General features: G+C 42.5%; 100 protein-coding genes, 1 other RNA gene, 4 pseudogenes, 1 riboswitch and 1 other annotated feature (2 of these 107 cut by a window edge). Of the genes and pseudogenes, 89 read left to right on the forward strand and 16 right to left on the reverse strand.

All coding sequences use genetic code 11. From position 1 onward, the window contains the following. Positions 1–813 carry the 5' portion of a polyprenyl synthetase family protein gene (locus tag ACWOEX_RS05430; protein WP_455298571.1) on the reverse strand. 177 nt of this gene lie to the left of the window's left edge, so 813 of the gene's 990 nt are visible here — the first part of the coding sequence; the start codon lies at positions 811–813; the stop codon falls past the left edge of the window. A 31-nt stretch (positions 814–844) separates the two neighbouring features. Then, positions 845–2698, reverse strand: a complete 1854-nt coding sequence (locus ACWOEX_RS05435) for an FAD-dependent oxidoreductase (protein WP_455298572.1) — start codon at positions 2696–2698, stop codon at positions 845–847. Positions 2699–2855: 157 nt separating this feature from the next. On the opposite strand from ACWOEX_RS05435, the gene ACWOEX_RS05440 reads away from it, so the two are divergent. The 43 genes and pseudogenes from ACWOEX_RS05440 to ACWOEX_RS05650 all read left to right on the forward strand — a co-directional run bounded on the left by ACWOEX_RS05440 (position 2856) and on the right by ACWOEX_RS05650 (position 48497). Beyond that, positions 2856–3413 carry a Gx transporter family protein gene (locus ACWOEX_RS05440; protein WP_455298573.1) on the forward strand — a complete coding sequence of 186 codons (558 nt, stop codon included), beginning with the start codon at positions 2856–2858 and terminating at the stop codon, positions 3411–3413. Between the two features lie 259 nt (positions 3414–3672). Then, on the forward strand, positions 3673–4350 hold the full coding sequence (locus tag ACWOEX_RS05445; RefSeq protein ID WP_455298574.1) for a nitroreductase family protein: 678 nt from the start codon (positions 3673–3675) through the stop codon (positions 4348–4350). A 392-nt stretch (positions 4351–4742) separates the two neighbouring features. Continuing rightward, positions 4743–6089, forward strand: a complete 1347-nt coding sequence (locus ACWOEX_RS05450; RefSeq protein WP_455298702.1) for an APC family permease — start codon at positions 4743–4745, stop codon at positions 6087–6089. Positions 6090–6511: 422 nt separating this feature from the next. After that, entirely contained in the window at positions 6512–7615 is a 1104-nt protein-coding gene (pdhA, locus tag ACWOEX_RS05455; RefSeq protein ID WP_455298575.1) for a pyruvate dehydrogenase (acetyl-transferring) E1 component subunit alpha, read from the forward strand. A gap of 2 nt (positions 7616–7617) precedes the next feature. Continuing rightward, positions 7618–8607: an alpha-ketoacid dehydrogenase subunit beta gene (locus ACWOEX_RS05460; RefSeq protein WP_455298576.1), complete on the forward strand. Its 990-nt coding sequence runs from the start codon at positions 7618–7620 to the stop codon at positions 8605–8607. A 56-nt stretch (positions 8608–8663) separates the two neighbouring features. Continuing rightward, a complete protein-coding gene (locus tag ACWOEX_RS05465) occupies positions 8664–9992 on the forward strand; it encodes a dihydrolipoamide acetyltransferase family protein (protein WP_455298577.1) in 1329 nt (442 codons plus the stop codon). A gap of 34 nt (positions 9993–10026) precedes the next feature. Continuing rightward, the gene (gene lpdA, locus ACWOEX_RS05470; RefSeq protein WP_455298578.1) at positions 10027–11442 is read left to right on the forward strand and encodes a dihydrolipoyl dehydrogenase; all 1416 of its coding nucleotides are present in this window, start codon (positions 10027–10029) and stop codon (positions 11440–11442) included. A gap of 182 nt (positions 11443–11624) precedes the next feature. Next, positions 11625–12425 (forward strand): inositol monophosphatase family protein, encoded by an 801-nt coding sequence (locus tag ACWOEX_RS05475; protein WP_455298579.1) that lies wholly within the window; start codon positions 11625–11627, stop codon positions 12423–12425. 109 nt (positions 12426–12534) lie between these two features. Further along, positions 12535–14370: a translational GTPase TypA gene (gene typA / locus ACWOEX_RS05480; protein ID WP_455298580.1), complete on the forward strand. Its 1836-nt coding sequence runs from the start codon at positions 12535–12537 to the stop codon at positions 14368–14370. Positions 14371–14510: 140 nt separating this feature from the next. Then, the gene (locus ACWOEX_RS05485; protein WP_455298581.1) at positions 14511–15809 is read left to right on the forward strand and encodes an FtsW/RodA/SpoVE family cell cycle protein; all 1299 of its coding nucleotides are present in this window, start codon (positions 14511–14513) and stop codon (positions 15807–15809) included. Positions 15810–15826: 17 nt separating this feature from the next. Then, positions 15827–19261, forward strand: a complete 3435-nt coding sequence (locus tag ACWOEX_RS05490) for a pyruvate carboxylase (protein ID WP_455298582.1) — start codon at positions 15827–15829, stop codon at positions 19259–19261. A gap of 11 nt (positions 19262–19272) precedes the next feature. After that, complete coding sequence (locus ACWOEX_RS05495) at positions 19273–19608, forward strand: YlbG family protein (RefSeq protein WP_455298583.1); 336 nt, start codon at positions 19273–19275, stop codon at positions 19606–19608. Beyond that, positions 19605–20162: a 16S rRNA (guanine(966)-N(2))-methyltransferase RsmD gene (rsmD, locus tag ACWOEX_RS05500; RefSeq protein WP_455298584.1), complete on the forward strand. Its 558-nt coding sequence runs from the start codon at positions 19605–19607 to the stop codon at positions 20160–20162. The genes ACWOEX_RS05495 and rsmD overlap by 4 nt, the downstream gene beginning before the upstream one ends. Before the next feature lie 155 nt (positions 20163–20317). Further along, positions 20318–21269 (forward strand): annotated as a pseudogene (locus ACWOEX_RS05505) (PTS sugar transporter subunit IIC). A 12-nt stretch (positions 21270–21281) separates the two neighbouring features. After that, the gene (locus tag ACWOEX_RS05510) at positions 21282–22205 is read left to right on the forward strand and encodes a 2-dehydropantoate 2-reductase (RefSeq protein ID WP_455298585.1); all 924 of its coding nucleotides are present in this window, start codon (positions 21282–21284) and stop codon (positions 22203–22205) included. A gap of 98 nt (positions 22206–22303) precedes the next feature. After that, positions 22304–22996, forward strand: coding sequence for a helix-hairpin-helix domain-containing protein (locus ACWOEX_RS05515; protein WP_455298586.1), 693 nt, complete (start codon positions 22304–22306; stop codon positions 22994–22996). 4 nt (positions 22997–23000) lie between these two features. After that, positions 23001–25289 carry a DNA internalization-related competence protein ComEC/Rec2 gene (locus ACWOEX_RS05520; RefSeq protein ID WP_455298587.1) on the forward strand — a complete coding sequence of 763 codons (2289 nt, stop codon included), beginning with the start codon at positions 23001–23003 and terminating at the stop codon, positions 25287–25289. A gap of 30 nt (positions 25290–25319) precedes the next feature. Next, on the forward strand, positions 25320–26348 hold the full coding sequence (gene holA, locus ACWOEX_RS05525; RefSeq protein ID WP_455298588.1) for a DNA polymerase III subunit delta: 1029 nt from the start codon (positions 25320–25322) through the stop codon (positions 26346–26348). A gap of 11 nt (positions 26349–26359) precedes the next feature. Continuing rightward, complete coding sequence (gene recG, locus ACWOEX_RS05530) at positions 26360–28405, forward strand: ATP-dependent DNA helicase RecG (protein WP_455298589.1); 2046 nt, start codon at positions 26360–26362, stop codon at positions 28403–28405. 125 nt (positions 28406–28530) lie between these two features. Next, a complete protein-coding gene (gene plsX / locus ACWOEX_RS05535) occupies positions 28531–29559 on the forward strand; it encodes a phosphate acyltransferase PlsX (RefSeq protein WP_455298590.1) in 1029 nt (342 codons plus the stop codon). 34 nt (positions 29560–29593) lie between these two features. Next, positions 29594–29848 carry an acyl carrier protein gene (locus ACWOEX_RS05540; RefSeq protein WP_455298591.1) on the forward strand — a complete coding sequence of 85 codons (255 nt, stop codon included), beginning with the start codon at positions 29594–29596 and terminating at the stop codon, positions 29846–29848. A gap of 73 nt (positions 29849–29921) precedes the next feature. Further along, entirely contained in the window at positions 29922–30647 is a 726-nt protein-coding gene (rnc, locus tag ACWOEX_RS05545) for a ribonuclease III (RefSeq protein ID WP_455298592.1), read from the forward strand. Beyond that, positions 30647–34204 carry a chromosome segregation protein SMC gene (smc, locus tag ACWOEX_RS05550; protein WP_455298593.1) on the forward strand — a complete coding sequence of 1186 codons (3558 nt, stop codon included), beginning with the start codon at positions 30647–30649 and terminating at the stop codon, positions 34202–34204. Before rnc ends, smc begins: the two co-directional genes overlap by 1 nt. Positions 34205–34287: 83 nt before the next feature. Next, complete coding sequence (gene ftsY / locus ACWOEX_RS05555; protein ID WP_455298594.1) at positions 34288–35322, forward strand: signal recognition particle-docking protein FtsY; 1035 nt, start codon at positions 34288–34290, stop codon at positions 35320–35322. 17 nt (positions 35323–35339) lie between these two features. Beyond that, positions 35340–35675, forward strand: a complete 336-nt coding sequence (gene ylxM / locus ACWOEX_RS05560) for a YlxM family DNA-binding protein (protein ID WP_455298595.1) — start codon at positions 35340–35342, stop codon at positions 35673–35675. Between the two features lie 20 nt (positions 35676–35695). Continuing rightward, positions 35696–37144: a signal recognition particle protein gene (gene ffh / locus ACWOEX_RS05565; RefSeq protein ID WP_455298596.1), complete on the forward strand. Its 1449-nt coding sequence runs from the start codon at positions 35696–35698 to the stop codon at positions 37142–37144. 92 nt (positions 37145–37236) lie between these two features. Then, a complete protein-coding gene (gene rpsP, locus ACWOEX_RS05570) occupies positions 37237–37512 on the forward strand; it encodes a 30S ribosomal protein S16 (RefSeq protein WP_455298597.1) in 276 nt (91 codons plus the stop codon). Positions 37513–37527: 15 nt separating this feature from the next. Next, a complete protein-coding gene (locus ACWOEX_RS05575; RefSeq protein ID WP_455298598.1) occupies positions 37528–37803 on the forward strand; it encodes a KH domain-containing protein in 276 nt (91 codons plus the stop codon). A 73-nt stretch (positions 37804–37876) separates the two neighbouring features. Continuing rightward, positions 37877–38407 (forward strand): ribosome maturation factor RimM, encoded by a 531-nt coding sequence (gene rimM, locus ACWOEX_RS05580; RefSeq protein ID WP_455298599.1) that lies wholly within the window; start codon positions 37877–37879, stop codon positions 38405–38407. Then, a complete protein-coding gene (gene trmD, locus ACWOEX_RS05585; protein ID WP_455298703.1) occupies positions 38397–39149 on the forward strand; it encodes a tRNA (guanosine(37)-N1)-methyltransferase TrmD in 753 nt (250 codons plus the stop codon). Before rimM ends, trmD begins: the two co-directional genes overlap by 11 nt. Before the next feature lie 140 nt (positions 39150–39289). Beyond that, positions 39290–39688 carry an OsmC family protein gene (locus ACWOEX_RS05590; RefSeq protein ID WP_455298600.1) on the forward strand — a complete coding sequence of 133 codons (399 nt, stop codon included), beginning with the start codon at positions 39290–39292 and terminating at the stop codon, positions 39686–39688. Between the two features lie 14 nt (positions 39689–39702). Further along, entirely contained in the window at positions 39703–39969 is a 267-nt protein-coding gene (locus tag ACWOEX_RS05595) for a hypothetical protein (RefSeq protein ID WP_455298601.1), read from the forward strand. 14 nt (positions 39970–39983) lie between these two features. Next, positions 39984–40319: a hypothetical protein gene (locus ACWOEX_RS05600; RefSeq protein ID WP_455298602.1), complete on the forward strand. Its 336-nt coding sequence runs from the start codon at positions 39984–39986 to the stop codon at positions 40317–40319. A gap of 84 nt (positions 40320–40403) precedes the next feature. Further along, positions 40404–40601 (forward strand): hypothetical protein, encoded by a 198-nt coding sequence (locus ACWOEX_RS05605; protein WP_455298603.1) that lies wholly within the window; start codon positions 40404–40406, stop codon positions 40599–40601. A 142-nt stretch (positions 40602–40743) separates the two neighbouring features. After that, positions 40744–41106 carry a PH domain-containing protein gene (locus ACWOEX_RS05610; protein WP_455298604.1) on the forward strand — a complete coding sequence of 121 codons (363 nt, stop codon included), beginning with the start codon at positions 40744–40746 and terminating at the stop codon, positions 41104–41106. A gap of 145 nt (positions 41107–41251) precedes the next feature. Continuing rightward, entirely contained in the window at positions 41252–41608 is a 357-nt protein-coding gene (gene rplS / locus ACWOEX_RS05615) for a 50S ribosomal protein L19 (RefSeq protein WP_455298605.1), read from the forward strand. A 128-nt stretch (positions 41609–41736) separates the two neighbouring features. Further along, on the forward strand, positions 41737–42207 hold the full coding sequence (locus ACWOEX_RS05620) for a hypothetical protein (RefSeq protein WP_455298606.1): 471 nt from the start codon (positions 41737–41739) through the stop codon (positions 42205–42207). 107 nt (positions 42208–42314) lie between these two features. Beyond that, the gene (locus ACWOEX_RS05625) at positions 42315–44930 is read left to right on the forward strand and encodes an ATP-dependent Clp protease ATP-binding subunit (RefSeq protein ID WP_455298607.1); all 2616 of its coding nucleotides are present in this window, start codon (positions 42315–42317) and stop codon (positions 44928–44930) included. Between the two features lie 97 nt (positions 44931–45027). Beyond that, a complete protein-coding gene (yajC, locus tag ACWOEX_RS05630; protein ID WP_455298704.1) occupies positions 45028–45348 on the forward strand; it encodes a preprotein translocase subunit YajC in 321 nt (106 codons plus the stop codon). 12 nt (positions 45349–45360) lie between these two features. After that, positions 45361–45642, forward strand: a complete 282-nt coding sequence (locus ACWOEX_RS05635) for a post-transcriptional regulator (protein WP_455298608.1) — start codon at positions 45361–45363, stop codon at positions 45640–45642. 82 nt (positions 45643–45724) lie between these two features. Next, positions 45725–46372: a metal-dependent transcriptional regulator gene (locus ACWOEX_RS05640; protein ID WP_455298609.1), complete on the forward strand. Its 648-nt coding sequence runs from the start codon at positions 45725–45727 to the stop codon at positions 46370–46372. A 19-nt stretch (positions 46373–46391) separates the two neighbouring features. Next, on the forward strand, positions 46392–47549 hold the full coding sequence (gene dinB / locus ACWOEX_RS05645) for a DNA polymerase IV (protein ID WP_455298610.1): 1158 nt from the start codon (positions 46392–46394) through the stop codon (positions 47547–47549). A gap of 9 nt (positions 47550–47558) precedes the next feature. Further along, the gene (locus ACWOEX_RS05650) at positions 47559–48497 is read left to right on the forward strand and encodes a DHH family phosphoesterase (RefSeq protein ID WP_455298611.1); all 939 of its coding nucleotides are present in this window, start codon (positions 47559–47561) and stop codon (positions 48495–48497) included. A 45-nt stretch (positions 48498–48542) separates the two neighbouring features. Here ACWOEX_RS05650 and zwf read toward each other — a convergent pair whose 3' ends face one another. Next, on the reverse strand, positions 48543–50030 hold the full coding sequence (gene zwf / locus ACWOEX_RS05655; RefSeq protein WP_455298612.1) for a glucose-6-phosphate dehydrogenase: 1488 nt from the start codon (positions 50028–50030) through the stop codon (positions 48543–48545). 141 nt (positions 50031–50171) lie between these two features. Between zwf and ACWOEX_RS05660 the strand changes: the two genes are divergently transcribed. Continuing rightward, complete coding sequence (locus ACWOEX_RS05660) at positions 50172–51482, forward strand: DEAD/DEAH box helicase (protein WP_455298613.1); 1311 nt, start codon at positions 50172–50174, stop codon at positions 51480–51482. A gap of 53 nt (positions 51483–51535) precedes the next feature. Here ACWOEX_RS05660 and ACWOEX_RS05665 read toward each other — a convergent pair whose 3' ends face one another. Beyond that, on the reverse strand, positions 51536–52333 hold the full coding sequence (locus tag ACWOEX_RS05665) for a DUF1189 family protein (RefSeq protein ID WP_455298614.1): 798 nt from the start codon (positions 52331–52333) through the stop codon (positions 51536–51538). A 222-nt stretch (positions 52334–52555) separates the two neighbouring features. Here ACWOEX_RS05665 and ACWOEX_RS05670 point away from each other — a divergent pair, with 222 nt between their 5' ends. The 7 genes from ACWOEX_RS05670 to radC all read left to right on the forward strand — a co-directional run bounded on the left by ACWOEX_RS05670 (position 52556) and on the right by radC (position 60203). Continuing rightward, complete coding sequence (locus ACWOEX_RS05670) at positions 52556–54721, forward strand: peptidoglycan D,D-transpeptidase FtsI family protein (RefSeq protein WP_455298705.1); 2166 nt, start codon at positions 52556–52558, stop codon at positions 54719–54721. A gap of 103 nt (positions 54722–54824) precedes the next feature. Next, complete coding sequence (gene rpmG, locus ACWOEX_RS05675) at positions 54825–54977, forward strand: 50S ribosomal protein L33 (protein WP_455298615.1); 153 nt, start codon at positions 54825–54827, stop codon at positions 54975–54977. Between the two features lie 91 nt (positions 54978–55068). Beyond that, a complete protein-coding gene (locus ACWOEX_RS05680) occupies positions 55069–55731 on the forward strand; it encodes a rhomboid family intramembrane serine protease (RefSeq protein ID WP_455298616.1) in 663 nt (220 codons plus the stop codon). A gap of 67 nt (positions 55732–55798) precedes the next feature. After that, a complete protein-coding gene (locus ACWOEX_RS05685) occupies positions 55799–56200 on the forward strand; it encodes a rhodanese-like domain-containing protein (protein WP_455298617.1) in 402 nt (133 codons plus the stop codon). A gap of 1 nt (position 56201) precedes the next feature. After that, the gene (locus tag ACWOEX_RS05690) at positions 56202–56444 is read left to right on the forward strand and encodes a hypothetical protein (protein WP_455298618.1); all 243 of its coding nucleotides are present in this window, start codon (positions 56202–56204) and stop codon (positions 56442–56444) included. 288 nt (positions 56445–56732) lie between these two features. After that, positions 56733–59372 carry a valine--tRNA ligase gene (locus ACWOEX_RS05695; RefSeq protein WP_455298619.1) on the forward strand — a complete coding sequence of 880 codons (2640 nt, stop codon included), beginning with the start codon at positions 56733–56735 and terminating at the stop codon, positions 59370–59372. A 120-nt stretch (positions 59373–59492) separates the two neighbouring features. Continuing rightward, the gene (gene radC / locus ACWOEX_RS05700) at positions 59493–60203 is read left to right on the forward strand and encodes a RadC family protein (RefSeq protein ID WP_455298620.1); all 711 of its coding nucleotides are present in this window, start codon (positions 59493–59495) and stop codon (positions 60201–60203) included. Here radC and ACWOEX_RS05705 read toward each other — a convergent pair. Beyond that, positions 60154–60942, reverse strand: coding sequence for a hypothetical protein (locus ACWOEX_RS05705; protein WP_455298621.1), 789 nt, complete (start codon positions 60940–60942; stop codon positions 60154–60156). The two genes, radC and ACWOEX_RS05705, sit on opposite strands and share 50 nt — an antisense overlap. A 151-nt stretch (positions 60943–61093) precedes the next feature. Here ACWOEX_RS05705 and ACWOEX_RS05710 point away from each other — a divergent pair, with 151 nt between their 5' ends. The 11 genes from ACWOEX_RS05710 to ACWOEX_RS05760 all read left to right on the forward strand — a co-directional run bounded on the left by ACWOEX_RS05710 (position 61094) and on the right by ACWOEX_RS05760 (position 75970). After that, positions 61094–62917 (forward strand): LysM peptidoglycan-binding domain-containing protein, encoded by a 1824-nt coding sequence (locus ACWOEX_RS05710; protein WP_455298706.1) that lies wholly within the window; start codon positions 61094–61096, stop codon positions 62915–62917. Between the two features lie 335 nt (positions 62918–63252). Further along, positions 63253–65670, forward strand: a complete 2418-nt coding sequence (leuS, locus tag ACWOEX_RS05715) for a leucine--tRNA ligase (RefSeq protein WP_455298622.1) — start codon at positions 63253–63255, stop codon at positions 65668–65670. Positions 65671–65732: 62 nt separating this feature from the next. Then, the gene (locus ACWOEX_RS05720; protein WP_455298623.1) at positions 65733–67436 is read left to right on the forward strand and encodes a putative polysaccharide biosynthesis protein; all 1704 of its coding nucleotides are present in this window, start codon (positions 65733–65735) and stop codon (positions 67434–67436) included. Positions 67437–67481: 45 nt separating this feature from the next. Next, positions 67482–68870 carry a dipeptidase PepV gene (gene pepV, locus ACWOEX_RS05725; protein ID WP_455298624.1) on the forward strand — a complete coding sequence of 463 codons (1389 nt, stop codon included), beginning with the start codon at positions 67482–67484 and terminating at the stop codon, positions 68868–68870. Then, positions 68870–69634 carry a TrmH family RNA methyltransferase gene (locus ACWOEX_RS05730; protein WP_455298625.1) on the forward strand — a complete coding sequence of 255 codons (765 nt, stop codon included), beginning with the start codon at positions 68870–68872 and terminating at the stop codon, positions 69632–69634. Before pepV ends, ACWOEX_RS05730 begins: the two co-directional genes overlap by 1 nt. A 39-nt stretch (positions 69635–69673) precedes the next feature. Beyond that, positions 69674–70015, forward strand: a complete 342-nt coding sequence (locus tag ACWOEX_RS05735; RefSeq protein ID WP_455298626.1) for a winged helix-turn-helix transcriptional regulator — start codon at positions 69674–69676, stop codon at positions 70013–70015. A 331-nt stretch (positions 70016–70346) separates the two neighbouring features. Further along, positions 70347–71393: a phenylalanine--tRNA ligase subunit alpha gene (pheS, locus tag ACWOEX_RS05740; protein WP_455298627.1), complete on the forward strand. Its 1047-nt coding sequence runs from the start codon at positions 70347–70349 to the stop codon at positions 71391–71393. 6 nt (positions 71394–71399) lie between these two features. Continuing rightward, entirely contained in the window at positions 71400–73832 is a 2433-nt protein-coding gene (gene pheT, locus ACWOEX_RS05745; protein WP_455298628.1) for a phenylalanine--tRNA ligase subunit beta, read from the forward strand. Positions 73833–73901: 69 nt separating this feature from the next. Beyond that, positions 73902–74882, forward strand: a complete 981-nt coding sequence (pta, locus tag ACWOEX_RS05750; protein WP_455298629.1) for a phosphate acetyltransferase — start codon at positions 73902–73904, stop codon at positions 74880–74882. A 93-nt stretch (positions 74883–74975) separates the two neighbouring features. After that, positions 74976–75440 (forward strand): tRNA (adenosine(37)-N6)-threonylcarbamoyltransferase complex ATPase subunit type 1 TsaE, encoded by a 465-nt coding sequence (gene tsaE, locus ACWOEX_RS05755; protein WP_455298630.1) that lies wholly within the window; start codon positions 74976–74978, stop codon positions 75438–75440. After that, positions 75437–75970 (forward strand): GNAT family N-acetyltransferase, encoded by a 534-nt coding sequence (locus ACWOEX_RS05760; RefSeq protein ID WP_455298631.1) that lies wholly within the window; start codon positions 75437–75439, stop codon positions 75968–75970. The genes tsaE and ACWOEX_RS05760 overlap by 4 nt, the downstream gene beginning before the upstream one ends. A 45-nt stretch (positions 75971–76015) precedes the next feature. On the opposite strand, the gene ACWOEX_RS05765 is transcribed toward ACWOEX_RS05760, so the two are convergent. Together ACWOEX_RS05765 and ACWOEX_RS05770 are read right to left on the reverse strand one after the other, a co-directional pair. Beyond that, positions 76016–76792: an exodeoxyribonuclease III gene (locus ACWOEX_RS05765; protein WP_455298632.1), complete on the reverse strand. Its 777-nt coding sequence runs from the start codon at positions 76790–76792 to the stop codon at positions 76016–76018. A 16-nt stretch (positions 76793–76808) separates the two neighbouring features. Next, complete coding sequence (locus ACWOEX_RS05770; protein ID WP_455298633.1) at positions 76809–77048, reverse strand: TraX protein; 240 nt, start codon at positions 77046–77048, stop codon at positions 76809–76811. A gap of 120 nt (positions 77049–77168) precedes the next feature. Between ACWOEX_RS05770 and murB the strand changes: the two genes are divergently transcribed. Both murB and ACWOEX_RS05780 read left to right on the forward strand, forming a co-directional pair. After that, positions 77169–78074, forward strand: coding sequence for a UDP-N-acetylmuramate dehydrogenase (gene murB / locus ACWOEX_RS05775; protein WP_455298634.1), 906 nt, complete (start codon positions 77169–77171; stop codon positions 78072–78074). Between the two features lie 31 nt (positions 78075–78105). Further along, positions 78106–79728: a DUF3744 domain-containing protein gene (locus ACWOEX_RS05780; protein WP_455298635.1), complete on the forward strand. Its 1623-nt coding sequence runs from the start codon at positions 78106–78108 to the stop codon at positions 79726–79728. Between the two features lie 70 nt (positions 79729–79798). Here the strand turns inward: ACWOEX_RS05780 and fni are convergent, their stop codons facing one another. The 4 genes from fni to mvk are packed head-to-tail and all read right to left on the reverse strand — an operon-like array spanning position 79799 to position 83928. Next, positions 79799–80851, reverse strand: coding sequence for a type 2 isopentenyl-diphosphate Delta-isomerase (gene fni, locus ACWOEX_RS05785; protein ID WP_455298636.1), 1053 nt, complete (start codon positions 80849–80851; stop codon positions 79799–79801). Beyond that, on the reverse strand, positions 80835–81911 hold the full coding sequence (locus tag ACWOEX_RS05790; protein ID WP_455298637.1) for a phosphomevalonate kinase: 1077 nt from the start codon (positions 81909–81911) through the stop codon (positions 80835–80837). The genes fni and ACWOEX_RS05790 overlap by 17 nt, the downstream gene beginning before the upstream one ends. Next, positions 81902–82909 carry a diphosphomevalonate decarboxylase gene (mvaD, locus tag ACWOEX_RS05795; RefSeq protein ID WP_455298638.1) on the reverse strand — a complete coding sequence of 336 codons (1008 nt, stop codon included), beginning with the start codon at positions 82907–82909 and terminating at the stop codon, positions 81902–81904. The genes ACWOEX_RS05790 and mvaD overlap by 10 nt, the downstream gene beginning before the upstream one ends. 23 nt (positions 82910–82932) lie before the next feature. Continuing rightward, entirely contained in the window at positions 82933–83928 is a 996-nt protein-coding gene (gene mvk / locus ACWOEX_RS05800) for a mevalonate kinase (protein WP_455298639.1), read from the reverse strand. Positions 83929–84065: 137 nt separating this feature from the next. On the opposite strand from mvk, the gene guaA reads away from it, so the two are divergent. The 5 genes from guaA (at position 84066) to ACWOEX_RS05825 (ending at position 90605) form a co-directional block, all read left to right on the forward strand. After that, positions 84066–85625, forward strand: coding sequence for a glutamine-hydrolyzing GMP synthase (gene guaA, locus ACWOEX_RS05805; protein ID WP_455298640.1), 1560 nt, complete (start codon positions 84066–84068; stop codon positions 85623–85625). 309 nt (positions 85626–85934) lie between these two features. Then, positions 85935–87422 (forward strand): phytoene desaturase family protein, encoded by a 1488-nt coding sequence (locus ACWOEX_RS05810; RefSeq protein WP_455298641.1) that lies wholly within the window; start codon positions 85935–85937, stop codon positions 87420–87422. After that, on the forward strand, positions 87412–88320 hold the full coding sequence (locus ACWOEX_RS05815) for a phytoene/squalene synthase family protein (protein WP_455298642.1): 909 nt from the start codon (positions 87412–87414) through the stop codon (positions 88318–88320). The genes ACWOEX_RS05810 and ACWOEX_RS05815 overlap by 11 nt, the downstream gene beginning before the upstream one ends. Positions 88321–88466: 146 nt before the next feature. Next, positions 88467–89792, forward strand: coding sequence for a hypothetical protein (locus tag ACWOEX_RS05820; protein WP_455298643.1), 1326 nt, complete (start codon positions 88467–88469; stop codon positions 89790–89792). Positions 89793–89819: 27 nt separating this feature from the next. After that, a complete protein-coding gene (locus tag ACWOEX_RS05825) occupies positions 89820–90605 on the forward strand; it encodes a hypothetical protein (protein ID WP_455298644.1) in 786 nt (261 codons plus the stop codon). Positions 90606–90684: 79 nt separating this feature from the next. On the opposite strand, the gene ACWOEX_RS05830 is transcribed toward ACWOEX_RS05825, so the two are convergent. Beyond that, positions 90685–90933, reverse strand: a complete 249-nt coding sequence (locus tag ACWOEX_RS05830; protein ID WP_455298645.1) for a GlsB/YeaQ/YmgE family stress response membrane protein — start codon at positions 90931–90933, stop codon at positions 90685–90687. 172 nt (positions 90934–91105) lie between these two features. Here ACWOEX_RS05830 and ACWOEX_RS05835 point away from each other — a divergent pair, with 172 nt between their 5' ends. From ACWOEX_RS05835 to codA, 3 genes are all read left to right on the forward strand, one after another. Beyond that, the gene (locus tag ACWOEX_RS05835; RefSeq protein WP_455298646.1) at positions 91106–91588 is read left to right on the forward strand and encodes a GNAT family N-acetyltransferase; all 483 of its coding nucleotides are present in this window, start codon (positions 91106–91108) and stop codon (positions 91586–91588) included. Positions 91589–91762: 174 nt separating this feature from the next. Beyond that, complete coding sequence (gene codB / locus ACWOEX_RS05840) at positions 91763–92971, forward strand: cytosine permease (protein ID WP_455298647.1); 1209 nt, start codon at positions 91763–91765, stop codon at positions 92969–92971. 18 nt (positions 92972–92989) lie between these two features. Next, a complete protein-coding gene (gene codA / locus ACWOEX_RS05845) occupies positions 92990–94225 on the forward strand; it encodes a cytosine deaminase (RefSeq protein ID WP_455298648.1) in 1236 nt (411 codons plus the stop codon). 97 nt (positions 94226–94322) lie between these two features. Here the strand turns inward: codA and ACWOEX_RS05850 are convergent, their stop codons facing one another. Both ACWOEX_RS05850 and ssrS read right to left on the reverse strand, forming a co-directional pair. Then, entirely contained in the window at positions 94323–95021 is a 699-nt protein-coding gene (locus ACWOEX_RS05850; protein ID WP_455298649.1) for a cyclase family protein, read from the reverse strand. A gap of 50 nt (positions 95022–95071) precedes the next feature. Further along, positions 95072–95320 (reverse strand) — a binding site (T-box leader). Between the two features lie 122 nt (positions 95321–95442). Beyond that, a non-coding RNA gene (gene ssrS / locus ACWOEX_RS05855) (6S RNA) lies at positions 95443–95625 on the reverse strand. 281 nt (positions 95626–95906) lie between these two features. Between ssrS and ACWOEX_RS05860 the strand changes: the two are divergent. From ACWOEX_RS05860 to ACWOEX_RS05905, 10 genes and pseudogenes are all read left to right on the forward strand, one after another. Beyond that, positions 95907–95966 (forward strand): annotated as a pseudogene (locus tag ACWOEX_RS05860) (YSIRK-type signal peptide-containing protein); the annotation flags it as partial. 402 nt (positions 95967–96368) lie between these two features. After that, positions 96369–97550 (forward strand): annotated as a pseudogene (locus ACWOEX_RS05865) (TIM-barrel domain-containing protein); the annotation flags it as partial. Positions 97551–97675: 125 nt separating this feature from the next. Next, a complete protein-coding gene (locus ACWOEX_RS05870) occupies positions 97676–97843 on the forward strand; it encodes an LPXTG cell wall anchor domain-containing protein (protein WP_455298650.1) in 168 nt (55 codons plus the stop codon). 186 nt (positions 97844–98029) lie between these two features. Continuing rightward, the gene (locus ACWOEX_RS05875) at positions 98030–98686 is read left to right on the forward strand and encodes a hypothetical protein (RefSeq protein WP_455298651.1); all 657 of its coding nucleotides are present in this window, start codon (positions 98030–98032) and stop codon (positions 98684–98686) included. Positions 98687–98762: 76 nt separating this feature from the next. Next, a complete protein-coding gene (tsaA, locus tag ACWOEX_RS05880) occupies positions 98763–99464 on the forward strand; it encodes a tRNA (N6-threonylcarbamoyladenosine(37)-N6)-methyltransferase TrmO (RefSeq protein WP_455298652.1) in 702 nt (233 codons plus the stop codon). After that, the gene (locus ACWOEX_RS05885; RefSeq protein WP_455298653.1) at positions 99464–100018 is read left to right on the forward strand and encodes a LemA family protein; all 555 of its coding nucleotides are present in this window, start codon (positions 99464–99466) and stop codon (positions 100016–100018) included. Before tsaA ends, ACWOEX_RS05885 begins: the two co-directional genes overlap by 1 nt. 27 nt (positions 100019–100045) lie before the next feature. Continuing rightward, positions 100046–101875 (forward strand): DUF2207 family protein, encoded by a 1830-nt coding sequence (locus tag ACWOEX_RS05890; protein ID WP_455298654.1) that lies wholly within the window; start codon positions 100046–100048, stop codon positions 101873–101875. A 266-nt stretch (positions 101876–102141) separates the two neighbouring features. Next, on the forward strand, positions 102142–102330 hold the full coding sequence (locus tag ACWOEX_RS05895) for a YSIRK-type signal peptide-containing protein (protein ID WP_455298655.1): 189 nt from the start codon (positions 102142–102144) through the stop codon (positions 102328–102330). 286 nt (positions 102331–102616) lie between these two features. Then, complete coding sequence (locus ACWOEX_RS05900) at positions 102617–103498, forward strand: DUF368 domain-containing protein (protein ID WP_455298656.1); 882 nt, start codon at positions 102617–102619, stop codon at positions 103496–103498. 160 nt (positions 103499–103658) lie between these two features. Then, positions 103659–106184, forward strand: coding sequence for a metallophosphoesterase (locus ACWOEX_RS05905; RefSeq protein WP_455298657.1), 2526 nt, complete (start codon positions 103659–103661; stop codon positions 106182–106184). Positions 106185–106266: 82 nt separating this feature from the next. On the opposite strand, the gene ACWOEX_RS05910 is transcribed toward ACWOEX_RS05905, so the two are convergent. Next, positions 106267–107022 carry an amino acid ABC transporter ATP-binding protein gene (locus tag ACWOEX_RS05910; RefSeq protein WP_455298658.1) on the reverse strand — a complete coding sequence of 252 codons (756 nt, stop codon included), beginning with the start codon at positions 107020–107022 and terminating at the stop codon, positions 106267–106269. A 13-nt stretch (positions 107023–107035) separates the two neighbouring features. Next, positions 107036–108667, reverse strand: a complete 1632-nt coding sequence (locus tag ACWOEX_RS05915) for an ABC transporter substrate-binding protein/permease (RefSeq protein WP_455298659.1) — start codon at positions 108665–108667, stop codon at positions 107036–107038. 110 nt (positions 108668–108777) lie between these two features. Next, a riboswitch (Lysine riboswitch) is annotated at positions 108778–108944 on the reverse strand. 53 nt (positions 108945–108997) lie between these two features. Between ACWOEX_RS05915 and ACWOEX_RS05920 the strand changes: the two genes are divergently transcribed. The 7 genes and pseudogenes from ACWOEX_RS05920 to ACWOEX_RS05950 form a co-directional block, all read left to right on the forward strand. Continuing rightward, the gene (locus ACWOEX_RS05920; RefSeq protein ID WP_455298660.1) at positions 108998–109684 is read left to right on the forward strand and encodes a cell division protein ZapA; all 687 of its coding nucleotides are present in this window, start codon (positions 108998–109000) and stop codon (positions 109682–109684) included. Positions 109685–109706: 22 nt separating this feature from the next. Continuing rightward, the gene (locus ACWOEX_RS05925) at positions 109707–112097 is read left to right on the forward strand and encodes an endonuclease MutS2 (protein ID WP_455298661.1); all 2391 of its coding nucleotides are present in this window, start codon (positions 109707–109709) and stop codon (positions 112095–112097) included. Between the two features lie 81 nt (positions 112098–112178). Further along, positions 112179–112493 (forward strand): thioredoxin, encoded by a 315-nt coding sequence (gene trxA / locus ACWOEX_RS05930; protein WP_455298662.1) that lies wholly within the window; start codon positions 112179–112181, stop codon positions 112491–112493. Positions 112494–112580: 87 nt separating this feature from the next. Next, complete coding sequence (murI, locus tag ACWOEX_RS05935) at positions 112581–113387, forward strand: glutamate racemase (RefSeq protein ID WP_455298663.1); 807 nt, start codon at positions 112581–112583, stop codon at positions 113385–113387. A 9-nt stretch (positions 113388–113396) separates the two neighbouring features. Further along, positions 113397–113999: pseudogene (locus ACWOEX_RS05940) on the forward strand (XTP/dITP diphosphatase); the annotation flags it as partial. After that, on the forward strand, positions 113996–114532 hold the full coding sequence (locus tag ACWOEX_RS05945) for a YfcE family phosphodiesterase (protein ID WP_455298664.1): 537 nt from the start codon (positions 113996–113998) through the stop codon (positions 114530–114532). The pseudogene ACWOEX_RS05940 and the gene ACWOEX_RS05945, both read left to right, overlap by 4 nt. Positions 114533–114544: 12 nt before the next feature. Continuing rightward, positions 114545–115343, forward strand: the 5' portion of a protein-coding gene (locus ACWOEX_RS05950; protein WP_455298665.1) for a CvfB family protein. 68 nt of this gene lie beyond the right edge of the window; 799 of the gene's 867 nt are visible here — the first part of the coding sequence; its start codon is at positions 114545–114547; the stop codon falls past the right edge of the window.

Consider the following 115343-nt stretch of genomic DNA (forward strand, 5'->3'; position numbering starts at 1 on the left):
TCGTTTGATATTCTCTGATTGACTGAAATCTAGCTGCAATAACTCTTGATATTCAGCAACGTTATGTTCACGAACGTACAAGAGTGGGGCAGTGTAGAAGCCATTTTGAATATCTTGATGCATCGGTTTACCGTTATTACCACTAGCTGCACGGTAATCAATTAAATCATCGATAATCTGAAACGCCATACCGAAGTTAACACCGACATTAAAGGCCTGTGCGGCTTTTCTAGCGCTGATACCTTCATGGTAGTAACCAACGTATGTGCTTAAACCGAAGAGTACGGCTGTTTTACGTCGGATCTGTTTCAGATATTGATTGAGTGTGAGTTCTTTATTAAAACTATTCGCTAGCTGGCTAATCTCACCATTCAATAACGCATTGGCGGTCCATGAGTAACGATCAGAGAGTTCCTCTTTACTATAGGACTGTCGTACTAAATCAGAAATAGACGTTAATAAATAGTCGCCAGCGTAAATGGCAATGCGATTCGTAGCATAGGTATTTAAGGTTTCAATCCCACGTCTCGTATCCGAACGGTCGATGACATCATCGTGCAGTAATGTTGCTAGATGAAGCAATTCAACCGCTGCAGCTAAGGTATATTTCTGTTCTGGAATTTCACCTTCGTGATAGAGTCTTGAGAAGAGCAATACAAAACCAGAACGCAAATATTTACCGGGCGCATCGATGTAATCGATGATGCGCTGTTTGATTTTAGGATGGCGAATGGCCACGGATTTTTTCATTATCGCGACAACAGTTTCAAGTTCTGATGCCATTGTCGGATCAAATTGCCAGATTGGATGCATGGGATCAATGCCTTTCTAAAGGAATAAATTGTTATTCCTTGCGATATATACTTCGCGGCGTTCCGTACCACCAATGATCGAGTGAGCGTCCGAGGCGAGGTAATAACCAACCGTCAACACCGAGAACGCGACCAGCACCAGCCATCAATGCGAGAGCTGCTGGGATGAACCACATATTTGGCCATACGAACATACCGGATAAACTAAACATTGTTACTAAGATAATAGTAATCCCACTAAAGATCCAAGTAAATAAACCGATAATTAACATTAAACCTAAAACCAATTCAAAGATCGCCATGAAACGTTGCATGAACAATGCCATACCTTGGTTAGGGAGTAAGATTTTCATGATCCACTCGAACCAGCCTGGCATTTCTTGGAGCACTGACATTGGTTCTTCACCAGGGACGTAGTTCAAACCGAATACCTGCGTCACGGTTTCTTCAGCAGCGGCACTGGCACCAGACACAGCATCATTTTGTAACCATTCGAATGGGAAGATAATGTCTGAACCGAACCAGGATTCGCCACCGAAGAGACCGAAACATTTCTTCAACCCTTCAACGAACCACATACCACCGTAGTAGACACGGAGTGGCAAGAGCCAGAGCATGTTTCCGTATGAGGAGAAGAAGCGACCCATCAAGTTTCTGTGGTGACGGATGTGCAAGAATTCTGTCAAGATGTAACGCCATGCGTAGTAGAGACTGCCGATGGTTAAGAAGAACATGATGTTGATCATGTGTTTCATCGCAAGGGCGAAGAATCCACTCATGGAGAACTTGTCAAAGATACGTGCAACACCGTAGTGACCACCGATGGAAACCATGTGACCATCGTATTTACCTTTATAGGCTTCCATTTTTTCGTTGGAAACATCGTTGTAGATATTTTGAGCAGCTGTCTTACCAGTTTGTTCAGCAGCCTGAACAATCTGAGGTACCACCTGACCATCTTTGTCTTCTTCTTCGTAGTAAACCATGTCACCGGAGACAAAGACATTCTTGTGGTCGACAGATTGCATGAATTTGTTTGCGACTAAGCGATGTGCGCGTGCAGATTCAATATTCCAATCAACACCTGTGTTGGCCTGAATACCAGCCGTCCAGATTAAGTTGTATGTTGGAATTTCTTTACCCGAACCGAGCAAGATGTGGTCAACGAAAACTTCTTTAACAGCATCGTTGAGGTGAACTTGAATGTCCTTCTTCTGTAAGTGTTTGAGGGCACGTTTTTGATCTTTTTCGGTCATTGGCGGCAAGATCGTTGGGCCAGCTTCAACGAGGTGAACAGAAACTTCATTGATGTTGATCTTGTTCTGTTTAGCGAGGATTGGCATCCAGTCGATAAATTCACCGACTAATTCAACCCCAGTAAATCCGGCACCACAGACAACGAAGGAAAGCATGCGACGGCGCACTTCTTTATCTGTTTCGTTAGCTGCCTGAGTGAAAGCTTCAATAATACGGTGGCGAATGTTTTCAGCCTCTTCAATAGACCACATGGTTGCCCCGTATTCCTTAACACCAGGAACCCCAAAGTCATTTGGTTCAGCACCTGCTGCGATTAACAAATAGTCGTAAGGGTATTCGCTGTATTCACCTTTAACCGTTTGTTTATGGTAGTCGATGCTAGTTACTTCATCAGTGACGAGGTCAACGTTTTTGTTACGTGCGAATAAATGTTGTAAATCATATTGAATATGGCTTGGTTCAACACGTCCTCCGGCAACCTCGTGCAACTCAGTCATGTAGGTTAAGTAAGAATGACGATCGATGAGGGTAATCTTCGTGTCTTTCTCACGTTTGAACTTTTTGGCTAATTTCTTGGTAGCAGAAACGCCAGAAAAGCCCGCACCTATGACAACAATATTTCTAGTCATATAAATGTGACTCCTTCCCTGAACTAATACTTATATTTTTAAAGTAACATTTTGTGAATTAAAAATCAATAAACGTTTGTAATTTATTCCAAAAAATATGAGATTTGTGGCATAATAGCGATTGCACTTGATAAAAATGATGAAGGAATGACTAAGAATGAGAAATGATACACATTACCGCCTGATCTATGCAGCTATGCTTGCGGCCCAGGCGATGGTTATTGGTGGCGTCGAAGCGATGTTGCCGTCACCATTTGCTGTAGCTCCGGGTGCTAAATTGGGGATTGCGAATCTTGTGACAGTGATTGCCTTATTCATGCTACCTAAGCGTGATGTGCTAGCCATTGTCTTCCTTAGAACTGCTGGTGTCGCATTAATGTTTGGGACATTTTCCAGTTTTGTTTACAGTCTGACGGGAGCATTACTGAGCCTCGTTGCGATGCTCATCGTGAAACAACTGGGACCGCGTTGGGTGAGTGTGATTGGTCTCTCTATTGTCGGGGGGTTCATGCATAATATTGGACAGCTATTAATCGCTGCGTTTATTTCGAAATCTTGGCTGATTTTGAATTATTTACCCGTGCTGACATTGGCTGGTATTGCTGCTGGCTTCTTCGTGGGATTGGTGGGTAATTATTTACTCGTCCGTATGAGTCATCTCTACCAAATTAACTTTCAACAGAAGACGGCCCAGGCGATCGACGATTGGCTATAAAAGGATGATATTGTTCAACGTTGAACATTTAATCGAGATAAGCTAAACTATTCGGGGAATTAAAAATAAAACATTCACATAAATTGTATAATATGTAACAAGATATCAATTTTAGGATATGTGCGATATAGGGAAGTTTAAGTAGAGGAAAACGTCATATGATCGATCAGAGTACGTGACTAGATTATGTATTTTTGTACGGTCGGTCAATACATCGAACTGAAGAGTAGCCAGCAAGCATAGATAGGAGTTTTTTCAAATGAGTAAACGTAAACCAGTTGATGTGAACTATAAGAGCAACGATTTCGCCGATATTTTCCTTAATCGTCAGAGCGTCCGCGAATTCGATGTGAATCAGACGATTGCTCGCGAAGAATTGATGGAGATGCTGGAAGAAACTGCCACAACACCATCAGCATGTAACTTGCAGGCGTGGAAATGCGTCGTTTGCGATAGCGAAGAGCAACGCCAAAAATTGAGAGCATCTGTGCTGCCGTTTAACTGGCGTCATTTCGATTCAGCACCAACGACTGTCTTTATTCTCGGTGATGCATATGCATACAAGGTGTATCGCGAATTGTGGACAGCAGTTTATGAGCGAGGGGATATCTCAAAAGAACGTCTAGAAGAAATCTTCTCGACGTTCCTACCATTATATGAGAATGCTGATCGCTCATTCCTCGAACGTGATGCGACCATTGATGCAGCAATGCTTGCGATGTCGTTACTATTAGTGATTCGAGCACACGGTTATGAAGCCGTACCATGGGCGGGTTACAATCCGGAAGAAATAGTTGAACTACTCGGACAAGATAAAGAACGTTTTGTGCCGGTGATGGCCATTTCGTTAGGTGTTCCTGGTGAGGGTGCGCACGGTACGGATGATTTTGAAAGTGAACGCTATGACATTAATAACTTCACTGAATTTTTAGATTAATTGAGGGTTACAGCCGGTGTTTGAATACACTGGCTTTTTTCATGTTCGTGTCCTTAAAAGAGTTGTTTAAGAGTAAGTTATAAACTATTAATTAACGCAATCATTAACCATAATGAAAATATTTAAAAACTATCATCTGATCGTTAAATTTAGGGTCGCAATATGCCTAATAATAATGTATTCTTGAAGCTTGAGAAAAATGCTGTTAATCATTTCAGTAAGGATAAAAGTCTGATCTACTGAGAGATATGTGATTGCCGATAACCACTTATTGTTTCAATCCCATTAATTATAAAAATGAAAGATTCAGTTAGCACAACAGTGATCTCAAAATGAAATAAGAGATAAAGAGAGTCGGTAGAAATCCGCCATTCTTTTTCAGTGGGAGAGTGATTGTATTGGAAAATGAAGCAGAATTGAAGCGCACGATTGGGTTAATCCCTTCGATTGCAACAGTTGCCGGGACAGTGATTGGAACAGGGGTCTTTTTCAAGGCTGCTGCCGTAACTGAAGCAACTGGCACTATTTCCTTAGCGTTATTTGCTTGGTTTTTGGCGGGGATGATTACTATCTGTGCGGGATTAACAAGTGCAGAACTGGCTGCAATGTTCCCAGAGACGGGTGGAATGATTATCTATATTGGTCGTACATATGGTAACTTCTGGGGATATATGGCCGGTTGGGCGCAAGGGTTTATCTACTTCCCAGCCGTTGTCGCAGCTATCGCGATTGCTTTTGCAACGCAGGTAATTAATCTCTTTGGGTTAGCTGCCACATGGCTTGTTCCTATAGCAATCGGTGTAATTCTGTTTGCGTTGGGACTAAATCTAATTAGTGCAAAAGCTGCAGGGTCGATTACTACCATTACCCTGATTGCAAAACTCGTCCCACTCGCTTTACTGGTTATTTTTGGCTTCTTTCATGATACAGAAGTGACATTTTCGCTATTTCCGATGAGCGCTGCTGGCGATCATAGTACCGTTACCGCATTAAGTAGTGCATTGCTTGCAACGATGTTTGCTTATGAAGGTTGGCTTCATATCGGTAATATCGCAGGAGAAATGAAACAGCCGGCTAAGGATTTACCGCGTGCTATTGTATGGGGGATTGGTATCGTAGTGGCTGTATATATGTTAGTGAACGCTGTGTTCCTCTATGTGCTGCCGATTGATCAAGTCATCGGTAATCTCGGTGTTGCTTCGGATGTTGCGAATGTATTATTCGGTCCAATGGGTAGCAAATTAATTACAATCGGTATCTTGATTTCCGTCTACGGTGGATTGAATGGTTATATTATGACAGGTATTCGTATTCCGTTTACCTTGGCTGAGCGCAAAATGCTACCATTTTGGAAACAAATGTCGAAATTAAATCATGCAGGTGTTCCTTGGTTTTCAGGAATTATTCAGACTGTAGCAGCTATTATGATTGTTATTTCTGGCCAATTTGATGCCATTACAGACATGCTAGTATTTGTTATTTGGTGCTTCTACTGTTTAACGTTTGCAGGTGTGTTTGTCTTACGCAAGAAGTTACCAGAGATGCATCGCCCTTATCGTGTGCCGATGTATCCAGTAGTTCCTATCATTGCATTACTCGGTGGGGGATTTATCGTCATTAGTACTTTCTTCTCTAAACCACTGACAACATTAATTGGATTAGGGATTACCGCTATAGGTGTACCGATTTACTTCTATCTGAAGAAAAAATATGATTTAGAGGATATGCGCGCCTACTAATAATTGAGACATTAGTCGTTTGGAAGTGTTCCAGGCGGCTTTTTTGTTAATAAATAAATTTTTCACAAACGATAAAGATAGATATTAAAAATTAAGATATAATTAAATCGAAACTTCGTAGTTTAATACGAGTCTTGACGTAAGAAAAACGGATGATGTAAAATAACGTTTCCATTGCAATTTTATTGGAATATAAAGTCGCTAAAAGAAAAAAGCATAATGACATAAAATGTTGTTAAAAGAAGCGATTTTATTGCATAGATCTGATGAAATTGTTACTTTGAATGGAGAAGGTGAATATTTTTCATCTTTGTGAATTAATGTGTTGAATACGGTTTCTTTTCATGGTATATTATTCATGAAGCGAAAACTTTATTTAAAGGTAATTATTTTGTATATATACAGAAAGGAATGTGTTAGTTATGGCGAAACAACCTGTTGATTTCGAAGCCCATTTAGCGGCGATCGACAAGGAGTTCCAAATGGTTCGTATTTTGGACGAAGAAGGTCATGTTGTTAATGAAGATATCATGCCTGATCTCTCCGATGACGAATTAGTTGAGTTGATGAAATGGATGGTGCTTTCTCGTACTTTGCACCAACGTTCAATGGCATTTGCCAAGCAGGGACGTTTAGGATTCTACGCACCAACTTACGGTCAGGAAGCATCTCAAATGGCTTCGATTTTTGCTTCTGAAGATGGTGACTGGGTATATCCTGGTTATCGTGACTTACCACAGAACATCTACAAAGGAATGACTTATGCACAAGGTTTCTTATGGTCACGTGGTCACTTCTTAGGTAATGACTATGCTGATGGTGTGACAGCTGTTCCACCTCAAATCATTATCGGTGCACAGTTGATTCAAGCTATGGGGAATGCTGTTGGCTTGAAATTAAAAGGAAGCGACAAAGTAACGTTTACTTACACTGGTGACGGTGGTTCCAGTCAGGGTGACTCTTACGAAGCTTGGAACTGGGCAGGACGTTACAAAGCGCCGATTGTATTCTTCATTCAAAACAATGGTTACGCGATTTCTACTCCTCGTATGAAACAGACTGCTGCTAAGACTTTAGCCCAAAAAGCTGTTGCTGCTGGTATTCCGGGCATTCAGGTAGACGGTAACGATGCTTTAGCTGTTTATGCTGTTGCTAAACAAGCGCGTGAATGGGCTGCTGCAGGAAACGGTCCAGTATTGATCGAAACAATTACCAACCGTTTAGGTGCACATTCTACTCAAGGGGATAATCCTAAGATCTATCGTACGCAGGAAGATATTGATTCATGGACTCAAAAAGAGCCATTGATTCGTATGCGTGCCTTCTTAGAAGAAAAAGGTCTTTGGAATGAAGACATCGAAGAAGAATGGGTTGAAAAATGCACTGAGGAGATCAACAAAGGTATTAAAGAAGCAGAAGCTGCACCTAAACAGAAAGTTTCTGACTTCTTGAAGAATGTTTTTGAAAATCCTGGACAGAACATCAAAGAACAGATTGCAGAATACGAAGCAAGGGAGAGTGAATAGTCATGCCTAAAAAGAAAAAAGGTAACACAATGGTCGAAGCCATTAACATGGCGTTAGATCAAGAATTAGCGAATGACGACAAAGTCTTACTGTTCGGTGAAGACGTTGGGGTTAACGGTGGTGTTTTCCGTGCTTCCCAAGGCTTAAACGCTAAATACGGTGATGAACGTGTTAGTGACTCACCATTATCTGAATCTGGTATCGGTGGTATGGCCATTGGTTTAGCTTTCCAAGGCTTCCGTCCAATTATGGAAATCCAGTTCTTCGGATTCGTATTCGAAGTAATGGACTCTATTGTAGGTCAGATGGCTCGTACGCGTTTCCGTATGGGTGGTAAAGTTGGTTTACCAATCGTTGTTCGTTCACCATTCGGTGGTGGTACGCATACTGCAGAAATGCACGGGGACTCCTTAGAAGGTATGATCGCTCAGGCTCCTGGTATTAAAGTTGTTGTACCATCTAGCCCATACGAAGCTAAAGGTTTGTTGTCTGCAGCAATTCATGACAATGACCCAGTGCTTTTCTTGGAACACTTGAAACTCTACCGTTCTTTCCGTGAAGAAGTTCCAGAAGAACAGTATGAAATCCCATTGAATGAAGCACACGTTGCTCGTGAAGGTAGTGACGTGACGATTGCTGCTTACGGTTACATGGTTCGTGAATCATTGAAAGCAGCTGAAGAACTTGAAAAAGAAGGCATCTCAGCCGAAGTTATTGACTTACGTACAATTTCCCCTGTAGACTACGAAACGTTAGGCAAGTCTATCGAAAAAACTGGTCGTTTCGTAATGGTTCAGGAAGCTCAGCGTCAAGCTGGTGTAGGTAACTCTGTGATTTCTGAAGTTTCTCAACGATTCATCTTGTCATTGAAGTCACCAATTCAGCTTGTTTCTGCACCAGACAGCGTCTTCCCATTCGCATTGGCAGAAGACTACTGGTTGCCAAATGCTGATGACATTATCAAAGCTGTTAAAGAAGCAGAAGACTTCTAGAATAATTACAGACTAGTTAGTTCATTCAACCTATAGAGAAGGAAGGATTTTAAAGAATGGCATTTATTTTCAACTTACCAGACGTCGGCGAAGGTATGGCTGAAGGTGACATCGATACTTGGCACGTCAAAGTTGGCGATGAAGTCAAAGAAGAAGATGTCTTATTAGAAATTCAAAACGATAAATCTGTTGACGAAATCGTATCACCATACAGTGGTAAAGTTACGAAATTGTTTGCAGAAGAAGGAGATACCGTTGAAGTTGGCGAACCATTGATCGAGTTCGATGGTGATGGTTCCGGTGCCGGAGCTGAAACATCTGGTTCAGACGACGCAGCTGCTGAAGAATCTGCTGAGGAAGCACCGGCTGCAGAAGAAGCATCAGAAGCTCCAGCTGAAGTTGGTTCTACTCCTAAAGCTGGCTTGTTAGTTCAAGCAATGCCATCTGTACGTCGTTACGCACGTGAAAAAGGTGTAGACATCAACCAAGTAACTGGTTCAGGTGCAAATGGCCGTATCGAAATGGCTGATATCGATGCATTCAGCGAAAACGGTGGTAACACTGCTGCTGATAGCGTTGCACGTGGTGGCGCAACTCAAGATGGTCCAGCTGATGACGCACCAATGGATGCACCAAAAGCTGAAGAAAAATCAACCTTCAAACCTAAGACAAACAACCATGAAGACCTCGTGGAACACGTTAAAATGTCTGGCTTCCGTAAAGCCATCAGTAAAGGTGTTGCTGCATCTTACGCTGTACCACAAGTTACCTTGTTCAAACAGTTCGATGCATCTAAACTTTATGCACACCGTAAACGCATGAAGGAAATCGCTGCTCAGCACGATACACACTTAACTTTCTTGCCATACGTGGTTAAGGCTTTAGTTGGTGCGATGAAACAACACCCAATGATGAACGCTGTTGTTGACGAGAAGAACAACGAATTCCTCGTTAAACACTACTACAACATTGGTATTGCAACAGACACACCACAAGGTCTATTTGTTCCAGTTATCCAAGATGCTGATAAGAAATCATTGATTCAGATTGCTGACGAAATTGCTGAATTATCTGAAAAAGCACATGCAGGTAAATTAACCTCCGCTGATCAGGCTGACTCAACCATCACAATCTCTAACATTGGTTCTGCACGCGGTGACTTTTTCACCCCAATTTTGAGCGGTAATGATGTCGGAATCTTAGGTTTCGGTTCAATCGTTCAAGAACCAGTTGTTAACGACGAAGGCGAAATCGTTGTTGGTCGCGTTGTTAAATTGTCCCTCACCTTTGACCACCGTATCGTTGACGGTTCAGAAGGTCAGAAGACGTTGAATGACATTGGCCGTTTATTAGGCGACCCAGACTTGTTGTTGCTTGAAGGTTAATGAGAGACGTTTTCGGAAAGGGATGTTTAAATAAATGGTAGTAGGCATTACAGCAATTGAAAAAGACACGATTGTTATCGGTTCAGGTCCTGGTGGATACGTTGCAGCAATCCGTGCTGCTGAAGAAGGACAAGACGTTGCCCTTGTTGAACGTTACGACACACTTGGTGGTGTCTGCTTGAACGTTGGATGTATTCCATCCAAAGCGTTGATCCAAGCAGGTCATGCTTACGAAATGGCTAATGAAAAATCCGCAAAATATGGTATTTCTTCAAAAGCTGAAATCGACTTCAAGAAGACCCAAGAATGGAAAGATAACGAAGTTGTTGCTCACATGACGAGCGGTGTTGAATTCTTGATGAAGAAACACAAAATTGAAGTATTGCACGGCTTGGCATACATTAACAACGACCATGAATTGACTGTTCAACATGAAGAAGACGATGGACACGAACTCTACAAATTCAAGAACTTGATTGTAGCTACTGGTTCTCGTCCGGTTGAAATTCCAGGCTTCAAGTTCAAAGACCGTGTCATTGACTCTACAGGTGCATTGAACTTACCAGAAATTCCAAAACGCTTAGTCGTTATTGGTGGTGGGATCATTGGTTCTGAATTAGGATCTGCTTACGCTAACTTGGGTAGTCAAGTAACGATCTTAGAAGGTACTGAACAAATTCTTCCAATGTTCGAAAAAGACATTGTTAAAACTGCTCAAAAGAGTATGGAAGATAAAGGTATGAAGATTGTTACTGGTGCTATGGCTAAGAAAGCTGATCAAAAAGAAGACAGCGTAACCGTAACGTACGAAGTTGACGGTAAGAGTCACCAAGTAACTGCTGACTACGTATTAGTATCTGTTGGTCGTCGTCCAAACACTGATGACATCGGTTTGGAAGCTGCTGGCGTTGAACTTAGCGATCGTGGATTAGTAAACGTCGATGAACAGGGACGCACTTCTAACAAGCACATCTACGCTATTGGTGATATCGTTCCTGGTCCTGCTTTGGCACATAAAGCATCATACGAAGGTATTGTTGCTGCTGAAGCGATTGCCGGTAAAGCATCTGCTGTTGACTACCGCGCAATGCCATCTGTTGCTTACATTGACCCAGAAATCGCTAAAGTCGGCTTGACTAAGAAAGAAGCTAAAGAACAAGGTATCGACGCACATGATGTGAAATTCCCATTGAGTGCTAATGGTCGTGCCGTAGCGATGGGTGAATCTACAGGCTTCCTTCGTTTAACTGCTACTAAAGATGACAACATCATCATCGGTGGTGAAATGATCGGACCTGACGCTTCTGACGTTATCGCAGAAGTTGGTTTAGCTGTTGAAGGCGGAATGACTGCTGAAGATATCGCATTGACGATTCACGGTCACCCAACCTTGGTTGAAATGATCAAAGATGCTGCTGAAGCATTATTAGGTAAACCAATCAACATCTAATCATCAATCGTAAATGATTAAATAGTAAACGCATCACAGTACATGCTGTGGTGCGTTTTTTATATATTATGTTGTTTAGACCGTTTTCTTTATAAAATAGGGTTTGTGCTTACAGAGAAGTTTCGATAAGATAATTAAGATTGATGTTAACAGTGATGTGAACAGAGGTAAGGAGTTTCAGAATGGAAGTCAAAGCGTATCGAGAGATGGTGAAATCCTGGATGATTTCGCGAGGAAGTGAAATAAGACAGATGATCCAGGGAGGTCATGATCCGATTCATGAGGTAGATACGAAGACAGATCGGACTGATTTGGTAACAAATATTGATAAGGAAACAGAAGAATATTTTCGAAATAAACTAGCCACGACATTTCCAGATGACCAAGTACTCGGAGAAGAGGGACTCGGTGACCCTGTGACATCACTCGATGGACCAGTCTGGATTATTGATCCGATTGATGGCACTTCTAATTTCGTGTTACAGAACAATCATTTTGGTATTATGGTCGCACGTTATATTGATGGTACTGCGGAATTTGGTGCGATCTACGATGTAATGAATGATGATTATTTCGAAGCGGTGCACGGAGAGGGGATGGTTTATCGTAATGGTAAACCGTTTAGTATGCGATTCACAGATCGTGAACTCTCTGAATGCTTGGTTGATGCGAATATTTATATGACCATGGGGAACCGTTTTGATGTTCAAGACTTCGTTAAACAGAGTATGGGCTATCGCGCTTATGGTTCAGCAGCTATAGAGATTTTAGCAGTGCTAAAAGGAGAACTCGGTGCCTATATTAGTCCGACATTGAAACCTTGGGACATTGCAGCAGGTAAAGTGCTACTTGAAGAAGCAGGACTCAAGGTGACAGCGTTTAATGGTGAGCCTATTGATCTTTTGCATCCGGAAACAACCATTATGGCCTATCCAACGGTACATCAAGAATTTGTTGATTTTTACAACGCGCATGCAAAGTAAACGCTTGTGAGAACTTGTAATAGTTTTTTGCGAAATAGCGTGATAAAATAGCAATTGCTTGTATTCACTTTAGTGAAATGAAAATTTATTTGAGGGGGCAATACTGTTCATGCCGACACATGACAACATCCGTAACGTGGCTATTATTGCGCACGTTGACCACGGTAAAACAACCTTAGTTAATCAATTATTAGAAGAATCCGATACGTTAGGTGATCGCGAACAAATTATGGAACGTGCGATGGACTCTAATGCGATCGAACGTGAACGTGGCATTACCATTTTAGCTAAAAACACAGCCGTCAACTATAAGGGGACGCGCATCAACATTTTGGATACACCAGGACACGCCGATTTCGGTGGTGAAGTAGAACGTATCATGAATATGGTCGATGGGGTTGTTCTCGTTGTCGATGCGGCAGAAGGAACGATGCCTCAAACACGTTTTGTATTGCAGAAGGCATTTGAGGCAGGAAAAGTTCCAGTCGTTGTTGTTAACAAGATTGATAAACCTGCTGCTCGTCCATTAGAAGTTGTTGATGAAGTATTAGACTTGTTTATCGAATTGGGCGCGAATGAAGATCAAATTGAATTCCCGGTTGTTTACGCTTCTGCCTTAGCCGGTACATCAAGCTATAAACCAGATCCTGATGAACAGGAAAAAACAATGGATCCAATTTTCGATACGATTTTGGATACGGTGCCTGCACCTAGCCGTGAAATCGAAGAACCTTTACAATTCCAAGTCTACTTACTCGACTATAACGACTATGTGGGACGTATCGGGGTTGGTCGTGTGATCCGCGGTAAGATTAAAGTGGGTGACACTGTCACAGTTAACAAATTAGACGGTTCTACTAAGAATTTCCGTGTGACGAAGTTATATGGTTTCTTAGGTCTGAATCGTATCGAAATCGATGAAGCTGAAGCTGGGGATATTATCGCGATTTCTGGTATGGAAGATATTTTCGTTGGGGAAACAATTACCGCACCAGACCATTTAGATGCTTTACCAGCACTTCATATCGATGAACCAACCTTGCAGATGACATTCTTGACGAATGATTCCCCATTTGCAGGTCAGGATGGCGATAAAGTCACAGCGCGTAAGTTGGAAGATCGTCTAAAATATGAATTACATACAGACGTTTCCTTGCGCGTGGACGATACTGAAGATCCCGATCGTTGGATCGTTTCTGGTCGCGGGGAATTGCACTTATCTGTCTTAATCGAGAACTTGCGTCGTGAAGGTTTCGAATTACAGGTTTCCCGTCCTAAAGTTATTACCAAAGAAATTGATGGCGTGCTCTGCGAACCATTCGAAAGCGTTCAAATTGATACGCCTGATGAATATTCTGGTGCCGTAATTCAATCCTTGAATGAACGTCATGGACAGATGTTAAACATGGAAAACACGGGGCGTGGGACGACGCGCTTGTCTTACGATGTGCCTGCCCGCGGAATGATCGGTTACAACTCTGAATTTATTACGGCAACGCACGGTTACGGTATTTTGAACCACACATTCAAAGATTACCGTCCAATGATTGATGATGAAATCGGTCGCCGTCGTAATGGGTCATTGGTGTCTACTGAAACGGGTAAAACAACCACTTACGGGATTATGCAGGTGGAAGACCGCGGAACTATCTTTGTAGAGCCAGGAACAGAAGTCTACGAAGGGATGGTTGTGGGACAGAACTCTCGTGAAGCGGATATCGATGTTAATATCGTTAAATCTAAGAACTTGACTAACGTTCGTTCTGCAACGAAAGATCAGACCGCAACGATTAAGGCGCCTAAGATTATGAACTTGGAACAGTCATTGGAATTTATGGATGAGGATGAATACTGTGAAATTACACCAGAACATATTCGTGTCCGTAAACAGATTTTGAACAAATCCTTGCGTCTCAAAGAAGCGAAAAAACGCAAAAAACAATAATTAAAATGAAATAAAAGCATTCGATAATTCTGTGTGATACAGATGTTGAATGCTTTTTTTGCGTGTAAAATATGCTAGAATAACGATATTGTCATGTGCAGGTAATCACCTGCAAATTTTTGGGTAGAGGAGTGACGGCTGTGCCAAAAAAGAAGCGATCGAAGCGCAGTGAAACCAAAAAGAAAAAAGTGACGCAGAAGAAACAGAAAAATAAGAATCAAGGTATCGGTTATCAATTCGGTCGATCGTTCCATTATTTGAATTTAAAAATTTTTATTCCAAGTTTATTGTTGATGTTGATTGGAATCGTGATGGTCTTTACATCGAGTAGCTATATGGCATCGATTGAGGCGAACGGCAATATTGCGTACTATGCGATTAGGCAGGCCATTTATGTCGCCATTGGTTTATTTCTGATGATTGGAATCAGTGGGATCAAACGCAAGGTGATGACAGGAGAGAAAGTGCGCCATCTGATTATATTCGGCTTATTGGGAGCGCTACTTGTGGCCAGGTTCCTCATGCCACCGGTCAACGGGGCACACGGTTGGATTAATTTGGGTATTATCTCCATCCAACCGGTAGAATTTGTTAAGCCAGCAATCGTTGTATTCCTTGCACATTTTATCCAACAACATTTGCGGATGATTAACCAACGTGGCATTATCCATACCATGCGTTGGGATTGGAAAATTCCTATCTGGTTCTTAGTATTTCTCGGAATGGCGATTATGATGCCCGACTTCGGTGGGGCGTTCATCTTACTATCGATTCTCACGATGATGACATTAGCATCCGGCATCGATAAACAACATACTTTCCGATTACTGGGACTCAGTGCAGTCGGATACGGCGCGTTAGTATTTATTATGCGTGTGTTTGATATGAGTTGGTTGAACCAATGGCACTATGGTTTTCGTCGTTTAACGGCATTTGTCAATCCGTTTCTCGATGAACGTGGGTCGGGTCTACAGCTTGCTAATTCCTATTATGCGCTCGCAGGTGGCGGATTCTTTGGACGTGGACCAGGCGCCAGTATTGAGAAAACGGGGTATTTGCCGGAAGCCCATAATGACTTCATCATGGCGATTGTTGGTGAAGAATTTGGGTGGATAGGCCTGACAGTAATTCTCGTGCTTTATTTCTTCTTAGTGATCTATATTATGAAGAAAGCTAACCACATGCGTCGAACTTATTCACAGCTCGTGTTAGTTGGCGTTGGCTGTTATCTATTAATTCAGGCAATCGTCAATCTCGGTGCGGTCAGCGGTCTGTTGCCAATTACAGGGGTGACGTTCCCGTTCATCAGTTACGGTGGATCGTCCATTATGGTTACGAATATCATGATCGGACTTGCGCTGAATGTCATTCGCGAGGAACAGATTGAATCTGAAAAAGGTCTCTTCGATCGGAAAAATAAATTAAAACATGAGCCTTAAGTAGAGGGAGCAAAAAGATGTTTAAGAAATTATTAGTCGCGAACCGTGGAGAAATTGCGATTCGTATTTTCAGAGCATGTTATGAATTAGGTATTGAAACCGTTGCTATTTTCGCAAAAGAAGATGAAAATTCTGTGCATCGCTTCAAAGCTGATGAGTCATACTTAGTCGGCGAGGGTAAAAAACCGGTTGAAGCTTATTTAGATATTGAGGATATTATTCGTGTCGCTAAAGAAAATGATGTAGATGCCATTCATCCAGGATATGGGTTCTTATCTGAGAATGTAGAATTTGCGAAACGTTGTCGCGAAGAAGGTATCGTATTTGTGGGACCACAGACAGAAATTCTAGATACATTCGGTGACAAAATTAAAGCAAAACAAGCTGCGCAAAAAGCACATATTCCAGAAGTACCAGGGACGGATGGTACAGTCAAAGATTTCGATGAATTGAAGGCTTTCGCTGAAAGTGCTGGCTATCCGATTATGGTCAAGGCTGCACTCGGTGGTGGCGGACGTGGCATGCGTGTTGTACGCCATGCGGAAGAATTAGCTGATCATTATCAAGCAGCTGTTCGTGAAGCTAAAGCAGCTTTTGGTTCTGATGATGTCTATGCGGAAAAATACATTGAAAATCCGAAACATATCGAGGTTCAAATTTTGGGAGATCAACACGGCAATGTCGTGCATCTCTGGGAACGTGACTGTTCGATTCAACGTCGTCATCAAAAAGTAGTCGAAATCGCACCGAGCGTTGGATTATCTGATGACTTGCGTGAGCGTATCTGTGAAGCGGCGCGCCAGATGATGACTAGTATCGGATATCAAAATGCTGGAACGGTTGAATTTTTGGTGTCCGGCGATGAATTCTACTTTATCGAAGTGAACCCACGTGTTCAGGTAGAACATACGGTTTCTGAGCAGATTACAGGTGTTGATATTGTTCAGGCACAGATTGCGATTGCAGCAGGGATGACGCTGGATGAGATTGGTGTACCAAAACAAGAAAATATGCCACAAATGGGTTATGCGATTCAATGTCGTGTCACGACAGAGGATCCAGCAAACCAGTTCTTACCAGACACAGGTAAGATCAATACGTATCGCTCTCCAGGTGGTTATGGTGTACGTCTGGATGCAGGTAACGGCTACAGTAATGCGATCGTCTCACCTTACTATGACTCATTGATTGCGAAATTGATTACGTATTCTATGACGTTTGAAGGTGCAGTACGTAAAATGCGTCGTTCTTTGCGTGAATACCGTATTCGTGGGGTGAAAACCAACGTCCCATTTCTACAGAATGTGATTTTACATCCAGCGTTTATCGATGGTAGCGCAACGACAACATTTATCGATAATACGCCAGAACTCTTTGAATTCCCATCAAACCGTAACCGTGACCGTGGCAACAAAATTTTACAGTATATCGGTGATACGACGATTAACGGTTATCCAGGGATTGCGAAGGGCAAAGAGGAACAGTACGTTGATGCAGTGATTTCAGAGCTTGAACCTGTTGAATTTCCAACGCAGACCGCTAAACAGATTCTTGACACTGAGGGTGTTGAGGCAGTGAAGCAGTACATTCTCGACCAAAAACAAGTGCTGATTACGGAAACTACCATGCGTGACGCACATCAGAGTTTGATCGCTACACGTATGCGTTCAAAAGATATTCTTAAAGCAGCTAAAGTTGAAGAACTCGCTAATCCATCTATCTTTTCACATGAAGTTTGGGGAGGCGCGACGTTCGATACGATGATGCGTTTCTTGTCTGAAGATCCGTGGCAACGTCTCGATGATATTCGCCAGGCAATGCCGAATACACTACTTCAGATGTTATTCCGTGGTGCTAATGGGGTAGGATATACCGCTTATCCAGACAATGTGCTACGTGAATTTATTCATGAATCAGCGAAGAGTGGTATCGATATTTTCCGTATTTTTGATAGTTTGAACTGGACCGAACAGATGGCTAAACCGATCGAATATGTGAAGGAAACTGGAAAGATTGCGGAAGTTGCGATCTGTTATACGGGCGATATCCTAGACAAGACGCGCATCAAGTACGATCTCAATTACTATGTACGAATGGCGAAAAAAGTTGAAAGCATGGGCGCTGATATTCTAGCAATCAAAGATATGTCAGGGTTATTGAAGCCAAAAGCAGCCTATGGATTAATTACAGCTTTGAAAGAAGCTGTATCGTTACCAATTCATTTACATACACATGATACTTCTGGAAACGGTGTGGCAACCTATGTGGCTGCGGCACGCGCTGGGGTCGATATTGTGGATGTTGCCTCATCAGCATTCAGTTCAACCACCAGTCAGCCGAGTCTAACAAGTTTCTACTACGCATTAGAAGAAGACGAGCGTCAACCAGAGCTAAACGTTCAAAATGCGCAGCGTTTGAATCAATACTGGGCGATTGTGCGCACGTACTATGAAGATTTCAGCAAAGGTTTGAAAGCACCAGAAACCGAAATCTATCGTGTAGAGATGCCAGGTGGTCAATACACAAACCTCCAGCAGCAAGCAAAAGAGCTTGGACTCTTTGATCGTTGGGACGAAGTGAAGGAAATGTATCGCGAGGTCAACCTGCTATTTGGCGACATCGTGAAGGTTACCCCATCTTCCAAAGTTGTTGGTGATATGGCGTTATTTATGGTCCAAAATCATTTGTCCATTGATGACTTTTATGAAAAAGGCCGTTCGATCGATTTCCCTAAATCGGTGATTGACTTCTTTAAGGGGAACTTAGGACAGCCAACTGGTGGTTTTCCGAAAGATGTTCAAGATATCATCTTGAAAGGAGAACCTGCATCAACTGCGCGTCCAGGAGAATTATTGGAACCTGTCGATTTTGATGCGATAAAACAAGAGCTAATCGATACTTTTTCTGATCCAATGATTTCTGATCGTGACGTTTTGAGTTACTTGATGTATCCAGATGTCTACAAGAATTATCGTGAAAAGATTGATCGCTATAGTGATTTGACAAACTTAACGACGCCGACTTTCTTCAAAGGAATGAAACAAGGAGAAACCATCACAGTCGAACTGCAACAAGGTAAAGTATTGCGTATTCGTCTCGTTGATATCGGTGCGCCAGATACACATGGTGATCGTATCGTCTTCTTCGATTTGAACGGTCAGCGTCGTGAAATTATCGTCCACGATAGTCAAATTCAGACAACAGTGGCAACACGTGCTAAAGCGGACACATCGAATAAAAACCACATTGGTGCGACCATGCCGGGGAACATTGTCAGTGTGCCAGTCAAAGAAGGCGAAATGGTTGACGCAGGCCAGGTCATCTTAGTTGTTGAGGCGATGAAGATGGAAACCTCACTCAAAGCACCAAAAGCTGGAAAAGTTAAAACCATTCATGTCAGCGAAGGCGATCGTATTGCAGTCGGCGACTTACTGGTTGAATTGGACGCATAGAAGGATGAGTTATGAAGCAACGTTTTGATATGCCTAATCGACAGGAACTGATTGTCTATCTCTATTCCTCTAGAAAAGTCTATCCATTGAAGAAATATGGTTTTCTTTACTATATTTCTCATCGCATGCGCTATGCGATAATGTATGTCGATGCTAAAACGGTTGATCAGTCGATTAAACAGATTGAAAGATTACCGTTTGTTAAATCTGTTGAGAAATCAGAGCAGGCTAAACTCAATATGGACTTTGATGAAGTGCTCGAACAGGAAAATGAACGTGCACAGGCTTTCTTAAAACAGGTAGAAGCTGAGGAAGCTATTCACCAGATAGGAGAAGATAACGCATGAGAGTAATTGCAGGACGCTACGGTGGGATTCCATTACGTGCAGTCCCAGGGAAGAATACGCGGCCAACGACTGATAAAATTAAAGAATCAATGTTTAATCTACTCGGTCAGTATTTCGATGGTGGTAACGTTCTCGATTATTATGCAGGTACCGGGGCACTTGGGATTGAAGCATTGTCTCGTGGTGCAACGCATGTTTACGCCTTTGAACGTGATCGAAAAGCGGTAGCGACGATCGAAGCAAATATTCAAAAAGCGCATTGCGAAGAGGAATACACATTGCTTCCCGGAAATAATCGCAAACGACTTGCACAACTGCGCACACAGGAAGAAAACCTTCTATTTGACTATGTTTTTCTTGATCCACCGTATAAACAACAGCAGTTGATTAAAGATATTCAGTACTTTATCGATGAAGGATGGCTTCATTCTGGGAGTACCATTCTCTGTGAATTGAGCGAAGAAGATCAAATGCCTGATGTTATTGATCGTGCTACAGTGATTAAACGTGCGCATTACGGTGCCACAAATATTGTGATATACCAAATTGATTAATTAAATGAACAGTCCGATTTTCGGGCTGTTTTTTTTTTTGTGAGTTGCGGAATATATAATTTATTTTTAATAAGTATGTAGACTTTGTCACTAAGCCAGGGTATAATAGCTGAACTTAGATAATATTAGTCATTTTTTTATTTAGGAGGCGTAAAATCATGGCAGAAGTGCAAAACAAAGAAACTGTTTCTTCATTTATATTGAAAATTCTGAATGGTACGACAGTAGCAATCGTTGTTGCGTTGATTCCCAACGCGATTCTAGCAACCTTTTTGAATCCGGTTGCTTCAAATCCAATCGCAGCTAATTTGCTGCATATCGTGCAAGTCTTCCAGTTTTTCACACCGATTATGGCTGGTTTTTTGATTGCGATGCAGTTTAAATTGAATCCTATTCAATCGGCTAGTGTCGCTGGAGCGGCTTATATCGGTTCTGGCGCGTGGAAATTTGTGGAAGTAACGATGGCAGGTGAAACGAGTAATATCTTTCAGTATTGGTGCTGGTGTCGGTTTTATCGGAACGTTGACCTTACCGTATGTTTCAATGATTACAGCAGTGATCGGGCAGGCTATTAATGCCTTTACGACGCTGCAACCATTATTGATGAGTATCTTAATTGCTGTGTCATTCTCACTTATTATTATCAGTCCAATTTCAACCGTAGCGATTGGATTGGCTATCGGATTAGATGGATTAACCTCAGCATCAGCTGGGATGGGGGTCGCAGCGGCTGCAGCGTTTCTTGTATGGGCAACGATGAAACGTAATGGTGCCGGAGTACCGATTGCGATTGGTCTCGGTGCGATGAAGATGATGATGCCTAACTTCTTAACGAATCCGATTATTGGCTTACCGGTTGCGATTACAGCAGCGATCAGCTCATTGAGTATTCCAATTTTGGGTATGGTTGGTACACCTGGTTCAGCCGGCTTTGGTTTAGTTGGATTAGTATCTCCACTCGCTGCATTAAATGAAGGGAATATTAGTGTTCTCACCATGCTTATCACATGGATTGTTATTCCATTCGCTGTTGGGTTCATTGTTCATAAGGTCATGTGTGATGTTCTACACGTTTATGATGACGAAATTTTTGTATTCAAAGGCTAGGAGGAAATAGGAATGTTAACGTATATTGCAGGTTCAGGAGCGATGGGTTGTCGTTTCGGTTATCAAATACACAAACAGGGCAATGAAGTGATTCTTTTAGATATGTGGGAAGACCATATTCAAGCGATTAAAGAAAATGGTTTGAATATTGTCGGTGATCATGAAGACAATATCAAAATTGATATTATGAAACCGTCAGAAGCGAAACGAGAAGCTGATTTTATTATCCTGTTCACGAAGGCTATGCAATTACCAAGCATGTTAGAAAGTATCAAACCGATTATTAAAGAAGACACTAAAGTGTTATGCCTTTTGAATGGTTTAGGTCATGAAGATGTGATGCAGCGATACCTCGCAGAGAAAAATATTCTCTTAGGTGTAACGGTGTGGACAGCAGGTCTAAATAAACCGGGTGAAGTTTTATTAACGGGTACCGGAGCTGTCAACTTGCAAGCTATTGATCCATCAGGTAAGACGGAAGCGCTCGAGGTTGTCGATATGATGAATGAAGCAGGATTAAACGTCACTTACGATGAAGATGTTTTACCATCAATTTGGCGCAAGGCGTGTGTGAACGGCACGATGAATTCAACATGTGCATTACTCGATTGCACGATTGGCGAGTTCTTTGCGAGTGAAGAAGCACAGCGAGTGGTGAAAACAATTATTTCAGAATTCGTTACAGTAGGGAAGGCATTAGATGTGGCATTAAATGAATCCGAGATTGTGGATTATGTGTTCGAAACGAGTGTCGCAGCGGCAGCACATTACCCATCGATGCATCAAGATCTGATTCAAAATCACCGTCCAACAGAGATTGATTACATCAACGGTGCAGTGGCTAGAAAAGGTATCGAATTAGGGATCGATACCCCATACTGTCAAATGATTACAGATTTAATTCACGCGAAAGAACAACAGTTAGGCATTAATTAATTCAAACGCAAACAGTCCGAATATCGGGCTGTTTTTTGTATACGAAAACAAAAAAGGAGAGGAGTGAGCGTATTTAATAAGTAAAGGAGAGGATAAAAATGATAATACAAGAATTAAAAGATTGGTTGGATACGCATTGTGCATACATCATTGGTGGTAGTTTATTTGGGCTGGGCTTTTTGCTGTTACTAGTGTTTTTTATCGGTAGTGATGAGACTGACAATGAAATGATTGATGATCAACCACAGACAGCTTTCGCTAAAAGCACTGAATCTTTTACCATGCCTGCAGAACCGAAGACGGTAAATCAGACACAAGTAGAACCTATTCAAGCAGAGACATGGATGGTTGATATTAAAGGGGCTGTAAAAGAGCCAATGCTCTACAAAGTTTCAGAAGGTGAGCGCGTTTATGATGTCATTGAGCGTGCAGGGGGCTTATTAGATAATGCAGATCGTAATCGCATCAACTTTTCATTGAAAGTCTCTGATCAGATGGTGATTTATATTCCCAAACAAGGCGAAGAGATTTTGGATGATTTATCGGGAACGGTTGATGCTGGAACTCAGACAGGGGGCACAGCGAATAGTAGTCAGAGTGATACGATTAACGTCAACACTGCGAGTAAGGAAGAGTTGATGACAGTATCTGGCATCGGTGAGAAAAAAGCACAAGATATTATTGATTACCGTGAGACAAATGGTCCGTTCCAAAAAATTGACGATCTTATCAACGTCAGCGGAATTGGTGAAAAGACACTCGAAAAACTACGCGAGCAATTAGCTGTTTGATCACATGACTTGGGCTTGCTTGAGTGTTTTAATCATTACCATAGCGATCGTTCATCCGAGCGTTATGACTTGGGGACTTTGGCTCTTTTTTGTCGTGCGATTATGCTTTTTAGAGGATAAACACTTACTCAAACTATTACTATTGCAGTGTATTGTCGTAGGGATTATCTGTGGTAATTTACGTATGCATCAGTCGTCACTCAGTATTGGCGATCAAACGCTGACAGCTGTTATTTCACCTAATCAACTAACGATCAATGGGAATCAGTTAAAAGGTGTAGCTGTTGTGAAACGGCCGCTTGTCGATGAAAAAGTTCAGATTTTTTATCGCCTAAAAAGTGAAGCAGAACAACAGGCTTTCAAAAATAATGGAGATAGTTGGCATGTCAGACTACAAGGAGAAATTGAAGTGCCTGAGGGACCACGCAATTTTGGTGGCTTCAATTATCAAAATTATTTGCGATCAAAACAGATCGAACGGATCATGCAAGTCAAGCGACTGACTATCATCAAATCAAAACGGGGACTGATAGCCTTAATCCATCGCTGGTATCAACAATTAGTTCATCGGACAGCAGCGATTTCTGCACCATTAGTACGCGTCTATAGTCAATCGCTGTTTCTAAATGTACGTGAAGAGATGGCGTTGGAACGACTCGCGGATTACCAAACCATCGGCATGATTCGTCTCTTTAGTATCAGTGGGTTTCACGTGTCGTTACTCGTGGGATTATTACAGCGCGGCTTACTTCGTGTGGGTCTGATCAAAGAACATGTCAATATGCTATCAATCATCAGTTTATTCTATGGTGTGATGATGGGTTGGCCGTATGGGATGCTCCGTGTGACAGGCGATTACCTATTTCAATGGATGAGCGATCGATTTCTCAGCAATCGAACCATCAATCCGTTAGTAGGAACATTATGTAGCATGTCAGTGGTCTTACTATTTCATCCTATGGCGCTATTATCTATCGGCTTTCAACTGAGTTACGTACTGGCGTTAGTTTTACGTTATAGCAGTCAATTTCAAGCGAAGGCAGGTTCTTTTCGTACGAGTTGGTTATGTTTTTTGGCAAGTTTACCGTTTATGCTCCATTACTATCAGCGCTTTTCATGGTTATCCGTTATCGTAGGACCGTTATACATTTGGCTGTTTTCATATTTATTGATTCCTGGCTTACTTGTCGTTTGGATTGGGCATTTATTTGGAATATCTGGGTTCTTAATGCCACTACAACTACTGATGACACGACTCATTCAAGTAGTAGAAACGATAAGTCAGTGGTTAGCCAATCTGGATTTATCTAACCCAGTGACTGGTATTTTACCGTGGTGGCTGTGGATCATTTTATTCATTAGCATGTTTTATTACTTCGATCAAAAAAGTACGCAAAAGATGCAAAAACACGCAGTAAAGTGGTTAATCGTATTGTTTAGCTGTTTAACTTTCTTGCCATTTTTGAATCCATTTGGGCAAGTCGCTATGATTGATATTGGACAAGGCGATACTTTTTTGATTATTTTACCGTTTCATCGTGGTGCATACCTGATCGATGCAGCGGCGCGTGGTCAGTTCAAAACTGAACCGTGGCAGGAACGCCAATCTGCTAGCGTGTTTGATCGTATGATTGCACCGGCATTACGGGCACAAGGGGTACGCAAGATCGATGGCATCTTCATTACATATGCTGATATGGATCATATCGGCTCACTTGTTGAAGTGACGGCGCAGATTCCTACCGAACACCTTTACCTTCCAATAGGTATGGCTAAGAGTGACAAAGGAATGACATTCGTTGCTAGAGCGCTAGAGACCGCTAAACATGCAACTCCTACCGTTCAATGGTTACAAACAGGGGATCATGTATCACTTAAGGGGCATACAGATTTGCGGGTGCTGGCACCAGATCAGATCGGGGAAGGTGAGAATGAAAATTCGCTAGTCATGTATAGCAAAATTGGGGCGTTACATTGGCTATTTACGGGGGATATTGTTGGTGATAATGAGGAGAAAGTTTTCAATTATTTGCGCGACAATCAGTTACCGATCGATAGTCTCAAAGTGTCGCATCACGGCTCAGATTATTCGACTAAAAACGGATGGATCGACCAATTCCATCCTAAATACGCATGGTTTTCAGTCGGGGAGAATAATCGCTATAGACATCCCGCGCCACGTATCATTGAGAAAATGACAGCTGTGGGAACTAATATTTATCGTACGGATCAACAAGGCGCCGTTCATTATTACTATTTCAATGACAGATGGTGGATAGAAACGGTAAAATAGGGAGGAAGACAGAGGTTAAGGGAGGATCATATGGATTTTAAAGCGGCTTTAGATACGATTCATCGTCAAGAGGTAGCGCCGATCTATCTCCTCTTAGGAAGAGAATACTATCTGATTCAATGGTTCAAGGCAGCGTTAATTGAACAAGTTATCGGAGGAATGGACGCCGCTGATGATTTGAATTTAATGACATTCGATCTCGAGGAAACATCATTAGACGATGTGATGGTCGAGGCTAATACGCTCTCCTTCTTTTCGGGTAGACGTATCCTCTGGGTAAAAAATGCCAGTTTTTTGACGGGGAGCAAAGAGAAAATGAATACAGATGATCTACTCGCCTATCTCAATGCGCCGAATCCTGATGTCATTCTATGTTTTAGTGCGCCATATGAAAAACTCGATAATCGTAAGAAAATTGTTAAACGGATGTTGAAGGAAACAGTGGTTATTGATGTTGCACCGGTGAAACCACGTGAGACTGAAAAGTATGTCAAAGATTATATTCGCAGTGAATCAAAACAGATCGATCGACAAACGCTGACCTTTTTACTTGATCGCACTGGTTATGAATTATCACATGCAATGAGCGAACTCGAAAAGTTATTGCTGTATATGGGAGATAGTGAACAGGTGACTGCCAATGATATACGTGCTGTAATCCCACCATCGCTTGATGATAATATTTTTAATCTCGCGACGTATATTACTGAACAGAAAACTGCAGAAGCAATTCGACTCTACCGTACCTTGATTGCCGAAAAACAGCAGCCGATTGCGATTCTCGCATTAATGCTTTCAGAATTTCGTTTATACACGCAAATTAGCTTGTTGAAGAAGAAGGGATACGGTCAGAATGAAATGGCGCGTACATTACAGAGTCATCCTTATCGCATCAAGATGGCAATGAAGAAAATTACACGCTACAACATTTCACAATTTATGGCAGCTTATCGAGCATTAGTGATGTTGGATTACCAGATTAAAACGGGACGAGTAGAACCGAATTTTGGTATCGAGCAATTTATCCTGAAATTTACACAGGGACAGATTGCATCTTAGGAGGTGCGGATATGGCAAGGCAATTATCAGATAGCGTCAGCGTATTATCCGGTGTCGGCGAGAAACTCACACAACGTTTACACACATTGGGTATCGAGACGGTATTCGATCTCTTACAATCTTTTCCATTTCGTTACGAGGATTTTAGTGTACGTGATGTTCGTGAGTTTGAAGATAATGAGAAAGGTGCAATCAGTGGGACAGTTGTTACTGCACCGGTGGTTTCCTACTACGGTAAGGGCAATCGATTGAACTTTCGATTTCAAACCAATGATGTCATTATTAATATCACCTTGTTCAATCAACCCTATATGCGCAAAAATATTGCGCTCGGTGATGAATTATTAATCTATGGGACGTATGATAAAGCGCGCCAAGGTATGACTGCTATTCGTATTCAAAATCTCTCAACAAAATCTGAAACAGATGATGCACAAGGGATTTATCACACCACTCAAGGACTTAGTCAGAAGAAATTTCAGACACTGGAAAAGCAGGCGTTAAAGGACTATCAAGAGCTATTACCCGAAAGATTGCCGCAGGAACTTGTCGATCACTATCACTTACCGACTTATCGTGAAGCGGTAGGCGCAATGCATTTTCCAAAAGATGGTGCACAGCGCCAACAAGCAGAGCGCCGCATCAAATATGAAGAATTATTTCTCTATCTCTTTCGCTTGCAATGGGAAAAATATCAAGGTCATCAACAAACTGAAGGTGTACAGGTTCTCTATGATAACGAACAGTTACGGGCGTTTATCGAGACGTTGCCCTTTGCTTTAACTGACGGACAGAAACAGGTCGTAAATGAAATTTGTCGTGATCTTCGGCAGCCATTTAGTATGCGTCGGTTATTGCAGGGGGATGTCGGTAGTGGTAAAACCGTCGTGGCTCTCATTGCGATGGTCGCCACAGCAGATGCAGGGTATCAGTCTGCCTTAATGGTACCAACTGAAATTTTGGCAGAACAGCACTTTGCCAGTTTTAATGATTTTTTAGCGGAAACAGATTATAACGTCGCACTGCTGACCGGACAGATGCCTAAGCGCGAACGCACAGAGTTACTGGACGGTCTGGCATCCGGCACTATTGATATGGTCATTGGGACGCACGCACTCATTCAAGAAGATGTTCATTTTAAAAATTTGGGGTTTGCTGTGGTTGATGAGCAACACCGCTTTGGGGTGAATCAGCGTGCCGCATTAGTTGAGAAGACTATAGATGGCCGTTCTAGTAATTTACTTTATATGACGGCGACACCAATTCCACGTACATTAGAAATTACAACAATGGGGAATATGGATGTCTCGAAACTCACTGAGCGTCCGTCTAATCGAAAACCGATTCGAACGGTCTGGCTCAAGCCAAATCAAAAAGATCAAATCGAATCATTATTAGGCGACGAATTGGCGAAAGGACATCAAGTCTATATTGTTTGTCCGCTCATTGAGGAATCGGAAGCAATGGCTGCACAAAATGCTGAACATATTTATGAATTGCTGCAGTTTCGCTATGGTGATCGCTATACGCTCGGTTTAATGCACGGTAAATTGTTTTCGGATGATAAAGATGCTGTCATGAATGCTTTTGAGCAGAATGAGACACAAATTTTGGTAACCACCACCGTTATTGAGGTGGGAATTAATGTGCCGAATGCGACTGCCATGGTGATTCTGAATGCGGATCATTTTGGTTTAGCACAGCTCCATCAGTTGCGCGGACGAATTGGACGCGGGGACGCACAATCCTACTGTGTGTTGCTGGCCAATCCGCGTACTGATAATGGAAAGAAACGTATGCAAATGATGACTGAGACGGCGGATGGTTTTGTATTGAGTCAATACGATCTTGAATTGCGCGGTGCTGGCGATTACTTTGGTACAAAACAGAGCGGCTGGCCAAGTTTTGCATTAGCGGATCCAGTAGCTGATCAAACGATACTCGAAGCTGCGAAACAGGATGTTGAGCGTTTTTTACCTTACTATCTTGAACATCACAGCGATTATCCAGGAATGAACGAATGGTTAGAGACATTATCGAAGCATGTGAATGCCTGAGGTTGTAAACTTTTATGTTTTATTAAGAAAGTGTCAGTACATCAGCTGTGCTTTGAATTCTTCGCATGTGTTCGCTATAATTGGTTGAACTACGGCATAGAGAGTAAAAGGGAGACGACAAAATCATGAGAATTGCGATCGATGCGATGGGTGGCGACAAAGCTCCTGATGCAGCTGTTAAAGCAGCGCAACGTATTGCAGAAAAATATCCAAATGATGAATTTTTACTTTTTGGTAATGAAGAACAACTAACTGTCAAACTCGGTAATGATAAAGCAGAAAATATTAAAATTGTCCCGACGACGGAAGTTATTGATACAGGAGATGAACCAACCAAAGCGGTTCGTCGCAAAAAAGATTCCTCGCTCGTTCGTGCGGCACGTGCGGTGCGTCAGGGGGAAGCGGATGCGTTAATTTCAGCTGGGAATACCGGTGCGTTGTTGACAGTGGCGACAATCGTTATCGGACGTATCCGCGGTGTTGATCGTGCAGCGATTTTAGTTGATGTACCGAACTTGCAACGTCCAGGGCAGAGTTTCTCATATATTGATGCGGGAGCAAATTCAGAAGCGAAACCGAAACATCTACATCAGTATGCGTTGATGGCGTCTCGTTATGCATCCGATGTTAAGGGGATTGAGAATCCGCGCGTCGGACTTTTGAATAACGGTGCCGAGGAAGAAAAAGGTACGCCTGTCACAAAAGAAACACATCAATTGTTGAAGAATGAGCCCGCCATTCAATTCGTCGGTAATGTCGAAGCACGCGATATCTTAAATGATCCAGCTGACATTATTGTCACGGATGGCTTTACGGGAAATGCTGTATTAAAGACCGTTGAAGGTGTGGCAATGACATTTGCAGGTCTTTTAAAATCAGCTGTTAAAGATGGTGGTGTCCGTGCTAAAATGGGTGGCGCTTTGCTCTATAAGAGTCTGAAAAAACAACTCAGTGGGATCGATGTGTCAACGTTGAGTGGTGGTTTATTTTTTGGTGTGAAGCAACCAGTGATCAAGGCACACGGTAATGCAACTGAAGATGACCTTGCGAGAGCAATGGAGCAAGCGATCAGTATTGTTGAATCCAAGTTATATGACCGTTTAGCAGAGTTACTTAAGCAACAAAAAGAAGAGGCTAAAAATACAGATGAATAGTGATCATACATTCCAAGGAGTGGAGGGCGTTTAAATGTCTGAAGAATCCGTCTACCACGCCATTGCTGAAATTTTTACGAAGCGTTATGGAATGGAAACAAAAGATATTATTCCTGAGTTAGAACTACGGGATGAATTGGGATTTGATTCGCTCGATATCATGGACTTAATGATGTTGTTAGAGGATCGTTTTGATATCGTGATTGATGGTCGCGGTGTGTCGAAGATTCAAACCGTTCAGGATGTGATGATGCTCGTCACAGAAAGCATTCAAATGAGCCAGAATTAGAGCTAGTAATCGCTATAGTATTGACCAAAGAATCGCTGCTGGATTAGCGATTCTTTTTTAGAAAGGATATAAAATGGAAAAAGGGAAAATCACACAATTAATGGATCAAAAATTTGGTATTCAAATTAATGATTTTAAACATTATCAAGAAGCATTTACACACTCGAGTTATGCTAATGAACATCGCAGCAAGGGAGTTCATATGGCATACAACGAACGTATTGAGTTTTTGGGGGATGCGGTCCTCGAATTGACGGTATCTACCTATCTCTTTACCAATTATCCAAAAATGCCAGAAGGTGAAATGTCCCGTTTACGTGCCATTATTGTCCGCGAAGAGAGTTTAGCACAGCGCTGTTTGGAATGTGGATTCAACCAGCTCATCATGCTTGGACACGGGGAAGAAAATAATGGAGCACGTGAGCGTCAGTCATTACTCTGTGACTTATTTGAAGCTGTTGTTGGGGCGATCTATCTCGATAGTGGATTGGATGTAGTGGAACATTTCCTCGAACAGACGATTTATCCAAAAATCGCAAACGGTGAGTTCTCCTTAGTCGCTGATCATAAAACCGCACTCCAGGAAGAACTACAGAAGAACGGTAGTATCGATCTTGAATATGTTGTGCTCAAAGAAGATGTCGGTGAGAACAATCAGGCAGTATTTGAAATGGCTGTGACATTATCTGGAGAAACGATCGGTACGGGAAAAGGGCATAATAAGAAGAATGCTGAACAAATGGCAGCGAAAGATGCGCTTGAACGATTAGCTGCGCAAAATGGGAGCGACAAGCACTAGTGTACTTAAAAGTCATTGAAATGAAAGGATTCAAAAGCTTTGCAGAAAAAACACGCATTGAATTGAATCAAGATTTTACAGCGATTGTTGGACCGAATGGTAGCGGTAAATCTAATATCACTGAAGCGATTAAATGGGTGCTCGGTGAACAATCAGCGAAATCCTTGCGTGGTGAACGCATGGACGATGTGATTTTTGCTGGAACAGAAACGAAACGCAGAGGTCAATATGCTGAAGTGTCGCTTGAATTTGATAACAGCGACCACACGTTAGCCATCGACCAAGAGATGGTGCGCATCACACGTCGGCTAACGCGTGGTGGCGATAGTAACTACATGATTAATGGTCGTAACTGTCGTCTGAAAGATATTACAGATCTGATGCTGGATACGGGGATTGGTCGTCATTCTTTTTCCGTCATTTCGCAAGGGCGTGTGGAAGAAATTTTTAATCAGCGTGCAGAAGAGCGTCGTGAGATTTTTGAAGAAGCAGCCGGTGTTATGAAGTATAAATCACGTCGAAAAGATGCTGCACGAAAGCTCGAGCATGCGATTGATAACCAAAATCGTCTCGATGATATCATTCAGGAAATTGAAACTCGTCTGGAACCGTTGAAACAACAACATGATGATGCTTTGAAATATCGCGAGTGGACGGATGAACTACAAGCGATTGATATCCGTGTGCTAGTGACAGAAATTGAAACCGTTGTCGCACAGCGTAAAACACATGATCATGATTTAGAGTCTATTCTCTCGCAAATTAAAACCGCACAGACAGAGCAGCAAGCATTGAAGCAAAGTCTGGATCAAACACACCGTGAGAAAGCGGCAGCAGAAGAAAGACAAGAACAGTTACATAATCATGCGGTGACATTAGTTGAACAAATTGAGAAGTTACAATCCGAGAAGCAGTTAGCTGAACAGCGTCATGCATTTGAACAACAAAATCATCAAGAACAGTCGAGCCGTTTAGAAGCATTGGATACTGAGCGTGAACGACTAACCAATGCAAAAACAAGCGTGATTGAAACGATTGCCTCATTCGATCAACAGTTAACAACACTGAAAAAAGAGAAGAAGACACTCGATGCAGAAATTGCTGAATTACAAGCAGAGGCTACTGAAGATGTCGAGACACTGCGCAATCAGTACTTTGATGCTTTGCAAGAACAAAATCAACTGAAGAATGCGATGACACGCATCGAACAAGAACAGTCGATCAGAAAGCAGCGCGCGTCGAGCCGTCAACAGCGACAATCTGAAACAAAATTGACGCAACAAAAATTACAACGAGCTTATGATGACAAACGATCGAAACATGAACAAATGATGCAATCGTTAAATGAAGCTGTTTCGACATATAGACAGCAGCAGCAATATTTTGAAAAAGCATCCAAACAACTTGATCAGCTCAAGCAGCAAACGGAACAAGTTGAGAATGCGATGATTCGATCAAAAACAACACGTGATAGTTTGAAGAGTCTCTCAGATAGCTATGAGGGCTTCTACAACGGTGTAAAGAATGCGCTGAAGTGGGGAGAGAGACACAACGGCATTGCGGGAGCAGTCGCCGAATTAATCAGTGTCCCAGAGCGTTATACACGTGCAGTGGAAGAAGCGCTCGGTGGACAGATGCAGAATATTGTTGTTCAGAATGGTGATGTTGCTGAAGCAGTCATTGCTTATTTGAAATCTTCTAGAGGTGGACGTGCGACGTTCTTGCCACTCGATAAAATTCGTGGTCGACAGATGGCGCAGCAAACCCTTGAGGAAGCGATGCGTATACATGGCGTTATCGGTGTTCTCTCTGATTTAGTAACGTACGATCCACATTTGGAGCCTATTGCGACATATTTGATGGGGAATATTTTAGTGACAGATACTATACGTACGGCACGCCTCGTCAATCAAAAGTTGCATCGTGGTGTCCGTATTGTGACACTTGATGGTGATATAGTGAATGCTGGCGGCGCGTTAACGGGAGGACGTAACCGCCATAATCCGCAGCATGAATTGTTAGTACGAAATCAAAAAATTGCTGCAGAAGAACAACGCTTAACGAAGCTCGCTCAGGAACGTAAACAATGTCGTGAGCAGTTAGAAGCACAAGAACAGCAAGTGATATCATTAAAAGAAACACTGTCTGAAGCACAAGAACAGCTGACAACCGATAAACACCGCTTGAATGGCTTGCAATCGGAAGCAGAACAGTTCAAGAAACAATTAGCGGATATTAATGCGCAGATTAAAGCCGATCAGTACGATGAATCAGCGGATAATGATGATGATCAAGAAGCGATTGCGCAATTAGATGCGCATCAGAAGCGTATTGAAGCCATCGATCGAGAAGCCCAAAACATTAGAGCAAAGATTGAAAACTTCGATCAATATGCGAAGCAACGTCAAGAAAAATTAGCTAAATGGAATGCGAAACAACAAACGCTAGCAACGAAAATTGCCATTCAACAAGAAAAGCACATACAACAACAAACCAAGCAGCAAGAGTTGGATGAGCAATTAACGACTGTTAATGACAATTATCGTGTACTAACTGAGAGAATGGCAGCGAATGATGTGGAAGCTAGTCATTATGAAAGCGATCAGGAAGCGCGAGAACAGGCATTGACTGATAAGAAACAGGCGCGAGAACAATTACTTGCGGATCAACAGAAGATCAAGCAACGTATTGAGAAAATGGATCAGTCGCTGAATGATTTAGATCAGCAGCTCATAGCGATTAATGCGAAATTGACGCATGATTATCAACGACAGTCTACGTTGGAGTCAGAGGTTACGCGAGATGATGAAAAAATTGATACGAATCTCTCACGTCTTAGTGAAGACTATACATTGACTTATGAGCGTGCAAAATCAGAAGTGAAACCGCTCGAAGAGACGATACCTGAAGCGAAGCAACGCATGAAGCAATTACGAACAGCGATTACGCAGCTGGGGCCAGTGAATTTGCAGGCCATCGATGAATACAATGAAGTTAGCGAGCGTTACCAATTTATGTCTAAACAGCGTGAGGACGTGTTAGAAGCTGTTAATAACTTAAATGAAGCGATTCGTTCATTGGATAATGAAGTCAAAACGAAATTCAGTGCGAGTTTCAATGCGATTCGTGAATCCTTCGAAGATATTTTTCCAAAATTATTCAATGGCGGTAAAGCGACACTCACATTGACAGATCCTGATGATTTACTCACTACAGGTGTCGAAATTATGGCGCAGCCACCTGGGAAACAATTGCAATTAATGAGCTTATTATCTGGTGGGGAACGCTCGCTCACTGCGATTGCGTTATTATTTGCAATCATTGCGGTTAATCCCGTGCCATTTAGTATCTTAGATGAAGTTGAAGCGGCGCTTGATGATGCGAACGTCGATCGTTACGGACAATATCTCAATCGTTATGCAGACCAGACACAATTTATTGTTATCACGCACCGTAAAGGGACCATGGTTCACGCTAATGTACTCTACGGTGTCACAATGGAAGAAGCTGGTGTTTCGAAATTAGCTGCCGTGAAATTAACCGATATTGAATCATAATATTAACGGTACGAATTGGATAATAGCGCGTAATACAGTATGATAAACAAGTGATGATTTCTATTAAAGAAAGGAAAATCTGAATGGGATTATTTGACCGTATTAAACAAGCATTTACGGGTGAAGACCCAATCATTGAGGAACAAGCGGATAAACGTGAACAAGAACGTGAAAAAATTGTTCTCGATAAGTACGATCAAGGGGTAGAAAAGACCCGTAAAAGTTTCTCTGAAAAATTAAACGAATTATTCGCGGGTTTCCGTGAAGTTGATGATGAATTTTTTGATGACTTAGAAGAAACATTAATTTCCAGTGATGTTGGTTTCGATATGACATTAGCACTCTCTGATGCCGTACGTGATGAAGTACAGCGTCGTGGAGTACACAAGGGTGAAGATGTTAAAAATACCGTCATTGAAAAGATGATTTCAATCTACGATCAGGGTCAAACACCAGATGTAGCTATTAAAGAAAATCCAAATGGCCCGACAGTGGTCTTGTTCGTTGGTGTTAACGGTGTAGGTAAAACGACGACGATCGGGAAATTAGCTTACCAATTGAAGAATGAAGGCAAGCGTGTATTACTCGCTGCTGGCGATACTTTCCGTGCGGGTGCGATTGAACAACTCGAGCGTTGGGCTGAACGCGTCGATGTACCGATTGTTACCGGACGGGCTGGGCAGGATCCTGCTTCCGTCTGTTTTGATGCGACAAAGAAAGCTAAAGCTGAAAACTTTGATTACTTATTGGTAGATACGGCAGGCCGTTTACAAACGAAGAAAAACCTAATGGCTGAGTTAGAAAAGATGAACCGTGTCATTAAACGTGAAATTCCTGAAGCGCCACAGGAAACGCTGTTAGTGGTTGATGGCACAACCGGACAGAATGCACTCCAACAAGCGAAGGAATTTTCATCAGTTGTTGATACCACAGGATTGATTCTAACGAAGATGGATGGTACCGCAAAAGGTGGGGTAATCTTTGCGATTCGTTACGAATTGAATATTCCAGTCAAATTTATTGGCCTCGGAGAAGGAATGGATGACCTCCAACCGTTTGATGCAGAGAAGTTTATTTATCAAATGGTCCGCGATGTCGTTGAGATACAAAAACAATAGCGAAAGCAGGATGGAGAATGTTTGAGAAGACACAGCGCATGAATCGTTTGTACGATTATTATCATGAGTTATTAACAGAAAAGCAGCAACGTTATCTCGATTTATATTATCAGGAAGATTATTCATTGGGAGAAATTGCATCGCTATTTTCTGTCAGTCGTCAAGCCGTACACGATAATATTCATCGCAGTGCGCAAACACTCGAACGTTATGAAGGAATATTGCACTTATTGGCGAATGATGATGAACGTGAACGCATTGGTCGCGATCTCCTCAAACGCTGTGAACAAGAAGATGTTGATCCTGAAATTATGCAATCCATCCGCGCCTTATTAGCTGTTGATAATCGCTAATATACAGAAGGGAAAGAAGTATGGCATTTGAAAGTTTATCCGATCGCCTGCAAGGTTCGGTCGAAAAACTCGGTAAAAAAGGTGGAAAAATCACCGAAGCCGATTTAAGGGAAATGATGCGAGAAGTACGACTCGCGCTTTTGGAAGCGGACGTTAACTTTAAAGTTGTCCGTAAATTTGTCAAAAATGTACAAGAAAAAGCATTGAACGGTGACGTCTTAGCCTCACTCTCGCCATCACAACAGATCGTTAAGATTGTTAATGAAGAATTAACGGCATTACTCGGTGGCGAGCATGAAGATATTCATTATGCAGAAGGACAGCCGACCGTTATTATGATGGTTGGTTTGCAAGGTGCCGGTAAGACGACATCTGTTGGTAAATTAGCTAATTTCTTAAAGAAAGAACAGCACAAGAATCCATTACTGGTAGCCGGTGACGTTTATCGTCCAGCCGCAATCGATCAGTTAGTAACAATCGGTGGACAGTTAGATATTCCTGTGTTTGAAGAAGGTACAACAGTTGATCCAGAAGAAATCGCCAAACATGCGATCGAAAAAGCAAAAGCAGATGGACATGATGTTGTCTTCATCGATACGGCTGGTCGTTTGCAAATTGATGAACGATTGATGGATGAGTTGCATCGCATCAAAGGCGCTGTTCAACCAGACGAAATTCTGTTGACAGTCGATGCGATGACAGGGCAGGAAGCGGCCAATGTTGCACAAACGTTCGATGAGCGTTTAGACCTTACTGGGGTGGTCCTCACTAAATTAGATGGGGATACGCGCGGTGGTGCGGCACTTTCAATCGTCAGCATGACCGGTAAACCGATTAAATTTAGCGGTACCGGTGAAAAGTTGACAGAAATGGAAGCTTTCCACCCAGATCGTATGGCCAACCGTATTCTCGGTATGGGCGATATGATGACCTTAATTGAAAAAGCTGAAAAGGAATTTGATGAGGCAGAAGCGATGGCAGTGGCTGAAAAGATGAAAGCTAATACCTTTGACTTCAATGACTTCCTCAAGCAGATGGAACGCATGAACAAAATCGGTTCTTTCGATAGCATCATGAAGATGATTCCAGGGTTGAATAAATTAACGAAGATGGGTGTTCAACCAGATGAAAAAGAAATGGTTCAAACGAAAGCTATGATTCAATCAATGACACCTTACGAACGGGAACATCCGGATGATATCAATCAGAGTCGTCGCCGTCGTATTGCCAAGGGATCACATACGCAAGTTTCTGAAGTTAACCGTCTGATTAAGCAATTTAACCAGACACGTACGATGATGAGTGCGATCTCTAATGGGGATATGAGTATGATCCAGCGCATGATGGGCGGTGGCGGAGGTATGCCACCTGCACCAGGAAAAGGTTTCAATAAGATGGATCAGGTACAGGCGCAGCGTCGTGCCCGCAAAATGAAAAAAATCGGTAAACGACGCGGAAAGAAAAAATAATAGTGTGTAAAGAAAAAAGTCTTTACAGTCTATCTTACACATGGTATAGTATTGCCTGGACAAAAAGAGAACTAACTAGGAGGAATTATATAATGGCAGTTAAAATGAGATTAAAACGTATGGGTTCAAAACGTAATCCTTTCTACCGTATCGTTGTAGCTGATGCACGTTCACCACGTGACGGTCGTATCATCGAAAAAGTTGGTACATTCAACCCAACAACTGATCCAGAAGAAGTTGTTTTAGACACTGAATTAGCATTGGAATGGTTGAAGAAAGGTGCACAACCAACTGATACTGTTCGTGACTTATTATCAAAACACGGTGTAATGAAAGCATTGCACGAATGGAAGCTTTCTGACAAATAGTTAGAGGAGCATCGTATGCCTAACATTGAAGAATTATTGTTAGCGATGGTTCAGCCACTCGTCACTTACCCGGATGAGGTCGCAGTTGATATTGTTGATGGTGATGAGTATTTGGAATATCATTTACACGTGCATCCATCAGATATCGGACGTATTATCGGAAAAAATGGACGTATTGTAAATGCGATGCGTACGATTTTATATAGTATTCGCGTGGAAAATCATCGTCGTGTACGCTTAGTGGTTGAGGAAGATCACTCAGCTGAAGAAGTGTCAAACGAGGAACAATAATGAACGAAAGGATCGGAAGTCTTAACCTCCGATCTTTTATTTTGAATAAAAAGCTGGAGGTGTGATGAAAAACATGGAAAAATATTATCACGTCGGATATATCATCAAGTCGCATGGCTTAAAAGGTGAAGTCAAGGTGATGAGTGATACGGATTTTAAGGAAGAACGCTTTAAACCAGGAAGTCAATTGGCGTTGTTTAAAGACGATACATTCAAAGAAATCGTCACTGTCGCAAGTTGGCGTTACCAAAAGCCGTACGACGTCATTCGATTCGAAGAATACGATTCAATCAATGATATTGAAGGTTTCAAAGGCCTATCGCTTCAAGTGTCGGCAGCAGATCGTGCCGATACATTAGAACAAGATAGTTTTTATTACGATGATATCATCGGCCTCACGATTGAAAATTTAAATGGTGAGGTGGTTGGTACCATTACCTCGATCATGTCGCCTGGCGCCAATGATGTCTGGGTAATGGAGCGTACCACTGATCATCAGGAAGTATTGATTCCATACATCAAGGATGTGGTAAAATCTGTTGATCTCGAGTCGGGTATCGCTACTGTCGATTTTATCGAAGGATTGATGGATGATGAAGATTGATGTATTAAGCTTGTTTCCGCGTATGTTTTCAGGCGCAATGAATGAGTCGATTATCGGTAAAGCGCAGGAACGTGGCATTGTGTCAATTGATGTCCATGATTTTCGTGCCTATGCCGGTAATAAGCATGGACATGTCGATGATACGCCATACGGTGGTGGGGCCGGCATGTTATTGCAGGTTGAACCGATTTATCGTCAATTAGAAGCGATTGATCCCAGATTAGTGAGCGATGACTTATCAGAACGCCCGAAAGATACACGTGTCATCTTAATGGATCCAGCTGGTGAGACATACGGACAGAAAAAAGCTGAAACCTTGAGTAATGCGAATCATTTAATTTTTATTTGTGGTCACTATGAAGGCTATGATGAACGGATTCGTGATTATGTCACGGATGAGATCTCACTCGGTGACTTTATTCTGACTGGTGGCGAACTCGCGGCGATGTGTGTGATCGATAGCGCGGTGCGATTAATTGCTGAAGCAGTAGGTAATGAGGAATCGATTGTCTCAGAGTCTTACTCGACAGGACTATTAGAGTACCCACAATACACACGTCCTCGCGAATTTAGAGGTAGCGCGGTTCCGGATGTGCTTCTGAGTGGTAATCATCAAAAAATTGCAGATTGGCGCGAAGAACAGGCACTTAAACGTACGCTTGAGCGTCGCCCAGATCTTTTAGAACAGGCAGAATTGACAGCTGATCAGAAAACAATTATCGAAAAATTAAAGAAAAAATAATTGAAATTACAGCCACCAGCGATTAGAATAGCGGTGGCTTTTTCAATAGCACCAGGTAAAACGATTTCACCAATATATGATTAAGTGCTAGAATAATCACGAAGACAAAGTACACAAAGTAATCATTAGGAGGGAATGCGATGAAATCAATCATTTTAAAGGCAAAAGGACGCCAACTCGTTCCGGAAGATGCACAAGATGTGCCGTTAGCATTTACAGCGAATCATCGCGGCGGTTATTCACCTGTTGAAATGACCGTATATAGTGCGGGGGCATGTGCCCTTTATGTTTATCGAAAGATTCTCAAGGATTCAAAAGTCGATGCAAAGGTGGATCGTGTAAAAATGGAATATATGCAAGCACCGGAGCGTCCGCAATTCATTACGTCGATCACATTGAAGTTCTATGTAACAGCTGACGATGATCATGCCGAGCAGCGTGCCGAAACGTGTTTGAAATTCGTACATCGGTACTGCCCGGTTATTCAGAGTCTTTCCGATGATATTGTAATCACAGATAAATTGATATTTGTGGAATAGATATGAAGAAAATAATGGGAATTACATTAATAGAAAAAACAATTAAAGATGTACCGATTCTAGAATTGATTCAGAAAGACCGTAGTTCAGAAGCTCTGCCTACTGTTTTCTTCTATCATGGTTGGAAGAGTCGCAGCGAGGGTGTGAGCAGCCATGCGTTAGAATTGACACGCAAAGGTTTCCGCGTGGTTTGTTCAGATGCTTTTCAGCATGGGGCGCGTTACAACGTTAATATTCAAAGACACCGCGATACCGCGATACAACGATCTATTATCAAGTGATTCAGCACAATTTGATGGAATTTCCGATACTTATTGAAACATACAAATCCGAACAACTAACGAACGATACGATTGGTGTGGCAGGTGTTTCACTGGGTGCAGTGACAGCAAGTATGTTGTTCTGCCGCTATGATTGGATTCATTCCGCAGTGCTTTTGGAAGTGTCACCTGCACCGCGTACCTTCACTAAGGAAATCTACAAGAAGTTGCGTGAGTACTATCAAAAAACAAATGATACAGCAGCAGAGTCAGAACTCAAGGATAGCTATGCAGAAGTTCATGAACAACTAGCAATTTATGATTGGGTGGAAAATCCGCAAAATGTTGCCCATCGCCCATTACTGATCTGACATGGTAAGGATTACCCAGTCGCTGATGTAAAATATGACCAGGAATTCTTTGAAAAAATTCAGTCTTATGATGAAGGTGAATGTGTGCATGCGGTCTTCAGTGAAAAGAGCGATCATCGTGTACCGTATCATATATCTTATATGACAGCTGCATTCTTTGAACAAGTTATTAAGGATCAAGACATGCCAACCGCATGGCAAATAGTCCACGAAGATCTGGCTGAGAAATTTGGTAAACATCCTGAAAAACGCTTCCGTTATCATTTGGATAGCTTTGAATAAATTAGTCCATATATCGTGTGATAAAGACGAGCATTACGTGCTCGTCTTTTTTTATTCACAAAATATGTGAGTGGCGGTAGATAAAAGCGCTTAAACATGATATGATGGATGAAACGGTTGCAGACAATAATGGGGGGATCTCATGGCAGAAATTGTGAACTCGTGGTTATTCACGGATCATTTATCTGAAACACCACGAGAAATTACAGAACAACTGATTACTGGTGAAGAAGTCGTCGATGCGTTCAAGACGATACGTGATGTTGCAGCCTTTACGAATAAACGTTTAATTGTAATGGATGCTCAGGGGATTACTGGTAAAAAGAAGGAAATTTATTCTATTCCTTATCGCTCAATTATTATGTGGTCAACAGAAAATGCTGGAAAGGTTGACCTAAGTGCTGAAGTTGAGCTTTGGACACGTGTTGGGAATTTCAAATTAAATCTATCAAGGGGAATAGATGTGAGACGTTTCGATCGTCTCTTTGCGGAGATTTGTTTATAGGGAAATTCGTGATTTTCCCTTTACAGCTGGCTCAATTTTTGATACGATAATTCGGCGATATTCGGGTCGCAAATAACACGATACTCCGCTGTCAGATAGTAAAGTTAGTTCATCGGCAAGAGTATTAGTGGAGAGGAGAATCATAATGAGTCACAATCCGAAATTAATTGATGAGATCGCTTCTGAACAATTGCGTAGCGATATTCCAGAATTCCGTCCAGGGGATACTGTACGTGTTGATGCAAAAGTTGTCGAAGGTGATCGTGAACGTATCCAGGTATTCGAGGGTGTTGTTATTGCTCGTAAAGGTCAAGGTGTCAGCGAAACCTTCACTGTACGTAAAATGTCCAGTGGTGTAGGTGTTGAACGTACTTGGCCAGTACACACACCTCGTATCGCTAAGATCGAGGTTGTACGTTACGGTAAAGTTCGTCGTGCGAAATTGTACTACTTACGTAACCGTCGTGGTAAAGCTGCACGTATTGCAGAACGCCATCGTTAAAATTAGTTCGAAACTAATCAATCAAGTGTCGATGTCTTCGGATATCGGCGCTTTTTTTGTGCACTGAAACTAATCGAGTATGATAGCATAGATATAATGACAGACAGGAACTATTAGGAGGACTTTTTATGCGTCAAATTAAGCCATTGCTCGATGAATTATTCGAAAAACATCACGTCCCTGTAAAATATGAAGCCAATAAGAAGGGTGAACATACCTATTCTTGTGGTTATAATTTCTCTAAAGTAGCAAAAGATCCATTGATCTTTACGGTGTGGGCACAAGATTTTCAAGAAGATCAAGTAATGACGAACTATCAGATTACGTTTCGTCTGATTGCTAAGCTTGAAGATCCTACAAAGCGTGTGGAAGCATTAGAAGTGATCAACCGTTTCAATCAGACATTATCTGGTCCGTTCACGGTGATGCTCGACGACTACAATCAAATGTCCATGCGATTATTAGATGTGACATCTGCCGAAGCACAGGATATTAACCTAATCTACACATTAGTTCAATTCGGGCTGAAAATTGCTGGACAATTGTACATTGAATTCCAAAATGAATTGAATGGCAAAGATTTAAAAGCAGAAAATTAAGGTTTTATAAATTAATCAAAAGTGTTTTGACCTTTTCTGACTATCACAGTATACTGGTGATAGTGAAAAAGGTCATTTTTAATTACTGAGAGAAATGAGGGGATCAGATGGTCGAACCCAGATTCCAAATGACGACGAAGCTACAAGAGACGCTCGGTGAAGCGCAGCTAATCGCCCAGACACGGCATCATCAGGAGATTGCTGTGCCGCATTTTTTGCGCGTACTATTGACGCCCGATGAGGCCAATTATCAGTTGTTGGAAAGTATGGAAATTCCAATGACAGCGTTAGATCAAGAAATTAATAAAGAAATTGATGAGATTGCAACAGTTAGCGGTTCAAATATTACGTATGGTAATTCTATTTCAAGCTCATTAGCGGCATGGATCCAAGCAGGACAGGCACAAGCCGCTGAATTTCATGATGAATTTTTAGCAACGGATACATTGTTATTGGCGCTGTTTGCGTTGAATTATTTACCATTTACCAAGTGGCTCAAACAATATATCAGTGAAGAACAATTAAAGCATGCCATTGAAGAGATGAGAGGGGGAACGACTGTGACATCACCGAATGCTGAAGAGACTTATCAAGCGTTAGAGAAATACGGTGAAGATTTAACACAGAAAGTAAAGGATCAAGTACTCGATCCGATTATCGGACGGGATATTGAAATTCGCGATGTTATCCGTATTCTATCACGTAAATCTAAAAATAATCCGATTTTGATCGGTGATCCTGGTGTCGGTAAAACAGCCATCGTCGAAGGACTTGCTGAACGTATTATTCGCGGCGACGTGCCAAGCAATCTGAAGAATAAGCGTCTCATCTCGTTGGATATGGGCGCTTTGATTGCCGGGGCGAAATATCGTGGGGACTTCGAAGAACGTTTCAAAGCGGTACTCAACGAAGTGAAACAGGCCTCTGGTGATGTGATCCTCTTCATCGATGAGATTCATAATATTGTCGGTGCTGGCAAAGCAGAAGGTTCGATGGATGCTGGGAATTTACTCAAACCGATGCTTGCGCGTGGTGAACTCCATTGTATTGGTGCCACGACACGTGATGAATATCGTCAGTATTTTGAAAAGGACAAAGCGCTCGAGCGACGTTTCCAACGCGTAGCAGTTAATGAACCGACTGTTGAGGATACGATCAATATTTTGCGTGGATTGCGTGAGCGCTTCGAAGCCCATCATCATGTCAAAATCCATGATCAGGCACTCATCACAGCAGCGAAACTTTCGGATCGTTATATTATCGATCGTTTTCTACCAGATAAAGCGATTGATTTAGTCGATGAAGCTAGTGCTGAAATTCGTGTAGAAATGAATTCGATGCCGAAACCACTCGACACAGCAAAGCGCCAATTATTGAAATTACAAATTGAAGCGGCAGCACTCAAAGCGGAGGAAGATGCGCTTTCTCAGAAGCGTTTGACAATTGTCAATCAGGAAATCGCAGATACACAGGAAACGGTTAATGCGTTAACCACAAAGTGGGAGCAAGAAAAGCACGTCTTTGAGATTGTCCAAGAGAAACGTGAAGCGCTTGATCAAGCGAAACGTGATCTCGAACAAGCACAGACGAATTATGATTTAGAAACAGCTGCAAAGTTACAGCATGGCACTATTCCATCATTGATGGCAGAGATTGCTGAATTAGAGGTTGAACAGCAAAATGCGGATGATGAGAACTCTCTCATTCATGACTCGGTAACGCCAGAGCGTATTGCGGAAGTCGTGGCTTCGCAAACGGGGATACCTGTAGCTAAATTAGTACAGAGTGAACGTGAGAAGCTATTACAGATGCCAGAGATTCTCCATCAGCGTGTTGTCGGACAGGATGATGCGGTTAATAGTGTCAGCAATGCCATCTTGCGATCGCGTGCCGGCATTCAAAATCCTAATCGCCCGATTGGTTCATTCTTATTCCTCGGTCCAACTGGTGTTGGGAAAACGGAACTTGCTAAAGCACTCTCTGAAACACTGTTCGATTCAGAAGATAACATGGTGCGCCTCGATATGAGTGAATACATGGATAAGATCAGCGTTTCGCGTCTCGTTGGTGCGGCACCGGGTTATGTCGGTTACGAAGAAGGGGGGCAGCTATCGGAAGCTGTGCGCCGTCATCCATACGCCGTCGTATTGCTTGATGAAATCGAAAAAGCACATCCGGATGTCTTTAACTTACTATTACAGATTTTAGATGATGGGCGTCTCACTGATAGTCAGGGACATGTGATTGATTTCAGAAATACCTTATTAGTTATGACGAGTAATATTGGTTCCGAAGCGCTACTCGATTTTGCTGAATCACAGCCAAATAGTGAACAGCTATCTGAGGAAGTACAAGAGGATGTGCGAAGTGAATTGCATCTACGATTTAAACCGGAATTTTTGAATCGAATTGATGATACAATTTTCTTCACGCCACTATCTCAAGCGCAGTTGACCGGCATTGTCTCAAAACTGATGCACGAACTACAGGAGCGGCTCATGGAGCAGGAGATTACGCTGACATACACGGATGCTTTGGCTGAGCGATTAGCAATCGACGCGTATGAACCAGCTTTCGGCGCTCGTCCGCTGCGTCGTTTGATTACTGATCGAGTTGAAACGTTACTGGCACGCGCCATAATTGCTGGTGACATTGAAGCGGGCGATAGCATTGAACTAGACGTAGATTTAGAGACAGCGATGATTACGTGGTGCAAGAAATAATCCTGATGTGGCGATTGAACGTAATTGAACGAGAATGTGATAAATGATAAAATATATTAGAATCGAATGGTAAGGGGGTAATCGTATTTTAGTTTCAATTTTAATGTTTGTTGTTCTGTTCGGAATGATGTACTTCTTGATGATCCGTCCAGCAAAGAAACAACAACAACAATACCAAGAAATGATCAGTTCATTAGCAGTTGGTGATGAAGTGATTTTGCGTTCCGGTTTGCACGGTAAGGTGTCTGAATTAAACGCAAACACTATTACACTTGATGCAGAGGGTATCTTTTTAGTATTTGAGCGTGGTGCTGTGATGCGTATTTCATCACACGGTGACCAACGCGAAACGACTGAAGCAACCGCATCAACTGTCGATGAGAACTTAGCAGATATTGACAATCACAACGAAGACTAAGGGTAATGCCTAATGACACTAACAAAATGGCAGCGACTCCGCTTATGGCCGCAATTCAGAAAGAAAGCACGACAATTTAATCGTGAAGGTTATCAGACGGTTCGCGCCAAAGATATCGCAACTTATTTTGAAGCATTTGGTTGGAAACGTCAGACGCCAGATACCATGAAAGACAAGAAACAGGCGGTATCCACATTAACCCCAAATCGTTATTTCGATTATGAGCAGATTGAAGCGACGAGTTTCAATGTACCTGAACTCGATGAAATGGATTGGGATAAATTACTCAAATAGTTATTTAGTAATGGACCGAAGTAAACCTGTTGCTTCGGTCTTTTCTATCGTTAAATAGTGGTGTCAAGAGGAGATGTACGGGATGTCTAGAAGCAAAGACGACTATATGAAGGTAATTGCGGAACTCGGTGGAATGACTCGTCGCGTTCCTAATAAAGTCATTCGTCACGGTTTGAACGTATCGGCCGCTTCGGTGACTGAAATGATCAACCGCCTGCAGGACGAGGGACTTGTGGAAAATATCCCGTATCAAGGGGTAGAGCTTACCGAGACAGGACGTCATTTTGCCGCACAAGTGATACGGCGTCATCGCTTATGGGAAGTATTTCTTTACGATAAATTGGGCTATTCATGGGAAGAAGTGCATGAAGAAGCAGAAGATCTTGAGCATCATGCATCTGATGAATTTATGGACCGTTTGGATGTGTATCTCGATTCACCGAAATATTGTCCACATGGTGGCATGATCCCGGATAAAGATGGGGATCTACCAACCGTTTCGAACCAACCACTGGTAGCAGTGGCAGAAGGTGAAGACTTTTTATTGGTGCGTGTGCTCGATGAGAAATACTGCTTACAGATGGTGGATCGTCTGCAATTACATCTGCAGCATCGCTATCAACTGAAACAGCATGAAGACGATGGGACTGTCGTTATGGATGGCCAACGAGAAATAAAAATCCCAAAAGATATGACAACGAAGCTATTTATTATCCCACTATCAACATAGCTCATAGGAGTGATGACAGATGATGGTTAGGCGCATCGGTATCTTAGAATTCAATGAACCAACGACAGCAGAAAATCGCAAGATCTTACACGTGGATATGGATGCATTCTACGCCTCAATTGAACAGCGTGACAATCCAAAACTTCGTGGGAAACCGGTGATTATTGCACGACACCCTAGAGAGAATAGCGGGCGCGGCGTAGTATCAACCGCAAGCTATGAAGCGCGAAAATTTGGTGTGCATTCAGCAATGAGTGCAGAGGAAGCGTATCGTCTGTGTCCGCAGGGAATATTTGTGCACGGCCGTCATGATTATTATCGACAAGTCTCAAAGCAAGTGCGTGAGATTTTTCGCCGCTTTACAGATAAGATTGAACCATTATCGATTGATGAAGCTTTCCTGGATGTGACAGAGAATAAATATGGCTTACGTTCGGCGTTAGAGGTTGCCAGACGCATCCAAGCAATGATTGCGGTGGAATTACATCTGACCTGTAGTATCGGTGTATCTTATAACAAATTTATTGCGAAACTCGCGTCCGATCATCATAAACCGCACGGGATCACTGTGGTTACGCCTGAACATGCAGTGCAATTCATCGATCAACTGCCGGTAAAGGATATTTACGGCATTGGCAAACGAAGTAGTGAACGATTAGCACAGGATGGTATCACCACTGGCAAAGATTTGCGTGCCTTAACGCAAGAGGACTGCTTGCGCTACTTTGGGAAAGGTGGCCTTGCGATTTATGAACGTGTCCGTGGCGTCGACAATCGCCCAGTGAAGACAGGACGTAAACGTCAATCGATTGGGAATGAAACTACATTATATCCCTATCTCTACAGCGAAGATGATGTGAGTGAAACCTTACGACGACTTTCGCGTTCTGTGGCTGATCATGTCGCTCAAAAGAAAGTTTTCGGGGAGGTTGTGATCTTAAAGTATCGCTATGTGGATTTCACAACAGCTACGCGTCAAGTATCATTGACTGCACCAATCAGCACCTATGAAGATATCTATCCCGAAGCCCAAAGTTTATGGGATAATTATGGCGACGTCACGCGTGGTATCCGTTTGTTAGGTGTGACACTCGGCCGTTTGAATCAATCGGAATATGAAAATATTAAGTTACCCATTGGACGTTATCATCAAAATAAGAATGCACAGACAGAATAGGAGAAGTTTATGTTTAATACCGAAATTTTAAAAGCGATCGAAGCCTATGATACGATTATTATTCACCGTCATGTTAATCCAGATCCCGACGCAGTTGGGTCACAGCTTGGCTTACGTGAAAGTCTACGTGCCACATATCCAGAAAAGAAAATTTATGCAGTAGGTTTTAATGAGCCATCTTTAAGCCGACTCGGACTGATGGATGAAATTAGTGACGATACGTATAACGGGGCGCTCGTGATCGTTAATGATACGGCCAATACACCGCGCATCGATGATGATCGTTATAATACAGGCGACAAATTATTGAAGATTGATCATCATCCAAACATTGATCCGTATGGAGATGAATTATTTGTTGATACTTCTGCCAGTTCCGTGAGTGAAATCTGGGCGAGTGTGATTCTCGATGACAGTAATGATTTGAAGATGGTTGACGATGCAGCGTTAGCCTTCTTTATGGGAATGGTCGGTGATACTGGACGTTTCTTATTCGACAATACGACCTCAAAAACATTGTATACCGCAGCAGCTTTATTAGAATATGATTTTAACGCGAGCGAACGTATGCAAGAAACGAATACGCAGTCTGAATCACAAGCTAAATTACAAGGCTACTCTCTGACACATATGCATTTAGTCGCTGATGGTAAAGCCAATTACGTTATTGTACCGAAGACAGTTCTCGATGAATTAAATATGACTGCAGAACAAGCACACAATATTGTTCAATTACCAGGGACAGTTGAAGGTGTGAAAGCATGGATTACTTTCGTTGAGTTACCAGATGGTCAATACCGTTGTCACTTACGTTCAAAGGTTCCAGCAATCAATGGTATTGCAGAACAACATAACGGCGGCGGACATGCTAAAGCGAGTGGTGCGACTGCCAAAGATCAGGAAGAAATCAAACAAATGGTCGAAGAACTTGCAGCGATTGTGCAATAAATAAAAGGACTCGATGTCATGTCGAGTCCTTTTTCATATCAATCATTATCTCTTTTTGGAACGCCATTGTGGTTCATCGATCCAACAACGCTGATCGCTATCGATCAGTTTCAACGCATCTTCTGGACCATAAGACAGGGCAGGATAGTTTGGAAATTCTGGATCTGGCATTTCCGTCCAGGCATTTCGAATACTATCGGTAATGCGCCATTGTTCATTCAATTCGTCCATAGTAGTAAATACTGTCTTATCACCGCGAAGTGCACGATAGATAATACCTTCATAAGAGTCTGCAAAATACATATGGCTGAGTGATTGTTGTTCTGGGTAGAGGTCCATTGCTTTCACGTCATCAATATTACCGAAGTATTTTTCGTTTAATGTGAAGCGTACACCGAGCTCAGGCGTAATAACGAACGTCAAGCGTGATGGATGTTCAGAGCTGCTGTACTGCGATTTAAAGATAATCTCTACCGTCGTGTATTTACCGTTAGCGAGTTGTTTACCTGTTCTGAAGTAGAACGGCACATCACGCCAGCGGTCATAATTACTAAATAGTTTTCCTGCCACAAATGTTTCAGTATGGCTCTGTTTGCTGATGTTCTTTTCATCACGATAAGCAACCATGTGGCCGTTGTCAGAAGCACCGTATTGTCCGCGAACGAGCTGTGCGGCGACTTGCTCGGTGCTCAATGAATCGATTGACTTCAAGAAAGCGGCTTTCTCACGATGTAGCGCTTCAGAGGAAGTGTCGGTCGGCAGATTCATTCCGACGAAAGCCATAACTTGAAGAATATGGTTTTGGAACATATCGAGTAGGGCACCGTTACTATCGTAGTACCCCCCACGGCTCCCTACTGGTAAGTCTTCACTCAATGTGATTTGAACGTTATCGATAAAATTTCGATTCCAAATTGATTCAACAATTGGATTATATTGGCGTAGACACCAAATGTTCTGTACGGTTTCCTTACCAACATAATGGTCAATACGATAAATCTTGTCGCTATCGAAGGCGATATTCAAATCACGATTCAAAGCAATCGCCGATGAACGATCGTGCCCGAACGGTTTTTCGACGAGTACGCGGTGTGTTCCCGGCAAACCCGTAATGCCTGTTTTTTTGAGGTTTTCGGTTGCGAACGAGAACAAGTGTGGCGCAATCGAGAAGTAATACAGATAATCGTCCTGCAAGTTGAAAATTGTTTTTAACTCAAGCATTTTTTCTTTGAGAATAGAAAAATGAACGGTTTTCGTCGCATCGTTCGCCACATAGAAAAAGTGTTTGAGCATATCTCGTAAGACGGCAGGATCATAGTTGGGAACAAAGTTGTGGATGGATTCAGCAACCATTTGACGGAAATATTCCGTATCCCACTGACGTCTCGCTGTACCGATAACAGCAAAATGTTGATCCAAGCGTTGACGCTTATATAATTGATAAATGGCAGGATATAGTTTTCGCGCAGCCAGATCTCCGGTTGCACCGAAGAGAACAATTAGCCCGGATGCAGCGGGTTGTGATTGAACCATGTTTTCCATCCTTTCTCAAGGTATAATGGTGATTAATAGCGTCTTGCTATCGGACGCTTTACGTTGATCGTTATCTACTATAATATCATAAAGAATAAGTTTAAGGAAAAGGTTCACAGTTAAAAAGAATTGAGGAAAAGTATGAAATTTAGTGAGTTTAATTTTTCACCGCCGATTAATGAAGCGATTGAACAGCTCGGTTTTAAACAGCCGACACCGATCCAAGAAAAAATCATCCCGTTAATTCAAGCAGGCGAAAATGTGGTTGGTCAGAGTCAAACCGGTTCTGGTAAATCGCATGCGTTCTTATTACCATTGATTGATCAATTAGAAAATAAGGAAGAAACGCAGTTAGTTATTACCGCGCCGAGCCGCGAATTGGCCGAGCAACTCTATCATACGGCATCAGACATCACACGTGCGTTTGATTGGGAAATTCGTATTGAACGTGCGTACGGTGGTATTGACAGCAAGCAACAGGAAGAAAAATTGCAGACGATTATTCCACAAATTGTTATCGGCACACCTGGACGTTTATTAGCACTCTCTGAACGTCTTCTGATTGATCTCTATCATGTAACACATTTTGTGGTCGATGAAGCGGATATGACATTAGATATGGGATTCCTCGGGACAGTGGATCAGATTGCTGGACAGATGCCAGACGACCTTCATATGTATGTATTCTCTGCGACTGTTCCGGATAAGTTAAAACCGTTCCTGACGAAGTATATGGCGCATCCAGAATGGGTAGTCATCGACTCGGGACAACAGATCTCAGAAAACGTAGAAAATATCTTGATGCCCGTACGTGGCCGTGACCGTAAAGAGTTATTGTATGAAGTATTAACGCTCGGTCAACCGTACTTAGCGATTATCTTTGCTAATACCAAAGAAACTGTCGATGAGTTGTATACTTTTCTCCACGAAAAGGGATTATCCGTCACCAAGATTCACGGCGACCTCAGTGCGAGAGAACGCAAACGTGTCATGCGCCAAATCAATCATCTCGATTTCCAATATGTGGTTGCAAGTGATTTGGCAAGTCGTGGGCTAGATATCGACGGCGTTTCGGATGTCATTAATTATGAGATTCCGAATGAAATTGAATTCTTCATCCATCGTGTGGGACGTACTGGACGCCGTGGCTTATCCGGACGTTCGGTGACGTTCTACCATCCAGACGAATGGCCGGCCGTTGAATATCTAATGAATAAAGGTCTTATATTCGATATCAAGGATATTCGTGGTGGACGTTGGGTGAAAGCGCAGGACCCTAATGCACGACAAGCGCGTAAGAAACAACATTCTGATGCTGATGATCCAAAAATTCGCGCGATGATTAATCAAAACAAGAAGAAAAAAGTGAAACCGGGCTACAAGAAGAAACTACAAGAAAATATTAAAAGCTATAAACAAAAACAACGTCGCCAGAAGCGCCGTCGTCGTTAATCAACAAATGCCACATCACCGAAGAGAGCGATGTGGCATTTGTTTTGTCAATATTATTTATCGTTACGTTTATTATTCATCCAGTTGTCTTTATCTAGTGGAATGACACGGGTATTTGATGAAATGTAGAACAACAGTAACCAACCCATAAAGAAGATTAACATGGACTGACTCACTGTGAACGCCGGGATGGCCAGTGCAATTAATGAAGAAAAGACAGCCGGCATGGTCATTGCGGCCAGCGTAAAATTAAATTTACGTCCAAAGGGCATCTGGAGTTCGCGAGCGAGACGCATAAAATCGAAGAGAATGCTAAGCATCAACGCGTTAAAGAGCATTGACATGAATGAACTGATGTACACGGCAACGTAGACAGCAGGTCGTGGTAGATTTGTCGCACGTGAAATGAAATCTTTTTGGACATCCGTGTCAGCTTCACGACCGTCATATGGGAATCGCATCACTTCTTGATCCATGACGCTGACAGAGAATGCTTGTTGTCCGGTTTTAAAGGCGACCACAGAACTATCAGATGGCGTGATGTTCGTTTGATCGATATGATCTTCTGGATCGAAAGTATAAGTGATGAAGTCAGTCTGATTAACGAAAGGTTGTGTATTTGATTGAATGGTCTCACCAGATGTTTCGAATTCAGGGATGGAACTGATAATGGCGTGACGATTGGTATCCCAAGTGTCCATCACATTCGAAATTCTAGGCAAAATAGGAACGACCATAATGAGACTCAACAGCAATAAATAAAGTATGCGAGCACCTAAGCGCATATGGTAGGCGTAAATGGTCTTTGGGTAGTGGAATAAACTATCATAAAACAAACGGAAAATTTTCATTAATAAACCCTCTCTTTAGGTATATGCGATGATATCAGATTTATCATCCCCTGTTGGCTGTTGACTATGATAACATGAATTGTGCATCGTGAGATAATTAGCGAACGATGCGCTGTATTATTTAAAATTTCTATGAAATTAAAGGAAACTTAATGACATTTTAGCCGTCATTCGCCTATAATATAGTGACAATGTGGCAAAGTGGGTGATTTTTTGAAAAAAGTGGGGCGTCAAACGCCTAAGCAAATGTCTCAGTCGATGAAACATCGCTGGCAGACATTCCAAACGAGTTTTAAAGATAAAAATCAGCAACGAAAACAAAATCAAAATGTAAAAAGCACTAAAAAAAGACGATCAAAACGTCAAGAAAATATCAGAGGAAATCACAGATTGCGTCGTTATATGGGACGCCTCGATATTCTATTAATTGTTATTTTCATCGCGTTTATATTTTTAATGGTTCGCTTAGCTGATTTACAGATTGTCAATGGCGATATTTATCAGCAATTGATTGATAAAATCGATACAAACATTTCGAAACAGAGTGTACCACGTGGACTCATCGAGGATCGTAATGGCGAATTGCTCGTCGGTAATGAAGGGGAACAAGCGATCGCCTATACGCGCGGTCCGAATGTACCTGGCGAAGAGATGGCGAAGACGGCACAACGCCTCGCAACGATGATTACGGTGCCGACAGATGGGCTGACAGATCGTGATCGTAAGGATTACTTCGTGGCATCGAATCAAAAAGAAGTCATCGATCGTCTCTCGATTGAAGAGAAACAACTCGAAGATAATGAACTCAACGAAGCGCAAGTTAACCGTGTGACGGATGAGGATATTAACTTCGATGACCAACAACAGCAGGAAGCTACCATTTTCAAAAAGATGAATGCAGCCTATGCGTTATCGCAGACGTTCATCAAAAATCAAGATGTTTCAGAATCTGAAATTGCAATGGTCAGTGAGCATCGTGCAGAATTACCTGGGGTCGATATTACGGTCGATTGGAACCGTACATACCCAGAAGGCGATCTCATGCGCAGTATCCTCGGTGGTGTGACATCTGAGAGCCGCGGCTTACCTGAGGATCAAGCACAAGGTTACTTGAGTCATGGCTATGCACGCAATGATCGTGTGGGGGATGCTTACCTCGAACAAGTATTAGACCCCTATATTCGCGGATCGAAGTCGCGTCATGAGACATCGATCAATCAGAACGGGGAAGTTACCGAGACAAAAGAAGCTTATTCAGGTGAAGAAGGTAGCAATATTCGTTTAACGTTTGATATTGAGCTTCAAAAGGCTTTCCGAGATATTGCAGATAGTTATTTGCGTGGTCGTACAAATCCGGAGAATAATTCGATCTATATTGTGGCTTCAAAACCACAGACGGGCGAACTGCTCAGTCTAGTAGGACGTCGTATTGATGAAAATGGCGAAATTATCGATGATGCGCTCGGTACGTTCAGCTCTTCCTTTGTGGCAGGGTCTGTGATCAAGGGTGCGACGATCGCTGCAGGTTATCACTACGGCGTATTGACGCCAGAGAATAATACATGGGTCGATCAACCATTAGACTTCCTTGGCACACCACGTAAGGCTTCTTGGTGGGCGTCGAGTGATACATCTCCGAAAACCTTCAATGATATCCAAGCATTGATGCGCTCATCGAACGTGTATATGATCCGTACTGCGATGGCCATCGGAGGCTTGACAGAGTATCAAGCTGGCATGTCACTCGGAGACTTAGATCCGTCGACGGCGGAAAAACTTCGTTATGTGTATCGCCAATTTGGTCTCGGTGTTTCAACAGGTATTGACTTGCCAAATGAAGCAGAAGGAATTACTGGTCAAATTGAATCACCGGGTAATGCGATTGACTTGTCATTTGGTCAGTTTGATACATTTACGCCATTACAGTTGAATCAATACGTTTCAACGATTGCGAATAACGGTCAGCGCATGGCGATGCATTATTTAGACTACATCGAGAAGCAACGCCTCAACATCGATGATGACCATCGCCAATTGATCTATCAGTCACAACCTGAGATGTTGAATCAGCTACAAATTCCTCAAGAAGTGATTGAACGTATCCAACAAGGCTTCTGGTCAGTGGCGAATGATCCTAACGGTTTAGCTTACAGAAAATTATCCGGCGCAGCACAGACGATTGCTGGGAAAACGGGTACGGCTGAAATTCGTGATGGTGTGACGAATAGTACATTTGTTGGTTATGCGCCATTCGATAATCCTGAAATTGCGATTTCAATCGTTATTCCAAATATCCACTATGAAGAACAGGATTCTGCAGCAGTGGATTTAGCGGCAGATTTATTCCAACAATACTTCAATCCTGGTGCTGATGCCGAAGATGAATAAGCATCAGATAATACAGAGAGTGACTAATTAATCAGTTGAAAAGTGCCGGCAACTGTGATAAAATTTTGACTGCTTTTAATTACGAATTGTGAGGAGGGTTATCATGCGTGTGAATATCGTACTCGAAAACACTGAATTGAAAGGCGAACGTGTTTACTTGACTGAAAAGAATCGTCGTAACAATCCAGACCGTTTAGAATTAAAGAAATACAGTCCAAAACTTCAAAAAGTTTGCTTGTTCCGTGAAGTAAAATAATGGAATAATCAAAAATTGAAATGAAAAAAATCGACAGCAGTTTGGCTGTCGTTTTTTTATATCATGAAGGTTTCGAGAGAGGAGAAGACCGATGTCTAAGAAACAACCGTTTGTGATGTATTTATTCTTGGCGATTCAGTTGATCGTTTATGTGATCGGTATGAGTCCGACTGGTCAATTAGCAGTTTATTCTTTCGGTGTTAAGGAAGCGACCGTCATTGCATATGCGGGTGAATACTGGCGATTCATTACACCGATATTTATTCATTTCGGTTTTGAACATTTATTATTAAATTCCATCATGCTTTATTTTTTAGGGCGTGAGGTTGAGTGGCAACTCGGACATTGGCGCTTTTTTGTTTTATATTTATTGAGCGGAATTATGGGTAACCTATTCAGTTATCAGTTTAGTACAGCGATCTCTGCTGGTGCGAGCACCTCTCTGTTTGGGCTATTCGCCTATTTCATCGCAATGGATTATTTGGCGCCGCATAACCCCTATTATCATGCGATGGGGCAGCAGTATAAGTTACTGTTGATTATTAATATTATCGGTAATTTAATGACGCCTGGGATCGACATTTGGGGTCATATGGGTGGTTTCGTTGGTGGCTTCTTAGCGACGTTGATTGTTGATCAGCAAACGAAAGAAGCCGGATTTGATTGGCGTATCGTGACAGGGATTGGTGTTTTCTTGATTATTGCGACCACAATTATTCTCAATCACGGTGTTTTTAATACATTGTTTCGATGACAACACCCAGCTTCTATAGTATGATGGAGATACTGATTAATAGTAGTGGAGAGGGTTTGAACACAATATGACAGGCTTCCAAATGATTTTAGCGATTACTGCAGCGATTGCGATTGCATTCTTCGGATACCAACTATTTATGTGGTTGGTACGTCGTCAGAATGCTGAAATGATTTCGCAACAGGATTTTCGAGCACGGATGCACAAAGCGCAGGTGATTGATGTTCGTGAGTCGAATGAATTTCAATCTGCACATATCTTAGGTGCGCGCAATATTCCGTATTCACAGACTAAAATCGGTCTGCCGGGATTATCAAAAAATCGTGACATCTTTTTGTATGATGATGGTGTAAACGTGGCGACGCGTATGGCAAAACAACTCAAAAAAGCAGGCTATGAACGTATATACATCTTGGAAGATGGTTTCAACGAATGGCGTGGTAAAGTTAAACGCAGAGAGGAACAATAGGATGAGTACATTAAAACCTAACCAGTTGCTTTTAGGCTTATGTGCCGCAGTTGTTCTTGTTGGTGCATTGTTTGAATGGACATTCTTGTATTGGGTCGCTGCTTTCTTATTCGGTTGGTCCATGTTCGAAGAAATTCGCCAAAAACGTCAGGCAAACAAACACTTATTGCGTAATAGCGAAGCCACTGAAGAAGAACTCAAAGAACGCTTCAAAATTGATAAACGAAATGCTAAAAAGAAGTAAGTCGTTTGAGTCGTCATTGACTTTTTAAGCGGGAATGCTATACTTTAGGCACATCAGTAGATAGCAAAAGAGTGATGCGTGAGAGGTTTGAGAATGGATACCTTTAGAGCGAGCACGGTTCAGGTGTAAGACGTGCAGGTCGTCCACTCAATGGTTGCTTACAAACTGACAATTGTGTCCGGGGAATCCCTCGTTAACAAAGAGTGAGAAGTGTAGGTGGCACCGCGCAGTCATAGCGCCCTATTCCTAATTAGGAATAGGGCTTTTTTAGTGGAATGGAGTGATAGAATGCAAGAAGTTTCAATGTCAAAGAAGTACCAGCCGAATGAAGTCGAGGCTGGCCGTTACCAAGAATGGGTAGATAAAGGCTATTTTGAGCCGAATGGGGATCAGTCCGTCCCGGCTTATTCAGTCGTTATCCCTCCGCCGAATGTGACGGGTAAATTGCACTTAGGGCATGCTTGGGACGTGACGTTACAGGATATGTTGATTCGCCAAAAACGTATGCAAGGGCTAGATACGTTATGGTTGCCAGGTATGGACCATGCGGGTATCGCGACGCAAGCGAAAGTGGAAGCACGTATTCGTGAGCAGGAAGGTAAATCACGCTACGATTTGGGGCGCGAGGAGTTCATCGATAAAACGTGGGAATGGAAAGAAGAATACGCAGAAACGATCCGCTCACAATGGGCAAAGATGGGGATTTCTGTCGACTATAATCGTGAACGCTTTACTTTAGATGAAGGATTAAACAAAGCCGTTCGTAAAGTTTTTGTTGATCTTTACAATAAAGGTTTAATCTACCGTGGAGAATACATTATCAACTGGGATCCAGAATTCCAAACGGCATTATCGGATATCGAAGTCGAATACTCTGATGATGCGGGTCATTTCTGGCATGTCCGTTACCCACTCGCTGATGGTAGTCGCGATCTTGAAATTGCTACTACACGTCCAGAGACCATGTTAGGCGATACGGCCATTGCTGTTAACCCGAAAGATGAACGTTATAAAGATATTATCGGCAAAAAAGTCATCGTACCGATTGTTAATCGTGAGATTCCAATTGTCGGTGATGAACATGCAGATATGGAATTTGGAACGGGAGCGGTGAAGATTACACCAGCGCATGATCCAAACGACTTCGCGGTGGGGCAACGCAATAATTTAGAAAGCATCAATGTGATGAATCCGGATGCTACCATGAACGAAAAAGCAGGTAAGTATGAAGGCATGACGCGCGAAGAATGCCGTAAAGCGATCGTTAAAGATTTGGAAGCTGGCGGTTACTTACTCGAAGTTGAAGATATTACGCACTCAGTGGGGCATTCTGAACGTTCAGGTGCCGTTGTTGAACCGCGCCTCTCTACTCAGTGGTTCGTTCGTATGGACAAATTAGCAGAACAGGCGATTGCCAATCAAAAAACAGAATCACGTGTGGACTTCTATCCAGAACGTTTCGAAAATACATTCTTGCGTTGGATGGAAAATGTTCATGACTGGGTAATCTCCAGACAATTATGGTGGGGTCATCGTATTCCAGCATGGTATCACAAAGAAACTGGTGAAGTTTACGTCAGCATGGAAGAGCCTGAGGATATCGAAAACTGGGAACAGGAATCTGACGTATTAGACACGTGGTTTAGTTCTGCGTTATGGCCATTCTCTACTATGGGTTGGCCAGATACGGAAGCGGCAGACTTCAAGCGCTATTTCCCAACTGATACGTTGGTTACAGGTTACGATATTATCTTCTTCTGGGTCAGTCGTATGATTTTCCAATCCTTAGAATTCACGGGCGAGCGTCCGTTTAAGAACGTCTTAATTCACGGTTTGATCCGCGACAGTCAAGGACGTAAAATGTCTAAGTCGCTCGGAAACGGTGTCGACCCAATGGATGTCGTTGATAAATATGGGGCTGATGCCTTGCGCTGGTTCCTAGCCACAGGTTCTACACCAGGTCAAGATATTCGTTATTATCCAGAAAAATTAGAATCCGCCTGGAACTTCATCAATAAGATTTGGAATGCTTGTCGTTTCGCCTTGATGAACTTAGATGGCTTGACGTACGATGAAATCGACTTGAGTGATGTGACGGCTATCGAGGATCAGTGGATTTTGACACGTCTGAATGAAACAATTAAGGCTGTGACAGAAAACTTCGATCGCTTTGAATTTGGTATTGCGGGTGACAAGCTATACCACTTTATCTGGGATGATCTCTGTGACTGGTACATTGAAATGACGAAGGAAACCTTGAATGGCGACGATGAGGCACGTAAACATAAGACACGCAGTGTACTTGCTTATACGATTGATCAGACATTGCGTCTATTACATCCAATCATGCCATTTGTCACGGAATCTATTTGGCAAGACTTCCCACACGAGGGTGAAACGATCGTCACTTCTGCATATCCAACCGTGCACGAAGAACAGATTTTCGAATCTGCATCGAAACACATGCAACAATTGATTAGCTTGATTCGCGCGGTACGTAACGCACGTAATGAGAACCATGCGCCGCTATCTAAACCGATCGACATTTTGATTCAACCAAATGATCACGAAACGCAAGAGATGTTATCGGCACATGAGAGTTACTTGGATCGCTTCTTGAATCCAAAATCACTAGCGATTGATGAAACGTTAGCGTCACCAGACAAAGCAGTAGCGATGTTCTTTGAAGGCGGAAATGTCTTCCTACCACTCGAAGGACTGGTTGATTTGGCGGATGAAATCGCACGACTTGAAAAAGAAGCGGAAAAATGGCAGAGCGAAGTGGATCGTGTTGAGAAGAAACTTTCAAATGAAGGATTCGTTAACGGTGCGCCGGAAGCTGTCGTTCAGAAGGAACGCGATAAAGGCAAGGATTACAGTGAAAAATTAGCTGCTGTCAAACAGCGTATCGAAGAATTAAAAGCATGATTATAAAAAAAGTGCATCGTTCTCACGATGCACTTTTTTGTATGTAATGAGAATATGGTCGCTAATCTTTTCAAAAGCAACGTATTTAAATAGTGAACACATAAAATAAGGAGTGGTCACATGACTGATGATAAGAAATATCAACCCGCTGCGACACAAACCATCCACCATATGCCTGAAGAACTTAGACCGCGCGAGCGATTGCGCGAATACGGCGCTAAGGCGTTACCAGATTATGAACTGTTAGCCATCTTACTTCGAACCGGTGCACGCGGTGAAAATGTGATTCAAATGGTGATGCGTATTCTCAATCATTTTGGCTCACTTTATGCTTTCCGCCACGCCACGTACGAAGAATTATTAGAAGTACAAGGCATCGGACCTAGTAAGGCGCTAACAGTAATGGCAAGTATTGCGCTCGGTGAACGCTTATTCCATGCGAAACGTGAAAAGACGATCGCGCTAACATCTGGACAGATTGCTGGCGAGTATTTTATAAAAGAATTACAGGGACTCGAACAAGAGCATGTGGTCGCTGCTTTCGTTAATATCAAACAGGAAGTCATCTTTAAAAAGACGCTGTTCATTGGTTCGTTAGATAGTTCCGTGGCACATCCGCGTGAAATTTTCCGTGAAGCAGTACGTGCCTCAGCCGCGCATCTCTTTGTTGCACACAATCATCCGTCTGGAAATCCCGAACCATCAGATGCAGATATTGCGTTTACCAAGCGTCTCGTTGACTGCGGTAAGTTAATGGGCATCGATGTGATGGATCATTTCATTATCGGTGACGGTTGTTATACGAGTCTGAAGCGTCTCGGCGTTTTTTAGGTGTTTTAGCAGTTGGTTGTGTAATGGTTTCGTCAGTCGTTAATGAATGATTTGAGCGATAATAGATGAAACTGATCGGAACAGAAGTAATCATCAATAATAGCTCAGCGAGTAGAATCGTATACCAACGCATATCACTCAACCAGAAAGCAAATACTGTCGATAAAACAAAAGCAATGATTCCCATACCAAATGTGGCCGGTTTATTCACCTTTTGTGTGTCCGGCATGAAGAAAGGATAGACAGTAAGAACACCGCCTAAAAGTGCCAGGAAACTAATCCAGAGCCCACGAAAACCAGGAACTAAGCTATTGGTCGCGTATAAGAATTGTGTTTGGAAGAGTAAGAGCTGCAGTGTATAGAAGAGTAAATGACTCTTTGGCGCTAACACGTTTCCGAATATATAGGAATGTACGATTAACCACTGGATAATTGGTAAAATCGCAATCCATAGTGGTTGTTGGAAGAAATTGATCAACGTTAATACGAGATAAGCAATTTCTAAAAAAATAATATAGTTCTTACTTCGGCTGAGACAGAGTGATTTTTGTTGTGTAAAGAAAACGTATAGTTGTTGTAAACAAAAAAGTAAACCGAAAATGGTTAATGTCGACAATGTAATCCCACTGTAACGCACTCCAATCAATGCACTAAACAATAATGGCAAAATAATTGGATGGATCATAAACAATAACTGAATCAAAATTAATTGTTGATTAAATTTCAAGGATAGTTTCATTACCAACTAAGCTCCCTTACCCCTAACTAATATTAAAAATAGATTTCAAAGCAGAAAATTATTTCAGCGCTCTAAATTTTAGTCTATAATAACATAGAGAAATTAGATAATGTTGGGAGATTATCGCATACAGGAGGATTTAGTCTTGCGCATGAATCAGAATTTGAAGAAAACATTAGCAACAGGTGCGACCGTACTCGGTTCCGTATTCACGCTTGCTGCTTATCAATCTGTAGCCGCTGACCACGCTGTTATGGCTGCACCGAATGGCACGACGTACGATATTAATAATCCATTTTTGAGTAAAATTGCTGGTCCAGCTAGCGAATTAGCAGGCCAAAATGATCTCTACGCGTCTGTCATGATGGCTCAGGCTATCTTGGAAACGGGTTGGGGTTCTAGTCAGTTATCTCAAGAACCATACAATAACTTATTTGGGATTAAAGGTAGTTACCAAGGAAATTCCGTTGACTTTAATACGTTAGAAGATGACGGGACAGGTAATTATTACCAAATCAATGATGGTTTCCGTAAATATCCGAGTGTTCGCGAGTCGTTACAAGATTACGTTAACTTAATTCGCGGTGGTATTTCTGGTGATCCTAACTTCTATTCCGGCGTATGGAAGAGTAATACGAATAGTTACCGTGATGCGACAGCTGCATTGACAGGACGATATGCGACAGATACGTCTTATGCCACGAAGTTGAACAGTATTATCGAATCCAACGATTTAACGCGTTTCGATCAAGGCCCTGTCTCTGTTAAGCCATCGACAGGTACACCATCTCAAAGTCAAGGTAGCAACAGTTCCGAAACGCAGAAACCGCAACAAAACAGTGGCAAGAGTTACACGGTCAAAGCGGGTGACGGTTTGTGGACCGTAGCACAGAACTTAGGCGTTTCTATTGACCAGGTGAAACGTGCAAATGGTTTAACTTCAAACTTGATCTTCCCAGGTCAAGTCTTGTACGCAGGCAGTGGAAGTGCACAGTCAAATGCGAGTCAATCTGCCTCTAAACCAGCGAATAGACCGAACAGTTCGAACGCGTCTTCGAATGCTGCACGCCCACAAGGCAACAACAAGAGTTACACGGTTAAAGCGGGTGACGGTTTGTGGACCGTAGCACAGAACTTAGGTGTTTCCATTGACCAAGTGAAACGTGCAAATGGTTTAACTTCAAACTTGATCTTCCCAGGTCAAGTCTTGTACGCAGGTAGCAGAAACGCACAGTCAAATGCGAGTCAATCTACTTCTAAACCGGCGAATAGACCGAACAGTTCGAACGCGTCATCGAATGCTGCACGCCCACAAGGCAACGGCAAGAGCTACACAGTCAAAGCAGGCGATGGTTTATGGACGGTGGCACAGAACTTAGGCGTTTCCATTGACCAGGTGAAACGTGCAAATGGTTTAACTTCAAACTTGATTTTCCCAGGTCAAGTCTTGTACGCAGGTAGCGGAAACGCACAGTCTAACGCAAGCCAGTCAATGTCTAAGGGAACTAGCACAAACGCAACGGTGTCACGTCCTACTGTTCAATCACAACAACAGTCATCAGTAACGGGTGCCTACTACACAGTGAAATCTGGCGATACACAATGGCGTATTGCGACGACGCATGGTCTGACACTCGCGCAATTCCAAGCGTTGAATGGCTTTAAGAATGCTAATCTCTATGTTGGACAAAAAGTACGTGTTAGCGGTCAAGTTTCAATGCAACAGACGACACAAAGACCGCAAGCACAGAGCCGTCCAACACAATCGGTGGTGTCAAAACCAAGTGCGACAAACCAAGCGACCCAGACAACAACAGCTACTAGTGGTAAATACACCGTCAAAGCAGGCGATAACTTGTATCGTATTGCGGTTAATAATGGTGTGACTTTAGATGCTTTATTGAAAGCTAATAACTTTGGTTCAGCGAATGCATTAATTTTGCCAGGACAAGTGTTGACGATCCCAGCGAAGTAGCGACGTCTTAGGATGAAGGAATATTTTGAATATTTAATAACCTGTGTTGCAATTTTCCATGAATTGCGACATAATGACGGTATCATCTTTTTGGAAGTAGTAGGTTAATGTGATTATCAGCGACTGTGTGGTTGGTGTGAACACAGAATTAACATTATCCGAACTCATCTGAATCGTAACTCGCATTAAACTGACAAGTTGGTGAGATGTGACGCTTCGCTCGCGTTATAAAGCATGAAGAGAGTCAACAAATGGGTGGTACCGCGTTTAGAAGCGTCCTGTTAGCATGCGAAGTGTATGCTCAGGACGTTTTTTCATTGAAAGGAGTATAGCTGATGAGCTTTAACCATCATATTATTGAGAAAAAGTGGCAAGATGTTTGGGAAGAAAACCAAACATATCATGTTGAGAAAGATGCAGATAAGGAAAAATACTATGTCTTAGATATGTTCCCTTATCCATCCGGTCAAGGATTGCACGTCGGACACGTTGAAGGTTATACCGCAACGGATATTATGTCACGTTTTAAACGTGCGCAGGGGAAGAATGTGCTACATCCAATCGGTTGGGATGCTTTCGGATTGCCTGCCGAACAGTATGCCTTAGATACAGGGCATGATCCGGCAGATTTTACACAGCAGAATATCGATAACTTCAAACGACAGATTAAATCATTGGGTTTCAGTTATGACTGGGATCGTGAAATCAATACGACCGATCCTAACTACATGAAGTGGACGCAATGGATTTTTACAAAACTTTACGAAAAAGGTCTCGCTTACAAAGATGAAATGATGGTCAATTGGAGTGAGGACTTAGGCACCGTTCTCGCAAACGAAGAGGTCATCGATGGTAAGACGGAACGTGGGGGCTTCCCAGTCGTTCGTAAACCGTTGGAACAATGGGTGTTGAAAATTACCGCTTATGCCGATCGTTTGTTGAATAACTTAGATGATCTTGACTGGCCAGACCAAATTAAAGAAATGCAGCGTAATTGGATTGGGCGCTCTGTCGGTGCTGACGTGACTTTCGATGTTGAAGAGACAGACGATAGCTTCCAAATCTTTACTACACGTTTGGATACGCTATACGGTGCGACATTCTGTGTACTCGCACCAGAACATGACTTAGTTGAAAAGATCACGACACCTGAACAAAAAGCGGCTGTTGATGCCTATGTTGAACAGGCAGCGCGCAAGAGCGATATGGAACGTACCGAACTTGAAAAAGACAAAACAGGTGTGTTCACGGGGGCTTACGCAATCAACCCAATCAATGGTCGTCGTGTACCTATTTGGGTCGGCGACTACGTGCTCGGTTCATACGGCTTCGGTGCAGTAATGGCAGTACCAGCGCATGATGAACGTGACTTTGATTTTGCGAAGAAATATGACTTGGATATCATTCCAGTTATTGAATCAAAAGATGGTGAAAAATTACCTTACACTGGACAGGGTAAACACATTAACTCTGGGGAAATTGATGGTATTGAAACGATTGAGGAAGCCGTTGAAAAACTAGCAGCCATCTTAGAAGAAAAAGGCAAAGGTAAACGCTCCATTTCATTCCGTTTGCGTGACTGGATCTTCTCAAGACAACGTTACTGGGGTGAACCAATTCCAATCATTAATTGGGAAGACGGCTCAACAACAACGGTTCCGGAAGATCAATTACCACTGCGTTTGCCTGAAGGTGGCGACATTAAACCGAGTGGTACGGGTGAATCACCACTCGCTAACTATCCTGAATGGTTAGAGGTTATTGATCCCGAAACAGGTATGAAGGGTCGTCGTGAAACGAACACAATGCCACAATGGGCTGGTTCTTCATGGTACTTCTTACGTTACTGTGATCCACACAATGATCAAGCGTTGATCAGTCAGGAAGCAGCGGATTACTGGACGAATGTGGACCTCTACATCGGTGGTGCCGAACACGCGGTCTTGCATTTACTTTACGCACGTTTCTGGAATATGGTGCTTTATGACTTGGGCGTTGTTCCGACAGAAGAACCATTCCAGAAGCTCTTCAACCAGGGTATGATTCTCGGTGAAGGTAACGAAAAAATGTCTAAATCAAAAGGTAACGTCGTCAATCCAGATGATGTGGTTGACCAATACGGTGCCGACACTTTGCGCCTCTACGAAATGTTTATGGGACCTCTCGATGCCTCTGTACCGTGGGATGAAGATGGTTTACAGGGGGCACGTAAGTTCTTAGAACGTGTATGGCGTCTATACATCGACGACAAAGGTGAAATCCGCGATCGCATTACAACAATGAATACTGGTGAGATGGATAAAATCTATCATCAAACCGTCAAGAAAGTCACTGATGACTTTGAAATCTTGCACTTCAATACTGCAATTTCTCAAATGATGGTTTTCGTTAATGCAGCGAATAAAGCAGAAAGCATTCCATTCGATTACGCAAAAGGTTTTATCCAATTACTGGCACCGATTGCGCCACATATCAGTAATGAAATTTGGGAACGTTTGACTGGTGAAAGTGGTATCGACTTTGTACAATGGCCAACTTATGATGAAAGTCAGTTAGTTGAAGATGAAGCCGAAATTGTGGTTCAGGTGAATGGTAAAATTAAAGCACACATTGCCGTTGCTACGGATACCTCAAAAGATGATTTAGTAACAATCGCTACGGCGGATGAAAATGTCCAAAAAGCGACAGAAGGCAAAGAAATTGTAAAAATTATCCCAGTACCTAATAAATTAGTTAATATTGTTGTAAAATAAAACAACAATTGACAAACAGCGCTATGGTTAGCGCTGTTTAATTATATAGATGGATGTGAATTATGGTAGAACAGAGTAATCCGAACGAGACAAAGTCGGCACAGCAGCGCTTGACAGAGGGATCAACGTGGATGACCGTTGCCAGTGTCCTCTCGCGTATTCTCGGTGTGATTTATATCATTCCGTGGTGGCGTTGGATGGGGGATGCTGAAACGGCGAATGAGGCGAATGCGCTGTTTAATGTCGGCTACAACTGGTATTCCATCTTCTTAATGATTGCGGTGGCTGGGGTGCCACAGGCGATCGCTAGACAGCTCGCGCATTACAATGCGAGACAAGAATACCGTAACGCTCAGAAACTCTTTAAAGCAGCAACTTGGCTGATGATTGGTACGGGAATATTGACAGGGGTAGCGCTGTACTTTTTAGCGCCTATATTAGCGATTGGCACACCGACACGTGAAATTAGTGATGGGATTGCGACAATTCGTTCACTCGCTCCTGCATTAATGGTTTTGCCATTCTTATCGATCTCACGCGGTTTCTTTGAAGGACATCAGGATATGAAACCAAGTGCGATTTCTCAAATTACCGAGCAAATAGCGCGTGTGGGATTCATGCTGGCTTCAGTATATGTTCTGAGACGTGTGCTTGATGCGCCGGTTAGACAGGCTGTGGTTCAGTCAACATTTGCGGCCTTTATCGGTGCTGTGGTAGCGATTGGAACCCTTGCCTTTTATTACTTCAAAAATCGTTCGCTATACATGCACGATTTGAGTTTGTCTCAGGAAAAAGAAGAAGTAAAAACTGGTTCTTTACTCAAAGAAATTGTATTAATTGCGATTCCGTTTATTCTCTCAGGAACGATTATGGAATTTTTGAATGTGATTGATACGCAGACATTTAAGCCGATTATGGTGCAAGTCACTGATCTCTCTGAGAGCATGATTATCAATGAGTACGGAATTTTTAGCGCCAATGTACGTAAATTAGTGACCGTATTGATTTCATTTGCGACCGCAATCTCTAGTACCATTGTGCCAATCATTTCCTCAACCTTTACGCATGAGAAGGATGCGTTAGGTGAATTGACGGACCGTGGCACAACGATTTATCCAGAAACGAATGCGATTATTTCACACGGTCTATCGCTAGGTACTTTGGTACTTCTGCCAGCAAGTTTAGGTATGGCCTTGATTGCGAACAATACTTACCAGTTGATTTATGCCCCGGATATTAGTGGGACCTATTACTTACAATTATCAGCGTTATCAGCCATTGTACAGGGGATTTATTTCTTATTAATTTCGATTTTGCAAGCGATGAATCTCCAAAAACGTGGGATGTTTGGGATTGCGATTGCAGTAGGGACAAAATTAATTCTGCAGTACCCACTCATCGCATTATTCCATACGCCAGGTGCCATCTATGCAACACTCTTGGCATTCCTAACACCGATTATCTACTATCTCTACATTTTGAAAAAATATGGCGGTGTGGATTACACGACAATTACCGACAGTGTTTGGCCAATTGTTAAATCGGCAATTGCAATGGTACTCGTTGGCTTAGTCACAGTGATTGGTCTCAACTTTATTTTGACGGGTTCAGGCCTGGTGATGAATATTATTGAGATGGGGATTGTGATTGTGATTTCAGCGTTGGTTTACGTCGTCATGACGCTCAGATACCAACGACTAGACATATTGATCGGGCGTGAGCGTGCCAATCAATTACGTCATATGCTCAAAATTCACGAAATTTAGTGTTATGCTATAATAGGATTAATTGTAATCAGAGGAGGATGACTTATGACTATTTCATGGAAAGACGAAGTAGAAAAACGAAAAGATGATTTCCTAGAAGACTTGAAGACCATGTTGCGTGTCAACAGTGTCCGCGATGACGACGCGGCAACACCAGATGCACCTGTAGGCCCAGGTCCTAAGGAAGCTTTGGAAACCTTCCTTTCAATCGCTGAACGTGATGGTTTCGAAACGAAAAATGTCGATAATTTAGCAGGCCGCGTTTCTTTTGGTGAAGGTGATGAGACATTAGGTATTATCGCTCACGTGGACGTGGTACCAGTTGACGATCAATGGGATACTGACCCATTCGAACCAGTCATCAAAGACGGCAAGATTTATGCGCGTGGTGCAAGTGATGACAAGGGACCAGGAATGGCCGCTTACTACGCATTGAAGATGATCAAAGAGCTCGATCTGCCAGTATCTAAGAAAGTGCATTTCATTGTTGGTACTGATGAAGAAAGTGAATGGCAAGGTATCGATCGTTACTTTGAAACAGAACCAATGCCAGATTTTGGATTCTCACCAGACGCTGATTTCCCAATCATCAATGGTGAAAAAGGTATCTACACTACTGCATTGAAATTCCCAGTAGGTGATGGCGCGTTGAAATCCTTCGAAGGTGGACAACGTGACAATATGGTGCCAGGTGCTGCTGAAGCAATCATCACTGGTGTTGCATTAGCTGATGTAGAAGCCAAAGCAGAAGCATTCAATGCTTCAGAACCTGCAAAAGTCGCTGTTGAAGAAACAGCTGAAGGACTCAAAGTATCCGCTAAGGGTAAAGTATCTCACGGTGCATTCCCTGAGAATGGGTACAATGCAGGGACATACTTGGCAGCATTTTTGCGTCAATTGTCTGGAGCATTAGCAGATGACAGCTTCTTGCGTTTCGTTGAAGAACGTCTACATCAAAGTACTGATGGTAAGAAATTAGGCATTAACTACCACGACGAAACGATGGGCGACTTATCTGCAAACCCAGGTGTTTTCAAACAAGCGGATGGTGAAATCACTATCTTATTGAATTGCCGTGTGCCAGCAGGTATTACATTTGAAGAGATCGAAGACATTATCGACAAGGCAGCGGAAGCATATCACTTTAAACGTGAAACACTTCCAGGTAATCAAGAACCGCACTATGTATCACCAGAAGATCCATTAGTGAAGACATTATTGGATGTTTATGAAGAACACACTGGTGAGAAAGGTTATGAACAGGTTATCGGTGGTGGGACATACGGACGTTTATTAGAACGTGGTGTGGCTTACGGTGCACAATTACCAGGTGCTGAAGATACGATGCACCAACCGAATGAATACGAACCGATCGATACCTTATTGTTAGCGATGGGTATCTATGCTGATGCGATTTACCGTTTGATCAAATAATGATCACTTCGCGCCAGAATAAAGAAATTAAGGCGGTTCGAAAGCTACAGAAGCGTCGCCAGCGTGAAAAGATGCAACAATATCTTATTGAAGGGCATCATCTCGTTGGTGAAGCGATCAAAGCTAATGCACCGATTCAGCAGATTTATGCGACAGAAACAGCTGCCAAGCAGGGAGATTGCGACAACGTCACATTAATTTCCGAGGAAGTGGCTGATGCACTGCGAGAAACAACGCACTCACAAGGTGTATTCGCGGTGGTTGCGATGCCGAATGAAGAGTTGGTGATGGATCAACTCGGAAGTGCCGTTTTATTACTCGATGGTGTACAGGATCCGGGGAATTTAGGAACGATTGTCCGAACAGCAGATGCTTTCGGCTATCGAGATATTTTACTCGGGGAGGGCACGGTTGATCGTTATAATGAAAAAACGCTACGCGCAATGCAGGGTAGTCATTTTCATGTTAATATGTACACTACCAATCTAGAACAGACGGTTCCTGCGCTACAATCTGTAGGTTATCGTATTGGTGCAACGCTTCTAGATGAAACATCGACATCAATCAGACAGAGTGATCTCACAATGTCTGGACGATGGGGATTAGTTCTCGGTAATGAAGGCCATGGTGTTTCGCAAGCAATCGCTGACTTATCCGATGTGCATTTACACATTCCGATGATCGGTGATGCAGAATCGCTGAATGTCGCGATTGCGGGGTCGGTGGCAATGTATCAATTTCCGCCAGCACCAATGAGTAAATAGTAAAGTTGAATAATTTGAAATAGAGAGTTTGAGGGATTCATGGCAAAAACACCTGTATGTACTAAAATAGATGCGGCGATCAAAATTGTTGCGACGAAATGGAACGGTCAGATTATCGAACGTTTAAACACATCTCCGATGCGCTTTTGCCAACTGCGTGATAGTATTCCGGGTGTTTCAGATCGTATATTAACGGAACGCTTGCGAATGCTAAAATCTGATCAGATTGTCCAACAATCCAAAGTGAAAACCGCACAGAGCGATTACTATGTTTACTGCTTAACGGAAAAAGGTAAGGCGTTTACCCCAGTATTAGATAGTCTACATGCGTGGGCTGAAGAATGGGTAACGCTAGACGATGAAAAAGAAGTCGCAAGTTAAGCATTGGACGATTGACGTTTGGATAGAATATCGGTAGAATGCCGATAGATATGATAAACGATGACGAAACGGGCAATGCCTGAATGCTGATTCAGGGAGAGTAGTCACGGACTGAAAGCTACTTAGAAGCGGTGGCATTGCTTTTCATTTCGGAGTGGATATCGGGCGATAGAATCAAAAGATATCCCGCAGCGGTGCGTTACACCCATTAGAGTGTTCGTGTTTTTATGCACGAAAAATTGGGTGGTACCGCGAGTCCTCGTCCCATAGTTGGGATGGGGACTTTTTTATTGTATTGAGAAGTTTAACAAAAGATTGAGAGGCTAAAAGCATGGCGGTTATTGAACAGCTCGAAAAGATTAAGGGTGAACTCAGCCAAGAAATCGAAGCCGCGCAAAATGTTGATGATTTACGTGCGATTCGTGTGAAATATCTTGGCAAGAAAGGTCCAATTACGGAAGCTTTGCGCGGTATGCGTGATGTTAACCCGAAAGATCGTCCAAAAGTTGGACAGATGGCTAACCAATTAAAACAGGAAGCTGATGAAGCGATTACAGCTAAGGAAGAGCGCTACGAAGAAGAAGCTTTAGCTAAGCAACTTCAAGATGAAATTATTGATGTGACCTTGCCAGGTAAGACGCAAAAGATCGGTTACAAACACGTTTTACGTCAGGTGATTACTGAAATTGAAGACCTTTTCCTAGCGATGGGGTATCAAGTAAAACGTGGACCTGAAATTGAAACAGACTACTATAACTTCAAGCGTATGAACATCCCAGATAATCATCCGGCACGCGACATGCAGGATAGTTTCTATTTAGAGGATGAATACTTATTGCGTACACATACCTCACCAGTAGAAGCTCGTACGATGGATCAGCATGACTTCAGCAAGGGACCATTGAAAATGATCAGTCCAGGTAAAGTCTATCGCCGTGACGATGATGATGCGACACACTCCCATCAGTTTACACAGATTGAAGGTCTCGCTGTCGGCAAAGGACTCGGTATGTCTGATTTGAAGGGAACACTCGAAGTGTTTGCACGTCATATGTTTGGTGAAGAGCGTGAAATTCGTTTACGTCCAAGTTACTTCCCATTCACAGAACCGTCGACAGAAATTGATATTAGCTGTTTCAAATGTGGTGGTAAAGGTTGCAATATTTGTAAACATACGGGCTGGATTGAAATTCTCGGTGGCGGAATGACACATCCGAACGTATTAAAAATGTCAGGATTAGATCCAAACGAATACAGTGCTTTCGCATTCGGTATGGGACCAGATCGTATCGCAATGTTGAAATACGGTATCGATGATATTCGTCATTTCTACCAAAACGATCTCCGTTTCAATCACCAGTTCAAAGAGAGAGGATAATCACGCATGTTAATATCTTGTGAATGGCTAAATGATTTTGTCCCAGTAGCGGATATTCCAGCTGATGAACTGGGCGACCGCTTATCACGTACGGGACTCGAAGTTGAAGGCATCAGCACATTGAATGATGGCCTTAAAAAAGTTGTGATTGGCAAAACGTTAGAGGTTGTCGATCATCCAGATTCTGATCACTTACACATCTGCCAGGTCGATGTTGGGGAAGAAGAACCGCTTCAAATTGTCTGTGGTGCACCGAACGTTGCGGCTGATCAAAAAGTGATCGTTGCTTTACAGAATTCTTGGATTGCGGGTCATCAGAAAATTAAAAAAGGAAAAATGCGAGGTGTGACTTCTTATGGAATGATCTGTGCATTGGATGAAATTGGTTTTAACAGTTCTGTTTTACCGAAAGAATATGTCGAAGGCATCATGGTTTTACCAGAAGATGCACCGATTGGTATGTCCATTGTTGAATACCTCAAGATGGATGATCCAATTATTGATATCGATGTGACACCAAACCGCGGTGACGCTCTATCCATGCAAGGGGTAGCTTACGAAGTTGGCGCGATTTACGAGCGTTCAGTCAATGTGCCAGATAGCGTCCGCGCAGAATACACTGAAAATGGCGAAAAAATGGACGGCTTAACCGTCAAAGTTCAAAACCCTGAACATGTGAAAGAATACAATGCCATCCTCGTCAAAGGCGTAAGTATCGCTAAAAGTCCACTCTGGATGCAATTACGCTTGATGAAAGCGGGCATTCGTCCTGTGAATAATATTGTAGATATCACGAATTACATCATGATGACAACGGGACATCCATTGCACGCTTTCGACTACGATAAGCTTTCAAGTCAAACCATTGAAACACGCGATGCCATAGATGGTGAGACGCTTATTACATTGGATGGTGAAACGCGTGAATTAAGCGCTGGCGATATCGTCATCACAGACGGCGAGCAGCCGATTGCGCTAGCAGGTGTCATGGGTGGTGAAAGTACCGAAGTCGATGAGGGAACGACTAATGTCTTGATTGAAGCTGCTGTCTTTGATGGTGCTGCCGTTCGAAAGGCAGGTCGTCGTCTCGGATTGATCAGTGAATCCGGTATTCGTAATGAACGCGGTGTGAATGAAGGCAATACGCTCGCTTCTGGCATTGAAGCTGCAGAATTGATGCAGGAATATGCGGGTGGTAGTGTTCAAGCTGATGTGATTCATACCACCACCATCGATGATAAACCAGCAGAGATTACGACGACACGTACATATATCAATCAATTGCTCGGTTTGTCCTTATCTATGACAGAAATGGTTGCGATTTTTGATCGCCTCGGTTTCCAAGTCACTACAGACGAAGAAGTAATGACGGTTTCTGTACCAAAACGTCGTTGGGATATCAGTATTCCAGCTGATTTAGCGGAAGAAGTTGCACGTATTTATGGTTATGACACTATTCCATCTACTTTACCATCGATGCGTCCAAGTGAAGTTGGTTTAACAGACGCACAGCGATTTATTCGTCACAGTCGTGACACGATGTCAGCGCTCGGTTTCGATGAAGTCATTAGTTACAGTTTGACTTCTGAGGAACAATTACATGTCTTGGACCCACGTCGTGATGATACGATGGCTTTAGCACATCCGATGAGTGCTGATCGTCAATATATGCGTACCGCATTACTTGGCTCCTTAGTGGACATCGCGAAATATAACCGTGCGCGTCAAGTGATGGATATTCAGATTTACGAACTCGGTAGCGTCTATCGTGTTGAAGAAGGCAAACCCGTTGAAAATCAGCATCTCGCAGGACTATGGACAGGACAGGCTGAATCTAGCGCTTGGTTCAATCCTAAAGGTGCTACGGTTGATTTCTACAGCATTAAAGGGGCATTAGAGACGTACTTTGAACGCTTGAACCTTACGGGTACTATCCAGTTTGAGGTGGCAGATGATATTGAGGATATGCATCCAGGTCAAACGGCAGCGATTCGTTTCCACTCTGAGTCGCAGGATACGATCATTGGTTTCGTTGGAATGATCCATCCGAAATTAGCGGAAGCTTTCGATTTAGATAAAGCCACGGCGGTATTTGAAATTGATTTAGAACCACTAATGGCTGTACCAGAGGAACGCATTGTACAAACAGCTATTCCGAAATTCCCAGGTAGTCAACAAGATATCGCGATGGTTGTTGACGAAATGGTTTCTCACCATGATATTGTAACAACGATTGAAGAAGTCTCGGATAGTTACTTGTCAGCTATCGAACTCTTCGACGTTTATCGCGGCGAACATATTCCAGAAGGTAAGAAATCAGTAGCTTACACTCTCAAATACTTGAATCCAAACGGAAACTTGGTAGATCAAGAAATTAGCGACGATGTGCAGGCTATCAAAGCCGCTTTGGAAGAAAAATGGCAAGCTGAAATTCGTTAACCTGACAACTTATTCTAAAAATGATATGATAGCGTTAACAGCTGAAGAATTAAAATGGAGGAGTAATTTATGAGCTTTATTGATGAATTAAAAGAAGCTGTCTCTGGAAAAGATGCCCGCATCGTTTTTCCTGAAGGAACAGATAAACGTATCTTAACGAGTGCGATTCGTTTACACGAAGAAGGATTGCTTACACCAGTTGTGTTGGGTAATCCAGAAGAAATTCAAAAAGTTGCAGAAGAAAACAATACTTCTGCAGAAGGCTTAGAAATCATCGATCCAAATAACTATGATGAATTTGATCAAATGGTGAGTGACTTTGTTGAACGCCGTAAAGGTAAAGCAACAGAAGAACAAGCCCGTGAACAATTATTGAACGAAAACTACTTCGGTACAATGTTAGTTTACCAAGGTAAAGTTGACGGTTTAGTTTCTGGTGCAGCACATACGACTGGTGAAACGGTACGTCCAGCACTTCAAATCATTAAAACTAAACCAGGTGTGAAATTAACATCTGGTGCCTTCATCATGATGCGTGGTGACGAACGTTACTTATTCGCTGACTGTGCCATCAACATCGATCCAGATGAAGAACAATTAGCAGAAATCGGATTGCAAGCGGGTCACACAGCAGCAATGTTTAACATCGATCCAAAAATTGCATTCTTGAGCTTCTCATCCAAAGGTTCTGCTTCACACCCACTACAGGAAAAAGCAGCTAAAGCCACTGAAATTGCTAAAGAAAAAGCACCAGAATCATTCACTATCGATGGTGAATTACAATTCGATGCTGCCTTTGTACCAGAAGTCGGTGCATCTAAAGCACCAGATTCTCCAGTTGCTGGTCAAGCAAAAGTCTTTGTTTTCCCTGATATTCAAGCCGGAAACATTGGCTACAAGATTGCACAACGTCTCGGTGGCTTTGAAGCGATTGGCCCAGTATTGCAAGGTATGGCAAAACCAATCTCTGACTTATCCCGTGGATGTAGTGCAGAAGATGTTTACAACATCGCATTATTGACTGCTCGTCAGTCATTGGCTGAAGACTAATTAGAGGTATTTGATTCATTAAGTTAAAAAGGGGATTGCCAGTAATGACAATCTCCTTTTATTATTAGGAGGACAACTAAAGGAGGCGAGCATATGCCAACGATGACATGGCAGTCCGAGACCGATACACAGACATTTGCAGAACGATTGGCAGCAATCGTTGAAGCCGGTGATATTATTTGCTTATCTGGCGATCTTGGTGTCGGTAAGACGACCTTTACACGCTATTTTGCGGGAGCTTTGGGTATTCATAAACGTATTAAAAGTCCTACGTTTACTATTGTGAGAGAGTATACTGATGGGCGCTTGCCGTTATACCATATGGATGCTTATCGCTTGGAACAAACGGGCACAGAAGGGATTGGCATCGACGAATATCTTGAAGGTGATGGGGTATCGATGATCGAGTGGCCACAGTTTATTGAAGATTACTTGCCAAAGGATTATCTATGGCTCGATATTAAACGAACAGGCGATACTTCACGTCAAATCGAAATTTCAGCGGTCGGTTCCCGAAGCCAAGCACTTGCGCATCAATTGAATGGAGAATCAGAATGAAACGTGAAAAATTAGAAATTACACTGCAGGATGGCGAAGCCAAGCATGCTAAAGCACTCTTAGATTTTTATAAAGCAGTGGGCGCTGAAACAGAATTTTTAGACTTTGGTAGTGAAGGGCTTGGATTAAATCAGGAGCAGGAACAACGCTATCTCAAAAGCATTCACGGCAGTTGGCACAGTCGGTTGTTATTGGCAATGGTTGATGATGAAATTATCGGTGTTATCAGTATCACAGCACCAGAAAAAGGGCGCCAAGCGCATGTTGGTGAAATCGGCATTGTTTTGAAACGACGCTTCTGGGGTATCGGTCTCAGTCGTGTGCTTATGCAGGACATGATGGACTGGGCAATGGAAAGTCCAGAACTGCGCTATATCACTTTGACCGTTGATGAAGAAAACATCGGAGCACAGAAGTTATACGATTTCTTTGATTTTGAAACACTCGGAAAGATTCCAGGTGGTACCAAGGTAGATAATGGTTATCGGGATTGTTTAATCATGGGACGCCCCGTGGTATCTGAAAATTAGACCAAATAAAAATGCGCGAGGTTAATAGCCTCGCGCATTTATTGTTTATTCTGGAATATCGGTATAGAGAACCACTGGGCAGTGATCACTACCGTAAATATCGGTTAGAATTTCAGCATCTTTGAGGTAAGGTTTCATCATTTCACTGGTAATGAAGTAGTCGATACGCCATCCTGCATTGCGTTCACGTGCTTTGAAACGATAGCTCCACCAGCTATAAATATCTGTCTGATCAGGATAGAAGTAGCGGAAACTGTCGATAAAACCATTGTCTAGCAATGTTGACATCTTGGCGCGTTCTTCATCAGAGAAACCAGGATTTTTGTGGTTGTTCTGTGGATTTTTAAGGTCGATTTCCTCATGAGCTACATTCAAATCACCACAGTAGATCACGGGTTTATGCGTATCGAGTTCTTTGAGGTAGTTGCGCATCGCATCTTCCCAGACCATGCGATAGTCAAGACGCAAGAGTTCATTTTTTGAATTCGGTGTATAACAAGTGACAAGATAATACGTCGGATATTCTAAAGTAATGACGCGCCCCTCGTTATCATCCGGTGCGCCCGGTAGACCGTATGTCACATGATCCGGTTCATCTTTCACAAAAATTGCGGTACCGCTATAACCCTTACGTTCAGCATAGTTCCAGTAAGCGTGGTAGCCAGGGAATTCAAGATCAATCTGTCCTTCTTGCAATTTTGTTTCTTGTAGGCAGAAAGCATCAGCATCGAGCGATGAAAAAATATCCTTGAATCCTTTTTTGACAACGGCACGTAAACCGTTGACGTTCCAACTAATCAGTTTGAGTGGTTGTGTTGTCATAAATACTCCTTCATTATTATTGTACAAAAGCAAGCCAGATCATCAACAGCGTGAGTACGATTTCCAGACCGATGAGTGACCAGCGCCACTTAGATTCTTTCACATTTAGGGCGAAAACCATCGCTACAATTGGCAAGGCAATCGAAAGCAGATGATTCCACCATGTTACCGTACTGGAATCTCGCCACAACTGCAAACTAGCAAATAAGAGACTTAAGGCAAAAAATAAAAGTGCTTGGCGTTTTTCTGTTGTCATTTTTGACTCCTTTAAGTTCGATACTACTATCATAGCATTAACCTATTTTATTTATAAAATTTGTGATAAACTAAAAAACTGTAACTAATAGTATTATTTTTAAATTGGGGGCTAGGATTTATGCGTATTGACGAATTTATTGATGCTTTTCCCCACGCAAGAATGTATCGTAATGAGCCGTTAAAGTATTACGCGTATACAAAAGTTGGTGGACTAGCAGATTTACTCGTTTTTCCAGCAACAATTGAGGAATTACAACAAATGATCCAGAAGGCGACACAATTAGATGTGCCGTTTTCTATTCTTGGGAATTCAAGCAATGTTTTGATTTCTGATGCAGGAATGGAAGGGATTGTGTTCATGTTGACTGATCTCGTACAGATCAGTGTCCAGGATAATCAAATCACGGCAGAAGCCGGTGCTAAGATTATCGATGTCAGTCGTACCGCAACAGAAGCGGCAGTTACAGGGTTAGAATTTGCCTGTGGAATTCCAGGTTCTGTCGGTGGTGCCGTTTATATGAATGCCGGTGCTTACGGCGGTGAAATCAAAGATGTCGTAACGTCTGCGACAGTGATTACACCTGAAGGCGAAATCAAAGAATTATCACACGACACATTAGACTTCGGCTATCGTCACTCTTACATTCAACAGAGTAGGGATACAGTCGTCTCTGTAACATTCACGTTGGCACCAGGAAATGCGGAAGAAATCCAAGAAACGGTTGCCGATTTAACCAAACGTCGCGAAACTAAACAACCATTGAATTTACCAAGTTGCGGAAGTGTCTTTAAACGTCCAGAAGGTCATTATACCGGACAGCTCGTTCAAGAAGCTGATTTGCAAGGTTATCAAGTGGGCGGCGCGCAAGTATCCAAGAAACATGCCGGTTTTATTGTGAATATTGACCACGGTACTGCACAGGATTATCTCGATGTCATTCACCACGTCCAAGAGGTAATCTGGGAACGTAACCAAGTACGTCTCGAGACGGAAGTGCGCATTATCGGTAAGGAAATGAAATAATTAACGAAAAAGAGAGAAGGGGGTGCTGATCATGGCAGAGCCTTGGGCAGAACTTAGAAATGTCTCCTTCCGTTACCAAGAAGCGGAAGAAATGGCACTAAAAAATATCAATGTCACGATTAATCGAGGTGAAAAAGTGCTCATTCTCGGTGCGAATGGGTCAGGGAAATCGACACTCATTCGTTTACTGACCGGACAATTAGAAGCAGAGGGCGAGCTGTTCGGCGAGTATCATATCACTGATGATCATGAAGACTTTGAGAATTTAGCGTCAGATGATTTGCAGTGGTTGCACTTACCCTCCGGACGTGCCATTGCCGAACGTTGGCATTATTTCCTAAACGAGCATTTGAAAAACAATGATGCCAAGCTGTTATCAGCTGGGGAGAAAACAATTTATCAATTCCTCGATGCATTGAGCCATAGCCAAGAGGTTTTTATTTTTGATGAACCGTTACGCGAATTATCACCGCGTGCCTCAGAACTCTTTGTGGAAGTGCTTGATGATTTCTACCAAGATAATGCTGGACGGACGGTGATTGTTAGTGAACAGCACCTCGAAGAGATGATGCATCGTTCCATCGATCGCGTATTAGTAATGCTAGACGGTCGTCTAGTTTTTGATGGTACTTTGGATAGCTTACTTAGACAGAATCTGTTGATGTCGATGGGTATTCGCGAACCACTGTATCTCACTGCATTGCGTTATGCGGGCTATCCACTCGATCAGCTCAAGAATATTGACTGTGTAGGTCAATTACGCGGCTCACAGTTAGCATCTAGTGTGCGTTCATGGATGATGGCGGTACCGAATTTTGTCTATCCTACACCTGGTGAGCCGCTCATTTCGTTAGATAACGGCGGCTTCCGCTATGGTAGTGAGCGTGGGCTGGACAATGTATCATTAACTATCCGTGCAGGCGAAATGGTTAGTCTTGTCGGTGATAATGGTTCAGGCAAGACAACATTAGCACATTTATTGAGTGGTAAGTTGTCGCCACACAGTGGTCACCTGCGCTGGCATGATATGGAAGTTACTAGTGACAATCGTGAAGCATTTGAGCGACACATTGCCTTCTTCTCTCGCTATGCGATCGATCGTCACAACACGCACACTGTCAATGAGGTGATGGATCAAGTGATTGAAACCTATCATCTAACGTTTACCGATTCAGATGAAGCCAAACGCGAAGCAATGGCAAAGGTTAATATTGAACGTCTGCCGCTAGATACAGTAGTCGGTGAGTTATCTGCTGTAAAACAGCGCCGCGTCGCAATGGCGGCCTTGTTATTGAGAAAACCAGAAGTGCTAGTTGTTGAAGCACCAACAGAAGGACAAGATTTCAATCATTTCCGTCATACGATGAATGATCTCTATCGTCTCAATACAGAAGAGCAGCTGACCATTATTATTACGACGCACGATATTGAAGCAATGCTCGAATATACTAGACGGGCGATCGTGCTTTCTGGTGGGAAAATCATTGCTGATACATCGCCAGTTAAGGTGATTACCGCACCGAGTATTGTTCAAAAAGCTGCACTTCGTGATATCAGTTTGAACAAACTTGCTGAACATTTGGATCTAGCTGATCCATACTTATTTATTCAAAAATTCATGGATTATGATCGTGAAGTACAACAACAAGTATAAATTATGGGATAAGAAAAGCACGCAATTGCTGATGTTGCGTGCTTTTTTGTGTGTGAATAATTGATAGCTCTTAACGGCTACGATTGGCTAAATGATTAATAGAAATACCGCGACGTTCACACCATTCAGCTACAGTGCCTAGAATGACAAGATCTGTTTTTTGTAAGGCGTCGATACTATCAGCATTGAGCGCTAGTGCGATCAATTTCAATTGTTCGTTGAAATGATGTACCATTTCAATCGTTTTATCGACACCATCGTGGAGAATTGAATGGAGAAATTGCCCGCTCAAGCCGACCGCAGAGGCACCGAGCGCTAGACTTTTAGCGATATGCAGTGGGTTTTTGACGCCACCAGAAGCGATGATATTCGCGTCCTCGGGTAATGTTGTGCTCTCTAACAAGCTGACGACAGTCGATTGTCCCCATTCAGCCATATAATTCATCTCCTGATGATCGCGGCGTACATTTTCGATGGTTGCGAAGTTTGTGCCTCCACTGCCACTCACATCAAAGTTTCGAATACCTAATTGGTATAAGTCATCAAATAATTCGCGACTCATCCCAAATCCGACTTCTTTGACGATGATAGGGACGTTGACTTTCTCGATCATCTGTTGAAGGTGCTCAGGATAACTTGAGAACTCGCGGTCACCTTCAGGCATCACGATTTCCTGTGGGGTATTCAAATGAATTTCCAAGGCGTCCGCCTCTAAAATTTCAACAGCGCGCACCGCTTCATCGACAGTGCGATCCAATCCCACATTAGCGATAACAACACCACCAGGATTAATTTGTCGAATAATTTCAAACGTATCAGAGACAGAAGGATCCTTCAATGCGGCTGATAGGGAACCACTCGCCATCGCTAAACCAGTTTCTCTGGCTACTGTCGCGAACTTCTCATTGATATGTTTGGTCCATTCTGTCCCACCAGTCATCGCATTGATGAAGAAGGGCGAGGCTAGTGTATGACCGACAAATGATGTCGAGAGGTCGATCTGATCGAAATCGTGATGGCCGAGTGAATAATGTACGAAATGGACATCATCGAAATCAGTGGGTTGAATTTTATACTGCGCATCAGCATTTTTGACATGGTCGTTTTTACGGTTTGTCGTCAAGGGTATCGCTCCTCGCTATATTAATCGGTAAAACAATAATATCATTTGATTTCCAAACGTCAATTAAGGATGCTTTAGTATTTGCGGAAGGTAGTAAGGCGACGACACAATCACCACCACCTGCGCCGGAGATCTTCACTGCACGGGTATATTGCTGGGCAATAGAAACAGCGTGCTTCGCTTCAGTGGTCCAGTATGCTTTTTGAACAGTATCGGTATAGTGAGTGAGACTATCAGCATTCTGTACAATCGCACGACTTACTAAATCATAATCGTCAGCCTCAATCCCTGTGATGAGATCCGTTAATGTATCAATTGACGTATCTAACAACTGCTGGTAAGCATGCGCAATGTCTTCGCCAGATGGTGTTAATTCCTGTTGAATCAAGTCAGTCGTAGATGCAGGATGACCAGTCCAAGCCACAGCGATCTGCCAATCTGTAGGCAATGCTAGAGGGATAATCTGTAGTAACTCCCAATCTTGAAGTAGCCATTGTTCCAATTCGCATCCAGTTAACGAATGGCCAGTTTTAAGCCATTGATGATCAAAATTATGAAAAGCAATGCACCCACCGAATGCTGAAGCGGCTAAATCACCGAATGAACCATCGTGAGAGGTTTCATCGTGTACTAAGCAGGCGAGCTTAAACACGAAAAACGGTGAGGCATCATATTTTAAGTATTTAAGTAAGGCTTTGATCACTGCGATTGTTACGGCAGCACTTGATCCGAGACCATATTTTTGACCGTTATCCTCAAGTTCAGTCATCAGTTTTATTTCGAAGGTCGGGTATTGCGCCGTTAACCGACCGATAACCTCCATGGCGTGGAAGATAAGATCAAAGGGATCATAGTCAGAGGATACAACTTGTGAATCTTCCCAGTGCCAGGTGATCGGCTTGTCGGCATGCGATGTATGAAGCACACCAGACTCAGCAGATGTGATGCTGCAATGAATATAACGATCGACACCGAATAGGACAGCTATTGCGTTGGGATCGAGAATTGCATATTCACCCGCTAAATATAATTTGCCGGGTGCGCTCGCTGTTACGGACATGTCGCCAACACCTCGGAGGCAGAAATTGGCGCAGGTTGCGCACCATCACCTACCGTCGATGGGATCAGACGATCTGTCGCAAAATCTTCTTCTAATAAGGCCATGATCTGTTTCATCTCAGATTGACGACAGATAACTTTAACATTTGGGCCAGCATCCATTGTCAGATAGACCGACCAGCCAGCTTCACGTAGGCGTTCCACAACATGGATTGCACGCCATGTTTCAGCATTTAAGTATGTGAAAGATGGGGATGCGGTGAGTGTTGTTGCATGCATTGCGAGTGCATTGTGTTCCGCAATTGCGCCAAGTGCATCGAGGTCATGCGTTTTGATGGCGGGTTTGATCGCTTCGAGATCTTTCTGTGCGATGGTCGGCCAAGCCGCATAGAAGTCGGATGTTTCAACTGTGCGTTTCATACCTTCGCGCGATGAGATTTTCTTGGCATGATGATCATTCACGATCGCAATCATACCGATATCCCAGTTTCCATCGTCGAAAGGAACGGCCACAGATGATTGATGGTCAGATCCCTTAATCCATTCGACAAAGCCGCCGTAAATACTGCGTGAAGCACTGCCTGAACCGAGACGTGCCATCGTCGATAATGTGCGTTCATCCATATCGAGATTTAAAGCATCGCGACTTGCTGCAGCTAAGGCTGCAAATGCAGAGGCGGAGCTTGCTAATCCTGCTGCAGTCGGAACGTGATTGATGCTAATAACTTTTGCACGTAAATCGGTATCAGCGAGTTTGCGAAAGTGATCGAGAAAACGACTCACTTTTTTTGTGCTTGCTTCAGATTGTGTTTGACCGTTTAAAATCAATTCATCCGCGGTCTGGTTGGCATCAAAACAAACTGCAGTATCGGTGTAGAAGGCGTCTAATGTTAAGGATAAGCTGTTATTCATCGGAATAATCAGCTGTTCATCAGCTTTTCCCCAATATTTGATTAATGCAATGTTGGTATGTGCACGCCAAAAGTGCAGATCGGTCATAAGTCTAGTCTCTCCAATTTCTACTAAAATGTGTCATCTATATTCGAATCTTTACTCTGGAATGGAATAATCCAGTGATCCGTAATGAGTTGTTTATCAGTTAATGCATGTGCTAATTTTTCAGCAAGTTCTCGGCTGGATACTACGGCAAAATAACAACCACCGAGGCCGCCACCAGTTAGTTTGGCGCCGAGTGCACCGTGATTAAGTAAATAGGTGATTCCCGCGTCAATCTCTGGCGATGACACGTGTAACGTTCTTAATTCACGTTGTGCGGCATTGACCATCTTGCCAATTTGTTGTGGATAATCTTCAGCGGCTTGCTGTGTATGGTCTTCTTTGAGTAAATCTTTGAATTGCTCAGTTAGTGATGACAGGTTTGCTACCGCTTGACGCGTTGCCTGACGACGTGAGGTATATTTACTGTTGTAGGCATCTTTCACGTTTTGAACTGCGATTTTGGTGTTTCCAGGCACGCCAGAATCACAGATCAATAACCATAGCGGTGTGTCAAAGACGAATACATCATCTACCGTCCCACGTTGGAAGTAGAGGGGGCGATTGTAGCCCGTGACGCGCGCGTCCAATCCACTCGGTTGTCCGTGTGTAATAATTTCAGCACCGTCCACATACATCAATAATGTGTCATTATCTAACGGCTTATCTAAATAGTTATAGAAAGCTTTAACAAAAGCAACGGAAAGTGCTGCAGAACTCCCCATCCCACGTTCGATTGGAATAGTACTCTCGATTTTAATCACAAAATGATAGTGATCCACTTCATGATCGTGTCTGAGCGCATTCAGTAGACTTACTAGATTATCCAAAATTGGCGGGGCCGTACGCACTTCGCCTTCATATAAATCACTGATAATCATCGAGTGGTTGCCTGCCGGACGCAAACTCACACTAATTTCTGTACCGTGGAAAGGCATGGCTAGTGCTGGCGCACCATATACCACGCTGTGTTCACCCATTAAAATAATCTTACCGTGAGAGGAACCCTCTGCTCGCTTCATAACGTCACTCCTAACTTAACTATTGTACACTATTTGTCGCTGTTTCACGTACTTTTCCAATAATTAAGGCAAACTAAACGAAAAAATAATAATTGTGGTAGAATGATAGCACATCAAAGGAGAAGAGGAGTGACGAGTTGAGCAGTTTACAGTCTATCCAAGATGTCGAAAAAATCATCGTCTTGGACTACGGTAGCCAGTACAATCAGCTGATTACCCGCCGCATCCGTGAGATCGGTGTTTATTCCGAACTGAAGAGTCATCGGATAACAGCTGATGAATTAATGGCATTAGGAAATGTTAAAGGGGTCATTCTATCAGGTGGTCCACGTTCGGTTTATGCTGAGGATGCATTCGATATCGATCCTGATATTTTAGAATTAGGCATCCCAATTCTCGGTGTATGTTACGGTATGCAGCTGATGACACAACGTCTCGGTGGTAAAGTTGAAGCTTCCGACAAACGTGAGTTTGGACAGCAAGAAATTCAAATCACCAAACAGACTTCAAAAATCTTCCACGATCTGTCAGAAACTGAGGAAGTATTGATGAGTCACAGTGACCGTATTACTGAAATGCCGGAAGGATTCGAAGTCACTGCAGCAGCGGATAATAGTCCGGTCGCCGCCTTCGAAAACGAATCGAAGCAGATGTACGGTTTCCAATTCCACCCAGAAACACGTACGACAGTTCACGGGAACGACATGTTGTCGAACTTTGCCTACAATATCTGTCAGGTAGAAGGTAAATGGACGATGGAAGACTTCATCGAACTCCAAGTCAACACTATCCGAGAAAAAGTCGGTGACCGTAAAGTCTTGCTCGGTCTATCCGGTGGGGTCGACTCCTCAGTCACAGGTGTCCTTTTGCATAAGGCAGTTGGTGACCAGTTAGTCAGCGTCTTCGTAGATCACGGTTTGCTCCGTAAAGGGGAAGCGGATCAGGTGATGAAGACGTTAGGTGATGATTTCGGTATGAATATCATCAAAGTTGATGCGAGCGAACGATTCCTCGGTAAACTAGCAGGCGTCAGTGCCCCTGAACAAAAACGTAAGATTATCGGTAATGAATTTATCGAAGTCTTCAGCGATGAAGCCAAAAAATTGGACGGTATCGATTTCCTCGCACAGGGAACGCTTTACACGGACATTATCGAATCCGGAACTGATACCGCACAGACGATCAAATCACATCACAATGTCGGTGGTTTACCAGAAGACTTGCAATTTGATTTGATCGAACCGCTCAACAAACTCTTTAAGGACGAAGTGCGTGCAGTGGGTACGACGCTCGGTATGCCTGACAATATCGTATGGCGCCAACCGTTCCCGGGGCCAGGATTAGCGATTCGTGTCATCGGTGAAGTTACCGAAGAAAAATTACACATCGTTCGTGAATCTGACGCTATCTTGCGCGAGGAAATCGTCAACGCAGGATTAGATCGCGAAATCTGGCAGTACTTCACCGTACTCCCAGGCTTCAAATCTGTTGGTGTTATGGGGGACTACCGTACATACGATTACGCAATTGCGATTCGTGCAATCACATCGGTTGACGGCATGACTGCTGACTGGGCACGTATTCCGTACGACTTGCTTGCGAAGATTAGCCGTCGCATCGTTAACGAAGTTGATGGCGTCAATCGCGTCGTGGTCGATGTTACGAGCAAGCCACCTGCAACAGTTGAATGGGAATAATCCCAGAAATATTAAATTAGAAATTAAGCATCAATCGATAGGTTGATGCTTTTTTGTATGTACTGCTGCTAAATGTTTAATTACACTAATGTCATAGTTAATCTAACTTGTGAAAAAACAGTATATTACTTTTGAAGTATGCTATACTAGCTATATGAAGCGTACTGAGGTAATTCCTGAAAGATGATAGTCGCTCCTGATGTTAGGCGATATCGCATAAAGGGTTAGAAGATACTGCAACTTCTAGCCCTTATTTTATAACGAAAATCTCAGTGCTAGACGATGGGAATTCTCTTGAGGGAGGAAGAAATGAAAAATATTACCGTAGTAGGTGCAGGTGTTGCCGGATTGACTGCAGCGATTCGTCTTCAAAAAGAAGGCTACAACGTAACAATCTACGAGAAAATGGACCGTCCCGGTGGCAAAATGCATCAAATTAAAGAACAAGGGTATACCTTTGATGTGGGGCCAACGATCGTGATGATGCCGGATGTGTATCGCGAAGTATTCCAATTTGCGGGTGTCGATCCAGATGACTACATCCCGATGGAACAGATTGAACCGATGATTCAGCTGTATTTTGCGGATGGTGAGCCGCTTCAGTTAACAAATAATTTAGTAGAGCTAACACAGTCGTTGGAGCGTATTTCTCCTGAAGATGCGGAAGGTTATTTTGCGTTTTTAGCGGATATTTATAAACGTTATCAGATCGCGATGGATGCTTTCTTAACACGTTCATTCCGTTCGTGGCGTGATTTCTATAATCCAAAATCGCTCTGGCAGGGATTACGGCTGCGCACGTTTGGTGATGCTTATTCCTCAATTTCGAAGTTCGTAAAAGATGATCGTCTGCGTAAGTCACTCGCTTTTCAGACGCTATATATCGGGATCTCACCTTATCAAGGCCCATCGTTATACACCATTATTCCAATGATTGAGCTATTGTATGGTATCCACTATATGAAGGGCGGCATGTACACGATGGCCAAGGGGCTCGAGCGTCTGTTTAAAGAGCTCGGCGGAACGATTCACTACAACACACCTGTAGAAGAAATTCTCATCGAAAATAAAGAAGCTACAGGTGTTGTAGTTAATGGTCAGGCGATATCAGCTGATGCGGTGGTGTGTGATGCAGATTTCCCATATGCGATGAAACATCTCATCCCTAATGAATCCGATCGCGGAAAATACACCGATAAAAAAATCGATAAGATGGAATATTCTTGTTCTTGCTTGTTATTCTACTTCGGGTTGGATAAGAAATACGCTGACAGTGCACTGCACAATATCTATTTTGCGGATGATTTCCAAGCGAATATTGATGCGCTATTCGAAGATGGCAAGCTACCAGAAGACCCGTCTTTCTACCTCTATCGCCCATCACTCGTCGATGATTCGATGGCACCGAAAGATCATGAAAGCTTGTACGTATTAGTGCCAGTCCCTGAACTATCGAAATTCAATGATTGGTCAGAGACAACGATTCAATCCTATCGTCAACACATCATTGATCTTATCGAAGAAAAAACGGTCTTTTCTGATCTGAGTGAGCATATTGCCTATGAAAATTGCTATACACCTGAAATGTTTAGAGATCATTTCAATGCATACAATGGGGCGACGTTTGGCTTGAAACCGACATTATTCCAGAGTAATTACTGGCGCCCACATAATAAATTCGATTATGCCGACCGCTTGTACTTCTGTGGTAGCAGTACACATCCGGGTGCGGGCGTACCGATCGTTATTCAAAGCGCCAAACTAGCAGTAGAGGAGTTGCTACGTGATGATCAGTAATCCTGAACCACTTTTTCGGGAGTATGCTTCAGATTTTAAATACTGTGAAGCTATCATCAAAAAATATTCGAAGAGTTTCTATGCCGCATTCTCTAGACTACCTAAATACAAAGCACAGGCTGTATACACCGTTTATGCGTTCTGTCGTCAAGCAGATGATGCGATTGATAAATATCAGGAGTCCGAGAGACTTGAGTGGATGGCTAGGCAGCTCTTAGAGATTAAGAAATCCATTGCACAGGAGCGGCCGGTGCGTAAAGTTTTTGATGGTCTTGAAGAAGATGCGATGTGGCGTGCATTAATGGTCACCTTTGATGTGTTTGATTTAGATTTTGCACCGTTCGAAGATATGTTAGAAGGGCAGCGTCAAGATGTGTCGTTTACGCAGCCACAGACGGAAGCAGAACTCTCGAGATATAGTTACTATGTGGCGGGGAGTGTCGGTTTGATGTTGTTGCCGATACTATCGAAACAGGCGAGTAAAATTCAAGAACCAGCGAAGCAACTCGGCGAAGCGATGCAGCGCACGAATATCCTCAGAGATATCGGTCAGGATTTGATGGTCCAACGCGTTTATTTGCCGCGTGAGACAATGGAAATATTTAATATTTCATTTGAAGACATTCAACAGCATAAGCGCCATCAAGCTTTTATTGATCTCTGGGAATATGAGGCAACGCAGGCGGAGCAGTTATATCGGGCGTCTTACCGTATGTTGCCATTCATTGATGCTGATTGTCAGGAAGCTTTACTTTCAGCAGCATTGATCTACCGTGAGAATCTGGCTCTCGTCCGCGATTACGATTACAATGTCTACAATCTAGAGAAACGAGAGATTCCGTTAACTCGGAAAATGGCATTGATAAGACATGCCAAGAAATTGTTAAAAGGGCACTAACTAATGATTGGACGATCACAAATGAGGTGTGATCGTTTTTTTTTGATTTTAAGGTAAATCAATAGCGTTCTAACAGAAAGTGTGTGAAAATGATACTGTAGGGAATTTCTATACATTTCATCTTATCAGTAAAGGAGGGAAACATCATGGCAACGAAACGTTATTGGTGGCTCTCACTCGCTGTGCTAGCAGTGCTTGGTGGTTGTGCGAATAATGATACTGATCAAGCACCAGCATCTGAGTCAGCAGAGCAAACGGTTGAAACGGAGACTATGACCGAAACAAGTGATGCACAGCAAGACAGTCAGGGTTCTGAAACTGAAGCAACTTCCCAATCATCTGAGGAAAAATCAGAAGAAGTAGAAGGAACAGCAGTCGCTACTTCTGAATCAGAAACACCGAGTGACTTTGATGGTTTGCCAGAGGGGACTCAAGTTGCTTTGTATGCTGATGCGCTGGCGGCTGATGGTTGGATTCAGAGTCCGGAACAGAGTACAGAAAATGATTTGGCGATTCAATTCTATAAATCGGATGATAATAAGATTTATATGTTGACGAGTGAAGGACCTAGTCGTATGCAGATGATGAGTTATGGTGTCATGACTGAGAATGGTTTCGTGCCAATTCAACGTCAAGGCTATGACACGATGCAGGGAGTAGCTTATGGTGTGAGTGAGGCACAGCCGGAACAAATTGAAATCAGCGAGGCCGATTTGATGGCGCGTTACGATGAGAATCCAGAAGCGTTTGATCAAGCAGAGGCAAAAGTCACTGCAACACGCGATGCGTATTTGAGCTTTATCTCAGCGCTCTATAAAGGTCAATTCACAATGATTGTACCTGAAGCGGAAAGTGGGCAGTTAACCCCAGGCGAAATGGCACTCACGAAGTATATTGAAGCCACGAAAGGTGGCGGCTATCCACATGCTGAATGGACCAAGGATGTTGCTTTGACAGTGAATGATAATATCTATGGTTTCTTGAATACAGAGAGTGGCGAGGCGAAACGTTTCAGTGCAGATGAATCAGGTGTAACAAATCTGGAAACTGATCAGACGAAAGATGCCCAGACCATCATGAAGAGTTACAGTCGGTATCAACCGATTCTACGGACATTAGTGACTTATGCAGCAATTTTGGATGAATTGAAGCAGCGAATGAATGAGGATTGGACGGGAGACGGTACAGTCCCACCATATTTTGAAGAACCTGATGGTCAAGATTTTGCATTGACAGATGGAGTTGCCGTCAATTTAGTGAAGAATTTCCAAATTCTAGGTAGAGGTGCAGTAGGTCAACCTATGGCATTTGAGATTGATCAAGCACTCTCCAAACCGGGCGAAATTGCGGTAACGAATGGGGCCTCTACTTTTATTGTCGATAGCAATTATACGATTTCGACGCCAGATGGTGAAATTCTCCATGATGGTGACTACATTGGATGGAAAAACTTTGATATAGTGGATGAATAGTAATTTTAGAGAAAGGATTGGCAGTTAATGGCAAGAAAAAAACACCCAGCGCCACATGCAACAGTCGGCCGTGGTAAACGACAATTAAATAATGCGGATATGATTACCGCACGTGAAGTAGATAGTCAGGATAATTCAGTATCCGGTGCAGACCGTAAATATGTGCGCGATCGTTTAAAAGAAATGAACTCAATCACTGTGGCGACGGAAGACAATATTGATGAGCTCGGTCGTCCAAAACATGAAGGACCACGTACTGTTAAGCGTAAACGTTCTAAATCAGCGATTATTTTGGCTATTATTGTATTGATTTTCGCTGCAATGGCGATTTATGGTGTACTCGGTATGGGCTTCATTCAACAATCTAACTTGAGTTTATTCCAAGGCATGGACCAGTTGAGTCAGATTGCGGAATATGTTGAATCGGCGAAAACCTTATTCGGTGGTACAGCAGGACAATCGCCACTCATTATTCGCATTTTGAGCTACACGTTATTAGTAATTCCAGTGATTGTTGCGTTCTTCAGCTTATTCAAATCAAAAATCATGCAAATCATCGGTATGATTGCAGCGTTTGTTGAGGCAGGAATGTTCCTATTCGCAGGGATTTATGTGTACCAAGTATCCGCTAACTTACTCGGTTCATTCCAGAGTAACTTCCTCGATGCGATTTTCAAAAACGCCACAAACGTACTCGGATTACCAGCGTACCTCTTGGTGATTGGTGTGATCGGTATGGTCATCTTCACGATTATCCGTTTAATCGCATTGACGATTACCACCTTCATGACACCAAAACGTGTGATTCGTTAATTTGAATACATCGTGTGAATAACAAAAAAGCAGCCGACATTGATTGTCGACTGCTTTTCTTTTTGCTTAATTAAAAGTCTTATTTACCTTGTCGTGACACAAACCATGAAGCCACCAATACTAAGATGACTGCCCCAATAATTGATGGGATAAGTGCCATGCCGGCAACGGATGGACCGAAGTTACCAAATAACATGGTACCGAGCCAAGAACCAACTAAACCGGCAACAATATTCCAAATAAATCCGTTACCACCGCGGTTAGTTAATGCACCAGCGATAGCACCGATAATTGCACCGACAATAAGTGTCCAGATGAAACTAAACATTTTACTTTCACTCTCCTTATTCAGTTTGGCTAGAAAATCTAGCGACACTAATTCTACTACTAGTATGTGAAAATTGCAAATGGAAAGATTGAGCATTATAGATGACATTTCTCATGTTTTGGATAAAATAATACATTATTAGGAATTAGAATTGAAGAAATGGAGAGATCAGATGAAGATTATTGAAGTCACCGAAGTTTGGCAGCTCGCATTAGTATTTGAAGTGCGTCAGCAGACTGAATTTATGGGACATTCTCCATCCATGCATGAAGAATTTGATGAAAAACTTGAAGATATTAACTCAAAATATGTTTATCTTTTAGCACTCGATGATGAAAAAGCATTAGGTACTGCGCGTCTAAGTGCCGAAGAGGACTTAGATGGTGATACGTATTTCCTCAGTCGTTTATCGATTGTTGACGGCCAACAGGGCTCTGGTATTGGTCAGGCACTTTTAAAATTCGCTGAAAAAGTAACCCTTGACCATGATCGTCATCGCATTTTATTACATGCTGTAAAAGATGCGGTAGAGTTCTATGAAAAATCAGGCTATGAAGGCCATGGCGATTATTACGTGGATACCACCGTCGAAGTGCTCGATATGGATAAAAAACTCTCTAAAGACGATCATTGGGAGCAATTAAATCACGATTAATTCGAATTAAGTCTTGAAAATTCTTATAAATTAAATAAAATAGTGTCTAGCGATCTTTAAATGTCATCCCGTGAGGTGACAAAGATGGCGCACAACTGACAGTATGATTATGCCTTTTACCTGTCAATCAGTGGTCATCATAGTCTAGCGATCGCTGATTGGGAGGTTTTTTATTTGGAATTAACAAAAACAGATGTTGAGCAAGAAGCAGTGACGCAAACAACAGAAACCACGCACTCGAAAGGCTTTCTCGCCATGTTATCAGTGATGGTAGGTTTCACTTATTTCTCACCATCCATGACAGCAGGTGGGACACTCGGATTAGGGTTAACCTTTCCAAAGTTTTTAATCGCTATCACACTCGGAAATTTATTTTTAGCGGTTTATACCGGACTCTTAGCACATATCGGTCAGAAAACCGGCGAGACACTCGATGAATTGGCACAGCGCGCTTTTGGCGAAAAGGGGGCGTTGATCGCTTCATTGCTCGTCGGCCTCACACAGCTCGGTTGGTTCGGTGTCGGGGTGGCCATGTTTGCTTTACCTGTCTCTGACTTATTCAATGTGAATAGTTATTTACTCGTATTAATCGTTGGCAGCTTAATGACGTTAACCGCTGTATATGGCATCAAATCCTTATCTTTCTTTGGGACAGTCGCTGTGCCTTTGATCACTATCTTAGGATTCTATTCCATGTATCTCTCCGTTGAGACAGCAGGAGGCGTGAGCGCCGTCATGAACAGCACGACAACGAGTACATTGACGCTAACGAGCGCTTTGAGCATTGTTATCGGTAGTTTTATTAGTGGGGGAACAGCAACGCCTAACTTCACACGCTTTGCAAAAACAACTAAAATTGCTGTGGTGGCAACAGTCATTGCCTTCTTCCTCGGTAACACATTGATGTTCCTCTTCGGCGCAGTCGGTGCCAGTGTCTTCGGAAAGCCGGATATCTTTGACGTGCTGATTCTGCAAGGATTGGCGATTCCAGCGGTGCTTTCGCTCGGCCTCAACATCTGGTCAACGAATAATAATGCGCTCTATACATCAGGATTATCACTCGCTAACGTGACACATGCAAAACGTACCGCAATGACCATTGCATCTGGAACAATCGGAACACTTTTAGCAATCTATCTCAATAATCATTTTGTGGGCTATCTCAATGTGTTGAGCACCATGATTCCACCAGTCGGAGGGGTCATCATCATGCATTACTTGAAACACCGCAATCATGGTACACAGACCGCAATGGCTACCTGGAATATTAAAGCAGTTATCGCAGCAATCGCCGGGATTGTCATTGGGTTAGCGGTGCCATTCGGTATTCCGTCCGTGAATGCATTGCTGGTGAGTATGATTATTGAAGGTTTATGGGATTAAGTAGAAAGGGAACCACATATGTTAATTAAAAATGCACATATCGAAAACAATCAAACGCGCCAAGATATTTTGATCGTTGATGGTAAAATCACTAAAATTGCCGAAAATATCGAAGTATCTGCTGATGAAGAAGTGATCGATGCGACAGATAAACTCGTCTTACCACCATTCATTGATCCGCATGTTCACTTGGATACAACACAAACAGCAGGGGATCCAAAGTGGAATGAATCTGGAACGTTATTTGAGGGAATTGAAACATGGGCGTTGCGCAAAGAAAAATTGACAAAGCAGGATGTTAAAGAACGCGCACTCAAAACAATTAAAAAACAAGTTTCTAACGGGATTCAATTTATTCGTTCGCACGTTGATTCTACTGATCCAAAATTAACAGCGATGGAAGCAATGATTGAATTGCGTGAGGAGATTAAAGATAAAGTTGAACTCCAAATTGTTGCTTTCCCACAGGAAGGGATTTTGAGTTATCCAAACGGGAAAGAATTATTGGAAGAATCGTTGAAGATGGGTGCTGATGCTGTCGGAGCAATCCCTCACTACGAATTCACTCGTGAATACAGTGTACAGTCTTTACATGAAGCGATTGACCTCGCTGTAAAATATGATCGCCTAGTGGATGCACACTGTGATGAAATTGATGATGGTCAATCACGCGGATTGGAAACACTCGCCACCTTAGCGTACGAAACAGGATTAAAAGATCGTGTGACAGCTTCACATACGACAGCAATGCATAGCTACAATGATGCATACGTTATGAAATTAATGCGTTTATTGAAGATGGCAGATATTAACTTTAGTGCTAATCCACTGGTTAATATTCATCTTCAAGGACGTATCGACAATTATCCAAAACGCCGTGGAATGACGCGTGTACAGCCATTATTAGCAAATGGTAATAACGTCGCATTTGGCCACGACGACATTCGTGACCCATGGTACCCACTTGGAAACGGTAATATGTTGGAAGTGGTACATATGGGATTGCACGTTGACCAGATGATGGGATATACAGATATTCAAAACAGTTACCAATTCGTGACCACGAATGCAGCAAAAGCATTGCATATCACGGATCATTACGGCATCGAAGAGGGCAAACCAGCGAACTTGATTATCTTCAATCAGAAAGACTTCTACAATACCTTAAATGAACGTAGTGAGGTCTTGTATTCCATTCACAACGGTCAAATTCTATCTGAAACGACACCAAAGGAAGTTAACGTACACTTCTAAGTTTTTGAGTAAAAATCTAAATAAAATCTCCGATCTAATCATGGTCGGAGATTTTTTTTTGTTTTATTAATATTTGTTATTACCATGGAGGCACCTCTTAGGCAATAGCGTAAACACGCGCAGAATAACCGTGTTCAGTATTGATATTCACGGGACTGACGAAGATGATACCACCAGTTGTCGGTAATTTCTTCAGGTTATTTAAGACTTCGACCTGATAGTTATTTTGCGTGAGCCAATAATTTTCTGCATCAGCATGTCCTTCACTTGCTAAGTGTTTGCCACTGTCTGTGTGTAATGTTTCATGCCCAATCGCTGTGACTTGGCGTTCGTTATTTAAAAATTCTAATGCTGCTTTTGACCAACCTGGCGTATGCGAAATACCATCCGCATCCTGGTTCAGGAATAGTTTCTTTCCTCCTGCAAGCTGTGACCAATTGGAAGAGAACGCAACAAACGAATGATCTGGAATACGGCCGTTCTTTGCTTCGTAATCTTGAATGATTTCTGGTGTCACTTCAAAATCTGCATCATTAGCAGCTTCATTCTCTAGATGCAATACGTAGAGGGGGAGGATAAATTGATTGAGATCGATGCTTTCGAGTGAATCTTCTCCAGGTGTATAGCAAACAGGGATATCGACGTGCGTGCTGTAACGGGCGCCGTCGTAGTCATCTGTTTTGAGTGTATCAAAGCGCTCACTCGTACGCGGCACAGTATGTGTGAGGTCGTAATGTTTTCCTTTTAAAATCACACGTTGTAAATGAGATTGTTGTAAGTTTGAAATGGTTTGCATAATTAAAACCTCCAATTAACCAAATAAAAAAGCGCCGCCCCTTGCTTTCGCAAAGGGACGACGCTGATCGTGTTACCACCCTGGATTCGTTGCTGTCTCACAACAGCAACCTCAACAGTACCGAAGCATGAGAATACTTCGAAACCTGGCGTGTTAACGGTCGCAATCCGTCTGTACTGCGTGAACAATACAGAATACTCAGAGCTCATCTTCATCGCCTATTTATACTTATCCGTTCTAACCAATCCGGACTCTCTGTAAAGCTAACAGACGACTACTCTTCTCTTCATCGTTTAATATCTTTAAGTTCGTTAACTATCATAATTGTATTGTTTTGAATTGTCAAGCGCTTTAATACAAAAACAACAAAAAAAGCTTGACTACTCAAAGCCAAGCCTAAAAAATAAAAGTTATTTTTATGTACCTCTCCAGAATGTGCCGTGGGAGATCAATTGTCTGAACCCGCGATTTAGCAGGTGGGTTCCAGTATTCGACTTTGACTGTCCACTTCCATTAGAGGCATAGTCGCCATCGAAATTCGCAGATCCCGTTAATAAAGTTGTTCGGTCAGCACATTAAAAAACCACGAACACTTCAGATTGGTACACTCATAATTTACCTAAAAAAGAATATAAGGTCAAGTTGTAACCGGTTAAAGAACATTAAACTTGACAAAAAAACAAAATTTCTTGTTATAGACTTCACTTTTATAGATTATACAATATAATATACTAAATGAAGCGTTTTCATTATGAGGTTTCATTTTTTATTGTTATGTTGTTTGTTTATTTATGAAGGTTAGATATTTTTGGGAGGAATGACATGGTAAGTAAGCGTAATCGCAATCTATTAGCTGAAAAGCAGTTAGATAAGCGATAGACTTATGGTTTGCGTAAATTATCATTCGGCGTAGCTTCTGTGGCTTTGACGACGTTCTTAATGGGCGGCGTCGCACCATCTGTTTTGACAGATTCTGTAGAAGTTGTTGAAGAATTTGATGGCAGCTTATTCAATAGTGATGATAGCAAATGTTCTGAGAAATCAGTAGCAGACATTGAAGAAGTTCCAGCAGTGGAGGAAGAAACCACTGAACCTTCACGTTCACTGTATGCGAATGAAGCAGATGAGACGGATGGCGATAAAGTGGATGAAGAAGGTAAAGTCGACGAAGGCATCGAAAAGGATGATGATTCTGAAGAAAAACCAGCTGTTGAACCGGAAACTGAACCAGAAGAAGAGGAAGAAGCGCCAACTGTACAACCTGATCGCTTAGGCGGTATTAAGGCTATTGAGCAGATTGCGGATAACCAGTTTGAAATTGAATACACAACTGGTGAAAAAGGACGCATGGACTTCTACAGCGATAATATTATTCGTTATCAAGTAGATCCAGCTGGTGTTTTCCCAGACTTCCTTCAGGATGATCGTAAGAGCTCGCGTCCAGCAAATATTGCAGTGGCACCATTAGAAGACTTTGATTCAATCAAGGTTAACTTGCAACAAACCGAACAGACTGTTCAGTTGTCTACTGATGCTATTGCGGTTGAATTGGACACAAGGAGCCTCGTCAATAAAGTGACAGGTGAAATCGTTCTTGAAGAAGTGGACCTAATGTACATTCATAAGGGCAATAATGCGCAGGTTTCACAGTTCCTCAAATCTGATACAGATAGTCAATACTTTGGTGGTGGGACACAGAATGGTCGTTTCACGCACAAAGGACAGAGTATTGAAATTACTAACTCCAACAACTGGGTAGACGGTGGGGTCGCATCTCCAAACCCATTCTACTGGTCAACAGACGGTTACGGGGTATTGCGTAATACCTTTGCGGTGGGACGTTATGACTTCGAGAAAACGATTGCAAATACAGTGAAAACCACACACTGGGAAGACCGTTTCGACGCGTTCTACATTGTTGGTGATAAACCGGCAGATATCATCAAATCTTACTATGAAGTGACCGGTGCACCAGTTGTGCTTCCAGAATTTGCGCATTATCAAGGACATTTGAATGCCTACAACCGTGACTACTGGGTACCTGTTAAGGAAGGTACGAGTGGTGCTGTTTACTTTGAAGAAAAAGGTGGATGGTACAAAGAATATCAACCGGACTCCTTCGCGAAGTTGAGCGACGCACAGAAGAAAGGTGCGTTCCGTGAAACGTTGAATGGTGATCCAGAAGATGAAGATTTCGCATTTACAGCACGTGCTGTAGTTCTTCGTTACAAAGATCACGACATGCCACTCGGTTAGATTCTCGTTAACGACGTTTACGGTGCTGCATATGGTCAAACCGATTCACTAGCAGGCAACATCCAAAACTTAGCTGAGTTTAGTGAATAGGCGAAACAATATGGGGTCGAAACCGGTCTCTGGACACAGTCCGACTTGAAGCCGGTAGATGGTCTTGAACCATTATTGCAACGTGACTTAATTTCTGAAGTTCGTGACGCAGGTGTTCGTATCTTGAAGACTGACGTGGCTTGGGTCGGTCAAGGTTACTCCTTCGGTTTGAACGGTACTGAATAAGCTAAAGAAATCATGAAGAGGATGCCGAAATTCACGAAGAACAGCTTGATGATACTGAATCTATTGAGATAGAAGAGGTACCAGAAGGTGATGAACAAGAGGTAAATACCTCAGAAACGACCGTGAAAGCTGAAACAACAGATAATACAACGGCAAGTCAAGGTGAACAAGCAACAGCTGAAACAACGACTGATAAATTACCACAAACTGGTTTAGCAACTGCTGGATTAGGCTTGGGAGTATTGTTTACGAGCATAGGTTCTGCCTTTGCATTCAAGAAACGTCACTAATCCCTTATTCAACACACTAACAATATATTCATAACAAAAGCGCTGCGACTTGGAAGGTCGTGGCGTTTTTTATTGCTGAAAACCTTTTAATTTTTCGTTAAGATTACTTTATTGTTTCTTAAATATTACAAATATGTTTCAAAGCGTGTTATACTTAAATTGAGGAATAAGAGAGGAGTAATCATAATGAAAGCAACGGCTAAACTTGTAACATGTGGAATGACAGTATTGACTGCAGGGGCACTATTAGTTGGCTGTGCGTTAAATACTCCAAAAGGCCATGTAGGTGTCAGCTATGCAAAGGCAATGCCAACGAAAATCAATCAGAAGGAAGAAAAAACTGTAAAACCAGAAGTACGTGTTCAAAATGATACTACTCCTGAAGTAACCATTGATGAACAGCAGACAAATGTAGAAAAAGATGCTGCGACGCAAATACCAGAAGAGACTGTTCAACAACCGGTGGCAACAGTTGAAGTTCCGCATACTGATACACCAGTAATTACCGAACAACAGGAACCTGCGACAGAGCAGCAAATCGTTGAAAAAGCACCTGCCCAAGTAGCACCGCAAGCGCCTATTGAAAAGGAAGCACAGAATTTTAAAACAGTGGCTAGTGAGCAATTTTTTGCACGTGTGAAACCTGTTCGTTTTCCTAATGAACAAGGTATTTATACAATGACGAGTTGGATTGATGATCACACTATTCGTGTAGAAGCACGTCAAGATAACCCGGATGGTACTATTGGCCACCTTATGGGAATTTATGAATACGATCTGACTACAGATCAGTTTATGGAAATGGATGTCATTTCAGGAACAGTCGTACCGTTTCCAGGCTAATATGATACGATGAATATGTTGAAAACCAAAAATCGCTACTGAGGACTCAGTGGCGATTTTTTAGAAGGAGCAAAATATGGAAATACAACCGATCGCACATATCGAAACGCCGTTCAAAGAAAAGTTCGGTATTCCGAGACAGGGAGCGGTGATCCCAGATGTGAAGGGGCGTATTGTGTTTGAACCTAAGTACCGAGAAAAAGCCTATCAAAAAGGGATTGATCAGTTTGAACGCTTATGGTTACTGTGGGGATTTTCACTTGTTGACGCTAGAAAAACGAAACCGACTGTGCGACCACCACGATTAGGTGGTAATGAAACGATCGGTGTTTTTGCCTCACGTTCGCCATTTCGACCTAATCCAATTGGAATGACGTGCGTCAAACTCGTAGACGTTGAATACGATAAAGAACGAGGAACGACATTAATTGTTTCAGGCGTCGATCAAGTGGATGGCACGCCTATTTATGATATTAAACCTTATTCACCGGAGGCCGATGCGTTTCCTGCTGCCAACGCTGGGTTTATTACATTAGTACCTTTTAACCAGTTGACGGTTAGTTTTAGAGAAGACGTATCAATGCAGCAACTGACGGAAGATGAACAAAACGAACTTACGGCGATCTTAGCGGGTGATCCGAGACCTGCTGTTCAAAAAGCAACCAAACATCACTTCGGCATGCGCTATAAAGATTTTAATGTGACATTTGAAGTCTATGATGATACGGCGACAGTAACAGCTATCGAATCATTTGAAAAATCAGAGGAGGAAGTATAATGACAGGGTGGATTATCTTAGGAATTATTGTTGTTTTAGTTGTAGTGATTGTGATTTGGGGGATTCGTGCTTATAACCGATTGATCGGCCTACAAGAACGTGTGGCGAATGGTATGGCGCAGATTTCAGCACAGGTTGAATCACGTTGGGATGCGTTGACCAACTTAATCCAAGCTACTAAGAACTATCAACAGCATGAATACGACACGATGATGGCCATTGTTAAAGGACGTACGGGCATTACCAAAGAAGCGTCCGCTAAGGAGGTTGAGGCGGATAGCCAAGCATTCCAAAATGCGATGCGCCACATTAATATTGTTGCGGAACAATATCCGGATTTAAAAGCATCAAGTGTCTATCAAGATACGATGAAAAATGTGAATCAATATGAAAACAATGTTCGTCAATCTCGTATGATTTATAACGATACAGTGACACGTTTCAACCGCGAAATTAAAGTCTTTCCAACATCAATCATTGCGGGAATGACTGGATTCAGTGAAAAAGCTTACTTTGAAAACACTGAGAATAAAAGCAATATGCCACAGTGGTAAGGTGTTGAGTCTGAAGGAGGAAGCGTGATGAACGCACAAAGAAAAACAATTAAACCGTATATATTAGCGGTGTTAATGACATTCACGCTCATTCTCACTTTTCCGATTCATGTTAAAGGAGCAATCGATCAAACGATTCATTCGATCGATGTTTCTGTCTCTCTGTCAGATGATGGAAGCGCTATGATTCATGAGAAATGGGATATGACGGTTAATGAAGGGACGGAGATTTATAAAACACTGCAATTACCTGATGGCGAACAATTAGAAAACTATACTGTGAAAATGGACGGTAAACCATTAACTTATGTTCCTGATTGGGATATTGAAGGTGACTTTAAAGATAAGGCAGGAACATACGGTCGGAATACGACTGATGATGAATTGAACTGGGGAATCACAGCCTATGGGCATCATACGTATGATATCAGTTATCAAATATCGCCGTTTGTGATGCAGACAACAACCAATGAACAGATGATTTTTTGGCAGTTTATTAACGAGGAATTGGCTGTACCACCAGAACATTTTACGATTCACATTACACGATCAAATCAGTCGATGCGTTCAGAAGATGGTTATCGTGTATGGGGATTTGGTTTTGAGGGAAAGACTAGCTTTGTGGATGGTGCTATTAGAGCAGAAACGACTGAATCGATGCGTGATGACGGCAAAGGCGTACTTCTAATTAAAATACCATCTGGAACGTTCACTAATCCATTAATGATGGATCGTTCATTTGATGAGTATGCGCAGGGAGCTTTTGAAGGTAGTAGCTATCGCATGGAGGACTACGAAGAAGGAAAAACAGTAAGTGATGGTGGTGAGATGCGTAAATCCAAACAGGAAGAGCGTACAGATAAGATTATGCTCGGTATTTTTGGTGTAGTCGGTGGTGTCGCAGGAATAGGCGCGATTGTGTTTATACGGGAATCCTACAAACAGCATAAGGCGCTCAAAAAGTACTATCCAACACTCAAAGAGGCTTCAAAAGACATGTCGGGAACGTACTATCGTGATCTCCCTGTACCGGATGTCTATGATGGTTTTGCCTTTTTACAGGACCTATCTGTTGAAGATTTGGAATCCAATTATTTCTCGACAGGGATACTCCTGTTAGCCAAGGACGATTATTTGACAGTGATGAGAGATAATAAGGATAAGCCTGTTCTAGCACTGAATCGTGATAAACAGTCGCCACCTGGACCTGTCTATGAGCTATGGACATTCTTAAAGGATGCAGCTGATGAATATCAGTCTAAGAATGCTGGCGACTATATCACTAAAAAGCAGCTCAAAAAGTTCTCTAAAAAACATTGGAGAGCGTTAAAAGATTATCTAGAAGAGATTAAACGAACGAGTAATGCATATGTTCGTGAAGAAAATCTGCGCGCATCGCGTAAAAAAGTAAAAGATGATGCTTCGCCTGACTTAGCACTTGCAAATATGAAAATTTCAACACCGCTGAATGCACAGGGCCTGAAAGTTCGGGATTACTGGGTACAATTCTATAACTATCTGAAAGATTTTTCGTTACTGAATGAACGCGAAGTCAATGAGGTGAAACTTTGGGATCAACTATTGATCTACGCTGCTGCATTAGGTATTGCGGAAGAAGTTCAAAAGGAATTCGAAAGTATCAATCCGCAACTGATTGAAGAATCAGTATTCGTCGGTAGTGGACGTTCCTTTGATTTTGTCGATTACTATATCTGGTCTAACATCATTAATGATACTTACACTGTTCAAGCCACTGAATCAATCTCACAAGCTGCAAGTGGAGGCTTTGGAGGCGGTACCAGTTTCGGTGGCGGTGGCGGCTCATTTGGAGGCGGCGCTGGCGGCGGTGCGCGCTAAATTTAAATCTTAATAAATTCTTTAAAAATAGCGAAAAAACGGTCCATCAGACTACTTGATGGGCCGTTTTCTTCATATTATACAGATTGTTGTATATTATTTGATGAAAAATAAATATATAACGAGTTGTATAAAAATTAAGAAAAATTAGATTTTGGGCAGTTGCGCGTCATAAAAAGGCTGTGGTATAAAATTGGTGTTCTGGAATTTGATCCAGAGAAAAACAAGGGAGGTTTTATTATGGTTGGAAAAATAATTTCAAAGCTTTGCGTGAGCGCGAAGCTAGACGTGTTTACCGATACGCAATTAAGCGTCTATCAGTTGGTGTCGCGTCTGTTGCAGTATCCGCCAGCTTATTGTTTGTATCAAATGGTGTTGTGGCACAAGCAGCAATGAGCCCACAAAACTCCCCAGCTGCAATGCGAGCTTCTGATAATGTGACAGAATTACCATAAACAGGTGCAGAGGTTTCGATGTTACCGTTAGGACTTGGATTATTCTTGAGCAGTTTCGGATTCGAAATGGTCATGAAGAAACGTAAATAATAGCTATAAACACTAAAACAACAAATACTAACTCCAAATGAAGAACAAGACCTCCTAGGTTCTAACAATAACAGATACCGCACAGCCCCCCCCCATTGCTGTGCGGTATTTTGTCTCTTATAATTTTTTTACAACTTTCATAGTAAAAGTCTGATAGAATAAAGAACAATGTTACAGAAGTTAGGAGGAATGTGAATTGAAATCAAATTCACTATCGTCGGGCACGATCGATTGGATATTACGTATCGTTAAAGGTGCCTTGATTGGAATTGGTGGTATCTTGCCAGGATTATCTGGTGGGGTATTGGCAGTTATTTTTGGTATTTATGACCGTGTTTTAGAATTCTTTAGTCATATCACAAAAGACTTCGTGAAGAATGTGTTGTACTTTACGCCAGTTGGTATCGGTTTTGTGATCGGGATTGTACTGTTCTCATTCTTTGTTGAGAAAGCATTCGGTGCTTATGAAGGACTATTCACCTGTCTATTCATCGGTTTTGTAGCCGGAACATTCCCATCATTATTGCGACAAGCGGGAAAAGAAGGTCGCGATAACAGCGACTGGATCATGATGGGCGCTAGCGCTATCGGACTATTCCTATTAATGGTCTTTGGAAATTCTATTTTTGGGAATTTAACACCAGGATTCTTTGTATGGATGCTATCTGGTGCTTTGATTGGTCTCGGTATTATTGTACCAGGCATGAGTCCGTCCAATTTCTTGATTTACTTAGGTTTATATGAACCGATGTCTGCGGGAATCAGTAGTTTTGATTTCTCAGTTATTATCCCACTGGCACTCGGAGCTATCCTATGCGTGCTCTTACTTGCACGTTTAGCGTTTAATTTAATGAAGAAATTTTATTCTAAGATGTATCATTTCATTTTGGGAACAGTAATTGGTTCGTCATTGGCGATTTTCCCAACTGTTGTATTCCCTGCCTTTTCACCAGCGGGACTTAACGATATGGGGCTCTCACTTTTCCCGGCGGTACTCATTGCGATCGTGATGTTTATCTTAGGAACACTTTTCTCGCTTTGGTTTAGCAAAATCGAAGATAAATACAGTGAAGACTAGAAATTATTATTTTAAACGACTGATCTTTCAAAACGAAAGGTCAGTCGTTTTTTCTTCACGTATTCTTTACAAAAAGCTTACATAGAATCAACAGAAAATTTATATTGACTCAGTACACTCGACATGTAGGTTATGTATGGCATGTTGAGGAGGATATTTAATGAAGAAAAATGTTTTATTTCAATCAACGGTAGCGCTCTCGTTGTTAACGGCTTATGTGGCACACGATAATATTGTAGAGGCAGCTGAAACACCAGAACAATCGATTCCGGAAGTTGTGGTAGAACAACCCACAGAAGTACAAAAAGAAAAGAATGTTTCTGAAACACAAATGGTGCCATCAACAGCAGATAGCACTATTGAAACAGACGAGACAGCTGTTCAACCTCAAGATGAACAATTAGAAATTACTATTGGTTTACAAACAATTCCGCTTACTAAAGAAAAACCAGAAGTAGCGCCTGTACCTAAGCGCAATGAACCAAATCGTGTAACAACGACCATGAACGAAAATCCAGAGTCATCGATGTCTTTCAATTGGTTTACAAGTGACCAGTTCGATGATGCCGAAGTACTGGTTGCGGATAATGAAGAAATGGATCATGCGATTTCAGTGAAAGTAGATAGTCTGGCTGTTGAAAACCAGTATGCTGAACGTACTAAGGAAGGTGCGATGATCTTTGAAGCGAAAACGGAAAGTGGTGAAAAAGGGTACTTCTTAGACGTTGATATCTCTGATCAAAATATGCAATGGCGCGGTCATCGCGGTGAAGATGTTATCTTACAAAGCGTACCGGAAACCATCTATCAGGCGACTGTTGAAGGATTAGCACCTGATACAAAATATTACTTCAAAGTCGGAAGTAAAAAAGGTGGTTACAGCGCAACTGGTTCCTTCAAAACAGCAGCTGGTAAAGAAGATGCACCATTCACTTTCATTCATTATACAGATACGCAAAATGCCTATTGGAATGAAAACGCGCATAACGAAGCACGTTATGGTGCCGAAACATTAGCGCATGCGCTTAAAGAAAATCCAGATGCTGTTTTTGCGTTACATTCAGGTGATATTATTGAGGATTCTGCTGTTGAAGATGAATGGTTGGATCTCTTAGAACAATCGAAGGGCTCATACCTCAATATGCCACAGATTTTTATCTCAGGAAACCATGACACAGGATATGGACAAGCGGAGCAAAAGATCAGTCGTTTCCGCGGTCACACGAATACACCAGCTGCGAACGGTGCGGATAACAGTGGTACGTATTACTCTGCTGATTATAACGGTGCGCATATCATTGTTTTAAATACTAACGATAATAAAAAAGATGAAAAGGATAATCCAGAGGGGGCATTGATCGGCCAGGAACAATTGCAGTGGTTCAAAAATGATGTTAAGCAAGCACGAGAGAATGGCGCGAATTGGATTATTGTTTCTTTCCACAAGCCACTATTCTCTGGATCTTATCATGCCTTACAGGATACTGATGTAGCAGCCGGTCGTGATGCTTTAATGCAGGCTATTGATGAATTAGATGTTGATTTAGTACTCAATGGTCACGATCATGTACTTTCGCGTACTTTGCCGCTCGTTTATGATTCAGATGCTTTTGGTAAAGCAAAAGTAGATGACAGTGTCACTATCACTACGGATGAAGATGGTTTCCCAATCTACACAGATACTAAAGGGACGTTATTCGTTGTACCAGGCACAGCAGGAACGAAGAACTATGATGATCTTTACAATGGCTCGCTTGAACATCTGCGTGAAGTGCGTCCAAAAGTCGTCAAAGCACTCGGTGATACACCGGAAGAGCAAAAAAAGAATTTGGTATACTTCCGTTCATTATTTGATTATATGGATGAAGTATCACCGTCTACTGGTTACCAACACAAGCATGATAATTGGCGTGAAGGTTCAGCACAGCAATTCGATATTGTTTCAGTAACAAAAGATACGATTACTGTTGAAATTTATCAAGTGAAGGGTGATCTCGATACAGGTGAGGCACATGAAACAACCTTACTCGATCGTTTCACAATTAAGAAGAGTGATCAGTCAAAAGAAAATACGCCAGAAGTAGATGTACCCACAGAAGATGATGATAAGAATACTGAGACAAACACATCTGTTGACAAGCAGGATACAGCGGATCAATTAGAAACGAACGAATCAGACGAATCATCAGATGAAAAAGAAACGAATGAGCAGACTGAAAGCTCTCAATCAGAAGATAAAGAAACTGTTGAAACATCTGATCCTAATCAATCAGCGGGTACGGACCACACTACAGATAAACAACCACATTTCACAACAGATAAGGTGGAAATGGATAAAATTAATCATGACACTGTAGTAGATAGCCGTGTACCGGAACAAGGCAGTGCTACGACGATTATCGAAGAAACAACAGAACATGTAGATGACGATACGACTTCATCAGAAATCGTGGCACAGGGCATCTCGGTAACGCACAATAGTCATCCTGAACAGGTTACAATTAATGATACTCAATCTGTTGAAATAGCATCAAAAACCACTGCATCGGATACAAAACGATCATCCGAAGAAGTTAAAGGAACAACAGCGACACTACCACAAACTGGTTTCCAGACAGCAGGCTTAGGACTCGGCTTATTGATGACGACAATCGGAACCGCATTTAGTATTAAGAAAAAGCATTAATCGTGATGAAGTATATTTAGAGCAAAGAAAAAAGCGTTCGGATGGCATTCCGGACGCTTTTCATATGATTTGAATACTTTATTTAATTCTCAGCAAGATTATGGTAACGGCTGAGGAATTCTTTGGTACGCGCATGTTCAGGGTGCTCGAAGACTTGTTCTGGGGTGCCGACTTCGGCAATCACGCCTTTATCCATAAAGATAACACGATCAGAAACCGCCTCAGCGAAGGCCATCTCGTGTGTCACAACAACCATGGTTAATCCTTGTTTCGCAAGGTCAGTCATCGTGCTCAACACTTCGCCAACCATTTCAGGATCTAATGCAGAGGTTGGTTCGTCGAAGAGTAACACCTCTGGATTCATGCATAGTGCACGCGCAATAGCGACACGCTGTTTTTGTCCCCCAGAGAGTTGTCGTGGGCGAGCATCGACATAAGCTGCCATACCGACACGTTCGAGATGCTTTAAAGCAATTTCTTTGGCTTCTGATTCAGAACGTTTTAAGATTTTCGTTTGACCAACCATACAGTTCTTCAACACGTTCATATTTTCGAAGAGATTGAACTGCTGAAAGACCATACCGACGTGTGTTCGATAGTCATTGATATTAATATCATCATTGACAATAGAATTCTCGTGATAACGGATGTCACCATCTGTAGGTTCTTCTAACAAATTTAGACAGCGCAATAAAGTGGATTTACCAGAACCGGATGAACCGATAATACTGATAACCTCTTTTGGAAAGATTTGGAAGTTGATATCTTTCAATACTTCATGGTTACCGTATGATTTCTTGAGATGATCAATCGTAAAAATAGGTTGTTGGTTTTCCATATTGCTCACTCCTCTAATCGATCTGGGTAGATGTGGAATCTGATGTCATCACGTAGTTATCGCTACCGTTCATTTTTTTCTCCAATAAACGTAGGAGACGCGTAATTGTAAACGTCAAGATGAAGTAGATGACACAGGCGATGAAGTACGTCTGGAAGGTGAGGTAGGTAGCTCCTGCCGCAGACTTCGTGACGAAGAATAATTCGGATACAGCGATAACGTTCAGTACAGAGGTATCCTTGATATTGATCACGAACTCATTACCGATAGCAGGCAAAATATTTTTGATTGCTTGTGGTAGAACGACATGAATCATCGTCTGTGCGTGCGTCATACCGATTGCCTTGGCCCCTTCGTATTGCCCGTTATCGATACCGGAAATCCCACCACGAATAACTTCAGATAAGTAGGCACCTGTATTAATCGATACGATGAAGAATGCGGCAACCATCGATGCCATATCGATGTTGAAGAAAAGTTTTGAACCGTAGAAAATCAATAAGGATTGAACCATCATTGGTGTACCGCGGAAAATTTCAATATAACAGGACATCAGGAAATTACCGATACCGTATAAGAATTGCATCAAACCGTTTGTGTGTTTCGTAATTGGAATGGAGCGATAGATAGCGATAATTAAACCAATCAAGAAACCGAGTGTGGTTGAAACCAAGGCAATGAGAATGGTATTTGCTGTACCACGTGCGAATTGCCAACGGTATGTTGTGGCGATATCCCATACTTGTTGCCAAAAACCTTGATTCTCAGAAGCGGCTTCTAGATCAACCATTTCTTGCATTACATTATTTTGATCATCAGCAGTAAAGTCAGCAAGTACTTGGTTGATCATTCCTGTCAATGCAGAACCTTTACGTACACCAACTGCAGTATCTGGTGATGTTTCTCCGAGATCAAATCCTTCACCTTCTGGGAAGACAATCATTTTTAAGTTTGGATTAGAGGCGATGTTAGCCATTGCTCCTGGACGTTCTGCCATATAGGCATCAATTTTACCTGCTGAAACAGAAGCAATCATGGCTGGGAAATCTTCCATTGCAGTTTGCTTATCGACGCCTGTTAATTGATCGATTAAATCATAGTGCAAGGTGTTAAGCTGTGCCGTTACACGCGCACCGTCAAAATCATCCATTGTTTGTGCATCAGCATAAGGATTATCTTGAGTAGTAACGAGAACAAGATCGGAAGTGTAGTACGTATCTGAGAAATCGATCTGTTCCTCGCGCTCTGGTGTTGGTGACATCCCGGCGATAATGGCATCGATCTTTCCGGAGACGAGGGCAGGTGGTAGGCCATCCCATTCAATTTTATAAACTTCTAATTTAACACCGAGTGCATTGGCAATCATTTTTGCAATTTGCACATCATAACCGTTAGCGTATTCACCCTCAGCATTTGCGATTGGAACAGCACCATCAGATTCATCCGGTTGTGACCAGTTATATGGACGATAGTTAGCTTCCATCCCTACGCGCAACACGCCCGGGGTTTCTAAACTATCATTTAGTGCTTTTTCATCAATATCAATGGTTGGGGCTTCTGCCGCATAAGCTGTTATTGGCAAGCCAGTTACCAATAGGGCGGCCACAAGTAATAGCGTCAGCCAATGTTGGATCTTTCTTAGCATAATAATTCCTCCTAGACATCAAAAAACCGCTACTCTTACAAATATGTAAAGAATAGCGGTTCGTCGTCATAATTAGGTATTCACTAAAAAAGCTTAGAAAAGCCTCGCTAGAAATGAATAGCGCTCCACATTATTATGTGACAGTTCTAGGTGTATTACACCTAGCCCCAAGAGAACCGTTTCGGCAAACCGATCTCCTTCGGCAGAATCCCCTTTAACTGACTTCAACGCTCCCGCTCCATCAGCGACTCTTGTCATCTGCACCTCTATTCTTACATTGCACATTATGATACACTTTTAATGTATTTTAATCAAGAGGGAAGTGAAATTTTGGTAAAACGACGTTATCAAGAAAAAATAAATGATCGAAAATTTGTGATTTTATCCGACAAAGATCAGTCGTACGTTCACCGTTCTGTCAAAGAATTAAATCAGCGTCTATCAGAAGTATCACGTGCTAAACCAGGTATTTCAACTGAAGATACAGCATTACTTGTTGCATTGAATTTGGTGAGTGAACGTTATGAATTAGAGCAGGTACGTGAGCGTGCGATTAATGCGGAACGACACTTCCACGAAAAAGAACTGCAGTGGCGTAAAGAGATTCAAGATCTTAAGGCAAAAACACAACAATTGGAAGAAGCTTTCAAGAAGAAACAGTTAGTTCAGCCTGCACACGGATCGGATAACCGAGAGAACAAGTTATCAGCTGTGGAGAAACGCACAACAGAACAACCGATTCAAGCTGAAAGAAAAACTGAAGTGTCAGAACCACGAAAACAAGCGGCGACACAGGCACAAGGATCAAGCCATACTGCTCGAAACAAGAAACAGCCCGTGCACGTTTCGTTGGAGCGCCCAAGTAGTACGTCATCATCTATGGGGAGTTTGTTCCAAGGCTCATCGGCAGCATTACTCGCTGATCATTCAAAACGACAATCGACTGCAAATAATACGAAAGATCCTTTTAAACATGCAGGTAAAGGATTATCACGAACCAAACGTAAAAAGCATTGATAGGGGATGAAAGCAACAGCGAATGAATCCTAAAATTTTTAAAACATTAGAATGGTCAAAAATCACTGGCCAGTTAGCAGAAGCAACCACTACAGCCATTGGACAACAGCGTGCGCTTGCATTGAAGCCGCTGACGACACGTTCAGAGATTACCGCTGCGCTCGATGATGTGGAAGAGATGATGCGACTCTCTGAAGAAGCACTATCGCTACCCATCGGTATAATTGGTGATTTGGGGATGGTTATTAAACGTCTCGATATTAACGGCTCACTCAGTGGTCAAGAGCTCGCCATGGTACTAGCAGTATTGAAAACCTGTGAGGCAGTGACTAAATTTTTCAAACAATCAAAGGTTGATGCCTTAGAGGTTGAAGGCCTTCGCGCCTATAGTCAATCATTGACGTTATTGTCGGATGTTCGTCGTGCCATTGCACAGGCAATTGACGAAGATGGGAAAGTATACGACGGTGCAAGTGGTAAATTGCAGGCAATTCGTCGCGATATTAAACGTCAGACGGCAGAGATTCGTACACAATTAGATCGTATTATGCGTGCGCATAGTGATATTTTAACGGAAGCCATTGTAACCATTCGTAATGAACGGTTTGTATTGCCGGTGCAACAATCCTATCGCCATGCGTTAGGCGGTACAGTGCACGATCAGAGTGCCAGTGGTCAGACCTTATATATTGAACCGGGGGCTGTGCAGTCACTCAATGACAAGGTGCAGCGGTTGAAAAACGATGAACGCGAAGAAATTGCACGTATTTTATGGGAACTCTCTCAATTAGTAGCACCATATAGTCAAGAATTGGCACAAAATGCGGCAATCTTGGGGCAGTTGGATATGATTCGTGCCAAAATGCGTCTGGCAACAAAACTACAGGCGACAAAGCCAGGGATTGCTAAAGATGGTCGTCAGTTGCATTTTAATCAGGCAATGCATCCACTACTTGATGCGAAGAAAGCTGTACGAAACGATATTTATTTCGATGATCGTTTTAGTATGTTAATTGTTACCGGACCGAATACGGGTGGTAAGACAATTACGTTAAAAACAATCGGTTTATTGCAGTTGATGGGACAGTCGGGGATGTATGTCACCGCAAAAGAAAATAGTCAGATCGGTATTTTTGAAGAGATTTATGCGGATATTGGTGATGAGCAGTCGATTGAAGCTAACCTGAGTACATTTTCAGGACATATGACGAATATCATTCACATCTTAGAGAATGTAACATCTCATGATCTGGTCTTACTTGATGAACTTGGTGCCGGAACGGATCCAAAAGAAGGGGCAGCGCTCGGTATCGCAATTCTCAATCGTCTCGATCAGCGTGAGGCTATGGTTGCAACGACGACGCATTATCCTGAATTAAAGGCTTATGCATTTGAGCAGCCGCGCAGTATTAATGCGAGCGTTGCCTTTGATGAAGAAACCCTGGCACCGACTTATCGACTATTGATTGGAGAACCCGGAAAGAGTAATGCGTTAGATATTTCTAAGCGATTAGGATTAGAGAACGCATTAGTTGAAGAAGCACGCGGTTATCTCGATCAAAATAGTCGGGATTTGGCAGATATGATCGACGATTTGGATCAATCACGTGCTAATTATGAAGCACAGAGTGCGGAGATGTCTGACACGCTGAAACAGAGCGAGAAACTGCTGAAAGATTTACAACATGTCTATCAAGATCTTCAGAATAATAAAGAACGCTACCTGAAGAAGGCACGACAGGAAGCGAATGAATATGTTGATCGCACCAAGGAAAAAGCATCGAAAATTATCGGTGAAATTCGCGAATGGCAACGCGAACGTCCAAATGAGCAACCGATTAAAGAGCACGAAATGATTGATAAACAGCAATCGTTGAATGCTTTACACACTGAAGAAGATCGTCTCAAGGATAATAAAGTGCTTCAAAAAGCGAAGCGTGAACGTCAGAAACAGGAAGCACCGCACGAATTCCAAAAAGGAGATCAAGTCGATGTGATCCCATACGGTCAGACAGGAACGTTGGTTGAATCGCGTGAAAATGGCAAAGAATGGGTTGTGCAGATGGGGATGCTTAAGATGCAACTGTCAACGGATGAGTTGAAGTATATCCCATCCAAGAAGGACAAACCACATAAAGCGAGTGTGCGTGCATCGCAGTCCAAAAAAGTGAAACCAGAAATTGATTTACGCGGTCTGCGTTACAACGATGCCATGCATCAGCTAGATACATATATCGATCAGGCATTGCTCGCAAACTATGGTCAAGTAACCATTATCCACGGGTTTGGGACCGGTGCGATCAAAAATGGTGTACAGGATTACTTGCAACAGAACAAGCGTGTGAAGAATTTCCATTATGCGGCACATAATCAAGGCGGCAATGGCGCAACGATTGCTGAATTAAACCGATGATTGGACATTGTGATTAAAATCAGTGTATAATATGTAAAAGTCAGTGTTACTATTTGTGAAATAGCTAAAGGAGGCTAAACAATGGTACAAGAATTAACAGATAAAACATTTGCAGAAGAAACTAAAGACGGCGTCGTGTTAGTTGATTTCTGGGCAACATGGTGTGGTCCATGTAAAATGCAGGCACCAGTTCTTGAAGAGTTAGATGACGAAATTGGTGACCAAATCAAATTCACTAAGATTGATGTCGACGAAAACCCAGACACTGCAGCTAAATACGGTGTGATGGCTATCCCAACATTAGTTGTTCAAAAAGATGGTCAGGTTGTCGACACACTTCGTGGTTACACAGATAAGTCTCGCTTGAAGGAAGTTTTGACGAGTCACATCGGCTAATGATTACTTTCGTTTTGTGATAAAATGGGCAGTAAGTACTGCCCATTTTTTTATGGGGATAGAGATCAATAAAAGGAGCGAATGCTGATGACGAGACCAATCGGCATACTTGATTCTGGTGTGGGAGGATTGACCGTTCTTAAAGAAGCAGAACGTCGCTTGCCTAATGAATCATTTATTTATATTGGTGATAACGGTCGCTGCCCATACGGTACGCGTACGACAGATGAAATTAAACAATTTACGCACGAGCTCGCACATTTTCTTGTTACCAAAGACGTAAAAATGATTGTAATTGCTTGTAACACAGCGACAGCAATAGCTTTGGAGTCTTTACAAAAGGAATTAGATATTCCTGTTATCGGTGTGATCGATGCGGGTGTTTCTAAAACGCTCGACGTCACCAAAGGGCGTGTGGTAGTCACGGCAACAGAAGCAACGGTTCGATCAGACTGCTATGGGAATAAATTGCGCGAAGCGGATGCACAGCTAAATATTTTTGAACGCTCATGTTCGCCGCTAGTACCGCTTATTGAGAATCCAGAGACAACAACTGAAGAAATTGATCAAGCGATCAAAACATTATTCACACCGATTCGTGAATTACAACCAGATACTGTTATTCTAGGGTGTACACATTTTCCAATTTTAGAAGATCAAATTCAAGCATTCCTTGGATCGGCAGTCACACTTGTCGATGCTGGACGGGCTTCTGTGGATGAAGTGGTGCACCGGTTAGCAAAAGAAGATTCCTATGCTGCAGATAACGATTCACAACCCACACGCTTCTATACGACAGGTGAAGCACAGGCGATGGCAGAGGTTGGATCAGCATGGCTAGGGCGAGCTATTTCTGTGGAGACGGTTCCTATTGATTTGTTGAAAAGAGGTTAATCACGAATGAGAAAAGTTGTTATTGCTACACGTAATCCTGGAAAAGCACGTGAGTTTAAAGCGCTATTTCAAGCGATCGGCTATACCGTTGAAACCTTACTCGATCATCCTGAAATTCCTGATGTTGAAGAGACTGGGGAAACATTTTTAGAAAATGCGACATTAAAAGCTACAACTATTGCCAAGGCGTTGAACTGTCCAGTACTAGCGGATGATTCCGGTATTTCTGTCGATGCATTGGCGGGAAGACCAGGCATCTATTCGGCGCGTTATGCAGGACTCGATAAAAATGATGAATCAAATAATCAAAAATTATTAAAAGAGCTTGAAGATGTGCCGGAAACTGAACGTACGGCACATTATACTTGTGATCTAGTGGTCAGCAATGCCTCCGGTGAACGTATTAAGACTTATGAAGCTACCTGGGAAGGGCGTATTTTAACCGAACCGCATGGCGATAATGGTTTTGGTTATGATCCGTTGTTTTATGTGCCAGAATACGATCAAACAGTTGCAGAATTAGAACCAGAAATCAAGGATGCAATCAGCCATCGCGGACAAGTAATGAAAATGCTGGCTTTGGATCTTGAGAAAGGGGAACTACAGCTATGAGCAAAATTTTAGTTGTTAGCGATAATCATGGAGATCGCGCGATTTTAGAAACGATTGTTGCGCGTGAAGAAGCACATGTTGATCGTATGTTGCATCTCGGTGATTCGCAATTGAAAGATAGCGATGAGATTTGGGAACATTTTGATGTGGTGACAGGCAATGTGGACTTCTATCCATATCCAGAAACACTGATGATTGATACGCCTGAGGGCAAGATTTTCATGACGCATGGCCACTTATACAATGTGCGAAATGATCGCCAAATTTTAGCGAAAGCGGCCAAACAGGCAGGTGCACAGATCGCTCTATTCGGTCATATTCATATCACGACTCAAGAGTATATCGATGATATCTGGTGTATTAATCCTGGAAGTATCAGTCAACCGCGCGGTCATTTCCAAGAGCCAACGTATGCAATTATTGATTGGGAAGAAAATCAACAGCCGCAAGTGACGTTTTATACGCGAGAAGGCGAAGCGGTTAGTGATATCGAAGTGCCTGAGAATGCCACGGATGAAGTTTATGGAGATTAGGAGTTAACAGATATGTTAAATCAAGAAATTGGCGCAGTTGTGATTGGACGCGTCAGCGACGAAAATGCGAAGAATTACTTCGTTCAATATCACCAATTGACATATGCACTATCAAAACAAGAAGGTGAGTATCAAGTCGGTGATTTTGTTGAGGGATTTATTTATACGAATACATCCGACAAACGCCGTATGACGACTAACTTGCCAACGGTACGTCAACATCAGTACGATTGGGCAGAAGTGGTGTCTGTACAACCCAAACTCGGCGTGTTTGTATCAATCGGTTTATCAGATAAAGATATTGCGGTTTCTTTTGATCATTTACCAGAAGATCGCTATTTATGGCCAAAACCTGGTGACAAATTATTCGTTAAACTATCTGTCGATAAAAAAGAACGTTTATGGGCGGTGCCAGCGGAAGAACGTATTTTTGAGGAAATTACTAAAAGCGTGCCTCGCCAAAAAGGAAATTTCCAAAATAATGAAATCGAAGGTCGTGTTTACCGCGTAGGAATGTCTGGTGTACACGTCATTACGAAGCTATACCATCGCGCGTTTATTCATGAGAGTGAATATCAACAATCACCACGTCTCGGGGAATCTGTGAAGGGGCGTGTGATTGGGATTGGGCAGAATAAGAACTTTAATCTATCATTAAAGCCACTCGCCCATGAACGTATCGGTGAAGATGCTCAGATGATTTTGATGAACCTGAAACGTCGACCAAACCATCAATTGCCATTCAATGACAAGAGCAATCCGGACGATATCCGTGCATACTTCGGCATTAGTAAGGGACAGTTTAAACGTG

This window comes from Aerococcus vaginalis (genome assembly GCF_053762225.1).

Coding starts and splice junctions, on each gene's coding strand:
- ACWOEX_RS05435 (WP_455298572.1), bottom strand. CDS start 2,698: ATGACTAGAAATATTGTTGTCATAGGTGCGGGCTTTTCTGGCGTTTCT.
- ACWOEX_RS05440 (WP_455298573.1), top strand. CDS start 2,856: ATGAGAAATGATACACATTACCGCCTGATCTATGCAGCTATGCTTGCG.
- ACWOEX_RS05445 (WP_455298574.1), top strand. CDS start 3,673: ATGAGTAAACGTAAACCAGTTGATGTGAACTATAAGAGCAACGATTTC.
- pdhA (WP_455298575.1), top strand. CDS start 6,512: ATGGCGAAACAACCTGTTGATTTCGAAGCCCATTTAGCGGCGATCGAC.
- ACWOEX_RS05460 (WP_455298576.1), top strand. CDS start 7,618: ATGCCTAAAAAGAAAAAAGGTAACACAATGGTCGAAGCCATTAACATG.
- ACWOEX_RS05465 (WP_455298577.1), top strand. CDS start 8,664: ATGGCATTTATTTTCAACTTACCAGACGTCGGCGAAGGTATGGCTGAA.
- lpdA (WP_455298578.1), top strand. CDS start 10,027: ATGGTAGTAGGCATTACAGCAATTGAAAAAGACACGATTGTTATCGGT.
- ACWOEX_RS05475 (WP_455298579.1), top strand. CDS start 11,625: ATGGAAGTCAAAGCGTATCGAGAGATGGTGAAATCCTGGATGATTTCG.
- typA (WP_455298580.1), top strand. CDS start 12,535: ATGCCGACACATGACAACATCCGTAACGTGGCTATTATTGCGCACGTT.
- ACWOEX_RS05490 (WP_455298582.1), top strand. CDS start 15,827: ATGTTTAAGAAATTATTAGTCGCGAACCGTGGAGAAATTGCGATTCGT.
- ACWOEX_RS05495 (WP_455298583.1), top strand. CDS start 19,273: ATGAAGCAACGTTTTGATATGCCTAATCGACAGGAACTGATTGTCTAT.
- rsmD (WP_455298584.1), top strand. CDS start 19,605: ATGAGAGTAATTGCAGGACGCTACGGTGGGATTCCATTACGTGCAGTC.
- ACWOEX_RS05510 (WP_455298585.1), top strand. CDS start 21,282: ATGTTAACGTATATTGCAGGTTCAGGAGCGATGGGTTGTCGTTTCGGT.
- ACWOEX_RS05515 (WP_455298586.1), top strand. CDS start 22,304: ATGATAATACAAGAATTAAAAGATTGGTTGGATACGCATTGTGCATAC.
- ACWOEX_RS05520 (WP_455298587.1), top strand. CDS start 23,001: ATGACTTGGGCTTGCTTGAGTGTTTTAATCATTACCATAGCGATCGTT.
- holA (WP_455298588.1), top strand. CDS start 25,320: ATGGATTTTAAAGCGGCTTTAGATACGATTCATCGTCAAGAGGTAGCG.
- recG (WP_455298589.1), top strand. CDS start 26,360: ATGGCAAGGCAATTATCAGATAGCGTCAGCGTATTATCCGGTGTCGGC.
- plsX (WP_455298590.1), top strand. CDS start 28,531: ATGAGAATTGCGATCGATGCGATGGGTGGCGACAAAGCTCCTGATGCA.
- ACWOEX_RS05540 (WP_455298591.1), top strand. CDS start 29,594: ATGTCTGAAGAATCCGTCTACCACGCCATTGCTGAAATTTTTACGAAG.
- rnc (WP_455298592.1), top strand. CDS start 29,922: ATGGAAAAAGGGAAAATCACACAATTAATGGATCAAAAATTTGGTATT.
- ftsY (WP_455298594.1), top strand. CDS start 34,288: ATGGGATTATTTGACCGTATTAAACAAGCATTTACGGGTGAAGACCCA.
- ylxM (WP_455298595.1), top strand. CDS start 35,340: ATGTTTGAGAAGACACAGCGCATGAATCGTTTGTACGATTATTATCAT.
- ffh (WP_455298596.1), top strand. CDS start 35,696: ATGGCATTTGAAAGTTTATCCGATCGCCTGCAAGGTTCGGTCGAAAAA.
- rpsP (WP_455298597.1), top strand. CDS start 37,237: ATGGCAGTTAAAATGAGATTAAAACGTATGGGTTCAAAACGTAATCCT.
- ACWOEX_RS05575 (WP_455298598.1), top strand. CDS start 37,528: ATGCCTAACATTGAAGAATTATTGTTAGCGATGGTTCAGCCACTCGTC.
- rimM (WP_455298599.1), top strand. CDS start 37,877: ATGGAAAAATATTATCACGTCGGATATATCATCAAGTCGCATGGCTTA.
- trmD (WP_455298703.1), top strand. CDS start 38,397: ATGAAGATTGATGTATTAAGCTTGTTTCCGCGTATGTTTTCAGGCGCA.
- ACWOEX_RS05590 (WP_455298600.1), top strand. CDS start 39,290: ATGAAATCAATCATTTTAAAGGCAAAAGGACGCCAACTCGTTCCGGAA.
- ACWOEX_RS05595 (WP_455298601.1), top strand. CDS start 39,703: ATGGGAATTACATTAATAGAAAAAACAATTAAAGATGTACCGATTCTA.
- ACWOEX_RS05600 (WP_455298602.1), top strand. CDS start 39,984: ATGGAATTTCCGATACTTATTGAAACATACAAATCCGAACAACTAACG.
- ACWOEX_RS05610 (WP_455298604.1), top strand. CDS start 40,744: ATGGCAGAAATTGTGAACTCGTGGTTATTCACGGATCATTTATCTGAA.
- rplS (WP_455298605.1), top strand. CDS start 41,252: ATGAGTCACAATCCGAAATTAATTGATGAGATCGCTTCTGAACAATTG.
- ACWOEX_RS05620 (WP_455298606.1), top strand. CDS start 41,737: ATGCGTCAAATTAAGCCATTGCTCGATGAATTATTCGAAAAACATCAC.
- ACWOEX_RS05625 (WP_455298607.1), top strand. CDS start 42,315: ATGGTCGAACCCAGATTCCAAATGACGACGAAGCTACAAGAGACGCTC.
- ACWOEX_RS05635 (WP_455298608.1), top strand. CDS start 45,361: ATGACACTAACAAAATGGCAGCGACTCCGCTTATGGCCGCAATTCAGA.
- ACWOEX_RS05640 (WP_455298609.1), top strand. CDS start 45,725: ATGTCTAGAAGCAAAGACGACTATATGAAGGTAATTGCGGAACTCGGT.
- dinB (WP_455298610.1), top strand. CDS start 46,392: ATGATGGTTAGGCGCATCGGTATCTTAGAATTCAATGAACCAACGACA.
- ACWOEX_RS05650 (WP_455298611.1), top strand. CDS start 47,559: ATGTTTAATACCGAAATTTTAAAAGCGATCGAAGCCTATGATACGATT.
- zwf (WP_455298612.1), bottom strand. CDS start 50,030: ATGGTTCAATCACAACCCGCTGCATCCGGGCTAATTGTTCTCTTCGGT.
- ACWOEX_RS05660 (WP_455298613.1), top strand. CDS start 50,172: ATGAAATTTAGTGAGTTTAATTTTTCACCGCCGATTAATGAAGCGATT.
- ACWOEX_RS05665 (WP_455298614.1), bottom strand. CDS start 52,333: ATGAAAATTTTCCGTTTGTTTTATGATAGTTTATTCCACTACCCAAAG.
- rpmG (WP_455298615.1), top strand. CDS start 54,825: ATGCGTGTGAATATCGTACTCGAAAACACTGAATTGAAAGGCGAACGT.
- ACWOEX_RS05680 (WP_455298616.1), top strand. CDS start 55,069: ATGTCTAAGAAACAACCGTTTGTGATGTATTTATTCTTGGCGATTCAG.
- ACWOEX_RS05685 (WP_455298617.1), top strand. CDS start 55,799: ATGACAGGCTTCCAAATGATTTTAGCGATTACTGCAGCGATTGCGATT.
- ACWOEX_RS05690 (WP_455298618.1), top strand. CDS start 56,202: ATGAGTACATTAAAACCTAACCAGTTGCTTTTAGGCTTATGTGCCGCA.
- ACWOEX_RS05695 (WP_455298619.1), top strand. CDS start 56,733: ATGCAAGAAGTTTCAATGTCAAAGAAGTACCAGCCGAATGAAGTCGAG.
- radC (WP_455298620.1), top strand. CDS start 59,493: ATGACTGATGATAAGAAATATCAACCCGCTGCGACACAAACCATCCAC.
- ACWOEX_RS05705 (WP_455298621.1), bottom strand. CDS start 60,942: ATGAAACTATCCTTGAAATTTAATCAACAATTAATTTTGATTCAGTTA.
- ACWOEX_RS05710 (WP_455298706.1), top strand. CDS start 61,094: ATGAATCAGAATTTGAAGAAAACATTAGCAACAGGTGCGACCGTACTC.
- leuS (WP_455298622.1), top strand. CDS start 63,253: ATGAGCTTTAACCATCATATTATTGAGAAAAAGTGGCAAGATGTTTGG.
- ACWOEX_RS05720 (WP_455298623.1), top strand. CDS start 65,733: ATGGTAGAACAGAGTAATCCGAACGAGACAAAGTCGGCACAGCAGCGC.
- pepV (WP_455298624.1), top strand. CDS start 67,482: ATGACTATTTCATGGAAAGACGAAGTAGAAAAACGAAAAGATGATTTC.
- ACWOEX_RS05730 (WP_455298625.1), top strand. CDS start 68,870: ATGATCACTTCGCGCCAGAATAAAGAAATTAAGGCGGTTCGAAAGCTA.
- ACWOEX_RS05735 (WP_455298626.1), top strand. CDS start 69,674: ATGGCAAAAACACCTGTATGTACTAAAATAGATGCGGCGATCAAAATT.
- pheS (WP_455298627.1), top strand. CDS start 70,347: ATGGCGGTTATTGAACAGCTCGAAAAGATTAAGGGTGAACTCAGCCAA.
- pheT (WP_455298628.1), top strand. CDS start 71,400: ATGTTAATATCTTGTGAATGGCTAAATGATTTTGTCCCAGTAGCGGAT.
- pta (WP_455298629.1), top strand. CDS start 73,902: ATGAGCTTTATTGATGAATTAAAAGAAGCTGTCTCTGGAAAAGATGCC.
- tsaE (WP_455298630.1), top strand. CDS start 74,976: ATGCCAACGATGACATGGCAGTCCGAGACCGATACACAGACATTTGCA.
- ACWOEX_RS05760 (WP_455298631.1), top strand. CDS start 75,437: ATGAAACGTGAAAAATTAGAAATTACACTGCAGGATGGCGAAGCCAAG.
- ACWOEX_RS05765 (WP_455298632.1), bottom strand. CDS start 76,792: ATGACAACACAACCACTCAAACTGATTAGTTGGAACGTCAACGGTTTA.
- ACWOEX_RS05770 (WP_455298633.1), bottom strand. CDS start 77,048: ATGACAACAGAAAAACGCCAAGCACTTTTATTTTTTGCCTTAAGTCTC.
- murB (WP_455298634.1), top strand. CDS start 77,169: ATGCGTATTGACGAATTTATTGATGCTTTTCCCCACGCAAGAATGTAT.
- ACWOEX_RS05780 (WP_455298635.1), top strand. CDS start 78,106: ATGGCAGAGCCTTGGGCAGAACTTAGAAATGTCTCCTTCCGTTACCAA.
- ACWOEX_RS05790 (WP_455298637.1), bottom strand. CDS start 81,911: ATGTCCGTAACAGCGAGCGCACCCGGCAAATTATATTTAGCGGGTGAA.
- mvaD (WP_455298638.1), bottom strand. CDS start 82,909: ATGACCGATCTGCACTTTTGGCGTGCACATACCAACATTGCATTAATC.
- mvk (WP_455298639.1), bottom strand. CDS start 83,928: ATGAAGCGAGCAGAGGGTTCCTCTCACGGTAAGATTATTTTAATGGGT.
- ACWOEX_RS05810 (WP_455298641.1), top strand. CDS start 85,935: ATGAAAAATATTACCGTAGTAGGTGCAGGTGTTGCCGGATTGACTGCA.
- ACWOEX_RS05815 (WP_455298642.1), top strand. CDS start 87,412: ATGATCAGTAATCCTGAACCACTTTTTCGGGAGTATGCTTCAGATTTT.
- ACWOEX_RS05820 (WP_455298643.1), top strand. CDS start 88,467: ATGGCAACGAAACGTTATTGGTGGCTCTCACTCGCTGTGCTAGCAGTG.
- ACWOEX_RS05825 (WP_455298644.1), top strand. CDS start 89,820: ATGGCAAGAAAAAAACACCCAGCGCCACATGCAACAGTCGGCCGTGGT.
- ACWOEX_RS05830 (WP_455298645.1), bottom strand. CDS start 90,933: ATGTTTAGTTTCATCTGGACACTTATTGTCGGTGCAATTATCGGTGCT.
- ACWOEX_RS05835 (WP_455298646.1), top strand. CDS start 91,106: ATGAAGATTATTGAAGTCACCGAAGTTTGGCAGCTCGCATTAGTATTT.
- codA (WP_455298648.1), top strand. CDS start 92,990: ATGTTAATTAAAAATGCACATATCGAAAACAATCAAACGCGCCAAGAT.
- ACWOEX_RS05850 (WP_455298649.1), bottom strand. CDS start 95,021: ATGCAAACCATTTCAAACTTACAACAATCTCATTTACAACGTGTGATT.
- ACWOEX_RS05875 (WP_455298651.1), top strand. CDS start 98,030: ATGAAAGCAACGGCTAAACTTGTAACATGTGGAATGACAGTATTGACT.
- tsaA (WP_455298652.1), top strand. CDS start 98,763: ATGGAAATACAACCGATCGCACATATCGAAACGCCGTTCAAAGAAAAG.
- ACWOEX_RS05885 (WP_455298653.1), top strand. CDS start 99,464: ATGACAGGGTGGATTATCTTAGGAATTATTGTTGTTTTAGTTGTAGTG.
- ACWOEX_RS05890 (WP_455298654.1), top strand. CDS start 100,046: ATGAACGCACAAAGAAAAACAATTAAACCGTATATATTAGCGGTGTTA.
- ACWOEX_RS05905 (WP_455298657.1), top strand. CDS start 103,659: ATGAAGAAAAATGTTTTATTTCAATCAACGGTAGCGCTCTCGTTGTTA.
- ACWOEX_RS05910 (WP_455298658.1), bottom strand. CDS start 107,022: ATGGAAAACCAACAACCTATTTTTACGATTGATCATCTCAAGAAATCA.
- ACWOEX_RS05915 (WP_455298659.1), bottom strand. CDS start 108,667: ATGCTAAGAAAGATCCAACATTGGCTGACGCTATTACTTGTGGCCGCC.
- ACWOEX_RS05925 (WP_455298661.1), top strand. CDS start 109,707: ATGAATCCTAAAATTTTTAAAACATTAGAATGGTCAAAAATCACTGGC.
- trxA (WP_455298662.1), top strand. CDS start 112,179: ATGGTACAAGAATTAACAGATAAAACATTTGCAGAAGAAACTAAAGAC.
- murI (WP_455298663.1), top strand. CDS start 112,581: ATGACGAGACCAATCGGCATACTTGATTCTGGTGTGGGAGGATTGACC.
- ACWOEX_RS05945 (WP_455298664.1), top strand. CDS start 113,996: ATGAGCAAAATTTTAGTTGTTAGCGATAATCATGGAGATCGCGCGATT.